The organism is Paenibacillus sp. JJ-223, from assembly GCF_927798175.1.
Taxonomy (GTDB): Bacteria; Bacillota; Bacilli; order Paenibacillales; family Paenibacillaceae; genus Paenibacillus; species Paenibacillus hubeiensis.
This window is the reverse complement of sequence record NZ_CAKMMP010000012.1, coordinates 85,117-200,459: the sequence shown is the minus strand read 5'-3', so window position 1 is coordinate 200,459 and position 115,343 is coordinate 85,117. Positions and strand designations below refer to the sequence as shown.

Below are 115,343 nucleotides of genomic sequence, written 5' to 3'. Positions count from 1 at the left end.
AATATTTGCAGAAACGGCGCGGCGCGCTGCTTATGATTACGCATGATCGCTATTTCCTGGACCGGGTAGCGAACGTGATGCTGGAATTGGACCATGGCCGTTTGTACCGCTATGAGGCGAACTACACCCGTTTTTTGGAACTGAAGGCTGAACGCGAAGAGCGTGAGATCGCTTCCGAGCAGAAGCGGCAAAACCTGCTCCGCACGGAGCTGGCATGGATTCGGCGCGGTGCCAAGGCGCGTACGACCAAACAGAAGGCGCGGATCGACCGTTTCGAACAATTGAAAGACCAGCAGGGCATCCAGCGTTCGGGGGCAATGGATGTGTCCGTCGGTTCCACGCGGTTGGGCAAAAAAATTCTGGAGATCGAGCAACTCTCCAAATCGGTCGGAGATCGCAAGCTGATCAGCGACCTGAATTACATTGCCGTTCCCGGCGATCGGGTGGGCATTATTGGCCCCAACGGCAGCGGCAAGTCTACCTTGCTGCAGATGATTTCCGGCAAGCTGGAGCCGGATGAAGGCGAAGTGGTCCTCGGACCAACCGTGAACTTGGGTTATTTCACGCAGGAGCATCAGGAGATGAATGAATCCCTGCGCGTGATTGAATACATCAAGGAGGCGGCCGAGAACGTGAAAACAGCCGATGGTTCGGTTATCACCGCCTCGCAAATGCTGGAGCGTTTCCTGTTCCCTCCTGCCTCGCAGTGGACGCCGATTTCGCGCCTGTCGGGCGGGGAGAAGCGGCGGCTCTACTTGCTGCGCGTGCTGATGGGTGCGCCGAACGTACTGCTGCTGGATGAGCCGACCAATGATTTGGATATTCAGACATTGGCCGTGCTTGAGGATTACCTGGACGATTTCCCGGGCGTCGTATTTGTCGTATCCCATGATCGGTATTTCCTGGATCGGACCATCGATAAAGTGTTGGCCTTCGAAGGCGCGGGCGTAGTGCGGGTGCATGTGGGCGATTACAGCGAATACGCGGAATGGATGGCCCGTAATGTCCCGGCCCCGGCGGGATTGGAAAATGCCGCAGGCGGTGCCAAGGCACAAGCTGAAACGGCTGACGTCAAGCCTGCTTCCGCGTCCAAGCCGAAGCTGAAGTTCAGCTTTAAGGAGCAGCGCGAATATGAACAGATCGATGATCATATCGAAAAGGCGGAAGCCAACATCGCGCGGATCAATACGGCCATGGAAGAAGCTTTTAGCGATTCCGCCCGTTTGCAGGAATTGATGGCCGAGCAGGCGGAAGCCGAACGGCATTTGGAGCAATTGATGGAACGCTGGACCTACCTGAACGAACTTGCAGAACAGATCGAGCAGAGCAAATCGTAACCACGGACACGAATTTGAAGCAAGGATGCCATCTGTTCGGGGCATAAACCGATATGAACACCTTTCTGATCAAGCGCGGCTTTGCTGTCGCACTGAGCAGGAAGGTGTTTTTGCATTGTCCGCTAGTAAGGCGCTCAGCAGAAATTTTGTACCTTTTCCCTGGGTCTATTCCAACCTGGAGGGCTTGATTTGAAACACTTGATATGAGGAGTGCGTGGGGGAGAATGCGCAGCGTGGTGTCGATTTATTTTTCCAAAAGCAAAGGATGCCGCAACGGAATAAGAAAAGTCCGTAGGCATCCTTTTTTTTGCGGTGTATATCGTCGCGATATTATGGGGCTTAAGGGGTTGTGATATATGCCGTTAGCAGCCTTGCCGTGTTCAGTACCGCATTTTTGTGCGTACGCTCCATGGAATGGGAAGAATGAACGCCTGGACCGATGAGTGCGGCGCGGATATTGTTGCCGCCGCGGAGCGCTGCGCTGGCGTCCGAACCGTAATCCGGATAAATGTCGACGGCATGATCCAGGCCGCCTTTTTTGGCCAATTCAATCAGACGGCTTGTCATGGCATAATCGTAAGGCCCGGAAGAATCTTTGGCACAGATCGAAACGTCGGTTTCTTTGCAGCTCAGATCATCCCCCATGGCGCCCATATCAACGGCGATCATTTCACTGATCTCCGCTGGGATGTGCGCGGCGCCATGACCGACTTCCTCATAGTTCGAAATGAGCAAAAGAACGTCATGCGCCGGCTTCCAACCCTCGCGTTTGGAAGATTCCAACAAGCCGAACAGTGCAGCCACGCTGGCTTTGTCATCCAGGTGTCTCGATTTGATGTAACCACTTGGCGTAATAACGGCCCGGGCATCAAAGGAAATAAAATCCCCGACGCCGATTCCGAGCGCGAGAACGTCCTCTTTGTTGTTCACGAGTTCGTCGATGCGTACTTCCATATGGCTTTCCTTGCGCTCGAACGTGCGGGCGTCAGGGTAGACATGGACCGAAGGATGCAGCGTAAGGATAGTGCCTGTATACGTTCTGCCGTCACGGGCATGGATCGTGCAATATTCGTTTTCGATGCTGTGCATGGTAAATCCGCCAACCGAAGTCAGTTTGAGCGTGCCGTAGGACGTAATGGAGCGGACCATGGCACCCAACGTATCGACGTGTGCGCTGAGGCCGATCGTTTTGCTGTTGTCTTGCCCGGGCAAACGCAGAATGGCGCCGCCTTTGTTGTTCAGTTTGGATTCGATGCCTAGAGATTGGGCTTCCTTGCAGATCATATCGATAATATGATGGGTATAACCGCTGGGACTAGGGGTGTCCAACAACGTTTTCAAAAAATTCAATACGTATGATTCATCGATGGTATGATGCATGGGTCATTTGTCCTCCTTCATTGAAACTCACAATTTATAAAACAGAAACACAGCCTGGCAGGCGGAAATGCAGTGCATCACCAAAGACCCGGCAGGCTGCTTCGAGTGCTACCATGTATTGTTCCGCTCTAAATCCCTACTCCTTTTTATGCAAGGAATTTGGCTCCTCCGTTCCGATCGGAGCAGCTGTTTGAGATGGTTCCGCGGAAGCAAACGAATCAGGCGAGAATGGGCTCGCCGCAGATTGTTCTAATTCGGTAATGCGCAGCTTCAATTGTTTGTTTTCGCGCTGAAGCCGGTATTGGCGGTAAATGCCGTAAGATCCCACGATAACGCCGCCGATCAGCGTGCAGCCGAGAATGAGCAGAATCAACGGAATCTGGAACGTGTTGAACAGCAGGTTGACCTTCACGGCGTTGACGTTAATCACCGCAAAAATGCCGGTTAATAATGCAAAAACGAGACCTGCAATGAGGGACCATTGCATTTTCATGATGTTGCCTCCTTGTTAGGACCGTCCTTTTCCTTGAAGGAAAGGCTATGCAGCATTTTAATTCTTTCCTGGGTCCTGAACGTTCGCAGTCTGATCCGATGATAAAATCCCCTGCCCGACAAGGGCAAGGGATGAACCGTTTCAAACCGTTCAAACAGGGGTCCGCCTTACTTGGTGAGCTGTTCCATCTGCTCGATCAGTTCCTTGAAAACGCTCATGGCTTCGCGAATCGGCTGCGGCGAGGACATATCCACGCCTGCCTTTTTAAGGATGTTGATGGAGAAGTCGCTGCCGCCGCTTTTCAGGAATCCGAGATAACGATCTACCGCAGGTTGGCCTTCCTCAAGAATTTGCTTGGAAAAGCTGGTAGCCGCAGAGAATCCTGTTGCGTATTTATAAACGTAAAAGCTGTTGTAGAAATGGGGAATGCGAGCCCATTCCATCTCGATATCTTTATCAACGACCATGCCGTTTCCGTGATATTTGACGTTAAGGTCATAATAAATTTCCGACAGCAATTGCGGCGTAAGAGCCTCGCCCTGCTCGGCACGTTCATGAATGATTTTCTCGAATTCCGCAAACATGGTTTGACGGAATACGGTGGTGCGGAATTGGTCCGCATAATAAGTAAGCAAATACAGCTTTTCTTTCGGATCGGTCGATTTTTTGAGCAAGTAATCCATCAGCAGCGCTTCGTTGGTCGTGGAAGCGACTTCGGCCAAGAAAATGGTGTACTGCGCATCACGGTAAGGCAGCGCGTTGTCCGAATAATACGAATGCAGCGCGTGGCCCATTTCATGCGCCAACGTGAACATGCTGTTCAAATTGTCCTTGTGGTTGAGCAATACATAAGGGTGCGTGCCATAAGCGCCCCAAGCATAAGCGCCCGACCGTTTGTTTTCGTTTTCGTACACGTCGATCCAGCGATCGTCGTATCCGGATTGCAGGACGGAGGCATAATCCTCGCCCAGCGGCTTTAGCCCTTCTTTCACGATTTTCTTCGCTTCATCATAGGTGATGTCCATTTTGTATTCGTCCACGAGCGGGGCGAACAGATCGTACATGTGCAGCTCGTCGACCTTAAGCAGTTTTTTGCGCAATTCCATGTACCGATGCAGCAGCGGCAGGCTTTCGTGGATGGTGTCCACAAGATTGGTATACACTTCTTTCGGGATGTTGTCGCCATATAGGGACATTTCCAGCACGGAAGGGTACTTTCGCACATTGGCGTAGAACATGTTTTTGGTTACGTTGGCATTTAAGGCTGCGGCGATCGTATTCTTTTGTTTGGCGTACGTTTCGTAAACGGCTTTGAAGGCACGTTCCCGGACCTCGCGGTTCGGATTCTCAAGCAATTGGATATAGCTGCCGTGAGTGAGCTCGACTTCCTTGCCGTTTTCGTCCTTCACTTTCGGGAACTTTAAGTCGGCGTTGTTCAACATGCTGAAAATGGTTGACGGAGCCTGCGAGAGGTTCCCCACCTGGGCCAGCAAAGCTTCCTCGGCCTGGGTGAGAACATGCGCCTTTTCGCGTTTCATTTCCTGTAACGTAAATCGGTAGGGTTTGAGATCGTCGTTGGCAATGAAGGCATCAAGCTGTTCGTCCGGCAGGGACAAAATTTCAGGCGTTACGAACGAAAGCGCTTCGCCGACCTTGACGCTCAGTTTCTGAGCTTTCTGGGAGAGACTCTGGTATGTAGGGTTGGCGGTGTCTTCATCCTGATGCATGCGTGCATAGACAAACAAGCGCTCCAGCTTCAGGCTGACTTCGTCTTCGAGCTCAAAGCTTGCTTTCAGGGATTCGGGTTTGTTCAGCTTTCCCTGGAATTCGGAGGCTTTTTTGATTAAAGCAAGTACTTCCTCATACTCCTGATCCCAAGCCTTTTGGTCTGCAAACAAGTCCTCCAGTTTCCATGTATGCTCAGCCGGCACCTCGGAACGTTTCAATAATTGACTCATGGGAATCCTCCTTTGTTGGGATAATGGAAGGGATGTATGTATGGGCCGGTCTGTCCTTGCCACGTTCGCTTGTGCGGGGAGAGGCGAAGGGATCAGACTGAACGCCATCAGAACGAGCAACGTGTTTCGCCATTTCAAGCGGTTTCCTCCTCGTCGGTAAAATACCCGAATAGTATGGCCGGAGGGTCGCTGAAATATTTGGGAGCGTCAAGCGCCCATGTTGAACAAGAAGTAAACGATCAGAAAAAAGGCGAAGCCGATCATGAGGGTGGCTATGAGGGCCATGCCCCGTTTCAGCTTGGCCGGGATGGACTCCCGCCCCAGGATCAGTACGATCCCGAGGGAGAAGGCCAGAATAATGAAGATGAACGCATTGCTTGAATCAAGCTGCATATCAAACCTCTTTGAAGGCGGCCATCAGACGCTGCCATTCTTCCTCGCGGTTTTCGAAATCTTCTTTCGGGAAGCGGCGTTCGGCCCACTGCATCAAGGCAGGACGGCTCAGAAACGTATGGCATTCCTCGCCCCACTGGTCGGAAATTTCGCGCAGCACCAAATATTTGCCCTGCACTTCAACGGTCATCATGTTCCACTTGTCGGTTTTGTATATTTCATGTTTTTTGATCATAGGTCGTCTCCAAACTTACGGTTTTGGTAAAATGATACCGTACCCTTAGATGCAAAGCAAATTTTTTCGCATTCTTTGGAAAAGATAAATTGCAATGTGCATGGTCATACAGTATAATGATGGTATTCACCACAGATGGTGATATTTTTAGGAGGTTGTTCATTTGAAAGGTACAGTTAAATGGTTTAACGCAGAAAAAGGCTATGGCTTTATTTCCGTTGAAGGCGGCGAGGACGTATTCGTACATTTCTCCGCAATTCAAGGCGACGGTTTCAAAACTTTGGAGGAAGGTCAAGCGGTTGAATTCGAAATCACTGAAGGAAGCCGTGGTCCTCAAGCAGCTAACGTAATTAAATTGTAAGATCTATCCGCCCGGCGGATCTCTTATAAATGATTGACCGATAGCTGAACATTAGCAATCAAGCACAGTCTCCCTTATGGGTGGCTGTGCTTTTTTTGGTTCGGTTCAACCAAGCCCCGCCCGATTACGTGCGGCGGAGCATGTGGAAGAACAGTTGGAGCGCGAATCCGATCAGGGCGGCGAATGCAAAAGCCATCGCCGTCAAATAGAACGTTTCCCTGCCGGCATGTTCCAGAAGCAATCCGCCCAATGTGCCGCTGAGCAGTCCTGATGCGCTGGACCATACAATCGTGAACAGGGCCATGCCGGTCGCCCGGTAATTGTCGGGAACGAGCCGAGTAATGTAGCGGACAGCGGTCACATAGAAAACGCCGAAGGTCAAGCTGTGCAGAAACTGAACCATGATGACGGTAGCGGGCGTATCGGCCATGGACATCAAGAACAGCCGGATCGTGTACATCAGTGCGGCAAGAGCAAGCAAAGGCAGCTCTTTATAGCGGTTGCCGTACTTGCTGAGCAGCAAAAACACGGGAATTTCGCTTACGGACCCAATGAGCAGGGACCAGCCGATGACCCCTTCGTTCGCTCCGAGTTCCTTAAGCGTGATCGTCAGAAAGGCTTCGTTCATTCGGTGGCCCAGGGCAAGCAGGAAGGTACAGCCGAAAAAAAGCAATACCTCCCGGCTCTTCAGAATCGACCATAGCCCGGAAAGCTCCATCTTGCTGCTGCTCGCCACAGGCTGATCCTGAAGCTTGAATCCGATAAGCAGCGTGGTTGTCACGATGGCAATACATATCCACATCGTCCAACCCGGTCCGAAGGAGCCGAGAAAATATCCGATGGCCAATGCAAAGAAGGCATACCCGATCGAACCAAAAACCCGAATGGACGTAAAGTTTTTGCCGTATTTGCTGGCCGTGGTGATCGCCATCGTATCAGCCAGGGGGTAGACCGGATAATAGAAAAAATAAAAAAGGGTGACCAGGACGAACACTTCGCCAAACGTTGTTGCATTGGCAAGCAGCACACCCATGATCAACTGCCCGGCCAGCAAAATGATCATCACTTTCCGCACCGTTTGGTATCGGTCGCTGGCCATGCTCCAAAACATGTTGGAAAACACGGAGATGAGCGGACCGATTCCATACAGGTAGCCAATTTCGGCCCGGCTGAAGCCCAGATGGCTGAAAAACAGCTGGAAATAGGACACAACGAGCACGGTGGACCCGAAAATGGTGAACATGAGTGCCCGCAGCCAGTTTTGATCCGGACGGGCGAGAGGACTTGAATTCATGGTTGACATACTCCAATCTCGTAGTTGAAATCCGTTGTTCCTAAAGGGCGGAGGATTTTCCGCCCCTGCCTGCCGATCTCATCGTAGGCTCCTGCTGCGTGCGCCGGATGACCAGCCACACGATGACCAGTTCGGCAAACAGACCCAGGGATTGCGCGATGGCGCCGATCATGCCGTTCCAGGACGGAAACAGGTTAATCAGGATAAGCAGAACAATCATAGTGCATATTGCATTGGCGGCCTGGGATCGGAACATCGTTTTGGTCTGCCCGCGCAGCAAAATGAGGCCGTTGCTGAAATCCAGGAACGGGGAGATCAGCGGAAACAGCACAAAGGCGCGCAGGGTCCATAAGCTCTGTTCCAGCAGATTGCCTTCCACGCTCATGATATGTTCCAAAACCCATGGGCCTAGCGGCGTATAGGCGATAGACGTCGTCATCGCAAACGGAACGAAGCCCGTGACGAGCGCGAACTTTTTGACGAGCGTGGCATTGACCTCATAGAAGTTCAGCACGATCTGGTGAATATAAGTAAAGAAGCTCAGCATGAGCTGCATCAGGCTGCTTGCTACCGCAAAGGAGGAGATCGCCAGTGCGATGCCCGTCGTTTTGCCAAGCGCGATGTTAATGACCGGGCCGATGAACAGCGCCACGAAGCTGGACAGGAGCAAAGGTTTGTAAAAGCGAAATACTTGCCCCTTCGTTTCTACCGGATGATCTTCCAATTTGGCAGGCATGTTCCGTTTGATGCTGTTTCCTTCGACAAAACTAACCAACGCCTCAATAATCATGCCGACCGCAAAAATGATAGCGCCTACACGACCGCTGTTAATGGTATCCGTATAGATGAAATAGAGGGAAAGTCCATACATGCCGGCAAGCCGGAACAACATGCCGAACGTTAGCCATTTCGTGCGGTTATTCGTAATGATGATGCCTTGATAGATGTTACGGATGACCGAAAATATGCTGACATACATCAGGATCTCGTATACATCGATGACTTTGGTCAAGAGGTCGGGACTAACGCCGAACAAGTATTTGAACACGAGCGTTCCTACGGGGGAATACACGATCGCAAAACCGATCAGAAGCACGCAGGCCAAAAATATTTTCGTGACGAAAGCGAGCGCCTGAAAAGAAAGGCGGTCACGAACCAGCGCAGAGCAGGTTTGCCGCAATAAAGTGGAAGGGCGCTCGGTTAAGGTCAGCAGGCTTCCGGCGATTGCATAACTGGCAATGACCGTTTCCGGGTGCGCCGAGCGCGCCAGCGTGCTGTTAATGATTACGTGAGAAATGGTGACGAGAGAGGCGGAAATGCCGAGCGGCACGAAAAAAGCAAATAACCGTCTCCATGAGAGCGGTTCACCTGACGTCATGTCAACGACTCCTTTTATGGATGAAATAAAGTTAGTATACCACAAAGCTTATGCAGTGGATGCGATTTTTTGCCGTGCCGGCAGGGCAGATCATTTGTACAATTAGGGGGATCATATTATAATAGTAGTGGTTTAAAATCGCTTTATTACGTATTCAATCAAGTGGAGGCACATTTAATTTGAGCCAATTCAATCAAAGCCGCCATCAATATCCGCGGGGACCGCTCGATTTGATGAGGAAGGTGTACAGGAACACCATTCCGGAAACCCGGAAGGAACTGGACGGTTGGAGAGCAGCGGCGGAGCGCATTCCGAACGAGGAGCTGCGCAATCAAGCCTTGGCCAGCCTCAGGGACAAGCAGTTTCACTGCGAAGGGGGCACGGTATATGCCTTGCCCGACATGAACCAGAGGCACATTCTGATCCCGCTTATCGTTTCTTATCAAACCATTAGTGATTATTTGGACAATCTATGTGATCGCAGCACGTCGATGGATCCCGGCGATTTTCGCCTGCTTCATCAATCGATGCTTGATGCGGTTAACCCGGAGGCTTCGCCTGTCAACTATTACGCGCTTCGCGAGGAGCAGGATGACGGAGGATACCTTCATTCCTTGGTGACGCGGTGTCAGGAGCTGACGCGCCAGTTGCCCGGCTACGAGGCCGCCAAACCTCAAATTCAGGATCTGGCAGGTCTATACACGGACCTGCAGGTATATAAGCACATCAAACCCGAGCTGAGAGAAACGGCGCTGCTTGAATGGTGGTCGAAGCATCGTCACCGCACGCCTCAGCTGCGCTGGAACGAATTTGCTGCCGCGACCGGTTCCACGCTGGGCGTTTTCATGCTATTCTTGGCTGCAAGCGACGGGCACCTGACGGAAGAGCAGGCTGCTTTGATTCATAGAGCCTACTTCCCGCATGTGTGCGCACTGCACATCTTGCTTGATTATTTGATCGACCAGGATGAGGACCGTGTGGGCGGAGATCTCAACTTTTGCAATTATTACGATCATGTTGAGACCATGCTGGACCGCATTGCTTTTATCGTGGAGATGGCACGCAGCGATGTGCGGAACATTCCGGGGAATTCGTTCCACCGAATGATTATCGAGGGACTGCTGGCCATTTACCTGTCTGATCCCAAAGTCAGCGAACAGCAGGAAGTTCGCGCCGTATCCAAGCGTTTGATGAAGAAGAGCCCGATGACCCGGGTGTTCTTCTTCGCGTTCAGCCGCTGGATTCGCAAAAAAATGTAAGTCAGGCGTTTTTGTTGCGGGAGCCTGAAGTGAAACTAGAGGAGGAAGAAACATCATGTCAGCAGTAAAAAAAATCGCAGTTCTAACGAGCGGTGGCGACTCACAAGGAATGAACGCAGCTGTTCGTGCCGTCGTTCGCAGTGGTTTGTACCATGGTCTGGAAGTCTACGGCGTGCAGCGTGGATACCAGGGTTTGCTCAACAACGACATTTTCCCTATGGATTTGCGCAGCGTTGGCGATATCATTCAGCGCGGAGGAACCGTCTTGCAATCGGCCCGCTGCAAAGAGTTCTACACCGCTGAAGGACAACAAAAAGGGGCGGACATTCTGCGTGCGCGCGGCATTGACGGCCTGGTCGTGATCGGTGGAGATGGCTCCTACAACGGGGCAAACAAATTGAGCAAATTGGGCATTAACACCATGGGACTTCCTGGAACGATCGACAACGACATTTCGTTTACGGATTACACCATTGGCTTTGATACAGCGGTTAGCGTAGTTGTCGATGCGGTTAACAAATTGCGCGACACGATGTCCTCCCATGAACGTTCTTCCATTGTTGAGGTTATGGGACGCCATTGCGGCGATATCGCACTGCATGCCGGCCTGGCTTCCGGCGCGGAAACGATCCTGGTGCCGGAAGTTCCATTCGACATGGACGAAGTGGCAGAGCGCATGAAAGCAAACTTTTCACATGGCAAACGCCACAGTATCATCGTTGTTGCCGAAGGTGTAGGAAAAGGCGAAGATGTAGCCAAAGAATTGATGGAACGCTGCCCGACCTATGAACCGCGTGTAACCGTGTTGGGACATATCCAGCGCGGCGGGACTCCAACGCCGTTTGACCGCAACCTGGCCAGCCGTCTGGGCGATTTCGCCGTACGCTCACTGATTGAGGGAGAAACAGACAAAGCTTGCGGAATCATCAAAGGCGAGCTTGTATTGACGGACATCGATAAAGTGGTCAACACCAAAAAACAATTCGATTTGGACACTTACGAGCTTGCGATTCGTCTGTCCCAATAAATCCGGCATCATGCAAGAAAGAGCACGGCACCACTTGAAGTGGGCCGTGCTCTTTCTTTATGCACCGCATGCGGAGCGTCATCGGTTTATCGTTGCTGAACGTGGTTGCTGTTCTGCTGCGCCGCCATACGCTGCACGACAAACAGGCGATACAAGAGAGCGACAGCCCCCACAGCAAGACCAGCGATCAGGCCGATCCAGTACCCAAACGGGCCGAAGGATGTGTACGTTGCCATGAGATAGCCGACGGGCAAGCCGATAATCCAATAAGCGACAAACGTAATGATCAGAGCAGGATTTACATCCTTGTACCCTCTGAGCGCGCCTTGCGTCGGGGTTGCGATGGCATCTGAAATCTGGAAAAAAATGGCGTAGATCAAAAAGTGCTGGGTTAGCCCGATGACGTCGGCTTCTTTGGAGTACAGCCGGGCTACCGTTTCGCCGAATATCAGGAGCAGAGCGGCGGTAACCAGAGAAAGCAGCACTGCGCCTCCAATGCCTAGGAGACTGTATTGTTTGGCGTCCTTCACGCGGCCTGCTCCCGATTCATAGCCGACAAGGATGGTAAGTGCCATGCATATGCTTACCGGCAGCATGTACAAGGTTGATGCAAAATTCAGCGCCGCCTGGTGCGCCGCTATGGTTACCGTATCGAATCGGCTCATGAGCAACGTGACGGCGGCAAAGATCGAAGTTTCGAAAAAGGTGGCAAACCCGATCGGGATGCCGATTCGCAGCAATTCCTTCCACTTGCTCAGCGATACGCCACACCATTTTCGGAAAACTCCGTATCGGGCAAACGGCTGAATCCGATGCACAAAAAATATGCTGATCAGAAAAATCAACCAATAGGTGCTTGCCGTTGCAACGCCTGCTCCGACCCCGCCCAATGCGGGAAAACCCCAGCGTCCGTAGATCAGCAAATAATTCAGAACAATGTTGATCGGAAGGGAGATCAACGTAATCAGCATCGTGACTCTCGTTTGCCCCAGCGCATCCATGAAACTGCGGAGCACGGTATACCCGAACAGCGGTAGAATGCCGAAAGCAAGCGCGCTCAAAAATCCATGAGCGACTTCTGCAACCCGGAAGTCCAGAGGCATGGCGTCCAGAACGGGGTTTAGCAGCAGAGCGCCAGCGCCGAGCACAATCAGTGCAACCGCGAGGCCAAGGTATAGGGCCTGCAACGTGCTGCGGCCGATCTCGTCATAGCGTTTGGAGCCAAGAAGGTGCGAAACGATGGGAGTGATCCCCATCAAAATGCCGTTAAGCCCGGTCTGAACGGGCATCCAGAGGCTTGTGCCGATAGCGACGCCGGCCAGATCGGCGGGAGAGAAGCGCCCTGACATGTTCGTATCGAAGAACGACATGGCAGACAGCGATATTTGCGTCGTGAAGATCGGTAAAAATATGATCAAAAACGGTTTGATTTTTTGCGAAAAGCTCGTTGTTAACATGTTCACGTGAAAGGCCTCTCTGTTCTGAATAATATCATCAAGCTGTCGTATTGAAAGCGCACAGCTATTCATTGTAGAGGATTTTCATTCGTTTGAATAGACGGGGAAACAAAAACCGCCTCCAACCGGGCATTCCCGGCTGAAGGCGATTTGTTCATCTTTGAATTATTGAATAAAACTTTCGTTCTGATGTTCGCAAATACTGTATTGAATAATTTCCATTGCGTCCCCTTGCTCCAGAATGCCCATTCCATCCCGGAGGACAATGAGTGAGTCCAGCTCATTCGGTTTCAAGAAAGGGAGCATCTCAGGGCACCATCTGTTGACGATTTCTAACAGTTTCACCGTTTCCATCTCCACAACAATCACCCTTTCCTACTCGAATTCCAAACATGGTAACTCATTCGGCGAGAATTGGAAAAGCATAAGGCCTGTGAAATTGAAGGGCAGTTCCCTGCTATACAATCATATTTAGGAGCTGTGCACCATTATTATACCACAAAGTTACGAATTGTTAACCGGACAGAAACCTTTATCCTCTACGGAACGAGCCCATAACGCCAACCGTTTCCACAATGTTAACAAATGCGTTTGGGTCGGTTTCCTTGATAATGCGTTTGACTTCGACGAGTTCATACCGCGTGGTTACTGTCATTAACATGTCCTTTTCAATGTCGGTGTATGCTCCTTGCGTTTTGATTTTGGTGACGCCGCGCTTGTGTACAAGCATTTTTTTGAGCATGGCCTCGGTTTCGTTGGTCACAATATACAGCGTGACTTTGACATGGCTGATATGGATGAGATCGAGCACTTTGCCTGTAATGTATATCGACAAAATGGAGGCCAGGGCGATGTTCCAGTCATCGTTCAGGTAACCGGCAAGCAAAATAATGGCCCCATTCATGCCGGCCATTACGGTTCCGATCGGAAAATCGCGATTGCGGGTAAAGATCGAGCCGACAATGTCAAGACCGCCGGTCGAGCCGCCAACCCGGAATGAAATGCCTGTTCCCAGTCCGACCAGAACTCCCCCGAAAACACAGCTCAGCAATGGGTCGTCCGCTACGGTAATGATTGGCAGAAAGCCGATAAACCACGAAGTGGCGAGGACCGAAACAATGCTAAGTATAATAAAGCGCCTTCCGAGAATGAACCAGCCTGCAATGAGCAGTGGAATATTCAGGACAAAGTACATCACGCTCAGATTTAATGCCGTAAAGTAGCCAAGAAGCATGGATATGCCGGAAACCCCGCCGCTAAGGAGCTGATGGGGAATCAAGAACCAGTTAAAGCCGCACGCAATGGCAGCCGCGCCAACGATGATCGCCAGAAAATGCCAAATCATTTTGGGCAATTTAATCACCTCATTTTAGTTTTGAATCAGATCGCTGGTAATCTTGATTTGTTTTGTGATATAATAATTTGTGGATATTCTTGAGTAGGAAACTTTTTCCAATTGGAACGGTTAAAATTTAAAGTGTTTCAACGTATGCTATGTAGTTTTAGTCTTATGTTGGGGGCCCATTCACGAATTCGGCAACAAGGTAAAATTGGTGAAATGAAATCGGCGTTGTGGGAAACCCTATAAATATTAACGCTACTTAAGAATACAGACAACAAAGTGGATTGTCCACCATGTCCACCCTATAGAAGGAGTATGAATAATTTTGACAAATTTCTCAGAATTCAATTTGGAACCACTGGTGCTGCAAGCGATCACCGAACTCGGATTTGAAGAAGCGACTCCGATTCAGGCAAAATCGATTCCAGTAGCTCTGACGGGCCGTGATTTGATCGGTCAAGCTCAAACAGGTACAGGTAAAACGGCTGCTTTCGGTATTCCGCTGATCAGCAAAATTGCCAAAAACGACGAAAAAATCCGTGCCCTCATCATGGCGCCTACCCGCGAACTTGCGATTCAGGTTGCCGAAGAGATTGAAAAACTTACCCGCTTCAAGGGCCTGCGCTCCCTGCCTATCTATGGCGGACAAGACATCGTTCGCCAAATCCGTGCCCTGAAAAGAAAACCACAAATTATCATCGGTACGCCAGGACGTCTCCTGGATCACATCAACCGCAAAACGATTAAGCTTGAAGACGTACAAACCGTTGTACTGGACGAAGCGGATGAAATGCTGGATATGGGCTTCATGGAAGATATCCAATCCATCCTGAAGCAAGTGCCGGACGATCGTCAAACCATGTTGTTCTCAGCGACAATGCCTCCTAACATCCAGAAATTGGCTCAACAATTCCTGAACAACCCAGAGCATGTTTCCGTCATTCCAAAACAAGTTAGTGCACCTCTGATCGACCAGGCTTACATTGAAGTGCCTGAGCGCCAGAAGTTTGAGGCGTTGAGCCGTTTGCTCGACATGGAATCCCCGGAGCTCGCCATCGTGTTCGGTCGTACGAAACGCCGTGTGGACGAATTGGCTGAAGCGTTGCAAAAACGCGGTTATTCCGCCGATGGTCTGCATGGTGACTTGTCTCAAAATCAACGCGATACCGTTATGCGCAAATTCCGTGACGGCAGCATCGACGTTCTCGTGGCAACGGACGTTGCGGCGCGTGGTCTGGACGTTTCCGGCGTAACTCACGTTGTGAACTTTGACCTTCCGCAAGATCCGGAGAGCTACGTTCACCGTATCGGTCGTACGGGCCGCGCTGGTAAAGAAGGTGCAGCATGGTCGTTCGTTACTCCGCGCGAGATCGATCATTTGCACTTCATCGAACGCGTGACGCGCCATCGCATTCCGCGCAAACCGCTGCCTACGCTTGCTGAAGCAGTAGAAGGCAAACAGCGCGTAACTGCAGAACGTCTGCTTGAAATCATGCAAACCGGCGAGTTGAACGAATACAAAGGCATTGCCATTCAATTGCTGGAACAATACGATTCCGTTCAATTGTTGTCTGCGGCATTGAAGTTGCTGACTGGCGACAAAAAGGATGCGCAAATCGAATTGACGCCGGAAGATCCGATCCGTGCAAAACGCCGCAGACCAGATGTGCGTTCCAGCGGACGCAAACCATCCGGTTACAACGGCAACCGTAGCGGTGGCGGCGGCGGATATAACCGCGACCGCAACAGCAATGGAGGACGTGGCGGATATAACCGCGATCGCTACAGCAGCGGAAGCAGCAACCGCGAAGGTGGCTATAACCGTGACCGCAAACCGCGCACAAACAACAATGAAGGACGTCGCCCTGCACGGGAGTCTTCTTTCGAATAATAAAGCATGACTAAGAATGGAGCAGGTTTCCTGCTCCATTCTTTTGTTTTGCCTTCGGGCAGGGACTTTCTGAGCCGAGGTTAACGATACGGATGATTTGCTTATGCAGGCAGCTCGCTTAGACAGCTCTTTTCGGGAAGTGCTGGCTTTTCCTATCCAGAATAGAGTATATTAATATTAGAGTTTACGTTAGAAGCAAGGCTGTGGAGGAGGAGAAATGTTTGGAATTTAAAGGAGCTATGGGCGGGATCTATCGGCTGACAGAGTGGATTACGAGACTGGCCGCAACCAACCTGTTGTGGGCGATTTGCTCGTCGCCGTTCTTGTTTTTCTTGGTCATGAAGCTGCTGGTGATGCAGCAGAATCTCGCCAACGAATCATTGCAAATGAATTGGGCTATCGGTATTGTGGCACCGCTTACACTTTTTCCGGCGACTTCGGCACTGTTCACGGTTGTCCGGAAGTGGAATATGGGAGATACGGATGTACCGATTTTCCGTACTTTTTTTAAAGGGTACAAGGAAAATTACAAACAGAGCTTGCTCGGGGGTATTTTCTACACGGTACTGTTTGTTGTCATGTATCTGGATTATACGGTTTACATGACGCAGTTCCGAAACATGCAGCTTGTCGGTATTATTATGTTGATTTTGCTGCTGCTGCTGTTTGTGTCCTTGTTCAACTTTTTCTCGATGGTTGTTCACTATCATATGTCCATCGGACTCATTATCAAAAATGCGGTGCTTTTGACACTGATCAGACCGTTCCGCGTATTTTCCACACTGCTCGGAAGCGGATTGCTGTTCTATATCGGCTTTAGTTATCCTGTATTGTTCATCTTCTTCATCATTAGCATTGTTGCCTGGTTTGCCTTCTTCAACTTCTATGCCACATTTAACAAGATGCAGGAACAAATGCAGAAGATGCAGCTGCAGAAGGAAGAAGAGGAAGCGGCTCTGGCTGAGGAAAAAGGGGACGAACGGGCAGACGGAAATCCGGCCAGTGAGGGACCTGCCGATAAATCCGATCGGGAGCAGGTTAAATAATCTTGATGAGCGGCATTTACTTTTGCCGCGGTTAGGGATATAATAACTGTACATCCTGCGATGTACGTTTCGGTTAATCGTTGTTTTGAACCAATGATGATGTCTTCGGGAGATCTACATAGAATGTTGCTGAAAAGCCCTGTCTATATGACAAGGGGACTTCAAACACATTTTTGCGGTCACCCACCTGCCAAGCAGGTTCATAAGACAATGTAGCCGGACGGCATAGGCGGGTTCTCTAACAGACGTACAGCACCCTGACTGCTTCCTTTGGAAGGAATTCAGGGTGCTTTTTTTGTGCGTAAACCATTCTGGTTTTGTTAAAAGTGCTTCATGCTCTTTTGTTACTACCTGAACAATGATACACTAGTATACATAAATGGAACGGTTACATTTAAAGGGGGAAGGGTCTTGTCATTAAAGAGAACGTTCGTTGGCATCATCCGAAGTATGGAAGGGACCAGTGATCGAGCCAAGGATCCCAAGATGAAAACGCGGTATTATAACATGTCCAAAGATAAAGCCTTTGAAGAAGTGTCTTCGACGCTGAAAAAGATTCCCGGATACCGTGTGCTGCATGAAGTGCCTTCGGTAGGAGAAATTATTCTGGAAAAGCGCACGTCGTTTGGCAGAACGATGGATATTACGGTGTCGATCATTTCGGTAAGTCCGGTACGCAGCGCGGTGGATATGTACTCGGCTTCCCGGGGATCTTTTGGGGATTTGGGCTCCAATTATCGAACGATCCTGAACTTATTCTCGGTGCTCGACAAGAAGCTGGCTCAGTTTAAAGTGCATGAATGAGTGACTGAGGATCAAAAAAACAAAAGCGAGAGAAGGTAAACCTTCCTCGCTTTTGTTCTGAATGCGCAGCATTGTTTTACAGCAAAGCTTTGACGGCAGCAATAGCCTGTTCAAAGTTCGGGGAATCCGCCATCTCAGGCAAATATTCCACATATGTAATTTTGTCGTTGGCATCTACAACAAAAATGGAACGCATGTCCAATTGGAATTCCTTGATCAGGACGCCGTAGCTTTGGCCGAACGAACGCGTTTTGTAGTCGGACAGGGTGACAACGCGATCCACACCAGCAGCCCCGCACCAACGCTCTTGCGCAAACGGAAGGTCAACGCTCACGGTCAACACAACCACATTTTCTCCGAGCTCTCCGGCTTCCACGTTGAAGCGGCGTGTCTGTGCATCACATACTCCGGTGTCCAGGGAAGGAACAACGCTGATGAGTTTGATTTTTCCGGCATAGTCTTTCAAAGTTGCGTCTTCGAGCAGGTTTTTGCTCAGTGTGAAATCAGGTGCCTGATCGCCCACTTTCAATTCAGGGCCGATCAGAGTAATAGGGTTGCCTTTGAATGTGGCTACGCCTGTACGTTCTTGTGACATAATAATGTTCCTCCTTTTAATTGGTGATCCGTGCCAAAATCCATTATAATCTTTTATGAGAGGCATTGTCCAATATGGAGGCCGTTTCATGATTATGATTCGGTTCACCGAATGGTGTTCCGAAAAGGGTGGAGTGAACCTATAGACCTATGATATTTATTCGGTACGAGAACTGGCGGAGTTATTTGAAATTTTTCCCGCTGACATCTTTGTTGTTGTTGGCCAACGTTATTATGTTCATCGTGCTGTCCTTTAATGGCGGTTCGACAGATTTTAGAACGTTACTGGAGTATGGCGCCGTGACGAACGATCCGTCTTTTGAGGGAGAGTGGTGGCGTTATATCACGTCCATTTTCATGCATTCGGGTTTTGACCATTTATTTTTCAACAGCTTTGCGTTGATTGTGTTTGCACCTCCTATGGAGCGGCTGTTAGGATCGTTAAGGTATGGGGTGCTGTATCTTGCAAGCGGCGTGTTAGGGAATGTGATATCGGTGGCATGGTATAATTCCGCAAATATGCTCACGATATCCGTAGGGGCATCAGGGGCGATCTATGGCATCTATGGGGCATTTTTGTACGTCGCCTTATTCCAACGGTCGATGATGGATGAAGCGTCGCGCAAAACCCTGTATACGCTGCTTGTGTTCGGGATCATTTTTTCGATTGCTATGTCGGGTGTTAACTGGATGGCTCACCTCGGCGGTTTGCTCAGCGGATTTTTCATTTATGGCCTAATGATCAGACTATGGAAACCCCGCATGTTGAAGAGGTAGCGTTTAAAGTTTCATGGAGTATACAAAGTAGGATAAGAAGGGTAATAGCAGATTGGAGAGATCAGGCGAGTGGAATTAAGACAGTTGCATTACTTTGTGAAGGTGGCACAGAAAGAGCATGTAACTCAGGCTGCAGAAGAGCTGCATGTGGCGCAATCTGCCGTGAGTCGCCAAATTCACCAGTTGGAGGAGGAGTTGGGTGTTGACCTTTTTATGCAAAAGGGTCGTAATTTGCAGCTGACTCCGGTTGGCCAGCTTTTTTGCAAACGGGTCGAAGGTATTTTGAAAGACCTTGATAAAGCCGTGGGCGAAGTGCATGAATTTCTGGACCCGGAGCATGGCGAGATTCGCATCGGTTTTCCGCACAGTCTGGGCATTCATTTGATTCCCTCGGTTGTGGCGGCATTTCGGCAGCGTTATCCAAACGTTAAATTCAGATTTAAACAGGGCATGTTTCCCACGCTCATTCGCGACGTATTATCGGCTGAAGTGGATCTGGCGTTCATTTCTCCGTTTCCCGAAAAGCATGATCAGGTAGCGGGGGACATTGTGTTGACGGAAGAGCTGCACGCCATTCTTCCTCCGAATCATCCGTTGGCCGGCGAGAATGAAATCGAGCTGCAGCAGCTTAAAGATGACAAATTTGTATTGTTCAGCAAAGGTTACTCTCTGCGCCCGATTGTTTGGCATGCCTGCTTGGAGGCAGGGTTTACGCCAAAAATTGCCTTCGAGGGGGAGGAGACGGACACGATTCGGGGACTGGTAGCTGCAGGAATGGGTGTTAGCTTGCTTCCCGAAATGTCCCTCTTTGAAACCAAACCATTGCAGCCGGCCCATGTGGCTATTTCCCAACCGAAAGTGACGAGAACGATTGGGTTAATTCATCGTGCAGATGACAAACTCCCGCTTGTCGCTCAATCTTTTCGCACATTCCTGCTTAATTATTTCGGCTTGCACAAAAACAATACCCCGTCCTGATCAGGACGGGGTATTGTTTTTGTTGTATGATCTACAAACGACCATTAGTCGCGGTTGTTGAAGATACCGATATAGCGGATCAACTCCAGCAGGGAGATCAGTGCTGCTGCCACATAAGTAAGAGCTGCGGCATTAAGTACCTTCGCTACGCCTTTCTCCTCTTCATTGCGAATGTAACCTTCGGATACCATAATTTCTCTGGCACGGTTGCTGGCATTGAATTCGACCGGCAGCGTAATAAGCTGGAAAGCCACGGTGACCGAGAAAAAGATGATCCCCAGACCGATCAGATTGAATGCGTTGAAGATAAATCCGCCAAGCAGCAGGAAAGGAGCGAGTCCGGATGCAAAGTTCACGATCGGGAAAATCCGGTGACGCAGCGCCAGCATAGGGTAACTTTCCTTGTGCTGGATGGCATGGCCTACTTCGTGGCAAGCGACCGAAATGGCCGAGATCGAATTTTCGTAATATACAGGTTCCGAAAGCCTGACGACGCGGTTAATTGGATCGTAGTGGTCAGACAACGCGCCGCGAACAGGTTCGATCGGAACGTCGTGCAGGCCGTTGGTATCCAACATGTGGCGTGCTGCATCATATCCGGTCATCCCGCGTTGGTTCGGTACGTCAGACCAGCGGTTAAATGTACCTTTAACGCGGAATTGCGCCCAAACAGAGAGGCCGAATGCCAGCATGATCAGTATTAGCATACCCGAGTTAAAACCCATATTCATTCCTCCGTTTTCTTTCTTAAATATTACATCATGGTGTTTTCGAGCAAGATTTTCAACGCTTCCATCGTGCCGGCGCTTTTCGCAAGAAGTCCGGTGATCATCTTGCGTGATTGTGAGGGTTTCATCTCCCCAAGCAGCGGCTTAAGTTCGTTGACTTCCCGCTCGAGCTGTTGAACATGAAGCTCCAGGCTGGACAGTTTGCTTGCAACCTGTTCTTCGGTGCTTACCAGGCTCCACTTTTCCAGCGTCTGTTTAATCTCTTCGAGACTATACTTCTCTTGCTTCATCTGTACAATACGTTCCAGCCTAGTTAAGGTTTCATTACTATAGAGACGATAATTTTTTTCGGTGCGCTCTTCTGGAGCGATCAGGCCCAATTTGGTGTAATAATCAATCGTCCGTTCGCTCACACCAGCGGTCTTGGCAAGTTCGCCAATCCGAAACAGTTTCATATCCCCCAATGATATTCACCTCTTTTGCAGTTCAAATGTAGGGAATTGGTCATTCCGATTGCGGTAAAGCGGCATCCGCCCCATTACGATCTATAGATATGATACATGATTTTTAACCATACAGTCAAACGTTACGCTTTAGCGAAAAGGGATCGTGTTATCTATGTCTATGTGCTTATTGGACATGATTATGTACTTAAGTACAAGAAAAAGACGTAAGACTTTATGGCTATAAAATATTTTCGGATTTGCTGAAAAAACCCTTGTCAACTTTCCTGACTCCTGCTTATAATGACATTAAGAATTTCACGACATGTGAAGAAAACTAACACTTGAGGGAGTGGGGTACATGAGAAAGAAATGGTTGGTTTCGATGTTAGCAATGCTTACCTTGTTGGCTTTCCCGGTCAGTGCTTTTGCGGCAGCCGAGGGGCCGACGAACGTCGAACTCCAAAGCGGGTTGAACTCGGCCTTTACGTTTCTGGCGGTAGTGCTGGTGTTCTTTATGCAAGGGGGATTTGCTTTACTTGAAGCAGGCTCCACAAGAATGAAAAATGCAGGACATATTGCGGGTAAAACCATCCTGACATTGGGAATTTCGGTCATTGCCTTCTGGGCATTCGGATTCGCTCTTGGCTTCGGCAACGGAAATGGATTTTTCGGAACGACAGGTTTCTTCCTGAGCGGAGATCAAATGGCAGCATCTTTTGAATCCCTGGCCTTTTCCGATGTACCGCTGACCGTCAAATTTGTATTCCACCTCGCTTTTGCGGCGGTATCCTTGGCCATTGCGTGCGGTGGCATGGCTGAACGTGCAAAAATGAGCGTATATATCGTATTTGGAGCCCTGTACACCATCATCATGTACCCTGTTGTCGCTCACTGGGTATGGGGCGGCGGCTGGCTCGCGGAACTGGGCATGCAAGACTTCGCAGGTTCCACCGTCGTTCACTTGACGGGTGCGACTGCAGCGCTGGTAGCAACGATTCTATTGAAACCTCGTATCGGTAAATACAACAAAGACGGTAAACCTAACATCATTCCAGGTCACAACCAAGTCTATTCTGTGCTTGGCGTCATCATCCTCTGGATCGGTTGGTTCGGTTTCAACCCGGGCAGCACGCTGTCTGCAATGGGAGACGGATTCTTCGGTTACGTCGCTTTGACGACCAACGTAGCTGCTGCGGCTGGTGGTGTAGCTGCACTTCTGATTTCCTGGGCAGTACTTGGCAAATCCGACATTCCTAGCATGCTGAACGGTGTGCTTGCGGCGCTCGTAGCCATTACAGGTGCTTGTGCCTTCGTTGAGCCTTGGGCAGCGCTGGTCATCGGTGCTTTGGCGGGAATTATTACATTCTTTACGGCTCAATGGTTTGATCGGAAAGGCATCGATGATCCAATCTACGCGTTCTCCGTACATGGTATAGCCGGTATGTGGGGCGCAATCTCCACAGGTTTGTTCGCAACGCCGGAACTTGCCGAAACTGTAGGAGTAGGCCAAGCGGGTCTGTTCTACGGTGGTGGATTCCATCAATTGGGAGTTCAGTTGCTCGGTCTCGTAGGCGCATTTGCCTTTGTGCTGGTATTATCCTTCATCATCCTGGGCGGAATGAAAGCGATTATGGGTATTCGTGTTACGGAGGAAGAAGAGACCATGGGTCTGGACATGAGTGAGCATGGGACTTACGGTTATCCTGAGCAAATGAAAAGTCTGGAAAATAAATCGGGAAGCGGAACGTTCAGCTCCTAAAAGGTGGGCATTGAAATGAATCACGCTGCAAGGAGGCTGGACATGATGGAACCCATTCCGTATATCAATCAATCCTGGTCCTTTGAAGGAATTGACGGTGCTTCTTCTTTTGAAGAACTGCGCCAGGCGCGCGTATTATTGCAGAATGAGCTCCAGGGATTGTTGTCCGCTTCCTTGTCGCCGATCGAGTGGTACCAGACGGTAAATGAGCTGCATGACCGGATTTATCGGAAAGCAGTGGAGCTGTGCATTCAGGGGATGGTAGAGGAGGGCTTCGGTCAGCCTCCCGTCCCCTATGCCTTTATCGTGTTTGGAAGTTCGGGCAGGGAAGAGGCAACATTGTGGAGTGATCAGGACAACGGCATGATCATCGATGATGCCCCGCATGACGGGAAAGAAGCCTATTTCGCGGAATTGGGACTTCGGCTCAGCGATACGCTGGAACAACTAGGTTATGCCAAGTGCGAAGGGAAGGTCATGTGCTCGGAGGTGTTGTGGCGCAAAACGCTGGAGGCGTGGAAGAAGCAATTGCATGATTGGCGAACGGATCTGGCTTGGGAACCTGTCCGCAATCTGATCATCGCATCGGATATGCGATTTGTGGCAGGTGAGCGGAGTCTTGCCGAACAATGGGTTGCCGCGTTCTACGAGGGGTTTAGAACCGTGCCGGAGTTGTCGGATGCCGTGCTTCGCAATACGGTAAAACATAAAGCTACGCTTAACATTCTGGGCCAGGTCGTCACTGAGCGGTTTGGCGAACACGCAGGCGGTTTCGATGTGAAATACGGCGTTTATATTCCTCTCGTGAACAGTGCTCGTTTTCTTGCACTCCAGCATGGAATCAAAGAGACGTCAACGCTCAAACGGCTTCAGCGGCTGATGGTGCTTGAAGCCGTGCCGATGACGCTGTCGGATGCGGCGCAGCGGGCATTCATGAGCGCGCTCAAGCTGAGGCGCAGCACGCCGATTGCTCTAAAGGACGGGTTGCAGCACAGCAGCGGGTTTTTGGATGAAAAACAGCTAAAGCAAAAACAAGTGCATTTTGAGCTCAGGGAAACGCTGGGACTGGTTCGGAGGGTACATCGTGCCCTTCAAAGACAGCTGCGCTTCACGGAAAGGAGACGTTCATGAGAGAGCCGGCTAGGGGCAATACTGGATTCTGGAATTCGCTGCGTCAGGGAGGAGTGCCTTCCGCCATCGCTTCCATGATGGGGGCCCCTACGGCGCAACACATGGCGTTTATTCGCTCGATGATGCGGGAGCAGCGGAAGCCGGAGGCGCTGCATACGCCGCTGCGCGAACTGAATGCGGTCGTGTTCGATCTGGAAACGACGGGTTTTTCTCCACAGCACGGGGATGAAATTCTTTCATTCGGTGCGGTACGCATTTGCGGCGGGGAGGTTGTGGAAGGAGAACATTTTTATACGTTGGTCCAATCCAAAACGGCCATTCCCCGGCACATTACCGAATTGACCGGCATCACTCAGCAAATGACATCGGATGCGCCTACATTGCTCGAAGGGCTTCATGATTTCATGTCCTTTGTGGGCGGCAACGTTCTCGTCGCCCACGCGAGTGCCCATGATCGCGCTTTTCTGAACGCTGCATTATGGAAAACATCCAAGGTAAGGCTGACTCACAGGTTGATCGATACGATGATGCTGGCACGCTGGCTGGAGCCGCAGCGCCCGGGATATGGGCTTGATGAGCTGCTGGAGTCCCGCGGCATTCCGATCCAAGGCCGGCATCATGCGCTTGAGGATGCGAGAATGACGGCGCAGCTGTGGTCATGTTATCTGGAAGACATGACTCGCAAAAACGTGGAAACGTTAGGCGATCTGTATACCCAGTTAAGTCACGCTTAGCGGTGTTGGTTGCAAGGCATACGATTCAGTCGAGGCTGACAGGCTGCCTTTTTCCGGCGCTTTCATGATTTCATAGCCGCCGAGCAGCATCCGGGCATTGGATGAGCTTGCTGGAACGGGTGACCCGATGAGATAGATACGCAGCAGTCCCGCAAACGAGGGGAGGTTGTCCAAGTCTCTCGCCGATGGAATCGGAGAGGTGCGCGGATGGGAATGAAATATGCCGATGAGCTGCTTTTCCTGGAACACGCAGCGTATCCATTCAACCTCGTCCATGACGAAGTGATGCAGCGGGTCAGGCGCTACGTTGCGAATGGGCTTAAACCGGCTGATTCGCATGCCGCCCGCTGCAGCTTCACCCAGCACAACCCCGCAGGCTTCTTGCGGCAGTGAAGAGAACATGTGCCTCGCCATTTCCTGCTCTATGGAGCGGGGGATGTAGATCATGTTTTGCTGTCCGTGAAGTGCTGCCATTTGTATTCACCCCTCTCTCTTTGGCTCCTGCTTCGGCAGGGGTCCTTTTTTGTCTGGTGTCGATTGTAAAATTTTAAACGAAAAGGGTACAATATAAAAGGACGAATGTCATCGTATTCAAGGAATGCGTTTGCAGCATGGAGGGGACAAGTCCGGATCGTGGCTTTGTTTTGCGATTACAATCAAAGGTGGCTTGCCATGAGAAGAAATCTGTACATCATTTTGGGGGTTGTGCTGTTGGTAGGCATAGCCGTCGCTCAAAATAAAGGTGAAGAGATTGCCGCTGTGTTCAGCCAGGAGAAGCCGTTGCCCACGAAGACCGGGCCGCAGGCCGGTTTGCTGGCGCCTGCTTTTTCGCTTCAGGGTATGGACGGCCGGACGTATACGGCAGGAGGAGCAAAAGAGAAGCCGATCCTCGTCAATTTCTGGGCCTCATGGTGCGAGCCGTGCAAACAAGAGGCGCCTGGACTCAACCAGTTGGCTGCCAAATATCAAAATGATCTCGACGTCTACGGTGTGAATGTAACGCCTTATGACAAACTGAAAGATGCGATGGCATTTGTGGACAACTATAAGCTTACGTTTCCGATTTTACTCGATGAGGATGGATCGGCCTACGCCAAATATAACGGTGTTGCTTTCCCGACGAACGTGTTGATTGATGGGAATGGGGTCGTGCAAGAGATTATTCTCGGCATCCTGCCTGAAAAGGAATTGGAGAAGAAGATCAAGAAATTGATTAAAGGATAATGGCAAGAAAAAACAAAAACACCTGTTTTCCGAATGGAGAAACAAGGTGTTTTTGTTGTGCAATGCATCATATTTTCCGGGAAATAGCCATTTCGCCTTAATGATTGCTAAGACCATGAGCGGCAGTGTGCACGATGCCGGGCCCGTCCTGCAATTCTTCCTGAAGCAGCGCATAACGGAAGCTGTGTACGAGAGCTTCCCAGGAAGCTTCGATGACGTTTTCCGAAACGCCGACGGTATTCCACGTATCTTCCGTGTTCTTGGATTCGATCAATACACGAACCTTGGCGGCCGTTGCATCTTTTTCATCCAGTACACGCACCTTATAGTCGGACAAGTGCATATGAGCAAGGGAAGGGAAGTACTGCACCAACGCTTTCCGAAGGGCGTTGTCCAGCGCGTTGACCGGACCGTTTCCTTCTGCAGCAGTGTATACGCTTGAACCAGCTACGTTCAGTTTCACGAATGCTTCGGAAACGACCGGCTTGCCGGCTCCTTTTTCCACGAGCATTTTGAACGACTCAAAGGCAAACAGCTCCTGAATGTCTCCATTTGCTTCACGGATCAGCAATTCAAGGGAGGCATCCGCACCTTCGAATTGATATCCTTGATGCTCCAGATCCTTGATTTTGTTAATGATCTGGCGGGAATCTTCACTGTTCGGATCGAATTCAAGACCCAGCTCCTGCGCTTTGGATACGATGTTGCTTTGTCCCGCCAGCTCCGACACCAGCACGCGCTGTTTGTTGCCGACGAGTTCCGGTTCGATATGCTCATATGTGCGGGAATCCCGTAAAATCGCGGAGACGTGGATGCCGCCTTTGTGCGCAAAAGCCGAATTGCCGACATAAGGCTGGTTGGTTGGCATGTTCACATTGGCGATCTCGCTGACATAACGGGCCACATTGGTCAGTTGCTTCATGGATTCCTGGGAAACGCACTCGTATCCCATTTTTAATTGCAGGTTCGGAATGATCGAGGCAAGGTTTGCATTTCCGCAACGCTCGCCATACCCGTTCATCGTACCCTGCACCTGTCTGGCGCCAGCTTGTACGGCACTTAACGTGTTGGCCACCGCCAATTCGCAGTCGTTATGCGTGTGGATGCCGAGATAGGCCTCGGGCAGGCGGTTTGCCATGACGGATACGATTTCATACACCTCATGCGGCATCGTTCCGCCATTCGTATCGCACATCACCAGCCAATCCGCTCCGGCTTCGTGGGCTTTGCTCAGGACGGCTTTTGCATAATCTGGATTATGTTTATACCCGTCAAAAAAATGCTCGGCATCAAAGATGACCTCCATGCCGTTTTGTTTCAGAAAGGCGATGGAATCATATATCATGGACAGATTCTCTTCCAATGTGGTTTGCAGTGCCGTATGCACGTGGAAATCCCATGATTTGCCCACCAAAGTAGCCGCATGCGCGCCTGATTCGAGAATTCGCTTCAGGTTTGCGTCTTCGCTTGCAATGCTGCCTTTGCGGCGCGTGCTGCCAAATGCAACGATTTTGGCGTTGAGATGCAACTCTTTGACCCGCTTGAAAAATTCAATGTCCTTGGTGTTGCTGCCCGGAATTCCGCCTTCAATATAATGGGCACCCAGATCATCGAGCTTTCTGGCAATTTTGAGCTTGTCGTCCGCGGACAGACTGACGCCCTCTCCTTGCGTGCCGTCACGTAAAGTCGTATCGAAGATGGAAATGGCCTTTGACATGAAGATCCTCCTTTAAAGGTAAAGCTACTTTTTTTCGTTATGTTTGGGTGAATCCTTCGATCCTGCAACGCTACACTGTATTAAATTCGCAAGATGAATTTGTCCTACCTTCGGGAATTTGTATAATTTATTATTATAGCACCATTGCCGCCAAATGCCACATGCAATTCTCATTTTGATGTTACAAATGGTTTTGCGTGACGGTGAACACACTTTGCGGCAGTTGAAAAGCATACAATAGGTGCATTCCGATGATTGTGCATGCCCAGCCCTTTCGCTGCATACATGATTTTACATAACGTTCCTTGGTATAATGGGAAGCAGGTCTATAGAAAATAGACGATAGGACCGTACGAAGGGCGGGATGTCATTGTCTTCCGAAAGAACCCGGCATGCTGATGTGGAGCGTTACTATCCTGCAGCCGGAAGGGTTATTTTGCATGTCGACATGAACGCATTTTACTGTTCCGTGCATGAAGCCGAGGAACCGGAGTTGTACCGGGGCAAGGCAACGGCCGTAGCTGGAAGCAGCGAGGTGCGCAAGGGCGTGATCGTGACCTGTTCTTATGCGGCCCGAAGCAAGGGGATTTCTACAGGTATGGTCGTCCACCAGGCACTGCGCAAATGCCCGGATTTGATCGTTATTCGCCCGGACTTTCATTTGTATCGGCAGTACTCGAGAGCATTCATGCAAATTGCATATAGCTTCACGCCGCAGTTGGAAGCCACCTCGATCGACGAGTGTTACCTTGACATTACGGGATCGAAGCAGTTTGGAACCCCGCTTGACATTGCCGAAACGATTCAGCGCCGCATTCGTGACGAACTCGGGCTTCCTTGCTCGATCGGCATCGCACCTAATAAGCTGTTGGCCAAAATGGCATCCGATATGAAGAAGCCGAATGGCATTTCGATACTGCGCATGAGGGATGTGCCTCATATCCTGTGGCCGAAGCCATGCGGGGAGCTGTTTGGCATCGGACGAAAAACGGCGGAAAAATTGAAAAAAATAGGAATCGAAACGATTGGCCAGTTGGCGCAGTCGGATGAACGGATGCTGGTCGACGTTTTTGGCATCAACGGGACCTGGTTGAAAAATTCGGCGCAAGGCATCAATCATTCGCCCGTTCAGCCGGAGCGGGAAGCAAACAAGTCCATCGGGCACACCACCACGCTGCCTGCCGATATCACCGAAATAGACGACGTGCATCGGGTCCTCCTGAATATAAGCGACCAAGTGGGAAGGAGACTGCGCCGGCACGAGATGCTGAGCCAAGGCATACAAATCACCATTCGAACACCCGAGATGAAGACGATTACCCGATCCCGCATGCTGGATGTGCCAACCGAAGACGCAACCGTCATTTACCGCGAAGCCTGTGCCCTTTTCGCCAGGCACTGGGGGAACGGAAAGCCTGTCCGGATGCTGGGGATCACCCTTCAGAATCTGATTCCACGCGAGGAGAGCGCGGTTCAGCTGGATTTGTTCGATTATGAGCAAAAGCCAAAAAAGGAAAATCTGATTCGCATCATGGACCAACTTCGGGACAAGTTCGGGGAAAATGCCGTCGTCACCGCAGGCATGCTTGGGGATGACCCTTCCGTCCTGCTTCGAAATCACAAGGTTCGCGGAACGTCGCTTCAAAAAGACAACTTGCAAAGTCCGGAGTAAATGAGGCATAATGAAGTCTTGAGTCGTTAAAATGATTTGTAATTATTCTTGCTTTGTATTAATATGTTTCTAGATAAAATCACTGTTCGTTTTTGAATTTTAGGAGGAGAGATTGTAATGAGCAAATATACTTGGGTTGAAAAAGATACATGCATCGCATGCGGCGCTTGCGGAGCAACGGCACCCGACATCTACGATTACGACGATGAAGGTTTGGCAGAAGTGATTTTCGACGGCGATGCCAACAGAGGCGTGGTAGCCATCCCGGACGACCTGTTCGACGACATGCAGGATGCATGCGACGGCTGCCCTACAGATTCCATTAAAATTGCGGACGAGCCTTTCAATAAAGAAGGTTAATCTTTATCATATGTTGTTTTGCAGAGAAAGCATGTTCTGCTGTCCCGATGACAGCGAATATGCTTTTTTTTTTGCCATTGAAGCTCTTCATTTAAATTGGGTCGGCAATTTTTGTCGAACGGGTAAGGGGTCCGGGTACTGAAGTCCTATGGATTTGTTGACTTCTTTTGCCGATATACATAAGGTATAACCTGAAAAAGGCAAAATGACGGAGGACCGGATGCAAAATACTCATTTGCGAAGTTATGTGAAGAAACATCCAGATAATAAGATGGCCTGGTATTTGCTGGGCAAAGAATATCTTAATGAAGGCCAGGAAGCCAAGGCCAATTATTGTTTTCAGCAGGCCGGAGAGGTATATGAAGCGTTTGAGCGCAGCAAGGCGCCGGCTGACATTTGGGTAGATTACCAGAACAAACTCGTTGAAGCCGCCGAGCAAAAGGAGAAAAAACGCCGCATGCGCAAAATGTGGCTGACGCTGCTTATGCTGCTCATGCTGGCTGGATTGCCACCCGCAGACGCGCCGGGTTTCGCCCGGGATGCGGGCGATGCGCTGGCCGCGGCGCTGGATTCCGCGGAAGACGAGGAATCGGCCGCGAAAGATCAGGATGCCGCGGCCGCTCTGCAAGCATCCAATACGTTTACCGCTGCCGGCTTCGGCGGCGGCAGCCTGGGGGAAGGTGCACTTGCTTCAGCGATGTCGGATGCGAACGAGGGGGTGCGGACTACAGCGGTGCTCGGGATGAAGGCCTCTGGGGACTGGATGCTGTGGAAACGCGACATGCCCGTAAAATATATCGTGCAGACGACGGGCAAGGGCAGGCTTACCGCTCAGAGCTACGACCCGAAGCAATGCGAATGCGAGCCTCCGGACGTTTCGAATAAAATCAAGCAATTGGCCCAGGCTTGGACAGAGAAACAGGAATCGGCAGCCGCCTTGTCCAGTGCCATCGCTTCCTACTATAAGAAAAACGGGGCATGGCCCAAAAGTCTGGGCAACCTGACGCGGCCGTTTCCAAATAACATCTTGGGTGAAACCATGCCGGGCATGAGCGAAATGTTTCCTGAACTGCTTGCTTTGAACCAGAACGCAAATGCATCGAATCCATCAGGCGGTAAGCAGGGTAATGGCGGCGATACGGACTCTCGAGCAGGCGTTTTTGGCGATACGCTCGGAGGGCAGCCGTTTTTGCAGGAACGATTGCGAATCGTGGTGGATAAGAAAAAGCACAGGCTTGCGGTAATCAGCGGCACAACCATCATCCGCAATTATGAAGTGGGTTTGGGAGGCGAACGAACGCCGGAGGGGAGTTTCGCCATTTCCGACAAAGTCGTCAACCCCAACGGTCGCTCCGACGGCGAATTCGGGACGCGAGGCATGCAATTATCGGATACGAATTATGCCATTCACGGCACGAACGAACCTGACAGCATCGGTCTGGATGAATCTTTGGGATGCATTCGGATGAGCAAGGGGGATGTGGAGGAGCTGTTTGCTCTTGCTCCGCAAGGGACCCCTGTTCAGATCGGGAATGACCTGCTGCCTGAGGAAACGCTCGTTCCTGGCGACAAGGGCCGTTACCGGGATACGCTGGTTCCCAAGCAAAACAACCCGAATAAAACGTATCACTGGTTGAATTGACCTGGCAGCAGATCATTCGTGAAGCGTGGTTATGTAGATGAGCAGGCCCTGGATTGGATTGGTCACAGGTTGGCGATAATAATAAGCGCGCTGATGATGATGATCAACCCTACAACGCTTGCTGCCGTCCAAATAATGGCTTTGCGATTGACTTCTTCTTTTTTCTGCTGCAGCGTGGGCGGTTTTCGTTTGGGAGCCATGGGCATATCCTCCTTTATTAACATCGAGCCTTGCAGTCGAGGCCACTGCTTTCATTGTAAATAAATCATCTCGTTATTTCCAGTATGCGGTTGTATTTGTTCCCCGGGCGCTGCCGATATGAGACATGGTTTCAGTAGGGCAAATGCCTGCGTCTATGCGCAAACTACTTTCCTTTTAGGTCAGAAACGGATAGACTTGGGAGTAGGGTGTTTTTACATATAAATGGACGGGAAAGCATGTTAACGGCGTACCGGACGAGAACGGAGTGAGTGGATTTGTTATACAAAAGTTTGGCTAAACCCTTGTTGTTCAAAATGGACCCGGAGAAGGCCCATCATCTGATTATCGGGGGACTCAGCGGAATGGGCAGCATTCGCCCGGTTCCTGCCGGGCTGCGAGTGATGTACGGCGTAAACGAAACGGAGGACCTCGCCGTGGATCTGTTTGGCTGCCATTTCCCGACGCCGGTAGGCCTGGCTGCCGGTTTGGATAAAAACGGACAGGCCGTCGCCGGCTTTTCTTCCATCGGTTTCGGATTCATGGAGGTAGGCACCGTGACTCCGCTGGGGCAGCCGGGGAATGAACAGCCGCGTTTGTTCCGTTTGCCTCCGGATGAGGCGCTGGTGAATCGTATGGGTTTCAACAATTTGGGGGCCGAGGCGATGGCAGGTGAACTGGCGAAGCTGAGGGAACGACGGATCCCCGTAGCCGTAAATATCGGAAAAAACAAGGCGACCCCCAACGAAGAAGCTCATCTCGATTACGCCAAATGCATCCGTGCGCTCTATGATTATGCCGATCTTTTTGTCGTGAACATCAGTTCACCAAATACGCCGGATTTGCGTAATCTGCAGCATGGAAACGAATTGAAGGAGCTGCTCGCAGCCGTTATGGTCGAACTGAAGGCACAGCAGCAAAGAGCCGGGGGAACGCTCAAATCGGTCTTGGTCAAAATCGCACCCGACGTCAATGAGCAAGAACTCGAATACATGGTTGGCACCATCGTGGACAGCGGCGTGTCCGGCATCATTGCAACCAATACAACGATCAGCCGCGAAGGACTGTCCCACGAACATGCAAAGGAAACGGGAGGGCTTAGCGGCAAGCCGCTGCGCGAGCGTTCCACGGAGGTCATTCGCCAAATTTATCGTCAGACAGAAGGAAAGCTGCCGATCATCGGATCGGGCGGCATTTTCACGAGCGAGGATGCTTACGAGAAAATAAAAGCAGGTGCCAGCCTGGTGGAAATCTATACGGCACTGATCTACGAGGGGCCCGAGATCAACCGCCGGCTTCACGCAGGGTTGCGGGAGCTGCTGCGCAAGGACGGATACAGCCATATTTCGGAGGCTGTCGGCGCGGATCACCGCTAGTGGTGCATGGGCCGATAAAGGCGCTGAGAAAACAGACCGCGTATTGCGGCTGTTTTTGCTGCAATCGCCCAGACTTTGGGCTGCGAACGGCATGCTTTCTGATAAGATAAAAGACAGTGAGAGCGTGTAATGACTACATCCCCAGAAAAAAGAAGCAGGAAGAGGGCAATATGCGCGGAACTCTTCCCCCCGCCCGACATCATGTATAATGGAACATAGGGGACGCTATAGAGACAGGAGGCATTAAACATGGACGGTAGAGACTGGGGTACATTTTTACTTCCTTATGAACAAACGGTAGAGGAATTGAAAGTCAAGTTCAAAACGATGCGGGCAGAACTCAAAAAGAGAGAAGAATATGCGCCCATCGAATTTGTAACAGGACGGGTCAAAAAAATATCCAGCATATTGGAGAAATCCAAACGTCTGAGCGTGCCGCTTGATCAAATCGAAACAGGAATCGAGGATATTGCGGGCATTCGCATCATGTGCCAGTTCGTGGAGGATATCCGCCGCGTTGCCGAATACATCCGGGCCCGCAAGGATCTGACCGTGCTGATCGAGAAAGATTACATTACCAATTTCAAGGAAAGCGGTTATCGCAGTTTTCATATGATTATCGAATATCCCGTGCAAACGGCGCTCGGACAGAAAAAGGTGCTGGCAGAAATCCAAATTCGCACGCTGGCCATGAATTTCTGGGCGACCATCGAGCATTCGCTCAGTTACAAATACCGGGAGAGTTTGCCGGACGATATGAGAGAGCGGTTGAAGAAAACGGCGGAAGCCGCATTTGTCCTGGACAACGAGATGTCGGCCATTCGGCTGCAGATCCTCGAAGCGCAGAAGGAGTTCGAAGACGATTCCAACATCGTGTCCAAGACTTTATCGATCATTCATCAATTGTACTTCTATCATTTGGTGAAGGAAGCGATCGATGCGCAGCAGCGATTCAACGAACTCTGGGAACGCCATGACATGGAGGGTCTCAAGCAGCTGCTGGATGACGTCAAAACGCTGCTGAATACGGCCAGGAAGGGCGACAATCCCGATGAATCCCTATGAGCCGTTATATATTGACTATCTGATCTATTTCAACCGCGACCAGGATTATTTCGAATGCCATGAAGCGTTGGAAGAGTTATGGCTTGAGAAGGATCGGGATGCTTTATATAAAGGTTTGCTGCAGGTTGCCGTCGGACTGTACCATTTCAGGAACGGCAATTTGCGCGGCGGCCGGATGATGCTGCAGAGCGCGCTGCAATTGTTGCAGCCGTACCCTGATGATGCAAGGGGAATTGATCTTGGACGTCTTGTGGAGGACGTGAGGGAGTTGGCTGAAGAGCTCTCTGGCCGGCATGCTGAACCTGTTCCGTATCGGGATCTTGTGATTCACATCCAGGATGAAGCGTTAATGCAAGCAATCCGGCAGCGTTCCTCTCAGCTGAAGGCGAACGTTCCGCAGCGGCGCAGCCCGACGCGTGGACGCATTTATGAGGAACGAATGAAGGCAATGCAGCAAGGGAACGCACAGTCGGAAAGCAATCAGCGTTAGGATGCTAGCTAGGCCCATTCTGACGTCAAAGAGCAAGGCAAAAAACACCCCGGGTGGCTCCGTCATGGAGCCGCCGGGGTGTTTGCATCATGCGCCATAATTAGAAGTGCGGTAGGCTTGTCCAAAGATTTTTGGACACGGAATCTTTTCGGACCATGTTGCCCGGAAAATGGTTTAGCTTGCTGCTGGCGTCAGGTTAGCCTTGTATTTATCAAAAAATTGCTTGTAATCATCCAACGTGTACCCGTTGTCGGAATTTTGCTCACTCAATCCGCCAACCATGCGGTCTTTCTCGACGCCTTTCTCGTAATAAACGAGCGTAGGCGTAAACTCGATGTTGTAATCGGTCCAGCCGGACTCGAATTCGCGCAGATTGAACTGCGGCAATTTGATGCCTTCTTCGTCGACGAGCGGCATCAATTGAGGCGTCGTAGCCCGGCAGTGCACGCAATCGGAGGCAAAGAAGTAAACGAAAAAGCTGTCTTTGTTATCGATTTTGGACTTGAGCTGGTCGGGCAAAATGATTTGTTGGTAATTCGGATCGTCAAGCAGTTCCCTGGTCGCCGGATTAAGCTTGGAGGCTGCGATGCCGTAGGGGTTCGGCGTAGCGTCCAACTGCTTTTTGGATTGCTGGTTCACCAAAGCAAGCGCAGCGAGCAGAACGACAAATGCGCCCAAAAAAATAAAAATGGCGGCGCTTTTCTTTTTCTTCGATTTCATCGGACATCCTCCATTGATCATATCAAGATATGGTTTCGGCAAAAATTCTGGGATAATATTCATAAACACCCTGAATTATGCTCGTTCATCAACCTACTTGTCATTATACAACATTACAGTGTGTAGTGGAATACGTGAACAAGATCAATAGGAAAGCGATCGCGGGATATGATAACATAGAGCAATATGCATTTTAACGAGACAGGATGAGTGGAAATATGGCTGTACAGTTGCCACCAAGCTTTGCCGGACGCATGGAAATGCTGCTTGGCGAAGAATTCGAACAATTTATGACATCATATCAGCATTCCCCGTATGCGGGTTTACGGGTGAATACGTTGAAAATATCGGTAGAACATCTGCGTGAGATCATTCCTTACGAATTGAGACCTATACCATGGTCTGAAACGGGCTTTTACGTTCCGCATGGCGTCAAACCTGGACTGCATCCGTATTACCATGCGGGGTTGTACTATATTCAGGAACCGAGTGCCATGGCACCCGTGGAGGTGCTGGGAGTGGAACCGGGAGACCGTGTTCTGGATCTATGCGCTGCACCTGGCGGCAAATCGACGCAGATTGCGGCCAAATTGCAGGGCGAGGGCGTTCTGGTCACCAATGACATTCATGCCGAACGGACCAAGGCGCTTGCCAAAAACGTGGAGCTCTATGGCGTCCGCAATGCCGTTGTACTGAATGAATCGCCGGAACGCATCGCGGAGGCGTTTCCTTATTACTTTGACAAAGTGCTGATCGATGCGCCTTGCTCTGGCGAAGGCATGTTCCGCAAAGACGAGGACATGGTGAAATCCTGGGAGCATCATTCGGTCGAAAAGTGTGTGCTGATGCAGCGCGATATCCTCAAAACCGCGGCCCGTTTGCTCGCCCACGGCGGAACGATCGTTTATTCAACCTGCACGTTTGCTCCGGAGGAAAATGAAGCGATGATTGCCGAGTTCCTTGCTGCAAATCCCGAATTTTCCGTGAAGCCGATTCCGGCGGAGGCAGGATTTGCCCCCGGCAGACCTGACTGGGTGCGCCGGATGCTGCCTGAAACGGCTGAGCAGACCGAAAGGGTGCTGGATCAGGTGCGGGGTACGGCACGGCTGTGGCCTCATTTGCTCGAAGGGGAAGGACACTATTTGGCGGTGCTGCAGCATAATGGCGAACCGGCCATGACAGCTGACGTCGTGGAGGAAGAAGTCGCGATCCACGCCTCGGCTGCGGGAGAGCCATGGACTGATGCCAGAGGTCGGAAGCATGAACGGTTGACCAGGTACGAGGGACGTGATCGCCAGCAGGATTCTGGAGGCAAAAGCGGCGGCAAACATGGCAAAGGCAAGGAACGCGGCGGAAACAAATCCGATCGTGGCACGAAACGTGTCGAACAGGGTGGTGCGGACGCCGGACAAGTGTATTCCCGCTTCATTGCGGAGCATACAGAGATCGAGCTGTGTGGGGAGACGGTGTTCTACGGCGATCGGGTGTATCAATCCGCAGTCGGAGCAGCAAGGCTGGAAGGGTTAAAGGTCGTTCGCCCGGGTTGGTTTATGGGTACCGTCAAAAACGGGCGTTTCGTGCCTTCCCATCCGCTGGCCTGTGCGCTCCGCGCGCAGGAAGCAAAGAGAGTGATCCATCTATCCTCGGCAGACGGCGAAGCGGTAAGATATCTCAAAGGCGAGACGTTAAACGTGGACGAGGATCGGGTCGAGGTGGAAGCTGGTATTGCCCGTAAGGGCTATGCGCTTATATGCGTGGACGGATATGCCCTCGGCTGGGGGAAATGGCTGGACGGCGTTTTGAAAAATGAATATCCTGCAGGCTGGAGGTGGACATCGGCATGAGCAGCAAAGGCAAGAAAACGCAGCGATTGGATAAAATATTGAGCCATATGGGCGTAGGTACCCGCAGCGAGCTTAAAAAAATGGTCAAACAAGGCCGAATCCACGTGGATGGCAAAGCGGTAAAGGACAGCGGCATTCAGGTTGATCCGGATGTCCATGTCATTGAGGCAGACGGGGAACGAATTGTTTACCGCGAAATGATCTATCTGATGCTGCACAAACCTCCCGGCGTGGTGTCTGCGACAGAGGATACCAGGGATCGTACGGTGCTTGACTTGTTGAAAAAAGAGGACCGCAGCTTCAATCCGTTCCCTGTGGGGCGGCTGGACAAGGATACCGAAGGTTTGCTCATCCTGACCAATGATGGGCCGCTTGCGCATGACCTTCTATCTCCACGCAAGCACGTGCCGAAAACGTACGAAGCCCGAGTGCTCGGCAACGTGGACGAAGAAGACGTCAAACGTTTCAAACAAGGCGTGCAGCTGGATGACGGATACGACGCGATGCCTGCGGAATTGACCGTACTGAACCATGAGGATACGGAAGAAGGGGTGGTATCCCATATTTCGCTTATTATTCATGAAGGGAAATTTCATCAGGTAAAGCGAATGTTCCAAGCGGTGGGCAAGCGCGTTATTTATTTGAAACGCGTGGCGATGGGCGGCTTGCAGCTGGACCCGGATCTGCCGATCGGGCGATATCGCGAGCTGACCGAGGACGAGTTGAATTTGCTGCGGAAGTAGGCAGAACCAATGTGGAGAAACGAAGCGTTCGCTCAAAAAGCTTTCTGAAAGAAAGCAGCATCGGAAGCATAGGCACTCGCAGTGGCCTGGTGTGATTGATTAGGCGGTTCACACTAGGAGAACATATTTGAGGATTGGGGATAGAAAGACAAATGACTTATAAATTGATCGCGCTGGACGTAGACGGAACACTTTTGAATGATCATCACGAACTGACCGAGTTCACGCAGGAGACGTTGATTCAGGCTTCGCGTCAGGGCGCAGAAATCGTTCTCTGCTCCGGCAGAGGGCCTGCCAACACGATTCCGTTCATGGAGCACATGGGTTTGAACGGTTATGTCATTACGCATAACGGTGCAGTGACAGCCGAAGTGCAATCCCGCGAAATCGTGCATCGTTTTGCGTTGGACGGACAAGGTTTGCAGCCCATCATTGACTATTGCCGCAGCAATGCCGTTCATTTTGACATCAACACGGCGTTTGGGCTATATGTAGATCAACCTGAAGGCTTGGCCCTGAACGTGCAGGAGATGTATGCCAATTTCATGATGGAGCCGTTAAAACTGCCGACATGGGCGGATTTGTCGGAGCCATTGGCCAAATTTACCGCATTCGGTCCGCTCGAACAGATGAACGCCGTCCAGCAAGAATGGGAAACCTGGGATCTGCCTTATTACATGACCCGCAGCGGCGACTTTTTCATCGATCTGATGCATCCGGAGGCATCCAAAGGCGCAGCGCTGAAACGTTTGGCCGAAACCAAAGGCATCGCTCCCGAGGAGATCATGGCGATCGGAAACTATTATAATGACATTACGATGCTGACCTTTGCCGGCAAAGGCATTGCGATGGACAACTCGCCGGAGGAAGTCAAGGCGGCTGCCGATGAAGTGACATACTCCAACAACGAGCAAGGCGTGGCGCATGCCATTCGAAAGCACGTGCTGTCCGAAGGTTAAATAGGGAGAGGGAGAGAAGCCATGGAACAACCAACCTATACCATTCAGCAGCATGATCTCGGCGAAGCGTTTTACATCGACCGGGCCCATCCGGACGATACCGATGCCATTATGCGCATGCTGGTTGAAATTGCGGAGTGGTTAAACAGCCAGGGGTCGAGCCAATGGGGCGCGCTTCTTCGGGGAGAAGACTCTCATGATACGGTCGGAGCGATTCGCCGGGGCGACGTGTTCGTCGTAAAGCAAGGCGATGAGGTGGCCGGGATGGTGACCTTGTTGCGTAGTCCAAGCGAGTGGGACGAGCGACTGTGGGGAGAACAAGCGGGAACAGAGGATGGAGCGCTATATTTGCACCGGTTGGCCGTAAGCCGCAAATATGCCAGCGTCGGGTTGGGTAAACGCATATTGAAATGGAGCAGTACCGGCATCCGGTTTGAGAACAAGGATCGGGTCCGGTTGGACTGCGTGGCCGGCAATGATACGCTGAACGCGTTCTATGCAAGGAACGGATATACATACCTTGGGGAGAACGACGGGTATAGCATTTATGAGAAACTGCTCGGCGATGAAGCTTGACGAAGATCTGCTGATTTGGGCACCAACCTTTGCAGCATGTTTGGGTAAAACTAAAGACGTGACTGGACGGATTGTTGTGAACGATCTGTCCGGTCACGTCTTTTTGCGCTTGTTTTTTATGCCATCAAATGCATCCCTAACCATTTCATCGGGTTAACCCCGGGGTTCAGGGTATCTCCACCATGGTTGGCTCGGGTAATCCGCCGTATATAGCCTGACCTTCTCACCAATTTTGGGTGTGGCGATGTTAACCTTCAAGGCTTGTGCTGCCTTGGTGACCCGTTCAACCGGCTCGTTCCAGGCATGAAAGGCCAGCGTAAATGCGGCCCAATGAATCGGGATGAGCAGTTCGCCACCTACATCCAAATGAGCTTGTACCGTTTCTTCCGGCATCATATGAATGTTGGACCAACGCTCGTCATATTGTCCGCACTCCATCAAGGTCAGGTCAAAAGGCCCGTATTTTCTGCCGATTTCCTTGAAATGAGGGCCGTATCCGCTGTCGCCGCTAAAGAAAACCTTCGTTTCCCGTCCAGCAATGACCCATGAGCACCACAAGGTGGAATTGCGATCAAACAAGCCTCGGCCTGAGAAATGACGCGCTGGCGTGCAAGCAACAGTGAATCCCATGAAGGAGAACTCATTCCACCAGTGGTGCTCGGTAATCTGTTCCGCAGGAACACCCATTTGGATCAATCGTCGGCGAACGCCGAGCGGGACGATAAATCGTTCTGTTTTATCCTTTAATCTGCGGATGGAGGAAGAGTCCAGATGGTCATAATGGTCATGCGAAATAATGATTGCATCGATGGCCGGGAAATCCTCCGGCTCGATCGGCAAACGGGTGCTGTAACGTTTCGTACCCGCCCAGGATACAGGGGAAGGGCGTTTGCCCAGCATCGGGTCAAAAAGCAGCCTGCGTCCTTCCATTTCAAGCAGGAAAGCCGAATGGCCGAACCATGTGACCTGTGGGTTATCTGATGCGTTCAACGATTCGGCAGGTTCACATTTCACGATCGGCATGTTGGCTGCCGGCCTCCGTTCGGCACTGTCTCGGATCGAGTCTCTTAACATGCTTATTAATGAGTTGAAGCTCATGCCTGCGGACGTCGGAATCTGATTTTCGTATTTTGTCATGATTCAACCCTTCTGTTCTCTATGATCAAAAATTGAATTTTTGAAAAAACAGTGCCGTCTTGCAGACAGGCTGATACCAGCCGAACACGGCTTACTGCATGCGGCGCAAGCCTTTCGGCAGACGGTTCTTCAGCTGTCCGCCACTGGCTTTGCCCCATCCGAGCGGCAGTCCATCCACCGTCACCAGCGTCCAGCCTTTCAACGCGGCATCCGCCGGCAGACTCTCGCCACGCAGATAAGCGGCTGTCAGATCGCTGTCCGCCTCCAGGGTCACATGCTGCATTCGGGCTGCCGCATCGGGTGCAATGGACAAGGCCAGAGCATGAGCAGGCTCAAAGCGCCCTTTTTTCCAGTCGCCGACATGCAGCCCGGCTCGCGGAAGCTTCAAGCCGCTCAAACGCTCGTCGCTGAGCAGTGCCGCGCCGCTGTCCGGCAGGGCATACAAGGCTTCGCCGAAAAGGAGCGGGCGACCCGTTCGCACAACGTGATCCGGCATATGCTCGTCGCTCCAGGCGATGAACGCGTCCCAGGCGGATTGCGTTTCTTTGCCAGGGTTATTTTGGCGTCCGGCTTTCCCCTTTTTGCCATGACGTTTGGCTGTGGACATGCTTTCTTCCGATTCGCCGATGTTTGCATGTCGTGCTTCCGCTTTGGTCAGGATCGCAACGAAGTGTCCCTCTCCGCGGTTCAAATGAGGCCAAATTCGCTCTGTACGCACAAGAGTCAAGTCCGGATAGGCAGCGACCAATCGCTCCATCATGCCCTCGTTTTCCTCGCGATTAAAAGTACATGTAGAGTAAGCCATCGTTCCGCCGGGTTTCAGCATCGTATATGCATCCTGCAAAATATCCCATTGCCTGTTGACGCACAGCGTGACCAGATCCTCGGTCCAATCCGTCACTGCATCGGCGTCCTTGCGGAACATGCCTTCGCCCGAACATGGGGCATCCAGCATGATGCGATCGAACGTTGCAGGGAAACGGGCTGCCAGCTCGCCGGGCGCAGCGCAGGTGACAACCACGGAGGCCAGTCCCATGCGTTCCACGTTTTCGGCCAGTATTTTGGCCCGGGCCGGATGGATTTCATTGGAGATCAGCAGTCCCCGGTCTTGGATGAGGGAGGCGATATGCGTCGTTTTTCCACCCGGTGCCGCCGCCAGGTCAAGGATCGTTTCGCCGGATTGGGGGTTCAGCATTTCTACGGCCGACATCGCTGAAGGCTCCTGAATATAATAAAGGCCTGCTGCATGATATGCATGCTTGCCTGGCCGTTGGTTCTCGTCATAATAATAACCCGATTCGCACCAAGGCACGGGAGTAAGGGAGAACAGCTCCGTTACCTGCTGCAATCGTTCCGGGGTTGCCTTGAGCGAATTGAAGCGCAATCCATGTGTGCGGGGCTGTTGATAGCTGTTGATAAAAGCATCTGCTTCTTTGCCAAGCATTTGCCGCATATATTGTACATACGCATTGGGAAGTTGGGGCTTGCCCATTTCGAAACATTCTCCTTTCATGAAAAACAGGGGATTAGCAAGGTGGAACGTACAAAGGCCGTACTCTCTTTGACTGAAACATACGTTCCAATATATCATGTTTCAAGTTATACTGAAAAGACCGATGCAAGGAAGGGGGAAACTTACGGTGAAATTGCTGCAGGCGCTATTCTTTCCTCCGGAACAGCCCGGAGGTGTATCCTCTATGGTTCCCTATATGCAGGAGAGGTTCACTTCTCCAAGATGGGAGATGGACCTGTTTTCGCTGCCCAAACGGATTCGTAACAAGGGCGTGGAGGAAGTCTGGTTCGAAACGTTCGATTGGACGCAATACGGGGACAGTCCAATCGTGCAAAAATACATGCAAACCTACCGGGACTATCTGTGGTGGACCAAGCTGCGCATCCAGAAGTCCTATGATCTGATCCATGCCCATCACCCGATTGCCGGGCTTGCGATGAAAAAGGTTTTTCCGCAGGTGCCCCTTATTCAAACGATTCACTCCAGTTATGAACGGGAGCTGATCCTGAACGGGCGCATTGAACCGGATGGACCGGAGCATCGTTTCCTGCTGTCGATCTATGGCGAACTGGAGCATCACGCGGACCGGCTGCTGACGGTATCGAATTCGTTCAGGTCGTATCTGACACCTCTGCTCCGGAAACCCGAAGCGATCGGAGTGATTCCGAACGGATTTGACGAGAAACGCTTCAAGCCGATACCGCATGATAATGCGATTCCGCAGCTGGTTACGGTTTGCCGGCTCGTTCCGGCGAAGGGGCTGGATATTTTGTTCAAGGCATGTGCCGAGCTGAAGGAGCGCGGCCATGAATATGTTTTACATATTATCGGGGATGGCCCGATCCGGCCCGATCTGGAAGAACTGGCGCAGCGGCTCGGCATTTACAATGAGACCATATTTTACGGGTACACGCTGCATCCGGAGGAATTCATGCCGTTTTTCGATATTTTCGTCCTCCCATCGCGGGCAGAGGCGTTCGGATCTGTGTTCGCCGAAGCGGCGCTCAGCTGTCTTGCGCTTGTGGGCACCGACGTGGGCGGGATTCCCGAGCAGATTGAGGATGGGAGCAATGGCCTGCTTGTGCCTGCCGAAGACCCGCTTGCGCTTGCCGAGGCATTGGAGAAAGTCATGCTTGATCCTGCTTATCGGTATGAGCTTGCCCGGTCAGCCTGTGCCAAGGCAAAGGCCGAGTACTCCTTGGGCCAATCCGTCAATAAGCTGAAAAAGCTATATTTGCAATTGGATCGCCGGACTTCCGGCATAGAAGATTGAATCGAAAGCGGGAGGCGATCCGCCGACGGAAAGCCGCCAATGAGCAAAGGAGCGAAATGCCGGGTCTGCTGCCCGTTTATTTCGCTCCTTTGCTTTTATTGATTCTTGCCGGTTTTGCGAAAGCTTCCCCAATGGTTCATGATCAATTTGGTTGCCCAGACCAGGGCGAGGCAGCCGAAGATCGGGTACAGAACGGAAAGCAATGAACTGAACCCCAATTGGCTGAGCAGGTAACACAGCAACATGATCGTCAGGATAAGCAGTTTGGGCGGAACCTGGACATGCTGTTTAAGCTGGAGCGTCATGCCATAGATATCGGCAACGAACGTGCTGAAGATTTCCATAAAAATCAGAGACACGTAGATGGATTGCACAACCCATCCCAATTGAAAGGCAATGCTGCCCATCGGAATCTCGAATTGAGTAATTCCAGGCATATAGGCCGACATCGCAAAATGTGCTGCCATCAGCATGAAACCGACGCCAACGCCCCCTACAATGCCGCCCCACTTCAGTACGTTACGATCACGGATCTGACTGCCTAACGGCACGAGCACCGCCTGAGCCAGGGCAAGGTTAAATGACGAATACAGCAAGGGGGATAGCCAGACCCTAACCGGATTAGCATCCGTCGTCAGCGTAATGAACCGCGTGGCGGCTGGATGATGAATGGTGCTGACAATCATGAGCAACGACAACAGAAGCATCATGGGCACCACGATGCTGTTCATCTGCAGAATCGCTTGTATGCCTCGTCCAAGCAAAAGGTATGTACCGACCAGCGTAATGAGTAGTCCGGTTTGGTAATGCATCCCCAGATGCTCCACGAATACCGAGCCTGCGCCAGCAAGCATCACGCTGTTGACGCCAATGAGGACCAGGAGGGTAACCCAGGTAATCCATTTGCCTGCCTGCTGCCCGAACAAATGCTTGTTGAGATCCTCATAGGAGCGGGATTCGGTATCGTGGGCAATCAGCATCATTTTGGTGCCCAGCCAGACAAACAGTATGGTGGATAAACCGATGGTGATGGTGGCCCATTTGCCAAACTGGGTGAAAAACTGCAATATTTCCTGTCCTGTCGCGAAGCCGGCGCCGACAACCGTTCCGATGTATGTGAATGCGATCTGCAGTACCCGGAAAGCCTGTTTCATGCGTTTCCCCTCTCAGGCACCAAATTAGTTTGGACATGCGGGTGCCATGGTACAAGGTATGCTTGACCCGAAAAAGTCATGACAAGCGCGTAGAGTCGACAACTTTTTCCTTCGTCATGAAGACTGGGGCGATTTCGCTTGAACTATGGGCAGGATGTATGATACTTTTACCTCATAGGATAGGCTGGGAGGTCAAAACATGGAAGTATTGAAACAACGGATTTTGGAAGAAGGCGTGGTTATTTCGGACCAGGTTCTGAAGCTGGACGCCCTGCTCAACCATCAGATCGATACGGAATTGACGATGGAAATGGGACGCGAATTTGCAGCACGTTTCCGCGAAAGCGGGGTAACCCGGATCATTACGGTTGAATCGTCGGGCATTCCGGTCGCTTTTGCCACAGCGCACGAACTTGGCGTGCCGCTCGTATTCGCAAGGCGCAAAAAAACGCTTTTGGCTGACCCAGACGCCTACTGTGAGCGCGTACCTTCCTTTACCAAAGGAATCGTAACCGATATAATGGTATCCCGCGAGTTCATCCGGGAAAATGATCGAATCCTGTTCATTGACGACATCATTGCCAATGGGGATGCCGCGCGCGGCATCATCAAAATTATAGAGCGTTCGGGGGCTGAGCTGGTCGGATTCGGAGTCGTGGTGGAAAAATGCTTTCAGGCCGGCGCACGCACCATTCGCGAGTTGGGCGTTCCGGTGGAAGCGTTGGTTCGGATCCGTTCTCTGGAGAACGGTACCGTGCAGTTTGACGATTCGGAATGTTGACCATTCGAAGGAAAAGACTCATTTTTTCTTAACTATACCTTTGCATGACCGTGCATTTGTTTTATAATGGGGTTATGTTAGGGAGAGGAGGCAACACCATGGGAAACCAACCGGCAACAGAACAGTTTTTTATGGATAAGCTGGCTGAATCAAAAGTTCATTTTGAACGTGCCCTGGATTGTAAACATACGGAATTTGATGACCTTTATCCCTATATGATTGAACATCCGCAGTTTTTCTGGTACAAACGCTACGTTGCCTGGTCAGAGCTGCTGACGATCGTGGGCTTGTGCGAAGAGTTGTCCTTCTCTTGGAAAGAACAATTTACGCCGCATCAAGTGGAGTACCTGGAATCACGCGTGATGTCCGCCAAGGTGCTTGATTTCTGGTTTGAGAAGAACGACAGCAAAGAGCACGCTCAGCGATAATTTTCAGTAGGGAACCACTTAGGAATGACACGGCAGCAGTCACGCGAGACCTAAATGAATTTCATTTAGGTCTCTTTTTGTAGCACGTTGCCGTTTAGCACAGATACAGACCATCATTTTATAGAAAGTCGAGGCCATGAATCATGATTAGCGATGAAGAATTGAATGCGCTCCGCTTGTCGGGAGAAAAAGTGAGGGTGGTGCGCGACGAGTTGGAATCCAACGACGTGAAAGGCATTGTCGTTGCGTGGGACGATGAGCAGGTTCTCATTCGCCGTCAAAATCGGCGAGTGGTCAAGCTGGATCGCCATTACAGCTTCCAACGTTTCAGCGAACCCCGTCGAAGCCCGCTGAAGGAGTAGCGGTCTGCCATCAGGATTATTCCTGAGGTTAACTGGATTTACCATGGACGTTTGGGCATAGTTGTCTGCTCCGGGAGACAGGATAAGGTCGGTGAGTGACTGGAACCTATCTGTGAGGGGATGATTGCAACATGACACTGATGAACGATAAAGTCCATGCGTACAAGGATCAGATTGGCGAATTGGAAGGTTTGCTTCCCGGCGTGGTCAAGTCCTATCACGAATTTACGGGCGAGTGTTTTCAGCCAGGCGCCATCGACGCCAAAACGAAACAATTAATCGCGCTGGGCATCGGATTGTTTGCGAATAATGAAGTGTGCACGCTCTACCACGTGCAGGAGGCCCGTGCCAAGGGAGCTTCCGATCAGGAAATACTGGAGGCCGTTGCCGTCGCTGGAGCCGTTGGAGGCGGACACGCCCTGTCTCAAGGGGCTCTTAGGGTTCAGAAGGCGCTGCATTAATCCGATACGCCCATATTTGCACCAAAAAAACCAGACAAGGCTCGAGCCCTGTCTGGTTTTTTTGGCATTCTTGGTTAGAGTACAATGTTGCTCAAGTTTTCTGAATGAACAAGTGCAGTGCCGTTTAGATCTTTCCGAGCATTTTGTTATACATGAATTCGCCGGTTACGCGGCGTGCAGTGACGTAGCGGTCGCTGAAATAAGGATTGGACAATTTGGTGATGCTGACGCCTTTGCTGCTTGAAGCATGGGCGAAATTGCCTCCACCGATATACACGCCTGTATGAGAGATGCCTTTTCCAGTGGTGTTGAAAAATACAAGGTCGCCTGTGCGAAGGTTGGCTTTGGAAACAGCGGTGCCAGCCTTGGCTTGTGCCTGCGAGGTACGCGGCAGTTCGATGCTGTATTTGTTGAACAGGTATCTCATAAATCCGGAACAATCGAAGCCGGCCATTGTTGTGCCGCCCCACTTGTACGGAATGCCAGTCATGCTGTTGACTACGGTATTGATGCTGCTTGCTTCGGTTGCTGTTGCACCGGAAGTAAATAAAACGGCTGCGCCGAATAAGGACAGGATAAGCTTTTTCAAAATGTTATGTTCTCCCTTCGATGCCTACGGAGTTAGCTAAGGGTTCGGTAGAAGGTTCCCTATATTTCCTATGTATCGGAATAATTCACCCGGTATGGTTCCCCCGTTTTCACTAATGAAACTCGGCACATGAATAATGAATATTTTGTAACCATTTGAAATGATATTGCATAAATACGAAATTGTCAAATCGTTCTGAAACGGTTATCTGCACCGCCATGTTAACGGAATTCTCATTTTTTATGCTCAATTTGCGAAAAAGCTGTCGTTTTTCGGTTACAAAAAAGTAACCACCGTTTCAACAGCTGATGGAATGGACAAATAAATAGTTTGTCGCCTGACTACAGCATCCATTTCCTTTCGCGTCATTTTGCTGTTCATCATGGCTGTTAATGTGTTGACAGAGTTTCGGTTTCTATGATATATTCTTCCTTGTCGCCGTGATATTTCCGGAGATATACCACATATGCGGTCGTGGCGGAATTGGCAGACGCGCACGGTTCAGGTCCGTGTGGGCTAACCCCCCGTGGAGGTTCGAGTCCTCTCGACCGCATCAATACAACCATAAGAAAGCTCTTGAATTTCCTTATTTGGAGATTCAGGAGCTTTTTTCATCTATAGGAACGCCTGTGTAACGCGGTCACGCTGTACCGGCTTGCCATTGGCCATCATTTCGTCCAGTGCGGCGGGAGAGATTTGCCGCGAGACGCTGTATTTGTGCTGAATCCAGCCATATTTTTCACGGAACGGATGTAATTGTCATCTTGGTTATGTTCATAATGGAAAAAATAACCTCGGATACCCCCTAGATTTCAAGACACAATGTACATAAAGGGGTGAACCGTTATGAAGAAAAAAGGGATTCGAATGTGGCCTGTGATCCTTATATCGATCATGCTGATCGGATGCCAGAACTCGAAACCCAAAGAACAGGATTTGATGCGAATAAATTCCGCCAGTGGAGAAAATGCGAAGAAAGTCATTTTCCTGATGGTAGACTCTTTGATGGTTCAGGCGATTGACCAAGGAATCGGCAAGCAGGAGCTTCCGACATTAAAATTTCTGATCGAACACGGACAATATTATAAAAACCTGGTCAGTTCCTTTCCCACGATGTCCGTCACGATCGACAGCTCATTGCTTACCGGTGCGTATCCGGACATTCACCGTGTGCCGGGTCTGACGTGGTACTCTGCGGAAACCAAGAGAATGATCAACTATGGAACCGGACCGATGGAAGTGCTCAGGCTCGGAGTGAATCGGGTACTTGCTGATGCGCTGATCCATTTGAACGGGAGTCATTTGAGCAAGGATTTGCCTACGATCTATGAGGACTTAGCCCGGCAAGGGTTTAAGTCTGGTTCGATCAACGGCCTGATTTACAGGGGGGCGTCCGATCATAAGTTGTCGATACCCGATTGGATTCAAGGTCCTGCTTCTTTACCGAAAGAGATTCATGTGAAAGGGCCGGACCTGTTGTCCCTGGGTTCGTTGTCTAATCCGTTTCAGGGGATAAAAAACTTGCCGGACGGTGTAACGAATCGGTTGGGCATCCATAATGACTTCGCTATTGAAGCCGTAAAATATTTGATTCACTCCAATACATTGCCGGATTTTTTGTTTGTTTATTTGCCGGACTTGGACCGGGAGTTACATAAAAAAGGTCCCACTGGACTTCGTGGAGTCAAAAAGTTGGATCAGCAGCTTCAATCTGTATTGGAAACATTCGGTTCTCCGGAGAAAGCCTTGAAAGAGGCCGTTTTTGTCATTGCAGGCGACAGCGGAATGACACAGATTTTGCCTGCCAATCAAAATCCGGTCATTGATTTGCCTTCTTTGCTCGGAGACGCCACCATTTTGCGTCCGGGTGAAGCCGTATCGGAAGATACGGATATCGTGCTCGCCGTCAATGAAACGATGGCCTATGTATATTCATTGAAAGCGGATCGATCCCTGAGAGACACGGCAAATGTATTGAAGAGCGATCCGCGCATCGATTTCGTTTCCTGGAAAGACCAGGAATGGATATACGCCATTCAGGGGGCAACAGGCAAACAGATCAAATTTAAAGCAGGCGGCAATCTAACTGATCCATACAACCAATCATGGACGGTCGAACAGGATCAAGAGGTGCTGGATTTAAGCATAAACACGGCCACACATTCATTGAATTACGATCAATATCCCGATGTTCTGAAACGTTTGTCAAGCGCGCTCCGTTCACACCAAGGCGAATTTTTGGTTGTCACGGCAAAACCGGGATATGAATTGACGGGCGGCATTTCACCTGCGCATAAGGGCGGAGGCGGTCATGGTTCCATTCGCAAAATGGAATCGCTTGTTCCCTTGATCATCAGCGGAACAGACCAAAAGCCGGAACACTTGCGAATGGTCGACTTAAAAGCTTATTTGCTTAATCTCGTAACAAAGAAGGCCCAGAAAAGCAATAGGTGAAAAGAGAAGGCGTTTCAAATGCCCTCTTTCATTATTGGTGACCGTGTTGATAAACAAACTCTTTGATGAATTCGTTCAAGGTACCCGCAGATTTGGTAGGGATCTTTGCAGCGTTCATGCATTGATCATGAGACCACCGGTATACTTTTATACCGGTGGTTGTTTTGTGTTTATTGCTGCTGTACCTAGAACATTTTTTCGAACAGGCGGCATCATCGGACGCCAGTCGCTGCTGTTTTATCTTAGCCGCCGTGTAACCCCATAGGTAGCCAATCCAACTCCTACAGCCAATAACGACATTAGGATTCCCCGATTATTCAGGAGTCGCGTCCATTGCATGCCATTTCACCACCTTTTTGAATGGTTATACTTATCCGAATAACGGTCTTTATTTTTCGTACAGTCCGATCTCTTCATTCATGGGAATGTAACCTTTGACTTCCTGTAACTTCAATTTGGAGTTTGTTGTTCAATAAAAATAGGTTGACCCCGTAATGAATACACGGTATCTTAGTCTTTGTTGCAGGTTCGAGTCCTCTCGACCGCATCCACAAATCATAAGCAAAACTCCAGAGAAACTCTGGAGTTTTTTCATAATATAAGTAGAGGCGGGGAAGCGCATATGACCAATCATAGAATTGAAGCTTTGAGCCAGGAAACTCTGGGGAGCTTTTTAGCATATTGCAGGAAGCACCGTAATGAAGTGGATGATTCGTTTTTATACGAAGAGGACTTGCGCGACTTTGCCATCCATGAAGACAATCCGACCTATATTGCCCTGGATTCGGCGGAGGAAGTGGTTGGCGCAGTTTCGCTCATTAAAGATGCTTATCACCGCAAAGGGCGGCGTGGGCGGTTCCGCATTTTTCACGCCGAAGTGAGTGATCTCACTCTGCACGGCCGATTGTTGAAGTCGATTATACAGCATGGGAAAGGGCTGGATCACCTGTTTGTTTTTGTGCCAACCGTACATCACGAATTTATGGAAACGTTGAAAAAGCTGGATTTCAAGCTGGAGCGATATGCCTTTATTCTGGTACATCATCAGCTCGAAAAGCCGGCTTTCGAGGTACCTGACGGATATCGATTGGAAGCTTTCCGTACGGGATTGGACGAAGAGGCATGGGCAGAGATCCGAAACGCGGGTTTCGCCAAGCTGAAAGGAAATGAAACACCGGTAACACCAGACATGGTAACCAAAATGGTTGCGGAGGAGGATTACCTTGAGGGCGGGATGCTGATGCTGTATCATGGGGACCGGCCCGTTGGAATCGTGCGGGGTTCGGACGATGAATTCCAAGGAGCATCGATCATGAACATCGGGCCGGTTGCGCTTGTTCCTGAATACCAAGGAAAAGGGCTGGGGAGAATTCTCCTTAGAGCGGCAATGGCGTTCGCGGTTGAACAGGGGTACTCTCAAGCGATCCTGTGCGTCAATGCCGAGAATGAGCGAGCCAAGAACCTTTACCTTCAGGAAGGCTTTCAGCAAGTGGAAGCTGCCGCAAATTTCAGATATGATCTCGCTAAATGACGGATAAGCTGCTGGGGGATATCTGGTCTTGAATCTTTGTTCATTGCTGGGGCGCTAACACAGTGATTCGTCCTTGTATCAGCATAAATATGACGTGACAGGCTTGCGTTCCAGCGATATTGGCAAGCCTGTTTGACGTGCAATTTTTTACCGGGAAGACTGGGTCAGCAGCGTACATATTCACTCCTCCAATATGAAACAATGAGTACACGGACATAAGGAGGGGGTTATGATGAAAAAGCAAGATGTAGGCCAACAAGCGCGAAAAGGCAAAAACAGGGCCGTAAAAGTGATCATGGCCGGTGCGATGGTGCTAATGCTGCTGCAGGGCTCAGCCGGGGCATTTGGAGCTGCGGCAGGTCGCTCCGACTTGATTGAACATGCCAATGCTGGACGGAACATGCAGAAGCCAGCCGGCAAGGATGGTTCACGCATTGAATCCTCCGAACCGCATAAGCGGCTTGCCATTATTATCGACGATGCAGGCAACGACATGAAGGGCACGGCGGAAATATTGGCTGTGCCTGCGAAGCTGACGGTCGCAGTCATGCCTTTTTTGTCGACAACGAAAAAGGACGCGGTCGCAGCGCATGAAAAGGGCATGGACGTCATTGTCCATATGCCCATGGAACCGAAAAAGGGAAGACCTGAATGGCTCGGCCCAGGCGCTATCACGTCAGGTTTGAGCGACGAGGAGGTTCGGGAGCGGATAGAAAGAGCAATCGATGACGTTCCTTATGCCATCGGCATGAACAATCATATGGGCTCCAAAATCACTTCAGACAAACGCATTATGTCCGTCGTACTGGATGTGTGCCGGGAGCGGGGGCTGTTTTTTGTGGACAGCCGCACCAATTTCCGCTCGATCGTCGGCGAACTGGCTGCCCAGAAAAACATGCCTCCCATCGGCAATGACATATTTCTGGATGACCGCAATACGAAGCAGCATATCCGCAAACAGATGGATGCTGCAGTAAAACATGCGCTCGATAAAACCAATTGTGTGGTGATCGGCCATGTCGGCCATACCGGATTGAACACATCCGCCGTCGTTCATGAGGCGATGATACGCTACAAAGGACAGGTTGAATTCGTCGGTATTGGCGATTTGGCCCGGGAAGTATGGAGTTGGAACGCTTTTCCTACACAGCCGATAGATAAAAAATAATGCCGTCAGCGATAGCCTCTGCGATCCGCTTCTGTCCTTCGGAATCGTTGATCATGGTCAGATCCTTCGCATTGCTCAAAAATCCTGTCTCGACGATAACGGCGGGCTGTTTTACCTGGTTAAGCAAATAAAACGGTTTGCCCCATTCTACGCCATGCCGGGTTCCGTACAAGTCATTGAGCCGGCTTTGAATGGCTTCGGCCAGTAAATAACTGCGGCCTTCCTTTTGGTGCAAGACGACGGGACCGCGGATGGCCGCTTTTTTGCTCCAGTTGGCATGGATGCTGACCACAATGTCGGTACTGACTTCCTCGCTCAAGCTTTTCCGTTGGGCCAGGTCGCGATGGTGCCTGGAACGGCTGTTCAGCCAACGATTATCATCGCTGAGCGCATAATCGCCGAGCCGGTTAATGATTACCGCGTATCCTTTGCTGCGCAGGAGCAGATAAAGTTTCTGGCTGATGGCAAGGTTGATGTCTTTTTCCAAAACGCCTTTCGCACTTGTACCGCCATCAATTCCGCCATGGCCCACATCGAGTAAAATCACCGGTGTGGCAAATGCGTGGTGGGAGGAGCGATAAGCATCCCCGTCCATGAGAGGCAAAAGGGAAGGACTTTCGCTTTGTTTTTCGGTAGATGGTGAAGAAACGGATTCACGCTGGATTCCTGCACTTGCAAAGGCAGTGGAATGGGATAGTGTGGAAAGGCCGATGAGCAGTGCCATCGTCGCGGATAACAGCTTTAACATGTTAACGCACACTCCTTATCTAAATAGGCACCTCACGCATGAACTGGATGCAGTGGAACCCTTTGACATTAGGCTGTGCATTCTGACGCTTTTCATACTTTGCGAGCCGGAAAAATGTTTACCTGCCGGATGTCCTGCGCACACTATAACTAACCGGCGGCGATCCGCCGGTAGAATAGTGAGGAGGCGAAAGAATGGCTAAGAGCGATGAATTGGTGAAGTACATTACGCAGCGTGTGGTCCATTATATGGAAACCCCGCGGGAGGAACGAAAGGGACAGCGCAAAACGAAGGAACCGTGGGCGGTTAAATGGTTCGGCATGCTTCCCTACGGCCTATCCATGTGGGTCAGAAGAAAGGACCGTAAATAAGTGGTCGGCGGGCAGCTCTGGCTTCGCTTAGATCGTACAAAGAAAGACAAAAAGACGCTTTCCTAGAGTGAGTCTGAGGAATGCGTCTTATTTGTTGTGGATGAGTCGGCAATGTTGACAATATTATGCTGCACCTGAATTTGAATGAATTTCCGGTGCATGATGCGGGTTGTGACGACCGCGGTTTGCCGGCCTTTTTTGAAAAAATAACCCGAACCTTCCTGTCCGGTATACGTCCAGCCTTGTTGGCTCATGCGATCCTGAAACAGTTGAGTGGTACGCTGTAAGTTGTTCCGGGTCAAAAACAGTCCGTGGCCTTGTTCGTTCGTTCCAAGTGCACCAATGTCCAGCTTGGTTGAATTCAATATTTGCATCATCCGGACTTGGGGGACACCCACGTTTTGAATAAACGTAACCATCCAAAAAAATCCCGCGGCAAAACAAACGATAGCGCTAATGCCCACACCGATGCCCCACCTCTTCATGAATCAAGCCCTCCACATCGATAGAAATACTGGATATAATGACCAATTGTATCATTGATGATGCACGAAGGCGAGGGGATCGAACACGTAAAAATGTCCGTCATGGATCAAGGTTTGCAAGGGTACCCTTCGTTGAAGGGTCGAACTGCCGCCTATGGCAGCATACGCAATCTTCATCCCGTCCGACAATGATGTCCAGACTTGAATGCCGCCGACCGGCAGTGGGCCGCCATAATACATGTTGCGTTCGCCAGCCGAGAATACGATGGATTGGCCTTGACCCCATAGTTTGAACAGATCGTCAGTTCCCTTCACAGGAATCGCAGGCGAGGTGATCCATGACAATTGTTCAACCGGATCGTACAAGGGGACAGCATGCAGCTGGTCAACCGTAAACGTTGATGCATCCAGGACGTGGGGGTCAGGTGAAGATACGATCTGCTGCTTTTCCTTAAACGAAAGGCTCCAAAAGGAATGGGGATCGCCGGCGGCGAGCCGTTGTTCCGCGGCCTGCACAACTTCGAACGGAAGCAGATCACCTCCTGCAGCGTCGATATATAAAGAATCTCCGTTTTTTTGCTTCACGGACCAGTAGGCCAGCATAGGCGGCATGTAGCGAAGCTCGATTGACCCGCCGCCTGCCGTGACCACCTGTGGATCGAGCTGTTGCCGAAGCAGAGCCTTTTTCAGCAAAGTGAAACTGTACAGCGGCTCTTTGCCTTCGCCATATTCGCTTAGAACCAGGTCCCCCTGTTCGCTGGCAACGATGATCATATATCCTAGAGCCGCATCGTCCACATAAGCATGAACCAACCAGCCGTGTGTCCCCGGCCCCAGGGGAAAGAAACGCAGCTCTGCACGACCCCATATATGGGATGATTCGGGTGATCCGGCTCCGAGCACCCGTGCCTGATTACGGGCAAACTGCTGCACGGATTCGGGCGCTTGTACAGAAGAAGGGAGCGTAAATTCGGGATTAGCCGCAGAGGCAGCATATGCCGAGGACTCCCGCTGTTGCTGCCGTTCCGCGCCTTCTGCATACATCGGGAAGGATGACACGAACAGACCGGTCAGGCTTATTCCCAATCCGATCAGAAACCCGTGGAGTATGCGCGGCCTGCAGAGAAGCTTGTTCAATGGACTCACACCTTCTTTTTCGGTTCGATTCGATTCCAGTTCCTATTCTAGGGGACAGGCCGTGCAAAGGGTGCTGCAACCTGTCGTCAGGCGGCTCAGGAATAAACACTACTTTTGCCGTCATTTGCTGGAAAAGTAGCATCCACGTCTATCTTAAATGAAACATGCCGCAACTGATTGCCGTAACCTTCACTTTGGGCTCATACTGCCAGATCATTTCGGTTCGACGTGTTTCATACTGCTGTTTCAGGGCTTCGCGCGCCAATGCGGCTTGCTCTACCTTGTCTTCGTCAGGGGAAGCATCCTTCGCTTCGGCACGTTTGGACGTTGTCGTTTCGCCTTCCTCTTCGTTGAAAACAGCTTCGTAATAGGCATCCAGCACGGACAGCTCCAATTCCAGACGCTGCTTCGCTTGTTCGGCCCAGCTGTAATCCAGCAGCATCAGCTGGTTGGTCAGATGGGTTTCCAGCGCGTCTCCGGCGGCGGCCAGCGACATTTTGGCCGTTTGGACGTGCATGTTTTCGGCCAGCCGCGGGCTGAGGACGCGCCGGTTAAGCTTGGAGCCGAATCTTTCGACGATTTGCCCGGACCGTAAGGAAATGCCGAGGAAATGCAGTTCTTCCCGCTTCAGGTCGCAGGCAAATTCCACCTTGAAGCAGACGCCGAGCCAGGGCTCGTACAGGGATGGGGCAGAAGCGTTCAGCTGCCGCTTGGCAGGCTGTTCGAACAAATTGACATAGGAGCCGCCTTCGCGGGCAGCGCCGAAAATTTGCTGCAACCGCCGGCTGCCGTACACGACATCCTCGCGCAGGATGCGCCCTGGTCCGAGCTGCGGAAGGGCAGGAGCAATGCCGAAATACCGGCCCAAAATGCTTTCCTTTGCTTCACCGCCTGCTGCAGGTGAATTGGGCGCCTGCGAGGCGGCGGAAGCCGCTTCTGCTGCTTCCAGGGAGCGTTGATAGGCTTCGGGATCGAAAACGAAGGTGAACGACATCGTTTCGGCCGGAGCGCCGGTGCGTTCCACAAACCCCCAGTAATAAGGGCGATTCGTCAGGGCTTTGTCTGCCTCCGGAGAAAGCTTGACCGTAACATGGGCCGGGGATTTTTCCAAAATGTCGCAATCCGTTGCTTCCAGATAGGTCAGCACGTAAGCCTGCACTTCGTTTGGCGCCATGCTCATCGTGATCTTCCTCCTTCCCGTAATTCCCGCTCGGGCACTTCACTCTGTACTTCGCGCTGAATGGAATGGAGCGATTGGCCGAGGGAATCCATTTTGCGCCGGATATCGTCTTCGTTTTGGGATTCCAGCATGATTTTGTACAGGCTTTTTTCGATGGATTCTTTCTTTTCCAGCCGTTCCAGAATAACGTCCAGGCCGCCAATAACCATTTCGAACATGTTGATTTTTTCATGAAGCAGGTTCAGGATATGCTCCTCAATGGTGCCTGTCGTCGAAAGGTTATAGATATTGACGTCGTTCTGCTGCCCGAGCCGATGTACACGCCCGATTCGCTGCTCGACCCGCATCGGATTCCATGGAAGATCGAAATTGATCATATGGTGGCAGAACTGCAGGTTGATGCCCTCGCCGCCCGCTTCCGTGGCAATCATGGCTTGCACGCGACCGCGGAAAAGGTCCATCATCCAATCTTTTTTGCCCCGGTTCATACCGCCGCGGTAGGGAACTGCCGTCAGCCCGTTATTGCGGAAATAGTTCAGCAGGTATTCCTGCGTGGCCCGGTATTCCGTGAAGATGATCACTTTTTCGTTCATGCCGCGAATGAGTTCCATCGTTTTTTCCGCTTTGGAATTGGCCTTGATGGCTTTGATGTGGGCAACGAGCTCCCAGATCTTGTCCCGCAGCGGAGAATCCAGCGGAAGCTTTTTGGCCAGGTTGACCAGGGTGACAAAGACGGCATCGCGGCTGCTGCATACTTCACGCTGCAGCGTGACCAGTGACAGCATGCTGTTTAAGTTGCCGCCGGCCTCCTGGTATTGATCCTTCACGAAGGCCGTAACCGCATCATAGAGAGCCTGCTCGTCTGGTGACAGCTGCAGGTTCACGTTGGATACATTGCGTTTCGTGAACTGAACGGGGCCTTCACCGCGCCGATTGCGGATCATGACCTTGGACAGCTCGTCCTTGAGCTGCTCCTGATTTTTCGGTATACGTTTGTCGACGACGAAGTTGGCGGCAAAATCGCCTTGCTTGCCGAGCTGCCCGGGCTTCAGCAGGTTGATGAGGTTAAACAACTCGCCCATGTCGTTTTGCACCGGGGTAGCGGTAAGCAGCAGGCAATACTTTTTTCGCATTTTGAGCATGAATTGATAGTTCGTCGTTTTTTTGTTTTTGAGCTTGTGGGCCTCGTCGACAATGATCATGTCGTAGTCCGTGCCCAGCAAAATATCCTTATGCGGATCGCGTTTGGCCGTATCCATGGAGGCAACGACGACTTCGGATTGCCAGGAGTAGGCTTTTTTCTGCGCGACTGCGGGAATGCCGAACTTGGAATTCAGCTCTCGCACCCACTGCAGGACAAGGGACGCGGGCACGAGAATAAGCACTTTGGAGACGAGTCCACGGATCATGTATTCTTTGAGGATCAGCCCGGCCTCGATCGTTTTGCCCAGACCTACCTCGTCGGCAAGAATGGCCCGGCCCGACATTTCAAAGAGTACCTTGCGGGCAGTATCCAGTTGATGGGGGAGCGGAGTAAGCCCTTGCAGATGTTTCAGGCACTGGATTTCGTCAAAATTGGGAATGAGATTCGTTTCTTCGGCTTGATTGGCCAATTGAAAGAGCCGGTAATCGCCCCAGGGACCGCCTTTGTCAAGCCGGGATTCGAGCTGGTTCAACCAGGTGCGGTCCAATTCCAGCGGAACGGGCAATTTCGGTGGTGCAGGTTGATTGTTCTGCGGTTGTTTCCGGTTCATGTTGCATCCTCCCTGCCATGGTTCATGACGTAGTATTCGTAGGTTATAGTATGGACGAACGGGAAGCAGTTCATAACCATATGCGTAATGTACGCTTTTGGTCCGGGCATGAGATTTCATAGAATTGCAGAACTTTCATCAATATGCACCTTCTTGGCGATTCCATACGCTAATGCGTACTCTCTCCCTGGTCCTAGGTATCTGGACGCAATTCGGGGCAAAACTTTCAATCTGGCAATAATTCGGTTTATAATGGGTAATGGCTGTTAGACATGGTTTGCAGCCTTTTTTTGTCGGACGAAGTCGGGTTTTCACGACATCTGTGGAAGTGCTTCTGCATTGCGGATGAAAACGCGGCCATGAAATGACAGGTAATATTGTCCAGTACGAGAAAAACATTGTATTAAACGGCGGTTTTGCAGTATGATTTTACAGCTAGTTGAATCTGGCAGAAAAGGTTACATCGTTTCATTGATTTGTAATGGTTGCTGTCATTTCTTCCCGGAAGCATCGGCGTATAATGCTAAACGGGAAGCGATGCGGATTCAATAAATATAGATGCAACGCGAACAGAATAATGGCGCGTCTTTGTTGTGTGGAAATGAAGGATGGAAGGTGCAGTACGAATGTTAATGATGTGGATGACAACCAGAAATGCAACAAGCACGGCAACGCTACGGACGCTTTCGGCGTCGGCTCCTGCTGACAAGGAGGGGCTTGCATGTCACAAGTAATGAATGGCAGACGCCACATGAACGGGCTGGATGGCATGAGGGCCATCGCGGTGATGGCGGTCATCGCCTATCACCTGAATTTAGGATTTATTCCCGGCGGTTTGCTCGGAGTAGGCATGTTTTTTGTTTTATCGGGCTATCTCATAACGGATATTCTACTGTCTCAATGGAAGGCGCACGGGCGGATCGCCCTTGGCGACTTCTGGCTGCGCAGGGCAAGGCGGCTGCTCCCAGGCATGCTCACGATGACGGCGGTTGTAATGATCTGGTTGTTGTTTACTGATCCTTCCCGGCTTGCGGCGCTTCGCGGAGACATCATTTCGGGCATTTTATACATAAGCAATTGGTGGTACATTTTTCATCACGTTTCTTACTTTGAGAGTTTTGGGCCGCCATCGCCGTTCGGCCACTTCTGGTCACTGGCCGTGGAGGAACAGTTCTATATCGTTTGGCCTCTGATTCTCATTGCGTCGATCGCATTGTTTAAACGGAAAGGATGGCTGGTCGTATTCATCGTGGTGGTTGCGGAATTGTCCGCCGGCATGATGGCGATCCTGTACGATCCGGATCTCGATCCAAGCCGCGTCTATTATGGAACGGACACGAGGGCGTTTGCCCTTCTCGCAGGCGCAGCTTTGGCTGTCGTATGGCCGAGCCGCAAACTGTCCGCATCGATTGCCGCCAAGGGCAGAATGATGATGGATGCGGTGGGACTGACCGCCTTGGGCGTGCTTGTGGTTATGCTGTTGACCAGCAGCGAGTACGATCCTTCGTTATATATGGGCGGCATGGCATTGCAGGCTCTTGCTACCACGGTGCTTGTGGCAGTGTTGGCCCACCCCGCGTCGTTGCTGGCACGCGTCATCGGCGCAAAGCCGCTGCGCTGGATTGGTGAACGTTCATACGGACTGTACCTGTGGCATTATCCGGTCATTGTGCTCACCAGCCCTGCCGTGGACACGGATGGAGCAGACCCTGTACGCATGCTGCTGCAAGTGCTGGCGACGTTTGTGCTGGCATCGTTATCTTTGAAGTATATCGAAAACCCGATTCGGCATAACGGGTTTCGCCATGCGTTTTCCGGATGGTGGGGTAAGGGGCGGCAGAATGTTCCGCAACACCAATTGTGGGGAAAACGTGCTGCTCTTATGATGGGCTTGCTGTTGTTTTGCTTTACCATTTCGCAGATGATGGTTACATCGGCCGCCAACGTGGATTCCCATTCGGAATCGGTCTCGGCCACATTCAACGGAGATCGTGAATCGAATGAAGAAGAAGGCCATACGCTGCTCCCCAACGATGCGGGCTCTACTCCTGCTGAAGAACAGCATGTAACTGCAAGCGAGAAGCCTTCGTCCGGTTCAGACCAATCGGCGAATGGAAGCAACGATCAGGGAGAGCCGCAGTCAAGCAATGATAAGCCCGCCGCTGGAGCGGGTTCCGGCGAAGGAAAACAACCGGTGCAGGAAGATGCGCCGGTCGTTTCGGGGAATGAACCGAAGGGAAACGTCCCCGACTCCAAAGGCAGCAGAGGGGGGAAAGCGCCGGAAGCTCCGTCCAATGAAGCGGGCAAGGAGGATGTCGTTCCACTGTCGGCCAAGGACGGAAAAATTGCATATACCGTGATCGGAGATTCGGTTATTCTGGATGCCAAACCTTATCTTGAAAAAGGCATAGCCGGCGTATACGTGGACGGGCATGTCGGCCGCCAGATGTGGGAGGCTGCCGACGTTCTGGCGGAACTGGCACAGAATCGGAAATTGGGCAGCCGGGTCGTGCTTGAGCTCGGAACGAACGGTTCCTTTAACTCGAAGAGTCTGAATGCCGTACTTGACTCCCTCAAGGATAAAGAGCGGGTATATCTCGTGACGGTAAGGGTGCCACGTCCTTGGGAGCGTACGGTCAATAAAGCGTTGAACGATGCGGAAAGCAGCTACGACAATGTATCGCTGATCGATTGGTATAGTGCAAGTGAAGGGCACGACGAATATTTTGAGCACGATGGCGTGCATTTGACGGTGGAAGGGTCGGAAGCTTTTGCCGATCTCGTGAAAAGCAGCATCGAATAAACCGGAATCATATCATCCTAATTTTACGATTCAAAACGAAAGGCGTCTTTGCAGGAGCTCTCGAAGGAGGGCTCCTTTTTTGTGAACGAAATTTTTTGGACGCAGGGCAATGGTCTGTGTTAAGTTAGCTATGTATGCGTTATCTTTGAGTGTTGGGTGAATCAGAGGCGATATATTTGTATATTTTTCGTTTCATTTTCTGAAAACGGTTTCTGCACGACTATGTTTAATGCTGGGAGAGAGGCACATGATGACGTTGAAGAATTCAGATCTGGATTTGTCGGGAGAATGGAAAATACAGCATTTCGAGGTGGGCGAAAAACGGGCCATGGAATTGGCGGCGGCCGGATTGGACGACCGTTTTTGGATCGGAGCGGACGTGCCGGGGGATGTGCACACAGCCCTGATTCAACGCGGTATTATTGATCCGCCGTATTATGGGCATAACGATGCCAAAAGCCGTTGGATCGAACATAAGGAATGGTGGTACAGAACCAACTTCAACTGCGTGAAGGAGATGAACGCGGAAGATCGCTTTGAACTGGTTTTCGAGGGGCTTGATACCTTTGCAACGGTATACGTCAACGGGCATGAAATCGGCAAAACAGCCAACATGCTGATGTCCCATACGTTCGACGTCACAACGATCATCCGCAATGGATGGAATGCTGTCGCCGTAAAATTCGATCCGCTATCCATCCATCATCGGGATAAGGAGCAGTTTGACTGGTCCTCCTATACGAAGGAACGACCCTGGTTACGCAAGGCGGCCATGAACTTCGGATGGGACTGGGGCCCGCGCATGGTCACTGTGGGGATCTGGGGAAAGGTATGGCTGAAGCGCAGCACCCGTGCCCAGCTAAAGAGCGTGTATGCGCAGACCCGTGCTGCGAGCAAGCAGCAGGCCCTTGTCGACGTTACGGCAGAAGCCGCCTCCGTTGAGTCTTTTCGCAGCAAGAAACGAAGGGAGCATCCGATCTCCCTTACTTGCGATGTACGACTGCTTGATGCACAAGGAAACGAAGTCGCATCGGCTCACGGCCTGGACGTGCTGGCAGGACAAGCGAAGGCTACTTTGTCAGTGTCATCACCGCGTTTATGGTGGACGCATGATCTTGGCGAGCCGTATTTGCATACGCTTGAAGTCGTTCTTTATGCAGATGGCCGGGAAGTGGATCGGTACAGCGAACCGTATGGCATTCGCACGATGGAGCTTGCCCTGCACAATGAGCAAGGAGAATCTTCGTTTGCGTTTGTGCTGAACGGAGTGAAGATATATGCCAAGGGCGCCAACTGGATTCCCGCAGATCATCTGATCGGTTCGATTCCGGAGCACCGTTATCGCGAATTGGTCGAGCTGAGCGTGGAAGCCCATATGAACATGCTGCGGGTATGGGCGGGCGGAATCTACGAGAAAGACGTGTTCTATGACGAATGTGACCGTCAAGGCGTGCTGGTATGGCAGGATTTTGCGTTTGCCAACGCATTGTTCCCGGATTTCAATCAGGATTTCATGGAGAACGTGCGCAGGGAAGTGGAAAACAATGTAGTGCGTTTGCGCAATCGGGCCTCGCTTGCCCTGTGGTGCGGCAATAACGAAATCGATTGGCTGTATGATATGAAATCGGCTAGCGGAGATATAACAAGCCCGTTCTATGGCGAATTGATCTATCACGAGCTGATTCCGGAAGCGTTGGAACGGCTTGACCCGTCCAGGCCATATTGGCCATCCTCGCCTTTTGGCGATAGCCACGGCATGGATGCCAACGATCCCGGCGTCGGTGATCGGCACAACTGGCAGGTGTGGCATGGATCGGTGTATCCGCGAAAACAAGGCGAACCCCCGTTGTTGGACTACAGCGTCGAAGGCGTAACGTTCAAAAACTATAAAAAGGATATGGCGCTGTTTAGCAGCGAATTCGGCATGCATGCCTCGGCGAACAGGTATACGCTTGAAAAAAACATGCCTCCTGGCCAGTTCTATTGGGGGAGCCCTGAGATGGCTTACCGAAATAAAGACACGAACCACCAGAAAGGCATTTTGCTGATGGAAGGCTACACAGGCATTCCGCAAAACATCGATGAATACATGAACTTTTCGATGTTGACACAGGCCGAAGGCTTGCGTTACGGCATTGAACATTTCCGGCGGATCAAACACCGCAACAGCGGTGCGCTGGTATGGCAGCTGAATGACAGTTGGCCGGGCACGAGCTGGTCGATGATTGATTATGAGCTGCTGCCTAAGGCTTCTTTTTATTATGGGAAAGTGTTCTTTCACCCTGTTTTATTGTCCTTGGAGCATGAACCGGGCGAACCGCTTGCCCTCTGGGTGGTGAATGATACGCTGGAACCGGTGCGTGGGCAGCTTCAGCTTCGGGTGTATGATTTTGAAGGCGGAAACGTATACTCCAGCAGCTATGCCGCTGAGGTGGGCCCGCAATCGGCGGTCTGCGTGGCGAAGTTGAATGAAGCGGAGGCGCTTATGGGCCGGCGTGCCCAAGACGTTATTGTCGAACTGAGCGCGGAAGGGTTCGCGGCACCTTCCAATCGATATTTCTTGCGCGATCCGAAGGAGGTGGCATTGCCGGAATCCCGGCTGAGCGTGCACGTCAACGAAGAGGAGCTATCTGTCACGGTGACGGCGCATCATGCGATTGCCCGTATGGTCAAGCTGGAACTTCCCCTGGGCCGCGTCCGGTTCAGCGACAATTATTTTGACCTGCTGCCGGGGGAGAGCCGGACTGTGCGCTTGCGCCATCCGGAACGGGGCAGCTTGCCTTTAAGCGAGCTCAAGGTGAGCGCCATGAACGGGCGAGAAGGCTAATTGCGTTTGCCCCAAAAAAACAGCCGATTTGCCCTAAACAGGCATTCCGGCTGTTTTTTTATTCTTGTTGATGCAGTCAGGCATTTTTGCACACACTAAACCATAAAGGAGGCATAACGCTCCTGGAAGGAATTCTCCATGTCGACCTGTTTGGAGAGCTGTTGTTTCACTTTCTCCCCACGAGCGAGCTGCAGCTGCTGTAATGGAGCCATATTGGTAAAGTGGTCATCAGCCATTCCGATCAGCAATTCAGCTAACACGTCGGCATCCTCGATGGCGGCGTTCAGGCCAAAAGCACCCGTAGGCGTCATGGTGTGTGCCGCATCGCCGAGCAGCACAATATTGCCATGCGTCCACGACTCGCAGTAACTGCTTTCCACGGATAATAATACAAAATCGCTCCATGACCGGATATGGGCGGCCACGGAATCCGAAAGGCACGGAAACGCGGCAACCAGTTGCCGGATGAACGGCTCAAAATGCTGCTGCCGCAGTTTCGGATAGGAGCCTTGCGGAATATTCCAGCCAATCTGCACGTAACCGCCGAACTGGGAGAAAAGCGCGAGCTGCTCGCCGTCCATGCTGGCCAGGCGCACGGCTGGTTCCCATGCCGCCGGAGCAGGGATTCGCGCCCATAACAGATCATACCCGTGCTTGCGGACGTCTGGAACCAAACCCGCATGCCTGCGGACGGCCGAATAACGCCCGTCTGCGCCCACGATGACCGAAGCCTGAATGGAGGCGGGCGATCCGTCTTGCCGTACGTGAATCCCGATCACGTTATCCTGCTCGTCTTTCAGCAGACCGGTCATGATCGTATTGAACAATACATGTTCCCGGTTGCCTGGAAGCCGGCCGGACTCGGCAACGATGACGTCGAGCAGATGATGCTGAGGCACATGAATGCCTACATGGGACTCGTGTTCGCCTGGATAGACGGTGTGCAGAATGCTCCCGTTTTCCCAGTATTCTATTTTTGCGAGCGGAAGCGTGCCGCTCTGGGCAACGAGAGAATACAGCCCGTATTTGTTCAGGACAGCCTCGCCGTCCTGGTTAAGCACTTCGCCGCGAAATGACTTATGCAGGTTCGCCTGCCGTTCGACTAATGCCGTGGATATTCCTTTTCGGTTCAAAAGATGAGAGAGCAGCGTTCCGGCAGGACCGGCTCCCACGATGCACACATCAACGTGTAACGGAGTATTATTGTTCATGTCTGTAAGTTCCCTTGCATTAAAGTAGCTTGCCATCAGTATATATAATTACTTAATGATAACAAATTTACAAAAATCATTAAGTAACTAAAAGTAACTTAAACGTATATGTTATTATAAACAAATCTTTTGAACGATTGCAACTGCCATTTCATTTTTTTGGCGAAGCCGTAAGGGTAAATTGCTCAAACCGTTTTCGTTAAATATGTTACAATAAAAGACAGGTTATGATTTTAGTCGGGAGGAAAAGGTATGCGCCCAGAACCGGAGCAAAGCTCGCAATTGGCAAATGTGGATCAATTGATTGAAGCTTTTTTCAGATATAAAAACAAAGTGTTGGAGCAAAAACAGAAAACGGACACGAATTGCAAACTGAACCCAACCAAGAGTCACATTCTTGGCATGATTTTGCGCGAAGGCCGCTGCATGGCTGTCGACGTGGCCAGGCAGCTCAGCCTCTCTTCAGGGGCAACGACGATTGTGCTGAACCAGTTGGAGAGCGAAGGCATGATTCGGCGCGTACGCAGCGAGGAAGACCGCAGAATCGTCTGGCTTTCCCTTACGGAAGAAGGAGAACAGCTTGCGCAGGCATTAAATGCAAATCGCGGACGCATGACGTGGGAGCTTTTGCAGGCGCTTACGGAAGAGGAGCAGCAGCAAATGCTGGGTATGCTGAAGAAGATTGAACTGAAGCTGTTGGAGAAAATGAAGCAATTGGAGCACGCGAACCGTTGAACGGGCATGTGCAGAAAGACGTCAGTATTCAGGGATGCCCCGTGCAACGGGGGCCATCCCGAAAACTGGCGTTTTTTCTTGTTCCCGCACAAGAAGCAGGGGCCGGGTGGAATGGATGAGCGACCGACAGCATTAAAGACGGAAACGTTCAATGTGCTCGGTTAACCCCTCTTCGAGCAGGATTTCCTTTTGCCGCCTGCCGAGCAGGTCAAAGTGTGGGTAGGGCTGTCGCCGGTGGATGTACTGCGGGTCCAATCCGTGATCCCTGCACCACTTCTCCAACCGATCCAGGTCGGCGCATCCCACCTTGGTCACGGTTGTGACGCCGGGGAAACGGGAATCGATCCAATAATGAGTCAGATAAGCCAGCTCGCCTTGAGCGACGCGTTTTTTCCATTCGGCCAGTTCCTGCCGTTTGATTCCGAAGGCCATAACATCAAGATCCTTTCCAATGCAGGTATTGTCCGGTTCTTATTGTAACATCTTATAGTCAGAATCGGTCTTTTGGGTTTGAGGTAAGCGCCAAACGATATAACATGCGAAACGTCAAACTTTTGCCTGCGGAAAGGAAGGTCATCATGGAACTGTTTATCCCTGTGCTCGTGCTTCTTGTGCTGATCGGCTTATCGAATATTTTAAACCGGTTCGTACCGTTTATCCCCGTTCCGCTGATCCAGATCGCGCTGGGCGTTGTCGTTGCTTTGCTACCCCACGGCGTGAAGCTTCCGCTTAGCCCGGAATTGTTTTTTGTGCTGTTCATAGCACCGCTGCTATATAACGATGGCAAACGCACGCCCAGGCACGAGTTGTGGAACCTGAGGGCTCCCATTCTGCTGCTGGCGTTAGGCCTGGTTTTTGTTACCGTTCTGGTTGCCGGATATGCGATTCATTGGTGGATTCCCAGCATTCCGTTACCGGCTGCTTTCGCGCTCGCCGCGATTCTGTCGCCCACGGACGCGGTTGCCGTCGGAGCGATGGCAGGCAGGGTTCATTTGCCGAAAAGCATACATAGGCTGCTGGAAGGCGAAGCCTTGATGAATGATGCTTCCGGTCTGGTCGCGTTCAAATTCGCCATCGCGGCCACGGTTACAGGCGTCTTTTCCCTTGCGGAAGCATCGGTCAGCTTTCTGATTATCTCGATTGGCGGACTGCTGCTCGGGGCGATTTTGTCGTTTTTGCTCATTCGCCTTGGCGTCTGGGTCCGCAGGCTTGGCATGGAGGACGTCACCGTCCATATGCTCCTGCAGATTCTAACGCCGTTCATCATTTATATGGTCACCGAGGAGCTGGGCGTTTCCGGTATTTTGGCTGTGGTGGCGGGAGGTATTATCCATGCGATTGAGCGGGACCGTACCGAATCCGTGCAGATCAAGATGCAGGTGGTATCGGCCAGTACGTGGTCGGTCATTCTGTACATTCTGAATGGTCTCGTCTTTGTTATTTTAGGGGTGCAGATGCCTGACGTATTGGGCAAAATTTTCTCGAGTGCCTCGTTCGACAACCTGCAGGTGCTCGAATACGTCGTTCTGATCTCGGTTCTGCTGCTGCTGCTGCGGTTCGCCTGGATTTATTTGTTCTGGCAAGGCAGCGACGCGCTGCTAGGCAAATCGTTTATTGGCAAACCAAAGGTGAAAGAGACAAGCATCATCACATTGTCCGGGGTGCGCGGGGCCGTTACGCTGGCAGGGGCGTTCTCCATTCCGTATGTTCTTCAGGACGGTTCTCCTTTTCCGGAAAGGGATCTGATCATCTTTTTGGCGGCGGGTGTTATTTTGTTCACGTTGATTGCCGGCAGTGCCTTGCTTCCTGTATTAGCCAAAAAGGATGAATCCGTCGGCGAGGAAACCCCTCAGAAGACGGAGCGCAAAGCGCGGAACATGATGCTCAAGGCCGCCATACGCGCCGTCAAGTCGGAGATGACCGACGACAACAAGGCTGCTGCCCTTGCTGTGGTTTCCGACCTTTCCAAAACCATTCGCCAAGCATCCGGCTTGGATGCACGGAAACAGAAGGAATTTTTGAAACAAGAGGCGGATATCAGCCTGATCGGCACCCGGGCAGAGCGCAAAGAAATCGAAAGCATGATGGATGAACAAGTCATCTCATCCGATGCGGCGTTCAAATGCAATAGTTGGCTGGACAAAAAGGAAATGATGCTCTCCAGCCGCACGAATGCACAGATGATGTATTCGCTCGGCGAGATCGGGCGCATGTTCGGCCATCTGTTTGCCAACCGGGCGGGCAAACCGGATAAACCGTTTGCCATCGAAAATGCGGACCTGTATCGCCAGGTCAAATTGCGGAGCTCCGAAGCGGCGATCAAGGCTATCCGTGCACAGATGAACGACAGCAATCGCTCTGCGGCGTTATCTGTCATCGCTAAATACGAACGCCTCGTTGCGAAGCTAAGGTCATGGAACGAGGATGAGACGGAAGATCCGTTCGATCAGGAAAAGCTGCAGCTGCAAATGGTAGCCGTTCAGGAACAGCGCAATACCGTGCAGCAGCTGTACGAAAACGGCGAAATCAACCGGGACGTTGCGGCGAAGCTGCGCCGCTTCATCAACGATGTGGAGGCAACCGTTTTGAAGAATAGCTGAAACCGATAAATCCGATATTTTAAATCCGATTATGCTTCTGGTATAATCTCATCACAGCCGATCCTCGTCCAGGGATGCTGCGGGTGCCTGATTCATCCGGTTTGATAGATGGGTACCTACATATCATTTTCAATAAAGGAGATGCGTGAGACATGACAGAACAACAGACACGTCTGGGTAAGAGCGAGCTGGTGGTTAATCCCATCGGGCTGGGGGCAAATGCGGTCGGAGGCCACAATATTTATCCGAATTTGCTCAATGACGAAACGGGCAAGGATGTCGTTCGCACGGCACTGGAACAAGGCATTAACTTTATTGATACGGCCTTTATTTATGGACCTGAACATTCGGAGCGCTTGATCGGCGAAGTGTTGAAAGAAACCGGAAAGCGCCAGCAGGCGGTCATCGCCACCAAAGCTGCGCATAAATTCGTGGACGGCAGCATCGTTCTCGACAATTCCCCCGCCTTTTTGAAAGCTTCAGTGGATGAGGCGCTGAAACGGCTGCAAACGGATTACATCGATCTGTTTTACATCCATTTTCCGGATGAACACACACCGAAAGATGAAGCAGTCGGAGCATTGGCCCGATTGAAAGAAGAAGGAAAAATCCGGGCGATCGGTGTTTCGAACTTCTCGATCGACCAGCTGCGCGAAGCGAACCGTGACGGTTACGTCGATGTGCTGCAATCGGAGTATAACCTGTTCAAGCGGGAGGTGGAGAAAGAAATTCTCCCGTATACGACGGAGCAGCATATTTCATTCGTTCCGTATTTCCCGCTGGCTGCCGGGCTTCTTGGCGGCAAATACACCAAAGATACGACATTCAAGGACGGCCGGGCCCAAAATCCGCTGTTTACCGGGGAAGCTTATATTCGAAATCTGGACAAGGTGGATCAGCTTCGGAGCATCGCCCAGTCCAAAAACGTGGAGGTCGCGCATCTGGTGCTCGCCTGGTACCTTACCCAACCATCCATTGATGCATTGATTCCGGGCGCCAAAAAGCCGGAACAAGTCGTATCCAATCTGAAAACCTTGGAAGTTCGGTTGTCCGCCGAGGAAATTGCGGTGATTGATCAGATTTTCCGTTAATTTAGAAGCTGCAAGAGACTGCAGGCACTTGTTTCGTCCTGGTCTCATAGTTCCGCGAATTCGGGAAATGCTAACAGGGAGTTTACGTTTGAACATAAAGTGAGGACAACGACATGAACCTGAAGGCAGCCCGAATGATCGGACTTGTCATGATTTTGCTGTTAAGCAGCAGTACAGCGCAGGCTTCGCCGGTAAAGAAAAACCGCGATTACTACGAGCAGCGCGGCGAGATCGTGTGGGAAGTGCCGACTCAGGGCAAATTGATTGCGCTGACGTTCGACGATGGTCCGGACCCGGTCCAGACTCCGCAGATTTTGGCTTTGCTGAAACGGTATGATGCCAAGGCGACGTTTTTTGTGCTCGGAAAATGGGCGGAAAAGTATCCTGAGCTGATCGTCCAGGAGCAGCGTGAGGGCCATGAGGTGGCCAATCACACATTTAACCACATGTATTCCAACAGATCGACCGGTGCGAGCAAGGTGCTGCGCGAGATGGATGAGGCGGAGAAATCCATTATCGAGGCCGGAGCCGAGCGTCCCGTCTTGTTTAGGCCCCCCGGCGGATTTTACAATGATACGCTGGTGCAAATGGCGAAACAGAAAGGGTACACCATTGTGCTCTGGTCCTGGCATCAGGATACGCGGGACTGGGCCTCTCCAGGGGTGGGGCGTATTACCAAAAAGGTGCTGACCAATGCCCGTAACGGGGATATCGTTCTTTTTCACGATAAGGTTGAAGGCAAGTCCCACACGATCGCTGCCCTGGAGCAAATTTTACCTGTCTTGCAAAAGCGGGGATACCGGTTCGTCACGGTCTCCGAGCTGCTCGCCCTGAAAGCAAGGGAAGCTGCGAAGGATGACGTTTCGGCGAAGCATCACCGTCCATAAGCATGACAAAGCCGCGGACTCCCGAAAGGGTCAGTCTGCGGTTTTGTGTTTTTCACAGCAAGCATTCCCTTGGCAAAGGCGGGCTGGAAGCTCTACAATAAATGCAGCGCGACGAATGATGTTCTTCATGCATGAACAAATAACGGAAGGAGAGAACGGCATATGAATGGACAACAACGGGCAAACATCAGACCAGGACTTGAGGTGGATATCGTCCTGAAAGAGGATCAGCGGTCCGGCAAATTGACGAGGGGCATCGTCAAGGACTTGTTGACCAACTCCCCCACACACCCTCACGGCATCAAGGTACGTTTGACGAATGGGCAAGTGGGAAGAGTGAAACAAATCATCACGGGTTCACCCGAATGAGCGATGGCGAGATGCGACCGGACTTGACGAGTGCGGCAGGCGTCATGACCCATCTTGCATCAGGCAACGAAAGACAGCGATCCGCTTATAGGGCACTGAAGCAGAGCGGGTTGATGGAGCTGTTGGCGGCGTACCATCCATATCCCGCGGGAACCGTGCCCATCGATATCGATGTGCCGGGCAGCGATATCGATCTCTTGTGCGAAGCCGAGGATCTGGAGCGGTTCAGAGCTGTGGTGCATCAAGCGTTGGGAGAGATGGAAGGCTTCCAATGTACCCTAGTAACCCGAGAAACGGGAGTGTCGCCTTACGTCGTCTGCAGCGTGTCTACAGGAGGCTGGTCTGTGGAAATATTCGCCCAATCCATGCCGGTCCGGCAGCAAAATGCCTACAGGCACATGCTGGTCGAATGGGCGTTGCTGACGCATTGGGGACGTGAAGGGCATAAGGAGATACGCAGACTGAAAAATAAAGGAATGAAGACGGAACCGGCATTTGCATATGCGTTGGGATTGAATGGGGATCCCTATGCTGAATTGCTGAATCTGGCGGACAAGAGTGATGAAGAACTGGCTGATCTTGTTCGCTCACGACCAGTTACATCAGAAAAATCGCAACCACCGTTGTGACGATCAATCCCAGCAGCACCGGCTTCAGATTGCGTCTGGCCAGCTCGAACGGGCTAACCCCGCAGATCGCCGCGGCCGGAATTAACGCCCACGGAATCAGCGTACCGCCACCGACCCAGATGGCGGCAATCTGGCCGAGCGCAGTCAGGGTTGGGGCTGCATCCGCCGTTCCGGCAAACATCGATGCCACGGAACCAACCAGCGATATGCCCGAAAACCCCGATCCATCCATGCCGGTGATCGCCCCGGTCAACGTTAGAGTCACTGCGCCCACCGTATGGTTTAATGGCACAAGGCCCGCAAGGGCTACCCCCAAATCGTTTACGATGCCGTGCGATCCGTCCGGAAGCGGACTGCTGAACAATTCGTTGATGGCGGCATCTCCGAGGTAGAAAAAAGCCGCTATGGGAATGACCGGCCCGAACACCTTGAACCCGAATTGAAACCCCTCGATCAAATACTCCGTGGTCTGCTCGGGTCCTTCGTGACGATGCGCCGCGAGGGTTACCGCGATCAAAATGAGGATCGCCGTGCCGCCGATCAGCGCCGTGGCATCTCCCCCCTGCTGCTTCAGCACAAACATGAGCACAACATCGACCGCAAACAACAAAGGAATGCTAATGGCAAATACGTGCCGAAGCCGCGAAGGTAAAGGGCGGACGCCGGCATTCGCTTCGTTCGTTTGAGCTTCCTGCGTCGGCGTGTCCGTTACGGCTTCCGGCGAAGAGGACGGGAGAAGGTTGCCCGTTCCTTGGTTTGAACGCATCTCCCGCTGAAGCATCCAGAACGCAGTGAGCGTGGAGACGGTGCCCATAACGATGACCAGGGGCAGGCTCGCAGACATGACGGAAGTTACGGATAATCCGGCTGCATCTGCGGTCAGCTTGGGCGCGCCTTGAATGATGAAATCTCCCGACAAAGCGATGCCGTGCCCGAACAGATTCATGGCGACGGCCGCGCCGATGGGCGGCAGGCCGACCCGGACCGCGACAGGAAGCAACACGGCTCCCACCAGCGCCACTGCCGGAGACGGCCAGAAGAACAGGGATACCGTCATCATGATGAGCCCGATGCCCCAATACGCAACCTGAGGCGATCGGATAAACCGGGTGAGCGGCGCAACCATCGTCTCGTTGATGCCTGTTCGGATCAGTACCCGGCTCATGGCCACGATGATCGAGATGATAAATATGGTGCTGAGCAGCTCTTTGGCCGCATAAACAAAGCTGTTGAAAATGCCGGTAACCGACCCGCTTAATGTTTCGGTCGCAAGGATTCCGATCGTCATTACTCCGGCCACGCAGATGATCGTTGTATCCCTGCGGCGAATCATGACGGCCATGATCAGGACGATAAAAGCAAGATATACATAATGCAACGAAGTGAGCTGTATATGCATGCTGCAGGCCACCCTTCTTCTTGAAAGTCAACGTATCATATGCTTGGGTGGGCGCTCAGGTGTACGTGCCGAACTACGAATTGTACAACTCTGCTCATGACTGCCGAAGACAAGTGATTGCGTGACCTTGCCTGTTTTCTGCCCTAACCGAAGGGTTGAAGGATTTTTTTTACAAATGGAGAACTATCTATGTAAACCGCAAAAAAACATACACACGTCAACGGAGAGGCAGAACCAATCTGGAGAAGCGAAGCGTTCGCTGAAAGCTTTCTGAAAGAAAGCTGCATCGGAAGCATAGGCTTATCACCGGATTTTCCCCTTAGAAAAGGGGAATCAAAAAATCTGGGGATAACAGCGATCGGAAGATGGTACTGCACTCGCAGTGCCTTGTGTGATTGTTAGTGCGGTAAAGAGAAAGTCGACTTTCGAAGCAACACGAGGCGGCAAAGCGATTCGAAAGGAAAGTCACCATAATGTTCAGAAACAGGTCACGGAATGACATAGACAATGAACAATGACCGTGATTACAATGAAACATGCCATAAAAGGAAGGAAATTGCAGATGCCGTACATTCGAGGTTGACATGCCCTGCGTACAGGCACTTTTGATAACGCTTTCGAAAAGGGCGGGAGACGATGAATTTTATCCGTTCATTACGCTTCAAATTCATAGTTGGATTGACGCTGATCATGCTTCCGCTATTTTTACTGATGTATTACAACAACGTGTATGCCATGAATGTGGTCAGGGATCAAGTGTCTCTTACCAACATGAACCATCTGGCAAAGAGCGTGGAGCAGAATGAACGCGTGCTGCAGGAAACCAACCGTTATTTATACAGTCTGGGTGAACGCGATCCCGACATCATTTCATTATTCTTCCTGAAATACGGCAGCGGCGATTACATTATCGCGAAGCAGCGGATCATGAACAAATTTATGACCGATCTCGGATTTTACAGCTTGATCGATTCTTTTTTTCTGTATGACGCCGTGAACGACGACCTGCTGCTCGCCACATCGGGCAGTTATGATGTCAAAATGTCGCTGGTCCGCGAAAACATGCCTGCGCAAATGCAGCAGTTCGAAGGTGAAATTCAGCAGCCGGAGTGGGATATCGTGCAAGGACCGACATGGAATGCGCTCGCGAAGACGGTCCGGATCAATCAGCAGTTTTACGCCGGAGCGCTTGTGGATATGAACGCGCTGAATCATCCCGAACAGTTCACGGAAGCGGGAGGGCGGGGCGGCGCCGTCATTGTGGGCGAGGACGGAAAAGCCCTCTCGGATTCCGCCCTGAAAGAGGGTCAGATCCGTCTCGCGGCCGCGCACCTGTCCGGCCTGCAGAGTCCGTATCAGGTTATCTCGGAGGATACGTCCGCGGGAGAGACCAAGCAATATCTTATGCTGGGCATCCCTTCGGCGATGTCGGACATGAACTACATTGTGCTTCTGCCCGAAGAGGACATGATGCGCAACCTTCCGTTTTTTCAACGGATCATTCGCCTGCTGCCCCTGGGGGCGGCAATCATTCTGGTCACTGCGCTCGTGTTTATGCGCCAGCTCCTGTTCCGGCCGATCCACATGCTGATTCGCGCCATGCGGCGGGTGAGCCAGGGGGAGCTTGAAGTCCGGCTTCCGACTCCCTCCTCGTCCGAATTAGCCTTCGTGACGAGCAGCTTCAATCAAATGACGAGCCAGATCCAGCATTTGAAGATCGATGTATATGAGGAGCAGCTGCGAACGAGGGAGGCGGAGTTCAAACAGCTGCAGATGCAGATCAATCCTCATTTTTATCTAAACTCGCTTAATATCATTCATAGTCTGGCCTCGCTGCAGAAGCATGAACTGGTGCAGCAGATGGCCGGCCATCTTGCGGATTATTTCCGCTTCAGCCTGCGTGCGGGCAAACGCGAAATCCGGCTTGGCGAAGAGATGGAGCATATCCGGCACTACCTGGAAATCCAGAAGCTGCGCTTTCCGAATCGCTTGAACTACGTGCTCGACATTGACCCGGCCATCTCGCAGTACGTTCTCCCTCCTTTGACGCTGCAGCCTTTTGTCGAAAATGCCATTATCCATGGCTTTCAGCGGCGATCAGAGCCATTTATCATTGAAATCGAAGCCAAATGGGCGCCTCAAGAGGACGGCGGGGCTTCCGTTGCAGCCGGAACGCCTCCTGCCCGGGGCATGCTTGAGCTGTGTGTCAGGGACAACGGCGTCGGCTTTGACCCGGAGCTGTTGGACCGGTTGCAGCAAGGACAATATGCAGAAAATCCGGATGGACAGCACATTGGCATCTGGAACGTTGCCCACCGTTTGCTTGTAAAGCACGGCGATCAGGCCGGCATTTCATTTAGCAATCAGCCCGCAGGAGGGGCGGCTGTCGTCATTCGATTGCCCGCCCAGACCGAAGAGGAAGAAGGAGGAAACTATGCGCAACCTGTTGATCGTGGATGATGAAGTGTACGCGCTGCAGGCCATGATGGAAGGCATCGACTGGAGCAGAGCCGGAATAGACCGGGTGTTCGGCGCAGGTGATGCCGAGGAAGCCAGAATGATTCTGAAAAGCCATGCCATCGATATCATGGTCTGCGATATTGAAATGCCTGGCGAAACGGGACTTGACCTGCAAAGCTGGGTATTGAAACATGATCCGGGCATGCTGACGATTTTTCTCACAGGGCATGCGCTGTTCGACTACGCCCAGACGGCCATCAAGTTGAACAGTTTCGATTATGTGCTGAAGCCTGCACCGGCCGATCAGCTGCTGAAGACCGTTTCCCGGGCGGTGGAAAAAATCCGGGCAGGCGAGCAGAGCAAACATACCAATGAAATCTATGAAACGGCGTATAAACGCTGGCAGGCTCATAAACCGCTATTGACCGAACGATTCTGGAAGGATGCCGTTTCGCAGCGCGCCGCGTTGACGACAAAGCGACTGGAAGAATTGGCTGAGGTTTACGGAGCGGAGATCGATCCCCATGCCCGCGTGCTGCCTATTGTGATTTCGGTAGAGGAGTGGGTTCGCGAGTTCAATCTGCGCGATGAAGAAGTGCTGGAATACGCTTTGCGCAATGCGGCCCGGGAGATGCTGCTCGGAGTACGTCCGGGAGAGGTATTTCAGGATCACGGCGGATTAAACGTCGTTCTCGCCTACGAGCAGGACGGCATCGTTCCTCTGGCGGAAGACATTGAGAAAGACTGCCAGCTGTATATTCAGGAATGCGGCAGCTACTTCTATTGCAGGCTTTCTTGTTATGTTGGCGCCCCTGTGGCCGTGACGGAGCTGCAGGGCATGTTAAACGAATTGATGGACATGGAGCGGCGCAATATCCGGGAGCTCGAAGGGGTTTTTACGTATGACAGGAAAGCCCGCCAAACGGAGGATCGTTTTTTGCCGATCCCTTGGCTCCCGGAACTGTCGATCCTGTTCGAAACGGGCAAAGTCGCAGATTTGCGCACGCGCGTGGATGAAATCTTTGAGCTGCTGGAAACCGAGGAGCATCTGTCGCCGGAAATGCTGAGGCTCTACTACCATGCGATGCTGCATATGGTTTATCCGCTGCTGCACCAGAAAAACGTGTCCGTGCGCAGCTTGTACGGGGATGAGCGGGAACCGGAAGAAGGCGTCGTGACGCGTTCGTTGCCCCAATTGAAGCAGTGGACGTCTGATTTGATCGATCGCGTCATTCCCGTGTTATATCCGGATGACCAGAACCCGATGACGGTGGTGGACCAGTTGTGCGTATATATTGAGAATCATATCGGCGAGGAACTCATGAGAGAGGAACTGGCTGCCTTCGCCGGATTCAATCCCGCATATCTCTCCCGCCTTTTCCGCAAGGAAAAGGGAATGTCGCTCTCCGAATTCATCCTGCAGCGCAGGGTGGATATGGCCAAAACGCTGCTTTCCCAATCCACGGTCAAAGTAACGGATATCGCGGGCAAGGTGGGGTATTACAACTACTCGCATTTCACAAAAATGTTCAAGAAGTGCACAGGCATCACCCCGCAGGAGTTCCGGAAACAGTCCCGCACCGTATAAACACTGACGCAGCATGCTGCGTCTTTTGTTTTTGCGGCAAAGTCATAATTTGACCATGAATTGGTAACCACAGCAGATATAGCAGCGACGCTTGCCCGCCGTATACTTGAACCACAGGAGAACCATCCGATGTTCGATCCTGAGGAATTCAAGAGGAGTGAGGGAGACGAAGCCATGATGACACAACCCCGGGCGGGCAAACGAGCCGGAATTTCGGAAGTCCCCGAGAGGACCACTCGGAAACGAAAGTCTGTTTGGTACAACCTCGGAAAATACAAAGTGCTGTACCTGATGTTTTTGCCAGGTGTCCTGTTTCTGCTGGTCAACAACTATATGCCGATGTTCGGCGTGCTGATCGCCTTCAAAAACGTAAATTATGCCGACGGCATATGGGGCAGCCCGTGGAGCGGCTGGGACAATTTCAAATATTTGTTCTCCACCAGCGATGCTTGGGAAATTACCCGCAATACGCTTGCTTATAACACGGTTTTTATATTGCTTAATCTGGTTGTCGGCGTAGGCTTGGCCATACTGCTGAACGAAGTAAAGAACAAGGGCATGTCGAAACTGTATCAATCGCTGATGCTGCTGCCCTACTTTTTATCGATGATCGTGGTCAGTTACCTGGTGCTAGCCTTTCTCGGAAAGGATTCCGGGTTTATGAACTCGACCATTCTGCCCCTGTTCGGCGGGGAGCCTGTAGATTGGTATTCGGAGACGAAGTATTGGCCCTACATTTTGCCGCTGGTGAACACGTGGAAAAACATCGGGTACTACGCGGTGATTTACCTGGCAGCGGTCGTCGGCATCGATGAAGAGTATTACGAAGCGGCCGTGCTGGACGGTGCGAACAAATGGCAGCAAATCCGTTCGATTACGATTCCGTTTCTCGTGCCGCTCATCATCATTATGACCCTGCTGCAGATCGGCCGCATTTTCTACGCGGATTTCAGTCTGTTCTATCAGGTTCCGCTCGAGTCGGGCGCATTGTTCCCGGTCACCAACGTATTGGATACCTATGTGTACCGCACATTCCTGATCGGAGGGGACATCGGAATGTCCTCCGCAGCCGGATTGTATCAGGCGATCGTCGGTTTCGTGCTGGTGCTTATATCGAATTCCATCGTCCGAAAAATCGATAAAGATAACGCACTATTTTGAGAGGAGGCACATCAGCCTGTGAAAACACGTGATCCGCTAGCCATATCGCGGCGTTCGGCCGCGGTCATTCACGCCATGTTCCTTTTTTACGCCATCGCCTGCATCGTGCCGATCCTGCTTGTCTTTGCGATCTCCTTTTCGGACGAAACGACGATTGTGGCGAACGGCTACAAGCTCATTCCCGAGAAGTTCAGCCTGCAGGCTTATGAATACTTGTTCAAGGATATGGATCAGATTATCCACTCTTATGGAATTTCCATTATCGTTACGGTCATAGGCACCGTCACCAGCGTGGCATTGACAGCACTGTATGCCTATCCGCTATCCCGGAGGGATTTGCCGTACCGCGGCTGGTTCGCGTTCTTCATTTTCTTCACCATGCTGTTCAACGGCGGTCTCGTTCCCTGGTATCTCGTCTATGTGAACGTGCTGGACCTGAAAAATTCGATTCTCGCACTCATTTTGCCGCTGCTGATGTCACCGTTCTTCGTGCTTGTCATGCGCACTTTTTTCGCGAATTCCATTCCGACGTCCATCCTGGAATCGGCACGGATCGATGGCGCTGGAGAGATCCGGACGTTCGCGAAAATCGTGCTTCCGCTCTCGCTGCCCGTTCTGGCAACGGTCGCCCTGTTCAGCACATTGAACTACTGGAACGACTGGTACCTCAGCATGATTTTCATTTCCGATAACCGGACGATCAGCCTTCAGTACCTCATGTACCGGACGCTGCTCGATATTCAATATTTGACGTCCAATTCCAACGTGTCTTCACAGATCTCTTCGCAAGGCGGATTGCTGAATCTGCCGAACAAAACGCTGCAGATGGCGATGGCGGTCGTCGGGATCGGCCCGATCGTGCTCGCGTATCCGTTCTTTCAGCGCTATTTCATCAAAGGACTTACCGTAGGAGCTGTGAAAGGCTAACTCCGCCCGGTTAACGGAGGGGAAAATGGACTCAGGCCTGGATGGACAATGAAAGGGCATATACAAACCGACTGTGCATACAGTCCTGCCGACTTAACGGCTATGCTTGGCGAATGAACCCTGTGCGCATCAAGCGGAATTGGGGAAATGCTGCGGGCAGGGTTCTTCACAAATTCATGGGAGGGGTTCATGTGTTGAAATCGATCAAGGTATGGCCGCGAATTGCGGCGGCAATCATGGCGCTCAGCCTGGTGCTGGCGGGCTGCTCGTCCGACAAGGGAGGAACGACTCCGGCAGCGGAAGGCGGCGGAGGGGGCGAAAGCGCAAGCACGCCTTCGTATGAGGTAACGCTTTATTACCCGGGAACGCCGCAGAAGGACGTGGCGTTGGTGGAAGCGGAAATCAACAAAAAAATGGAGCCCAAAATCGGCGCGACGCTCAAAATCAATGCGATCGATTGGGGACAATGGGACAACAAGCTTAATCTGATGATTTCTTCCGGAGAAAAGTCGGACATCATCTTCACCGCGGCGTGGCAGAACTACACCGTAAACGTGGCCAAGGGAGCATTCCTGCCTTTGAATGATCTGCTCGATCAATACGGCCAGGACATCAAGAAAAACCTGGACCCGGCCTTCCTGGAAGGTTCCCAGGTGGATGGCGTGAATTACGGCGTTCCGACCAACAAGGAGCTGGCGGCGACCCGCGGAGTGCTTGTGCGCAAAGATCTCGCCGACAAGTACAACATGGACCTTTCGGCGGTGAAAACGTGGGCAGACCTGGAACCGCTGCTCAAAACGATCAAGGACAATGAACCTGGCGTCACGCCGTTCTACATGTCCAACACCAACGGCAACGGGTTGCTGGAGAATCTGGACTGGGATTATCTCGGCGATGCTTCCGTGCCTGGAGTCATCTCCAAAACGGCCGGAACGACGACCGTGCTGAACGAAGTGGAAACGCCTGAATTCAAGGAAGCCGCGGCGCTCGCCCGCAAATGGTATCAGGCAGGGTACATCAACAGCGATGCGGCGACGTCCAACGTATTCCCGAAAGACCAGGCCAAAGCTGGCAAAGCATTCATGTGGACGGACGGCATGAAGCCCGGCAAGGACAAGGAAGAGGAAGGATACGTCGGATATCCCCTGACTCAGATCGAAATGACGCAGCCGACCATTACGACAGGCGATGCATCCGGCGCGATGCTGGCGATTTCCCGATCGTCCGAACAGCCTGAAAAAGCGATGCAGGTCATCAACCTGCTGCACTCCGACAAAGAAATCAACAACTTGCTGAACTTCGGCATCGAAGGCAAACATTACGTGAAAAAAGAAGGTGAAGACAACATCATCACCCTGCCTCCAGGCGTGGATGCCAACAGCCGTACCTATAATCCAGGTGCCCAATGGCAGCTCGGGAATCAATTCCTGAACTACCTGTGGGATAACGAAGACCCGCAGAAATGGGAGAAATTCAAGGAATTCAATGCCAAAGGCGTCAAATCGCCTGCGCTTGGATTCACGTTTAACAGCCAATCGGTCAAAAACGAAATCGCGGCGGTCAACAACGTGAACAAACAGTTCAAACCGGGCATGACATCCGGCGCAGTCGATCCGGACGAGATGATCCCGAAATATTTGGAAAAGCTGAAAGCGGCAGGCATCGACAAAATCATTGCTGCCAAACAGGAACAGCTGGATGCATTCCTTTCCAAAAAATAGACCGTGAATTACAGGCAGCAATTTCAACGTTAGCCATAAATTCGGCCAGCCAAGGCGTCCCGACATGTTGTCGGGGCGTCTTTGTGTGCAGGACCGGCTTCCCTGCATGCGTGGCTTGTTTCTTGTGCAAGGCTTTTCTCTTTTTTTGCTGAATTCAGTTGGATTATAAATCATTTACAGGAAAAATATGATATAATAGGGCGGATCATTAGGGGGTGTTCCGGTGTCGAGGGCAAGGCTGGTCTGTTCCGCAATATTGTTGATGTTTGCGATTATGTTTACGTTCAAGCATCATCTGGGTTATTCCGTGGGGGATACGATATTGTCGCATTTAGGGGTGTCCCCGTATACCAAGTCCTATATCAGCGGCGTGCACGTTACGTTTTTTGTCGGCATAGGGCTGATATGGTGCGGATATTATGTTGTGCGCAGAGAGTTGATGCAGGCCTACCCTCGTTTGGCAAAGAAACTATGGCTGGTCGTCCTTCTTGTTATTGTTAGCTACCCCTACGTCAGCGACAAAATGATGTATTTGACCAAATGGGGCGCAACCGGCATGGATGGTGTGTATTTCGTTCGGGACGAGAGTTCCTGCATCTACAACGTTCAAGAGAGCGGCGTGACCGGAGCGGCGTGCACGATTACGCTTAAAAACTATGGCAGACATGATGTAAGCGTGGCGCTCAAGCCGGATCTGGCTCGTACGTATGGAAATCAGGATGACCCGTTGTTTAATACGTTAAACTCGGTGGAGCTTAGCCCGGTGCATCTGGATCTAAAGGCACATGCCGCATTTAGCGGCAGATTAGTGTTCAAGGGGCAAGCCAAGGCGCCTTTTCAAGTGGGTGGGCGGCTGACGGATATCGTGTTCGACGTCACGGCCGACGGAAAAGATATTGTATTGGAAGAACCTTGATTAAAGTGTATTTCTAAAAACAGCAATGGATTTATTGGTTCTATACATAGAAGAAACAAACCTAGAAATGATGTTTATTACTCTGGTTATCTTGAGAAGAGCTGGCTGCGGCCGGCTCTTTTTTTCGTACGACCGGAAGTTGTATTAAGTGCAGAAATATTGGTTTTGTCGCCTTTAACCGCTTATTGACAACGCTTACCCTATATAGAGACCGCTGCCATGGAAAGGAATAAAGGGGCATGGGTCCTTCAAGTAGGCCGAAAAAAGGAATTGTAATTGGCTTTGGCATCGCTAAAATAGAATACACTGACAAATTAAGCTAAGGTGAGATGAGAAAATGTCGTACCGGACGAACTTGTTTTCCAAAATGATGATACTGATCTTGATCATGCTGATTCCGGTCGTGCTGCTATATGGGTATTCCAACCATAAAACGACTGCCGTGCTTCGCGCCGAATTGAACCGTTCCAACAGCACCCAGCTCGAATTTTTTCAAAATCAGGTCAATACGCATTTCGAGCTGCTGTCCTCGTGGCCCAACCTGCTGATTCACGATCCGGATATCTCGAGCTTTCGCCGGATTTACGTCGACAGTGAATACTTTGACCTGGACATGATCAATTTGGTCAAACGCATTCAAAAAAAGCTCAGCATCCAAGAGAGCTCGTCCAACTGGACGACCAAACTGTATCTATACTCCCCTTCACTGGGCAGGGTGGTGTCGGAACGGGATGCCCGTTCCTATGATCCGAAATCGCTTCAGGGCAACATTGCGACAGGTTGGAACGTGCGAAAAGTCGAGGAGGGCGAAGACACCAAATTTGTGTTCAGTTGGATTACGTCTTCGCCGTATTGGATCAACGACCCGGCTCAAAATGCCGAAACGCTGATCAAGCTTGAGTTCAACAGCGACAATATCCGGGATATGCTGGACAAGTTCAAAGGAGATGGACGCCACGATCCCTTTTATTATCGCGAAGACATGGGCGTCGTATATAACCGGACGTCGGATCGCGAGTTGACGGGTGAACTGATCCGGGAGCTATCTTTCGACAAGCTCAAAAACGTGGACAGCCGGACCGTCGTCATCGATGGCGAGCCCTATATGGTAAATACGGTGAAATCCCGAACGACCGGATTTTATCTGGTGGATTACATGCCGCTGTCGGATATTTTAAAACCGATCCATCAATCGAACACGCTGTTCTATGGCTCGATGATCTTTTTGTTGATCACCGGCGCCCTCGTCGCCTATTTGCTGTACGTACAGGTACAGATGCCGGTCAAACAGCTGATCCGCGGTTTCCAGCGACTGAAGCAGGAGGATTATTCCGTACGGATCAAACCCAAGGGCAAAAACGAGTTCAGCTTTCTGTCCGAACGGTTCAATTCCATGGTGGAAAAAATACAGCAGCTGTTCGAGCATGTCTATCTCGAGCAGATCCATGTGCGGGAAGCGCGCTTGAAACAGCTGCAATCGCAGATCAATCCGCACTTTTTTTATAATTGCTTCTCGTTCATCACTAGCATGGCGAAGCTGAAGCGCGTGGATGCCGTCGTGGCTATGTCCCACAACCTGTCGAGATATTATCGGTATACGACCCGGCAGGAACGCGATCTGGTCCCTCTCAGGGAAGAGATCGAATTTGTGACGTGTTATCTGGAAATTCAACAAATGCGCATGGAGCGAATCCGCTATACGGTAGAATTGCCGGATCGTTTGCTCGGGCAGGACGTGCCCCCGCTGATCGTGCAGCCGCTCGTCGAGAACGCGGTGATTCACGGCATCGAAACAGACGCTGAAGCCGGCCAAATCCGGGTTTCCGGCGAGATCCGGAACGGACTGATGGTGTTGGCTGTGGAGGATGACGGGCAGGGCATGGATGAGCTTGCTCGCGCAGAGCTGCAGCATAAACTGACGGGCGCAATGGATCAGGAGATGGGCTGCGGTCTTTGGAACGTGAACCAGCGCCTGCAGCTCAAGTACGGCGACCGGGCTGGCATGAGCATTGCGGAATCGCCGCTTGGCGGACTGAAAGTGACCTTATTCTGGCCTGCTTCCGATGGCGAGTTATTCGACGAAATGGAGAGGCAGCATGGACAAGCGGAGTTAGACGAGTAACGATGAAATCAAACATGACGATACAGACAGGGAGTGACGAAGGTGATCGACATTTTGCTGGTGGATGATGAAACGTATGTGACGGAAAGTCTGGAAATGACCATTCCGTGGGGAGAGCTTGGCGTAACGACCGTGCTGCGCGCGGCTTCGGGAAACGAAGCGCTGCGGATTCTGGAAGAAAACGCAGTGGACGTCGTGGTCACCGACATCCGCATGCCTGGCATGACGGGGCTGGAACTGATCGCCGAGATCGGCAGCCGCTGGCCGCACATTCGCTGCATTTTGCTTACAGGACATAGTGATTTCGAATATGCAAAGAGGGCCATTCAGCTGCAGGCTGCAGACTACATCCTCAAGCCGGTGAACGACGACGAGTTCATGTCTTCCGTTACGGCTGCCATTACGGCGCTGCGCGGGGAATGGGATGAATTCGACAAATACCACAGACTGCTCTACAGCCGGAAGTCGGACTACAAAATTTTGCGGGAAAATTTGATGCACGATCTGCTGTTGGGGCGCGAAATGACAACCAAGGCGCTTGGCGAACAGTTGTCCGAATACGAAATTCCGCTTCAGCCGGACAAGCCGTCGGTCATGATGCTGATCCGTCTGACGGGACGGTTCGCGGCCATGGATCAGCAATCGCTCGACCTGATGGATTTTGCCGTCGGCAATATCGCCGAGGAAGTGTTCGGGCAGCAATTCAACGTATGGTTCGCACGGGGACCGCACGACTGCCTCGTCATGCTGATACAGGACCCGGAAGGAACGGAAGGACCGTTGGAAGCGTCCGAATTAAAGACATGGGCCGCAAAGTTCCGCGAACATGTCATCCGTTATTTGCAGGGAGATCTGTTCCTTGTCGCCACCTCGCCTTTTCCATTCGGCGAATTGCCGGTCGTTTACCGCAAAAGCCTAGGTTCATTGGTACTGTCCGGCCCGGATCAGGATACCATCGTTTTGCTGGAAAAAGACATGGACAAGCGGCCGGAGAACGATGCGGCGCAAGTGTTGGAGGAATTGTACAAACCGCCGATGCTGCCCCAATTGTTGGAAACGAAGCAATGGGATGAGGCCGCCCGCAAACTGAACGCGGTTTTTGATGCCGCTGAACGGGTTCGGCTCGCAAGGGAGCACGTTTACGAGATGTATTTGTCGGTCACGAACGCTTTTATGTACATTGCGCATAAACAAGGCCATTTGGTGCATGAAATCGATCATGCGGGCTTTGATCTTCTGCTTGCGCATCAACTGATCCAATCGCCGGAGCGATTGCGCCGCTGGGCGATGGAAATGCTGGCCAAGCTGCAGGAGGAACTGTCCGACCAGGATGGCACGCAGAGCCGCAGGCATGTGATCAAACAAGTGCAGGAATTGGTGGCAAGGGATGCGGGACAAGAGCTGTCCGTCAAGATGATCGCCGACAAGGTCTACTTGCATCCCGTCTATCTGTCCAAAATCTACAAGGCGGAGACCGGTGAAGGCTTGGGCGACTACATGATCCGGATGCGAATGGAGCGCGCGCTGTATTTGCTCAAACACACGAACAAAAAAATATACGAGATCACCAGCGAGCTGGGGTATCAAAATCCCCAATATTTCAGCAAAATGTTCAAAAAACATTACGGTATGACCCCCAACGAATTCAGGGACCAGGCATAAATGTCATCTTTCATTCGTCATATAGGTTGCATAAGGTGCAGAAATCTTGTTTTCGTGACATAGGCTGAAAGCCTTGGCACACCTATAATGAAAGGGTAACCAAAATGATCGAAGGGGGAACAACAATGAGAGCGAATTCTACGAAAAAGAGATGGCTGTCGCTTCTCGCCACAACAACCTGTCTGGCCGTCGTTCTGGCCGGATGCGGAGGGGGCAATGGCAGCAGTGATAGCGCAAGCTCAAGCTCGTCTGCCACCCAAAATGAATACAAAGAAAAATATGATCCGGAAGTGACCATTTCCACGGTATGGGGGATCGATCCGGAGCTGAAATTCAAAAACGGGGAATCCATTGAAAATAGCGTAGCTACCAAATGGGCCAAGGAAAAATTCGGGATCAACATCAATTCGCTGTGGTCCGTGACCGACACCAACGGTGCGTTTGCAACCAAGCTGCGGCTCGCGATGTCCTCCGGCCAAGAGATGCCGGATGTCGTTACCGTCGGGGATAACCTGCTTGCCCAGGATTTGATCGATTCCGGCATGTATCAAGAAGTGGGTCCGTTGTTCGACAAATACGCATCCGATACATGGAAAAAAGCGATGGAACAGGATCCCAACGTATGGAACCAATACATGCGCGACGGCAAACGCATGGGGATCCCGGTCCTCGATTATGCGTACAACAACGACTACCTGCTCTGGATTCGCCAGGACTGGCTCGACAAGTTGAACATGGAAGCTCCAAAAACGATTGACGAATTAGAGACTGTTATGGAAGCGTTTAAAAACAAAAATCCGGACGGCCTTGCACCGGATAAAGTGACGCCGCTCAGCATCGGATTCAAAACATCCATGAACACCTGGATGGGGGATCCTTCCTGGATCTTCGGTGCATACGGCACGCTGCCGTTCCAGTGGAATGAAAGCGCAGACGGCAAGCTCGAATACGGGTCCATCCACCCGGGCATGAAAGAAGGTTTGGTCAAACTGAGCGAATGGCTGAAAAAAGGCTACATTCCTCAGGAAGCGGCGCTGTGGGACGAAAATAAAACCGCAGAGCCTGCGGTTGCCGGCACGGCGGGGATTATTCCAGGTCCGTACTGGATGAGCGGATGGCCATTGAAAGACACAGTTAAAAACGCTCCGGGCGCGGTATGGAAACCGATTCAGATTCCGACAGGCCCGGATGGCAAAGCGATGCGTCATGGCACGCCGTTCGTCAATGGCGTCATCCTGATCAAAAAAGACATGGAGCATCCGGAAGCGTTCTTTACCTATGAGAATTACCTGTTCGACAACTACGCCAACCCTGAACCGGGCAGCCCTTACGATAACGGCTTGTTCGAAGGGTATGATTATCAGCTGGACGCCAACGGCAAACAATTGCCGATCGAAGAAATCGACGGCGGTTATGTCAATGTCGTTCGCTATCTGCTCGTTCGCGACGGCGCACGCATTCCCGATGCACAGATGAAAGCACTGCTTAACCTTGCGGACGGCAAAGAGCCGGAAACGAAGCTGGAGAAGGACGTTGCCGTCAACTACGGCAGCGAAACGCCTGCGGCAGCCAAAGTGCTGCTTTCCCAAGAAGACATTTCGTACAAAAACATGTTTACCGGTCCTACGACCCAAACGATGAAGTCGAAACTGGATTACCTGAACAAAATCGAGAATCAGGCATTCAACGAAATCATCTATGGAAAAAGTCCGGCCGATGCCTTCGACACGTTCGTGCAAACGTGGAAATCGGGCGGCGGCGACCAGATCACCCAAGAGGTCAACGATTGGTATGCTAGCGTGAAAAAATAAGCTTTGCAGCGCGCGGAACTCGGCTTCCGCGCGCTTTTTTTTGCGCATGCTTCCGAGGGCGGAAACGACTTGGAACGCGGATAAAGGCGGGTTTTTCCCCTTTTTGTGCCGATGCCCGAAAGTGGTTGCTTTTGTGCCATTTATATTGCTTTTATGTGCTGTTTGAGCGTCCGGACAGGTTGATATAATCGCACTATAAGCCACCCGGAAACAGCTTGGGTAGGAAGAACTACAGGGGGAGCACTCATGAGAACATTGAAACGAACTTGGCCATTTCACGTAATGCTGCTGCCGGCCGTCATCTTTCTGATCATTTTCAGTTATGTGCCGATGGGCGGCATCGTGATGGCTTTCCAAAATTACAAACCTTGGTTGGGCATCGGCGGGTCAGAGTGGGTAGGACTCGACAATTTCCGCTTTTTATTCGAACGCGAGGATAGCCTTCAGGTCATCTGGAATACGCTGATTATCGCGGTGCTGAAACTGATCTTTAACCTGGCGGTGCCGTTTGTGTTCGCCATTCTGCTGAACGAGGTGCGCAAGATCGCCATACAGCGGTCCATCCAGACGTTGGTGTATTTGCCCCATTTTCTGTCATGGGTCATCCTGGGCGGCATCCTGATCGACCTCCTGTCCAACGAGGGCTTAGTGAATCGGGTGCTCGGCACATTTGGATTGGGTCCTTACTTTTTCCTCGGCGATAATAATTGGTTCCGGTTTACGGTCATCCTGACCGACGTATGGAAAGAATTCGGGTACAACACGATCGTGTTTCTGGCAGCACTCGCAGGCATCAATCCGGCCTTGTACGAAGCGGCTGAAATCGACGGGGCGGGACGCTGGAAACAAACGCTCCATATTACGGTTCCTTCGCTCGTGCCGATGCTGATGGTCGTGGGAACGCTGGCACTCGGAAACGTGCTTAACGCAGGCTTCGACCAAATCTTCAACCTGTACAACCCGCTGGTCTACCAAACAGGCGATATCATCGATACGTTCGTGTACCGCTCCGCGATGGTGAACGGCGAGATGGGCTTTGCGACCGCGATTGGATTGTTCAAATCGGTCATCAGCATGATCCTGATTCTTGTATCCTACGGCTTGGCCAAAAAATACGCCGGATACCGCATATTCTAATCGAATCGAACAGAGAAAGAAGGGACTACGATGTATCATAAATCAACGCCGTACCGCGTGTTCAGCATAGTCAATACTTGCTTCCTGATCCTGCTCGCCATCATGTGCATCATTCCGCTCATCCACGTGCTGGCCGTATCGTTCAGCACGAAGGCGGCAGCGGATGCGAACCTGGTAAGCCTCTGGCCGGTCGGATTCTCGCTGGAAGCGTACAAAAAAACGATGAACAATCCGATTTTCCTCAACTCGCTCTGGATTTCGCTGCTCCGCACGGTGGTAGGCACGGGGATCACGCTCCTCATTACCTTTTTGGCAGCTTATCCCCTGTCGAAGGAAAATAGTGAATTTAAAGGAAGAACGATCTATTCATGGCTGTTTGTTTTCAGTATGATTTTCAATGGAGGACTGGTACCGTTCTACATGGTCATCCAGAAGATCGGCCTGATGAACTCCTTCTGGGTTCTGGTACTTCCCGGCGCCGTTAACACGTTCCTCGTCATCCTGATGCTGAACTTTTTCCGGGGCATCCCGAAAGAGCTGGAAGAAGCGGCACTGATCGATGGCGCGAATCATTTTCGGACGCTGTTCAGCATCTTCCTGCCAATCTCCATGCCGTCCATTGCGACGATTGCGCTGTTCAGCATGGTATTCCACTGGAATTCCTGGTTCGACGGATTGCTCTACCTGAACAACGCCAAAGATTATCCGCTCGCGACCTTCCTGCAGACGGTGATCATCGGACGGGACATGAGCACGATGAGCATGGATCCGAAGGAGATGGATGCGATCTCGCAAACGACCGTGCGCGCAGCGCAAATTTTCATCGGAAGCGCGCCGATCCTGATCGTGTATCCGTTCCTGCAGCGTTTCTTTGTTAAAGGCATGACCCTGGGCTCAGTGAAAGGCTGAGCCCGGTATTTCCGAAAATGCGATGGAGGTTGATGAAGTGAGTAACCACAAGGAACAGCCGTTCATTCTTGGCATGGACGTGTCTTTCATGGACGAAATCGAACAGCACGGCGGCAGTTACAGCGACGTGGACGGCAAAGAACAGGATCTGCTGTCCATCCTGAAATTGAATGACGCCAATGCAATCCGTTTGCGGATCTGGAATGATCCTGTCGGCGGTTATTGCAACCTGGAACGCACGGTGGAGATCGCAAAGCGCATCAAGGCGCACGGCCTGCGTTTCCTGCTGGATTTCCACTATTCGGATCGCTGGGCGGACCCGGCCAACCAATGGAAGCCGAAGGCATGGGAAAGCTTGTCCTATGAGGAGCTGCAGCGGGCAGTATGCACGTACACGGCCGATGTGCTGAACACGCTGAAGGATAATGGCGCCCTGCCGGACATGGTGCAGGTCGGCAACGAGATCACGCCCGGCATGCTCTGGAACGAAGGCCGTGTTGGCGGAGAAGAGAACGATACCGATGAGCAATGGGAGCGGTTTGCCGGTCTTGTGAAGTACGGCATCGCGGCAGTGAAGTCGGTGGACGCGAACATTCAGGTCATGATTCATATCGACCGCGGGGGAGACAATGCCGAGAGCGTGAAGTTTTATGACCGTTTCGAGCAGCTTGGCGTGGAATTCGACGTCATCGGCCTCTCGTTCTATCCATGGTGGCACGGCACGCTGGAGGCATTGCGCGATAACCTGCACGACCTGGCCGCGCGTTACGGCAAACCGATCAACGTGGTTGAAACCGCTTATCCTTGGACGCTGGAGCAGCCGGAAGGGCACGATTGGATCTTCAATCAGGAAGACATGCTGCTGCCAGGATATCCCGCAACGGTGGAAGGACAGCGCAAATACTTGCAGGACTTCCTGCAAATCATCCGCGACGTGCCGGGCGGGCTGGGAGGCGGATTCTATTATTGGGAGCCCGCCTGGATTCCGAGCAAACCGGATTGGTCCGTGGGACACCCGAACAATTGGGGCAACCTGACGATGTTTGATTTCAAAGGACGCAAGCTGGAATCGTTCTCGGCGTTATCGACCGTACGCGAACAGCCAGCGACGTAATCGTGGGCAACATCAAGAAACGCGAAAAGGAGAGTTGTACTCATGACATATAAATATTCACCCGCAAGTTCCAAAGTGCCGCATATGCTGCATGGTGCCGATTATAATCCAGAGCAGTGGCTTCGTTATCCCGAGGTGCTTGAAGAAGACATCCGTCTGATGAAGCTGGCCAAATGCAACGTCATGTCCATCGGTATCTTCTCATGGGTTTCCCTTGAGCCGGAGGAAGGGGTTTATACGTTTGAATGGCTGGACCGTATTTTGGATGCGTTTGCAGCGGAAGGCATTTATGCCTTTTTGGCTACGCCGAGCGGAGCGAGACCGGCCTGGATGTCGGCGAAATATCCCGAAGTGCTGCGGGTAGGGGCTAACCGCGTGCGCAATTTGCACGGTTTCCGGCATAACCACTGTTATACTTCCCCGGTATATCGGGAAAAAGTGAACCAAATGAATACCAGGCTGGCTGAGCGGTATGCCGATCATCCGGCTGTCATTGGATGGCATATTTCCAACGAGTACGGCGGGGACTGCCACTGCGATCATTGTCAGGAAGCATTCCGCGGCTGGGTGCAAAAGAAATACGGCACGCTGGACGAATTGAATCACGCCTGGTGGACGACATTTTGGAGCCACACGATCACGGATTGGAGCCAGGTCGAATCCCCTGCGCCGCATGGGGAAACCCAAGTGCACGCGATGAATCTGGATTGGCGCCGCTTCGTGACGGATCAAACCGCCGATTTCATCGTGCATGAGACCAAGCCGCTCAAAGCGAAAAATCCGAACCTGCCGGTAACGACCAACCTGATGGAGTTCTATGAAGGGCTTAACTATTGGAAGTTTGCCGACATTCTTGATGTCCTGTCCTGGGACAGCTACCCGACGTGGCATGATGCCGACGATGATGCCAAGCAGGCCGCGCGCATCGGCATGATGCATGATATCGTGCGTTCCATCAAGGGAGGGCAGCCATTCCTGCTCATGGAGAGCACCCCGAGTTCCACCAACTGGCAGGATGTCAGCAAACTGAAACGCCCCGGCATGCATCTTCTATCCTCCTTGCAGGCGGTAGCGCACGGTTCGGACAGCGTGCAGTACTTCCAGTGGAGAAAAAGCCGCGGCTCAAGCGAGAAGCTGCATGGCGCGGTCGTGGATCATGCCGGGCATGAGCATACCCGCGTGTTCAAGGATGTCTCGGATGTGGGCACCGTGCTGGAAGGCATGGATGCCATCGTCGGAACGTCCGTGCCGGCAGAAGTTGCCATCATTTTCGATTGGGAGAATCGTTGGGCCGTCAAAGATTCCCAAGGTCCGCGCAACATTGGCGTGAAGTACGAGGAAACGGTGCAGAGCCACTATGAAGCGTTTTGGAAAAAAGGCGTGGCGGTCGACGTGATTGACATGAATGCCGACCTGTCCAAGTACAAGCTGTTGATCGCGCCGATGCTGTACCTGATGCGGGAAGGCGTAGGAGAGCGAATCGAACGGTTCGTGGAGAACGGAGGCACGTTCGTGGCCACGTATTGGTCCGGCATCGTCAACGAGAACGATCTTTGCTTCCTGGGTGGATTCCCGGGCCCGCTTCGCAAAACGCTCGGCATCTGGTCGGAGGAAATCGACGGCTTGCACGATCGCGACCGGAACGGGATGACCCCGCTGGAAGGGAACGAACTGGGGCTGGACGCATCGTACGATGCGGTGGAATTGTGCGACCTTATTCACCTCGAAGGTGCGGAGGCGCTCGGAACATATCGCTCGGATTTCTACGCGGGCAGACCGGCATTGACGGTCAACCGTCTGGGCTCCGGCAAGGCGTATTACATCGCGGCCCGTTTCACGGAACCGTTCCATGACGATTTCTACGGCAGGCTCATCCGTGACCTGAACATCGAGAAGGCATTGGATACCGAGCTTCCGGCCGGAGTAACGGCCCATGTGAGAACCGACGGCACAGCAGACTACGTCTTTGTACAGAATTACACGCCTGACAGCAAACAGGTCGGGTTGGGCAGCCTGTCTTATACCGACTTGTTGACCGATGAACCGGTGGAATCCAATCTGGAATTGAAACCATACGACATTTGCGTTTTGCGCAGAGCGGCGGAGCGTGTCTAAGCACGCTTCTCCCGGCAGCCCTGCATGTCCTTCACCGGATGTGCAGGGTTTTTGCATGTTCTCTGTTACATGGACCACTTTTTCGGGAAGGATAAAGGAAAAGGGCGGCTATGCATCGAAATGAAAACGGGTAGCAATATAACTCAAGACATTCGGTCTGGGAGGAATAGACATGAATCAGAGAAATCTGGACGGCAACAGCATGATTATTCGGCTGGAAATGACAACAAAGGACATCAAGTTTGGCGAAGTGGCTTCGGCCATCTCGGAAGCTGGGGGCGACATCATTGCCATTGACGTCATTTCGACCAATCAGGATGTCACCGTACGCGATCTTACGGTTGCGGTGACGGACGCTCAGGATAACCAAAAAATCCTTGAAGGGGTACGCCAGCTCAAGGGCGTCTCCATCATTAACGTATCGGATCGCACATTCCTGCTGCATCTGGGCGGCAAGATTGAAGTCACGCCAAAAACGCCGATTCATAACCGCGAGGATCTGTCGAGGGTGTATACGCCTGACGTGGCGCGTGTATGTACCGCGATTTCCGAAGAGCCCGGCAAGGCTTTTTCGCTAACCATCAAAAGAAATACCGTTGCCGTAGTTTCCGACGGCAGCGCTGTACTGGGACTGGGCAATATCGGGCCAAAGGCCGCCATGCCGGTCATGGAAGGCAAAGCGATGCTGTTCAAACAGTTTGCTGGAGTGGACGCGTTCCCGATCTGTCTGGATACCCAGGATACCGAAGAGATCATTCGTACTGTGAAAGCGATATCACCCGCGTTCGGCGGCATTAATCTCGAGGATATCTCCTCGCCGCGCTGTTTTGAAATCGAGCGCCGTTTGAACGAGGAGCTGGACATTCCGGTATTCCACGATGACCAGCATGGCACAGCAGTGGTGTTATACGCAGGTTTGATCAATGCCTTGAAGCTGGTCGGCAAATCGATCGAGGACGTAAAAATCGTCGTATGCGGCATCGGTGCGGCCGGCGTGGCATGCAGCAATATCCTGCTCTCGGCGGGAGCGACCAGGCTGATCGGCGTGGACCGCGAAGGAGCCCTGGTGCGCACGCAAACTTACGAAAGCGATGTTTGGAACGATTATGCCGCCAGGACGAATCCCGAACTGGTGACAGGGTCTCTGCAAGAGGCGATTCGCGGAGCCGACGTGTTTATCGGTTTGTCCCGAGGCAACCTGCTGACGCGGGAGGACGTGCAGACGATGGCCGCAGACCCGATCGTGTTTGCCATGGCCAATCCCGTGCCGGAAGTCATGCCTGCGCTGGTCGAGGATATTGTGGCGGTTATGGCGACGGGGCGCTCCGATTATCCCAACCAGATCAACAACGTGCTTTGCTTCCCGGGCATGTTCCGGGCGGTGTTGGATTGCCGTGCGTCGGAAATCAACGAAGAGATGAAGCTCGCCGCGGCTCAGGCGATCGCCTCATCCATTTCGGATGAAGAGCGGAACCGTTACTACATCATTCCAAGCGTATTCAACGACAAAGTGGTGAAATCCATCCGCCGCCGGGTCGTGGAAGCGGCCGTAAACACGGGTGTGGCCCGGCGCGTACCGCGTGAACAGGCCCGCGAAGACAAGGAGCGGGAATGATGGACGAGGCATCCAGGAACCTTCCGGTCCCGGGCTTGGAGTCCTCTGCGAATGGAGAGAAGGACGAAACATCGGCAAGGGAAGCCGTGCTTCAAGCCGCTCGAACCTTCGTCCAAGGCGATACAGCAGGCAATGCCGACGGCCATGATTGGCCGCATGTAGAGCGGGTAACGGCGCTTGCGGTCGAACTTGCGCACCGCGAAGGAGCGGATCCGTACATTTGCGAGCTGGCCGCCCTGCTCCATGACGTGCCTGACGAAAAGTTGAACGAGAGCCTGGAGGCAGGCATGGCGAAACTGAATACCTGGCTGGACCTGCAGCCGCTCGAACCGGGCGTAAAGGAAGCGGTGCTGAGCATCATCCGCACGATTTCCTTCGCTGGGGGCGATCGTGTTCCGGTCAGCTCACTGGAAGCACAGGTCGTCCAGGACGCCGATCGGCTTGATGCTCTTGGCGCGATCGGCATTGCCCGCACGTTTGCATTTGCGGGTGCCCGCGGCCGCGAAATGTATGATCCTTCCCTGCCGCCGCGGGAGAGCATAACGCGGGAGGAATATCGGAACGGGCGCAGCACCACGATCAATCATTTTTACGAAAAACTGTTCAAGCTGAAGGATCGAATGAATACGGCGGTCGGCAAAGAACTGGCACAGCAGCGCCATGACTTCATGGTTCAGTTCGTGGAACGGTTCAAGCAGGAATGGGAGGGCATCGTTCCCTAGTCCTCACCGGAAAACGGGGGGAGATGGCCTGACATGAGACAATCCTCGGTGCTTGCGACGAGCAGGCGGCGGGGATTGTTTGCGTTGCAAGATCAGGAATGGCATCTCTGTGCCTTCCATGATAAAATAAATCTTTCTCTTGAACTTGTCAGGCAAAAAAAGAAATATGGGGTAATAATGATAATGATCATCCAACGAACACAACCGGAACCTGGAAAAGGAGGGGCTTAGATGTCTTTTGGTGCGCGCGTGCTCAAAACGGGTATCGCGGTGACGCTGGCCTTGTACCTGAGCAGCTTATTCCTGAACCCGCAATCCCCGGTTCCCGCCGCGATCGCGGCCATCTTTGCCATGCAGCCGTCCATCTACAGATCGTGGAAATACTTCCTGGACCAGCTGCAAACGACGACGCTCGGAGCCATCGTTGCTCTGATTGGCGGCATGGTGTTATCCAATGAACCGATCGCGGTCGGTCTGATCATCGTGCTGGTCATCATGATCTGTTTGAAATTGAACATGGGAGAAACGGTGGGGCTCACGCTGGTCACCGTCGTTTCCATTATGGAGGCTTCGGGAGACTGGCACTTTGCGCTTAATCGGTTCCTGTTGACACTGGTGGGCATCATTTCGGCTTTTTTGATTAACATTATGGTTTTTCCGCCCAAGCCCAAGGTGCAGTTTGTGAAACAGATCCAAAGCGTATTCAACAACATGTCTCTTCTCCTGCGGACATCCATTTCCGATGAGATCAAGGAAGCGGTTTTTCGCGATCAGAAGAACGAATTAGGGGCAGCCATCAAGTCGCTATCCGACAAATACAATCTGTTCGAGGAAGAGCAGAAGAAGATGAAACGACCGAAATTCAGCGAAACCCGCCAAATGGTCGTTTATAAACAGATGCTGCTTAGTCTGCAAAAGGGATACGACGTCCTGGATTCGGTCGAGCGCCATTACTTTCAAGCACAGCGCACGCCGGAAATGGACCAGTTCTTCGATAACCATTTGGAACGTGTCATCAAGTTTCACGAGCATGCGCTGCTTAAGTTTGAGGACAAGCTGAAGCCCAACGATGAAGAAGCAGCCCAATTCAATGAGGACAACGACCGTTTCATGGAGCAGGCGATTTCCCGTTTCGACGTGAAACAGGAAGGCATGCTGAGACTGTCCATCGCTGCGGCTGCAATCTACGATTACGGCTACCAGCTTGAACGGCTCAACCGGCTTGCGGAGCATGTACACAGTGCAGCCGACGACAAGGAGTCTCATGACCATTTGCTGAATTGGCTGAGATGGCCGTAGTGGATTGCACCAAGGAACAAACAACCTGGCCCAGCAGCGGTGCCCAGGTTGTTTTTGCAAATCAACCGAAGAGAGGGAAGTATGATTATGCATGAACTTAACAGCGAATTGGCGGAGTGGCTGAACGGGCGGAATTTGGAAGGCAAACAGCACGAAGCAATGCAATTGCTGACCGTATCCCCGGAAGGCTGGGCACACCAGGCGATGGTCAGCGTCGGCGAAGTCGTGGCATTGGGCCCGGACCGGATCAGATTGGCCTTATGGCCAGGCACGCAGACCAGCCAAAACATGCATCATACGGGAAAGGCGGGTCTGGTGTTGGTATTGAACGGAGAATTGATACATATAAAGCTTGAGGTTGAGCCGCTTCCCCCGCTGAAGAATGCCCGCCATCCGCGAGACCGATTCGAAGCAAAGATAACGCAAGTCAAAGTGGATAAGGCTCCCTATGCGGAGATTACGTCAGGTATCACGTTTGAATTAAAGAACGTGGACGAAGGAGTTTCGCGCTGGAAAGAAACCGTTGAAGAGCTTCGGCAGTAGAATGCAGGAAACGGAGCAGGCTATATTTCAATTCGATGCGGATTATAATAGGAAGGCGTGGTCGGAGCAGAAACGGGAGGTTGAGGCTTTGTGGCGATCATCAACGAGAACGAAAGCAAAAATAACGTCTCCGCTTGCAACGGGACGTTGTGGCTGGTACAATAAAAAAACGACGCATGAATTAGAATTAATTCACAAAATACCAAAATAATTACTTTATTAATTTGACTATAACATGGCATTTTCAGATTGTCAAATTGCCATATTGGGGGATAAAGGGGCGTATGGACAAATGAGTGCAGATCGGCAGTGGCTTGAGGAGCAGCAGCGCGTAGACAGCGTGACGAAGCAGATCGAACGGAAAATTGCGGCGCTTGAACAGGAGGTAAGCACCTTCCGGGAAGAAGTCGTTGAGATGAGAAAGGATTTCTGGGACGAGGTTACGATGAACTTCAGCGAGGCGGACGATGTCGGGGAAACGTCGACGAGCATGCGGCAGCAATCGCAGGTCCTCTCCGACCGGGAGCGGAGCCACCTGAACACGGCAGCTTCCCTCAGCAAAATGAAACGGCTGCATTACTCCCCGTATTTCGGCCGCATCGATTTTACGGAGACTGGTTATTCGGATACAGAAAAGGTTTACCTCGGGATCGCCTCCATGTTGGATGAGAAAGAGGAGAACTTCATCATCTACGACTGGCGCGCGCCGATTTCCAATCTGTATTACGATGGCGCTCCAGGACCGGCCGCATACCACACGCCGGGCGGAGAGATTCGCGGCACTATTGAAATGAAGCGGCAGTTCGTCATTCGGGACGGGCGCATTCGTTTTATGTTCGACACGGGAGTCACGATCGGTGATGAACTGCTGCAGGCCGTGCTGAGTCGAACGTCCGATGCGCAGATGAAAAGCATCGTGGCCACGATTCAACGGGAGCAGAACCGGATCATCCGCAATGACCGGGCTCGCATGTTAATCGTGCAGGGAGCGGCAGGCAGCGGCAAAACGTCGGCCGCCCTGCAGCGGGTAGCCTATTTGCTGTACAAATACCGGGAGCATTTGCGGGCAGACCAGATGGTTCTTTTTTCGCCGAATCCGATGTTCAACAGTTATGTATCGACGGTATTGCCGGAGCTTGGAGAAGAAAACATGCTGCAGACCACCTTCCAGGAGTACCTGGAGCGGCGGCTCGGCAAGGAGTATCAATTGGAGGATCCGTTCATCCAGCTGGAATACGTATTGACGGCCACGGCTGACCCGGGATACGCGGCGCGCATGTCAGGAATCCGTTTTAAATCGTCGGAGTCGTTCCTGAACGTTATCACAAAATACAAGGACGGTTTGATGAATGGCGGCATGAAGTTCAAACCTGTGCGTTTTCAGGGACAGGTCGTCGTTCCCGCAGAGGCGATGCTTGAGAAATTTTACAGTTTCGAGCCGTCCGTCAAACTGGTCAGCAGACTGGAGCTGCTGCGCGATTGGATGCTCAAGGAGTTATCGGCGTTCGGCAAACGGCAGTTGGAAGCGGATTGGGTCGATCAGCAGCTCGATGTGATGGATGCAGAGGATTTGCAGAAAGCCTATCAACGCCTGAAACGTAAACAAAAAGGCAAGGTGGACAGTTTCGACGATTTCGAACAGGAACGCGGCATTTTGGCACGCATGGTCGTAAGCGACCGGCTGAAACCGCTGCGCAAATGGATCAAAGCGCTTCGTTTCGTTGACGTCCGCCAAATGTATGCACACCTGTTCCAGGACCAGGCGCTGATGACGCGTTTGATGGAAGGAGAAGCGCTGCCGTCTCACTGGCAGGACATTTGCGATGTGACGCTGGGCAGGCTGAAGGTTCAGGAGCTGGCCTATGAGGACATTACGCCGTACCTGTATCTGCGGGAATTGCTGCTTGGATTTCACATTAATTCCGCCATCCGTCACGTCATCATCGACGAAGCGCAGGATTACTCGGCCTTCCAGCTTGCATTCATGAAACGTTTGTTTCCGCGTTCGAAATTTACGGCACTCGGCGACTTCAACCAGGCCATCTATGCGCACTCTTCCGTGCTTAAGGGGACGGGGCCGCTGACAAAGCTATACGGACCTGAAGAGACTGAACTCATTGAGCTGACGCGGAGTTACCGGTCAACGCGCGAGATCGTGGAGTTCACGAAAGGAATGATTCCCGGCGGGGAAGAGATCGTGCCGTTTAACCGTGTCGGAGACAAACCGAAAGTGGTTGTAACTTCTTCGGCACAAGAACATATCGACGCCATGACAAAGGATATCGAGGGCCTGGTGAAGGAAGGTTTCGAGACCGTTGCCGTCATATGCAAAACTGCTGAGGAGAGCAAAAAAGTGCACGAGGCTTTAAGCAAAAGGCTGGAGCAGGCACCCAAGCTCATCAAAAAAACGACGCTTTCCTTTGAGCAGGGCGTACACGTTATTCCAGCGTATCTTGCCAAAGGCGTCGAGTTCGACGCCGTGCTTATTCACGACGCCTCTGCCCGCAGATACGGCCAGGAGCATGAGCGCAAGCTGTTCTATACGGCATGCACGCGGGCGATGCATTTGCTGCATGTGTACTGCAAAGGCGAGCCAAGCCCGTTCATTACTTCCCAGCCGGCAGAGCTGTATGCGATGGCAGATGTCCCCATGGCCCAAACGGAGTAAAACGTTGATATGACCCGGCAGACGAATGAATCCTTCGACTGGTATTAATGATTACCGGCTTCCGTACTCTGGGTACGGGAGCTTTTGCTTATGTGCATCGTACAGCCCTTGCACGGTTTCATTGCTGCATTTATGCTCGGATGGAAACAGAAACGAACGAAAGAGGAGGATGAACGTGGATTACGCAAACGTCACTTACACATTGGAAAGCAATGGGATCAAATATCAAAATGAGGACATGAATGCTTCATTGTTCGACGAACTCATCACGAACTTAGACTTGATGGACTATCTGGTGCTTGTGCCGTCACAACCTATAGACAAGAGCATCTATTTACAGGCTGCGACCACGGATAATCCGGAGGAATTCGTCGTAGAAGTGCGATTCGTATTCGATGACGAAAGATTCGAACATTACAGTTACATATCTGAGGATCCTCGTAAAGTTATAGCGATTTTCCTGGACTATTGGGGACAGCAAAAGCTGCCGAATCTGGGCGATTGGCAGGATATTACGGAACAATTTCTAACATAGGCATGTCGGAGAAATGCAAATCATTGTTTTGGTTCATCATATTTGCCGTGCATTTTATCATCAAAAACAAATCGAGTGAGGGTTCTTTACACCCAGGATGCGGACTCTTATAATCGTAACAATATACTTTTTTGCAGGGCGTACTGGAACGGAGGAGGATGGAAATTGAAAAAAACACGTTTTGAGCGGGGGCCATTGGCAGATTGCGTACCCGACCTGGTTGCGACGGCGCGGGGAGATTTGCCAGCGACGCTGGTCATTCGCGGGGGCACGCTGGTAAACGTCATTTCGGGCGAAATTTTACCGGGCATGTCCGTTGCGATTCAAGGCGCACGTATTGCCTATGTGGGCAAAGATGTCAGCCATGCAATCGGCGAGCATACCCGAATTATTGAAGCAGAGGGACGATATATTGCGCCTGGATTGTTGGATGGGCATTGCCATATTGAAAGCACGCAAATGAAGGTATCCGAATTTGCAAGAGCGGTGCTGCCATCCGGGACGACGGGCGGATTCTTCGATCCGCACGAAATTTCCAACGTACTTGGCTTGAAAGGGCTGCGCATGATGCTGGACGAGGCACGGACAACGCCGCTGGCTGCCTATTTGCAAGTGGCTTCCTGCGTGCCTTCCACCCATCCGGGTCTGGAAACGACAGGGGCGTACATCGGGCCGGAGGAGGTTGCCGAGGCCCTCTCATGGGGGCCTGACATGATTGGCCTGGGGGAAGTCATGAACTTTCCGGGGGTCGTCTACGGCGACGACACGATGCTTGGCGAAATTCAGGCCACGCTGCGCGCAGGCAAAGTGGCCGATGGCCATTTTACGTGGGCAGCGGATGACTGGCGTCTTCCTGCTTATGCGGCAAGCGGGGTTTCGGGGGATCACGAGTGCGTGACGAAGGAAGACGTGGTTGAACGGCTGCGTCTGGGCATGTATGCAAAAATGCGCCAAGGATCGGCCTGGCATGACGTTGCCGAAACGATCAAAGCCTGTACCGAGCTGGGGCTTGATACACGCCGCATGCTGCTTGTCACTGATGACCGGAGTTCGGAGTCCTTGCTCAAGGAGGGCCATATGGATTTCGTTGTGCGTCTGGCCATCTCCCAAGGGGTGAAGCCGGTGACCGCGTTCCAGATGGCGACGATCAACACAGCCGAGAGGTTTGGGGTGGCCCGCGATATCGGCGCCGTCATTCCCGGAAATATGGCGGACATCATTTTGCTGGACGGAAGGCTGGCCGACGTTCGGGTCGGCATGACCATTGCAGCGGGCCAGATCGTTGCCGAGCATGGAAAAATGACGGCAGCATGGGAGCCATTCATCTATCCGGACGAAGCACTGAACACGGTAAAGCTGAACCCGGATCTTCAGCCGGGTGACATGGCTTTGGCCGCACCGATTGTCGAAGGCACCATTGCTGCCAAAGTCATTCAAGTGACCGAAAATCATGTGGATACAAAAGAGAGGCTTGCCCACGTTGAAGTAAAGCAGGGGCTTGTGCAGGTCCCGACCGATGGTGACGTATGCAAGATTGCCGTGCTCGAACGGCATAAGCAAACAGGCAACCGCGCGGTTGCGCTTGTGGGAGGAATTGGTTTTAAGAAACCGGCTGCCATTGCCATGACCGTTGCGCATGATAGCCACAATCTGCTCATCATCGGCAATGACGATGCACTGATGGCAGAGGCAGGAAACAAGGTGATCGGCATGCAGGGCGGCGTCGCGGTGGTGACGGCATCGGGCAGCACTGAGTTTCCGCTGCGGATAGCCGGCCTGATGTCGACCGAGCCTTTCGAGCAAGTGGCTGCACAGTCCGAAGCCGTCAGCGAGGCGCTGCAATCGGCAGGCTGCACGCTGAACAATGCCTTTATGACGCTGTCCCTGCTGGCACTAGTCGTCATTCCCGAGCTGCGTTTGTCCGACAAAGGACTTGTTCGGATCTCGTCGGAAGGCATTGAACAGGTATCCCTGTTTGAGGAGGTCAACGAGGTAAAGGCTCAATGAAGCGGCTTGTATAACCCTGAGGTGTGATCGTATCCAACGCGAACAGGACGTTAACCATTGAACTGGAGATATGTTGCCACAAAAAAACCTTGCGCTGCATTACGCAAGGTTTTTTTGCATGTCAATTTCCATGTCCATGAGGCGAACGTTTACAAGTTTTGTAACTCCTTATTAGAAGAAATCCAGCATGGAATCCGCTCGTCTCTCATCATATGGCTAAAATTCCAAGTCCTAAAAATAGGGTCTAAAGAACTATTAATACAGAAGTGTGAACGCCCGAAATATGTTTAAGTGATTCTTTTGTCGTGCGTCTATAAGGTGGTATTGCATATATAAGAAATGCAATAAAGTCCTATATTCGCAGAGGTTCCATGAGCCGGGAGCAGCACATGATCTCCCTGATCGGCAGAGGAGTTAACAAGCAAGGGAGTGTTCAAACATGAAAAAAAACCGGGGTCGTCGTTTTATGTTGTTGTTCAGCAGTCTCTTTCTTCTCATTGGCGCGTCGTGTTCGACGCCAAGCGTCATCGCGGAGAGCTCTCCGGGGGAAATTCCCACGGTGCAGGGAACAGTTCAGAAGGAGGGACCCATAAGGGCAACCTGGTTATGGGATACGATGCAGATCGTCGATCACACCGAAAGCATCTTGCAATTTGCGGCAGCCCATCAAATCAGCGCCATTTATTTGCAAATCAACAGGGACGTGAAATTGCCTTATTATAAGGAATTCATCCGCAAAGCAGGTGAACAGGGCGTTGTCGTAGATATTATGGATGGACGTCCTGCATGGGGGCTGAGCGAAAACGTGAATCAGATTGCAGCTTTTTTGGATTGGATAGAGGCGTACCAGTCCCAAGCGGAAGCCGATGAACGGTTTGCCGGAATCCACCTGGATATCGAGCCGCATGTGCTTCCCGAATGGAAGACCGACCAGGAACGGGTCATTTCGGAATGGCAGGGCAATGTGCGTTATATCATGAACCGGGCGGCGAAAATGAACATGCCTGTGGCGGCCGATTTACCTTTCTGGCTGGATAACTACAAGATTCCGGGATCGGACATGGCCGTCAGCAGCTGGATGATCCGCCAATACGATGCCGTGACCATCATGGCATATCGGGATACGGCGAAGGCCATCTTCGATGTGGCCAAGACCGAGCTCGCCGAATCGGCCGCGCTGGGCAAAAAGCTTTCGATCGCCGTCGAGACGAAACAGAGCAAAGAAGGCCAGTTCATAACGTTTTACGAGGAAGGCAAAGCATACATGGAGAGCCAGCTGAAGCTGGTAGAAAGCATGGCAAAAGGCTACGATTCCTACTCGGGCATATCGGTGCATGAGTATAGCGCATGGAAATCGTTGATCCCTTAATACGTGCTTAAAGCTGTTTGGGCGCAAAAAAAGAGGAAGGATCCCGGCAAGTCCGGAATGCTTCCTTTTTCGTTTGTTCTGCCGCCATCTCGGCGTTTCAAATCGGAAGGGGCTCCATGGCCAGTTTTTCATAGAAGAGCTTGCGATATTGGGACGGCGTAATGTTTTTGTGTTTTTTGAAGGTCGTGATGAAATAACTCAGGTGCTCGAACCCGACGTCCATGGCGATGTCGACGATTTTGTGGTCGGTGTTCTCCAATTGGTAACAGGCCTGCTGCACACGGTAATAATTGATGTAATCGACAGGGCTCTTCTGTACCATCTGTTTGAAAAAGCGGCAGAAATGCCCTTCGCTCATGTTGGCTTCGTCAGCCAGCTCTTTCAGCTTGAGCGGTTCCGGATAACGGCGGTGGATGTATCCGAGCACGGATTTCAACCGCTCGATTTTGTCATGGCTGCCGGTCGGGACTGCGCTTTTGAGCGGAGCAGGCTTCATATGCTCGAACATGCGGGCGAAAATCAGATACAGCAATGCTTTGGTCGTCATTTCGCAAGTGTCGGATCCTTGCTCATGCTCGGCAAAAATCCGCTGCAAGTAAAGGAGAATCTCCTGGCCCCACGCCTCATCGGACTTGATATGACAGGGAGGGACGAGCGTTTTGTGCATCAGCGGGCCAATGAACTTCTCCTGAACGGCATCGAACGTGCGGCTGCCGAGCAGCTCCGGGTTAAAGACGATGGAAGAAAAGACGCATGGATCCTCGCCCTTGAGGTAGCCTGCATGAATTTCGCCGCGATTGACAAAGATGGCTTCCCCGGCTTGAACTTCAACCGTATTCATATCGATCTGAAAGACGGCGCTTCCCTGAATCATCATCGTAAATTCCATTTCGTCATGCCAGTGGCAGTCAAGAATGCTGTCCCCGTTCAACTGCTGAATATCCGGATAGACGCTGACAGGATACATGGCATTGCCGTGAATGCGGTCCTCCCGCAATCGTTCTCTTTCCATAGAGAAGGCCCCTCTCATTTCATTATTAATGTAATCGTTTCCATTGTTTGGGCATCATGTGGCGGAAATGATCATCAAATATCAAAATCGTGATATATTTGGTCAAAATATGATAAGAAAACACGCTTTAATATCAATATTATTATAGTATAACCAAAGGGGGTAATGATCAATGAAATTTACGGACGGTTATTGGCAAATCCGTGAAGGATACCATGTGCAAAATCCTGCAGATGTTCGAGATATAGTACAAAAAGGCGATACCATGACGGTATACGCGGCAACCAAACGCATTGAACGCAAAGGAGATACCCTGAACGGAACGCTGCTCAAGGCGACTTACAGCTCTCCGATGCCTAACGTTATTCGCGTGCAGCTGAACCATCACAAAGGTCAAGTAAACCAAGGGCCGGAATTCGCGCTGAACACGTTCAATACCGATGTGCAAATTACACGCGATGAGCAGGGTGCCGTGCTGAAGAGCGGCGATCTGAGCGTGACTGTGGACAAAACCAAAGGCTGGGACATCGGCTTCTATTATAATGAGAAACGTCTCACTGGCAGCGGCTGGAGAGGCGCGGGATACATTCAATCCAAAGAAGAAGGCGCATTCTTCCGCGAACAGCTGGAGCTGGGCGTAGGCGAGTATGTCTACGGCTTGGGCGAGCGCTTTACTCCGTTCGTGAAAAACGGACAAGTCGTGGATATTTGGAACGAAGACGGCGGCACAAGCAGTGAGCAAGCTTACAAAAACATTCCGTTCTACCTGTCCAACAAAGGATATGGCGTCTTCGTCAACCATCCGGAAAAAGTATCGTACGAGATCGCTTCCGAGAACGTATCGAAAGTGCAATTCAGCGTAGCTGGAGAGTCCCTGGAATACTTCATCATCGGTGGAGCGAACCCGAAAGAAGTGCTTGATAATTACACCAAATTGACAGGCAAACCTGCACTGCCGCCGGCATGGACGTTTGGCCTGTGGCTGACGACTTCGTTTACGACGGATTACGACGAAGCAACGGTAAACCATTTCGTGGACGGCATGGCCGAGCGCGATCTGCCGCTTTCCGTATTCCACTTCGACTGCTTCTGGATGAAGGAGTACCAATGGTGTGATTTCGAATGGGACAAAGACATGTTCCCTGATCCGGAAGGCATGCTGAAACGACTGAAAGAAAAAGGTCTTAAAATCTGTGCATGGATCAACCCGTACATCGCCGAGAAATCCTACCTGTTCGACGAGGGTATGGAAAACGGATATCTTGTTAAACGCGCCGACGGCAGCGTATGGCAATGGGATATGTGGCAAGCCGGCATGGGTCTCGTGGACTTCACGAATCCTGCGGCTGTGGACTGGTACAAAGGCAAGCTGAAAACGCTGATCGACCAAGGCGTGGATTGCTTCAAAACGGACTTCGGCGAAAGAATTCCGACGGACGTCGTTTATTATGACGGCTCCGACCCTGTGAAAATGCACAACTACTATACATTCCTGTACAACAAAGCCGTATTTGACGTATTGGAAGAAAACCTGGGCAAAAACGAAGCGGCGTTGTTTGCGCGTTCCGCAACGGTAGGCGGACAACAGTTCCCTGTGCACTGGGGCGGAGACTGTTCGTCCAACTATTCTTCCATGGCGGAATCGCTGCGCGGAGGCCTGTCCCTCGGTCTTTCCGGTTTCGGGTTCTGGAGTCATGACATCAGCGGTTTCGAAAGCACGGCAGAGCCTGACGTGTACAAACGCTGGGTACAATTCGGACTTCTTTCTTCCCACAGCCGTCTGCACGGTAACGAGTCGTACCGCGTACCTTGGTTGTTCGACGAAGAAGCGGTGGACGTGGTCCGCGACTTTACGAAGCTCAAGCTGAGCCTGATGCCTTACCTGTTCAATTCCGCGGTGGAATCGAGCGTGCAAGGTCTGCCGATGATGCGTGCGATGGTGCTGGAGTATCCGGAAGATCCGACATGCGCCACGCTGGACCTGCAATACATGTTCGGAGACTCGATCCTTGTGGCACCGATCTTCAACAAAGAGGGCGACGTTCGTTACTATCTGCCTGAAGGTACATGGACGAACTACCTGACTGGCGCAAAAATCGAAGGTGGACGCTGGATCAGCGAAAACCACGATTTCAAAACGCTGCCAATGATGATCAAACCGAACACGCTGCTTGCGGTCGGTGCGGTTGACAGCAAACCGGATTACGACTTTGCGCAGGATGTATCCTTGCATTTGTTCGAATTGGCAGACGGCCAGGCTGCAGAAGCTGCCGTCGTGAACCAAGCCGCGGAACAGGAACTGAAAGTACAGGTTTCCCGTCAAGGCGAAGTGCTTGAAGTACGTGCTGAAGGCGCGGGCAAACCATGGAGCATCGTTCTGCGCGGCATCGAGCGCGTATCCGGCGTAGAAGGCGGTTCTTACGCTGCCGGCGAGCATGGCGTAGTTGTAACGCCTGCAGCGGGCGCGAGCAAGCTGACGATCCAGTTGTAATCTGTTATTGTAAGGACGGTACCTCGCAAGGTGCCGTCCGTTTTTAAATTCTTTGGGGGCATAGGAGTTTGATGATCATGAACGCAACAAGAAGCACAGGGTTGCATCAACCCGTTACACCGGAAACGATTCAAATTTTGGTAAAACATCATTTTGGAACCGCTACCAATATAATCAGCCAACACATCATGCAGGGCGGACTTTTTAATACGACCTACAAGCTTGAGCTGGAGCATGAGGTACACCCGCATGTCATCCTGCGACTGGCTCCCGAACGGATCTGTTCTTCTGCCGATCCGGCAGCGGATCCGCTCTTTTCGTTTGAACGGACGATGATGTCCGCTGAACCCGTGATTTACGAGCATTATCGAAACGTAGGTATACCTGCCCCTCATGTCATTGTTTGTGATGACAGCGGAAAGCTTGTACCACGAACCTACATGTTCATGGCATTCATCCCGAGCGTGCAGCTGGACCACCCGTCGATTTGTGCAGAGCAAAAGGATCGTTTGTACCGCCAGCTTGGTGCTTATACTGCGGCGATGCACCAAATTAAGGGCCACTCTTTTGGCTGGCCGCAAAAAGACGGAACCATCCGGGGTTCGGAGAGATGGTCGGACGTGCTGCTTGCGTATGCCCGGGAAACTGCCGATAAAGCAGCGGCGGCGAATTACATGCCTGAGGCCGGGGAAGAGATCGTAACGCTGTTTGAGGCGCATCGCGATTTGTTCGATCAAGTCACCCAACCCGTGTTGGTCCATAACGACTTGTGGGAGGCCAATGTGCTGATCCAAACGCCTGTGCAGGATCGGCCCGTTATCGCGGCCGTGATCGACGGGGACCGCTCCATGTTTGCGGACAGGGAATATGAAGCCATCCTTTCCGGCAAATCCGCTTCGTTCCATGCAGGATACGGAATGGAGCTGGACATGTCCCCGGAGGGACAAACGAGGCGGCTCGCTTATCGGATCCTGTCGTCTTTCTTTAACGCATATGTGCATGAGCATCAGGTAAATCAACCCGAGGATGGGGAAGTATACCGCCAGCGGACGCTGAGTTTGCTGAAGGAGTGGAAGCAGCTTCTTGTCAACTAAACAATTGAGGGAGGAATTTCCGTGCACGAATATTACGATTACCCCATGTGGAACGCTTCGCTTTCGCTGGAGGAACGACTGGACGATCTGATCTCAAGGCTCACGCTGGCGGAAAAAATAAGTTTGATTCCGACGCGCGAAGCGGCCGTTCCGAGATTGGGCATTCCCAAATACAACGTGGGCGGCGAGGCTGCGCACGGGGTAGCCTGGAAGGGCGTCGCCACCGTATTTCCGCAGCCGCTCGGACTGTCGAGCACATGGAACCCGGAACTTCTGCGCCGGATCGGTTCCGTCATTGGCGATGAAGCGCGGGCATATCATCACAGGGAGCCCGAGGTTCACGGTTTGACCCTTTGGGCACCCACGGTTGACCTGGAACGGGACCCGCGTTGGGGAAGAACCGAGGAGGGTTACGGGGAGGACCCTGTGCTGACGGGAGAAATGTCGAAGGCACTGGTGCAAGGCATGCAGGGCGATCATCCGTTTTATCTGAAAATGGTTGCGACGCTGAAGCACTTTTTTGCCAACAACAATGAAAAAGACCGCTTGAACTGCTCATCCAGCATCGATCCGCGCAATTTGCGCGAATATTATTTGAAAGCCTTCGAAGCTCCGTTCGTGGAAGGCGGTGCCTTGTCGATGATGACGGCGTACAACTCCATCAACGGCACCCCGGCCATCGAGAGTCCATATATCAACGATGTCGTTAAAGGAGAATGGGCGATGCCCGGCTTCATCGTGTGCGACGGAGGAGACTTGTCCCAGACGGTCGATTACCACAAGTACCACGCATCCCATGCAGAGTCGGCGGCAGGAGCGATCAAGGCGGGCGTGGACTGTCTTACGGATGAAGTGGACATGGTCGTGCCTGCCCTGGAAGAGGCGCTCCAACGCGGTCTGCTGCAGGAGAAAGACCTGGATCGGGCCATTCGCAACATTTTCGGCGTACGCATGAGATTGGGGCAGCTGGATCGGACGGGAGCGAATCCGTATGCATCGATTTCGGAGGATGTGTTGTGTGCGCCGGAGCATGCCCGGTTGAGTTACCGCGCGGCTGCCGAATCCGTCGTATTGCTCAAAAATGATGGACTGCTCCCGCTGAAACCGGAAAAGCTGCATAAAGTCAGCGTCATTGGGCCGCTTGCGGACGCGGTTTATACCGACTGGTACAGCGGCACGCTTCCGTACAAAGTTTCCGCATTGGACGGATTGCGAAGCCGATTGAAGAATGTGGAAATTGCCTATGAAGACGGCAATGATCGGATTTCCCTGAAAACTGCAGACGGAAAAGTGATTGTGCATGGAACTCAAGGAACTTTAGCTGCCGTTGAGGAAGAAGGAGCGCAGCCGGCGGAGTTCGTACATCAGGATTGGGGCTGGGGGAGCCATACGCTTCGCAGCAGAAGTAACGACCGTTACGTCACGTTGACCGAGGAAGGCATCTATCAGGCTTGTGCGGAACAGATCGGCGGATGGTTCGTCAAAGAAATTGTACGATTCGAGGAAGACGCTTCCGACGGCCAACATACGCTGCGTTCATGGAACGGATTGCCTCTGGGCCTTCGCGAGCACAAGGGACAGTTGGTTCTCGCACCTTTGGCGGAGGAAGCGGAACAAGGCGCTGCAGCCCCGTTTGTGCGCGAGCTGCGGCTCGACGGGGTAGAGCGGGCGGCGCGTATCGCACAGGACAGCGACGTGTCCATCGTCGTGGTGGGTAACAACCCCTACATCAACGGCAAGGAAGAAATCGACAGACCGGGCCTCACGCTTCCGACGGAGCAGATTCGGCTTGTGAAAGAAGTATGCGCGGCCAACCCGAACACCGTGGTCGTCATCATAGGCAGTTATCCGTTTGCCCTTCACGATCTTAAGGATGTGGCCCCGGCCATCGTGTACCTGACTCATGCGGGGCAGGAATTAGGCAGTGCCCTCGCCGATGTGCTGACAGGTGCTTATGCTCCGGCAGGGCGGCTCAACATGACATGGTACGAAGATGGATCCCAGCTTCCGGATCTGCTGGAATACGATATTATCCGTAACGGATTGACTTATCAATACCATGAAGGATCCGTGCTCTACCCGTTCGGGCATGGATTGACCTATTCCGAATTCGAATACGAATCGCTGCAAGTGGAACGAACGGTAGACGCGGAAGGCAAAGACGTGCTGAGCGTTGAAGTAAGCATTCGGAATGCTGGCGCTGTTGCAAGCGATGAGGTGGTACAGGTCTACGGTTCCGCGCAAACCTCCAGGGTCAGACGCGCCCGCAAGCAATTGCTGGCTTTCCGCCGGGTCCATGTTGCGGCCGGAGAACAAGCGATCGTGCGCCTGACGGTTCCCGTACAGCGCTTGGCCATGTGGGACGTGACCCGTGACCGTTACTGCGTGGAATCCGCCGTCTGGTCCATCATGGCCGGCCGTTCCTCCGCAGACGCCCGGCAAACGCTGGCGTTAACCATTGAAGGAGAGACGATTCCCGCACGGAAGCTTCATCTGCCTACACCTGCGGAGAATTACGACGATTGCCATGCCGTTTTGCTGGATGAATGTTTGGAAGGAAGAACGACCGTCCGAGCCATCGCTCCGGGAGAACCGCTATACCGTGAGGATCAGATCGCATGGATCGTGTTCAAGGATAATGGCACAGAAGACGCACGGCAGTTTGAAGCACGTGTATCGGATTTTGCAAACGCTGGCGACGCCCGTCTTGAGATCCGTTCAGGTGCGCTGGACGGCGAACTGATTGGCGAATGCGACGTTCCGAGCACGGCAACCGGTCCGATTCGGTACATGAAAGAGCGTGTCTGGACAACGGTACGATGTGAACTCAAGGCAAGTGATTCCGTGGAACAACTGTACATTGTGTTTAGAGGCGGGGCTGCACTGCAGCAATTCTGCCTGATTCCATAAACCAGCCTCGGCACGTTTGGTGCTGCACTGAATGACCATGTTTACGTTGGGCTGAACCGCTTTGCATGCTGAAAGTTATGCAAAGCGGTTTTTCTTGCGAGCAACGAGCCTTCGGCTACGAAATGTTAGAGAAATCAAACCCGCCGTATATTAAAGTGAGCAATTATCCACAATAAAACCGTTGTTATTGGAGGAGATCCGTCAGTGGACCAGGCAGTAGCTCCATCCGGAACAGTTCGGAAGATGGAGTCGCGTTGACCGGGGTTTCCTATCTCGTAAAGGTGGTTGTGGCATGAACGAAAAAAAGCGGGACCTTGCTGCATTGGCATCTATACCGGTTATTATGACCTTGGGAAATTCAATGTTGATTCCCATCCTTCCGCAAATTGAACGTCAATTGCATGTATCCTCCTTTAAAGTGAGCATGCTGATCACGGTATATGCGGTCGTTGCCATCTTACTTATCCCGCTTGCAGGTTACCTCTCGGACCGATTCGGGCGCAAGGTTGTCATTATCCCCAGCTTAATCATCGCGGCTGCAGGAGGGGCTGTAGCCAGCGTAGCAGCCATGATGCTTGCCGGCTCTGCCGCATATTGGACGATCCTTGCGGGCCGCTTGCTGCAGGGGATCGGTGCGGCAGGCGCGTTTCCCATCGTGATTCCACTGGTCGGAGACATGTTCGATGACGAGAAACAAGTGAGCAAAAGCCTTGGCATTATTGAGACCTCAAACACGTTCGGCAAGGTCGTTAGTCCGATCCTTGGTGCGGCGCTGGCTGCCTGGCTCTGGTATTTGCCATTTATCGCCATACCGGTGCTGTGCGTGTTTTCCCTTGTGCTGGTCATCATGTTTGTCAAAGCCCCGAAGAAAAAAGAACGTCCGCCAGCCTTTTCCGAATTCGTGGCTTCGGTCAAAAAGGTAATGAAAGAGAATGGCCGCTGGTTATATGCTTTGTTTGCCATCGGCGGCATATGCATGTTTATTCTTTTTGGCGTGCTGTTTTATTTGTCCGAAATGCTGGAATCCAAATACAAGCTCGCCGGGGTGGTTAAGGGCCTCGTATTGGCGATCCCCTTGGCCGCGCTTTGTTTGGCGTCCTTTCTGGCCGGAAAGTGGATCGGCAAAAGCAAAGTACGCATGAAATGGATCGGATTTGCCGGTCTCGCCATTGTGACGGCGTCCCTTGTACTGATGGGATTCTGGAACAACATCTATCTAGTGGTCGGTTTGTTTTCCGCAGGAAGCGTCGGGATCGGGGCCACTTTGCCTTGTTTGGATGCCCTGATTACGGAGGGGATCGACAAAGAAAAGCGGGGGACCATTACCGCGCTGTTCAGCAGCATGCGTTTTATCGGCGTATCCCTCGGCCCACCCGTCATTTCATTGTTGCTGGGCAGCGCTCACATGCTCCTCTTTGGCTTGTTGGCAGCCATAAGCGCGGTGGGCGCTCTCCTGAGCTTCTTTGCGGTCAAACCGGAGAAAGAAGAACAGGAAAAAGGCGGGAAAAGTCAAGATCAGCAGCAGCGAAGCGTTTACGAAGAACCGAAAAAAGGGTTTGAACAAAAGGGCATCCGGTCCAAACGAAACAAAAGCCCGTTCTGAATTGTCAGAAACGGGCTTTTTCCAATGGTTGCCGCCAGAGGCGCATGCTCATTGCATGTAAGGCTGCAACGTTGTTTCGAGGCTTCGCCTCAATCGTTTGTTTCCTTGTCTTTACCTTCGATGTGAGTATGCGCCAGCAGTGGATGAACCTGCACGTCGAAGCTGCCGCTGCGTTTGCCTTGAATGAGATAAATGATCAGGAAGAGCACCACGGCAACGGCCGAGTAACGATACATTTCGGTATAACTTGTCAATGAAGCAATGCCGCCCAGCAGGAGGGCACCCATGGCAATACCGAAGTCGAGCGAGTTCAGGAACATGCCGTTAGCCATCCCGCGCTGCGACGGAGCAACGATCTGAATCATCCACGTTTGCAGCGAAGACTGCATGGACCCATATCCGATGCCGTAGATGAAAGCAGACAACAGCATGAGTGGCATGGAGGTCGCGAACGAAAGAAGAATCAAACCGCCGGCCATGAAGAAGGTCCCCGGAATCAACAGCGCCTTCGGTCCTTTGCGATCATATAACCGGCCTGCAAAGGGACGGACGATAAGAATGGCGATGGCATTGAACAGGAAAAAGAATGCCGGATTGGACAAGTTGGCTTCTTTTCCGTAAAGGACGATAAAACCGACGAGACCTCCATACGTAACGGCCAAGAGGGCGTTCAATATGCTGGGCAGAAACAGTTTCCGGTTGAACGGCAGCTTCTCTCCGGTGCCTGACACCGATGCGGCCTTGGGCTGAGCCTGTGGCACTGAGCCTGCAGAAGAGGCGACTTTGTTCGCTTTTTTACGCGTTAACGATAAACTTAGCGGATAGATGACTGCAATAACGCCAGCCGTGCACAACATAAGCGTTGTGAAGCCTGCGCCTTGCAGGAGGGTGACCCCGATCATCGGGCCAATGGACATGGCCAGGCTTGTTGACAAGCCGAAATATCCCATACCCTCGCCCATTCGCTTAACGGGAATAATATCCGAGGCCATCGTGGGGAAAGCCGTACTGGTCATGCCAAAGCCTGTGCCGAAGATCATGCGCAGGAGCAGCAGCAGGGCGATTCCGCCGGCAAAATAATAGCCCAGCGTGGCAAGCAGGGCGACGGTCAACCCAAGGTAAATCATGGTGTTGCGAAGCCCTCTTTCCAAAGCTTTGGCCGAATATAGGCGAGCAGCGATGGCGCATAGGGCGAACAGGCACGTAAATAGGCTTACTTCAAAGGCGTTCGCATGAAAACGCTCCTGTACATAGGACGGGAGCGGAGAGACGATCATATGCAGCTGCAAGAAAAGCAGAAAATTACAGAGCATAAGCAAAATAAAATCGATGGTCCATAGTTTGACGCGTGAAGCTTGTGGCGATTCGTTCATTGGTTGTTATTCCCCCTGAGTGTCTATTCGTTGAAGGTTGCGGTTGATGAGGGAGAGAACAGTTTTGAATGTTTCCATTTGCTCTTCCGGAATGTCGGCGGCGAGGATATCATTCATTCCTTTTTCAATCGGAATCAATTGGTCGAGCAATGCCCTGCCGTCTTCGGTAAGATAAAGAAGGTATGCCCTGCGATCCTGCTTGCTGGTGCGGCGTTCGACCATCCCTTTTTTTTCTAAAAGATCGATGATGCGGGCAGTCGTGGGCTGGTCTTTGCACACACGGGCAGCAAGCTCCTTCTGGTTGACCCCTTCCCCCCGGCCAATGTTAAACAGCACAGAGAATTGCTCTGTCGTGATGTCGTACGGCTTGAATCGATTGGCAAGAACGACAGCAGCCTTTCGATGGGTTAATCCCATGAGAAAACCGACAGATTGGTCCAGTGAATATTCCATGTGTGCGAGGCCTCGCTTCCTTCAAAAAAGTTGTTCACAGAAATAGTTGTTGCAACAATTATATGTTGACTAAGTAGTTTTGTCAAAGCAAATTTATGCAAAGTGCACCATGCGATGGCAAGCAAAGCCTGTTACAATGTAAATGTGCATCCGTGCGCTGATAAGCCTCCGAACCTACCCAGACATGCAGATGGACAAATTCGATCCGCACCGGTCTTTGAACCGGGGAGTAAAAGGAGATACGTTATGCTGAAAAACATTCCGGCCATCCTGCCACCCGAACTGCTTAAAATCATGTCCGAGATGGGACATGGGGACGAGCTTGTTTTGGCGGATGCCAATTTTCCGGCGGCGAGCCATGCCAAGCGGCTGATCCGCTGTGACGCCGTGGGAGCGGTCCAATTGCTGGATGCGATGTTAACCTTGTTTCCGCTTGACACTTACGTCGAACATCCCGCAGCAGTCATGCAAGTCGTTCAGGGAGATCCCGTCGTACCTGTCATTTGGGAGGACTTCCGAAAGAGCATTCAGCGCCATGAAGGTGTCGTGAATCCGCTTGAGGAAGTGGAGCGCTTTGCATTTTATGAAAGGGCTTCCAGGTCGTTTGCGATCATCGCTACCGGGGAAGGTGCGCAATATGCCAACCTGATTTTGAGAAAAGGGGTCATTCGTTCGAGGGTAAATAACCTTTTCCCCTAAGAGGCATGACTAAACCTGTCGAATGACGATAGATATTACAAACTTTGAGACGGATGATGTATGGGACCAGTGTCGATGCCTTGCTACAATTGGAAACAATACAAAGGCAGGAATCATCGGAAAAGGGAGGTTGCACGCGATGCAATATAACCTGAAGTTGGCTGGCCCGGATGACGTCGTCCGGCTTGGAGAGCTGTTCAACCAATATCGAATGTTCTATGGGCAGGAATCGGATGAAGAGGGTGCCGTTCGTTTTATCTCAGAACGCATGGAACGCGAGGAATCTGTCATTTTGGCAGCCATGTGCCCAAGTGGCATTAACGGCGTTGAACAAATAGCGGGTTTTGCACAACTTTATCCGAGCTTCAGCTCGGTATCCATGGGGAAAATATGGATTCTTAATGACCTGTACGTACACCCGGATCATCGCGGGCAAGGCATTGCAGGCATGCTGCTCGACGCAGCACGGGAAATGGCGTATCAGGATAAAGCAATCCGGATCGTGTTATCCACGGCGAAGGATAACGGGCAGGCTCAGCGGATCTACGAAGCCAAAGGGTATGTTCAGGACGCCCTTTTCCTGTATTATGAACTTGATCTGCTGCCATAGGATGAACGCTGGCACAGCCGGAACAACGGAACATAACAAAGAGGAGGATTACAGCCAAAATGATGCAATGGATCGCGATGATCACGATGCTGATCGATCATATGGGCGCTATCTTTTATCCCCAGGTGCATGAGCTGCGCATCATCGGCCGTATTGCCTTTCCCATTTATGCTTTTGCCGTCTACATCGGTTACAAGCATACTCGGAATGTACAAAAATACATATGGAGATT

100 protein-coding genes, 1 tRNA gene, 1 other RNA gene and 1 riboswitch (2 of these 103 only partly in view) are annotated in these 115,343 nt (G+C 51.8%); of the genes, 70 read left to right on the top strand and 32 right to left on the bottom strand.

Annotated elements, in window-relative coordinates:
* Positions 1-1,337: the 3' portion of an ABC-F family ATP-binding cassette domain-containing protein gene (locus tag L6H98_RS20935; RefSeq protein ID WP_236418193.1), read on the top strand. 595 nt of this gene lie to the left of the window's left edge; the window shows 1,337 of its 1,932 coding nt (coding positions 596-1,932); its start codon lies beyond the left edge, outside the window; its stop codon occupies positions 1,335-1,337.
* Positions 1,338-1,676: 339 nt separating this feature from the next.
* Here L6H98_RS20935 and L6H98_RS20930 read toward each other — a convergent pair whose 3' ends face one another.
* From L6H98_RS20930 to L6H98_RS20910, 5 genes are all read right to left on the bottom strand, one after another.
* Positions 1,677-2,717 carry a M42 family metallopeptidase gene (locus tag L6H98_RS20930; RefSeq protein ID WP_236418191.1) on the bottom strand — a complete coding sequence of 347 codons (1,041 nt, stop codon included), beginning with the start codon at positions 2,715-2,717 and terminating at the stop codon, positions 1,677-1,679.
* A 136-nt stretch (positions 2,718-2,853) separates the two neighbouring features.
* Positions 2,854-3,210, bottom strand: coding sequence for a lipopolysaccharide assembly protein LapA domain-containing protein (locus L6H98_RS20925; RefSeq protein ID WP_236418189.1), 357 nt, complete (start codon positions 3,208-3,210; stop codon positions 2,854-2,856).
* 167 nt (positions 3,211-3,377) lie between these two features.
* Entirely contained in the window at positions 3,378-5,168 is a 1,791-nt protein-coding gene (gene pepF / locus L6H98_RS20920) for an oligoendopeptidase F (RefSeq protein WP_236418163.1), read from the bottom strand.
* 207 nt (positions 5,169-5,375) lie between these two features.
* Entirely contained in the window at positions 5,376-5,561 is a 186-nt protein-coding gene (locus L6H98_RS20915) for a hypothetical protein (protein WP_236418152.1), read from the bottom strand.
* Between the two features lies 1 nt (position 5,562).
* A complete protein-coding gene (locus L6H98_RS20910; RefSeq protein WP_236418150.1) occupies positions 5,563-5,796 on the bottom strand; it encodes a hypothetical protein in 234 nt (77 codons plus the stop codon).
* 163 nt (positions 5,797-5,959) lie between these two features.
* Here L6H98_RS20910 and L6H98_RS20905 point away from each other — a divergent pair, with 163 nt between their 5' ends.
* Positions 5,960-6,157 (top strand): cold shock domain-containing protein, encoded by a 198-nt coding sequence (locus L6H98_RS20905; RefSeq protein WP_236418149.1) that lies wholly within the window; start codon positions 5,960-5,962, stop codon positions 6,155-6,157.
* Positions 6,158-6,281: 124 nt separating this feature from the next.
* Here the strand turns inward: L6H98_RS20905 and L6H98_RS20900 are convergent, their stop codons facing one another.
* Entirely contained in the window at positions 6,282-7,451 is a 1,170-nt protein-coding gene (locus tag L6H98_RS20900; RefSeq protein ID WP_236418147.1) for an MFS transporter, read from the bottom strand.
* Between the two features lie 40 nt (positions 7,452-7,491).
* Positions 7,492-8,829, bottom strand: a complete 1,338-nt coding sequence (locus tag L6H98_RS20895) for a multi antimicrobial extrusion protein MatE (protein WP_236418145.1) — start codon at positions 8,827-8,829, stop codon at positions 7,492-7,494.
* 179 nt (positions 8,830-9,008) lie between these two features.
* Between L6H98_RS20895 and L6H98_RS20890 the strand changes: the two genes are divergently transcribed.
* Positions 9,009-10,088 carry a tetraprenyl-beta-curcumene synthase family protein gene (locus L6H98_RS20890; protein ID WP_236418143.1) on the top strand — a complete coding sequence of 360 codons (1,080 nt, stop codon included), beginning with the start codon at positions 9,009-9,011 and terminating at the stop codon, positions 10,086-10,088.
* Between the two features lie 55 nt (positions 10,089-10,143).
* Positions 10,144-11,115 carry a 6-phosphofructokinase gene (pfkA, locus tag L6H98_RS20885; protein WP_236418134.1) on the top strand — a complete coding sequence of 324 codons (972 nt, stop codon included), beginning with the start codon at positions 10,144-10,146 and terminating at the stop codon, positions 11,113-11,115.
* 86 nt (positions 11,116-11,201) lie between these two features.
* Here pfkA and L6H98_RS20880 read toward each other — a convergent pair whose 3' ends face one another.
* The 3 genes from L6H98_RS20880 to L6H98_RS20870 all read right to left on the bottom strand — a co-directional run bounded on the left by L6H98_RS20880 (position 11,202) and on the right by L6H98_RS20870 (position 13,926).
* Positions 11,202-12,572, bottom strand: a complete 1,371-nt coding sequence (locus L6H98_RS20880; RefSeq protein WP_236418526.1) for an MATE family efflux transporter — start codon at positions 12,570-12,572, stop codon at positions 11,202-11,204.
* Positions 12,573-12,737: 165 nt separating this feature from the next.
* Positions 12,738-12,926: a hypothetical protein gene (locus tag L6H98_RS20875; RefSeq protein WP_236418123.1), complete on the bottom strand. Its 189-nt coding sequence runs from the start codon at positions 12,924-12,926 to the stop codon at positions 12,738-12,740.
* Between the two features lie 178 nt (positions 12,927-13,104).
* Positions 13,105-13,926, bottom strand: coding sequence for a YitT family protein (locus L6H98_RS20870; RefSeq protein ID WP_236418121.1), 822 nt, complete (start codon positions 13,924-13,926; stop codon positions 13,105-13,107).
* Between the two features lie 313 nt (positions 13,927-14,239).
* On the opposite strand from L6H98_RS20870, the gene L6H98_RS20865 reads away from it, so the two are divergent.
* From L6H98_RS20865 to L6H98_RS20850, 4 genes are all read left to right on the top strand, one after another.
* Positions 14,240-15,805: a DEAD/DEAH box helicase gene (locus L6H98_RS20865; protein ID WP_236418112.1), complete on the top strand. Its 1,566-nt coding sequence runs from the start codon at positions 14,240-14,242 to the stop codon at positions 15,803-15,805.
* Between the two features lie 221 nt (positions 15,806-16,026).
* Positions 16,027-16,851 (top strand): DUF624 domain-containing protein, encoded by an 825-nt coding sequence (locus L6H98_RS20860; protein WP_236418101.1) that lies wholly within the window; start codon positions 16,027-16,029, stop codon positions 16,849-16,851.
* 49 nt (positions 16,852-16,900) lie between these two features.
* Positions 16,901-17,091, top strand: a non-coding RNA gene (gene ssrS / locus L6H98_RS20855) — 6S RNA.
* A gap of 171 nt (positions 17,092-17,262) precedes the next feature.
* A complete protein-coding gene (locus tag L6H98_RS20850; RefSeq protein WP_236418091.1) occupies positions 17,263-17,655 on the top strand; it encodes a DUF1499 domain-containing protein in 393 nt (130 codons plus the stop codon).
* 76 nt (positions 17,656-17,731) lie between these two features.
* Here the strand turns inward: L6H98_RS20850 and tpx are convergent, their stop codons facing one another.
* Positions 17,732-18,250, bottom strand: a complete 519-nt coding sequence (tpx, locus tag L6H98_RS20845; protein WP_236418089.1) for a thiol peroxidase — start codon at positions 18,248-18,250, stop codon at positions 17,732-17,734.
* A 149-nt stretch (positions 18,251-18,399) separates the two neighbouring features.
* Here tpx and L6H98_RS20840 point away from each other — a divergent pair, with 149 nt between their 5' ends.
* Both L6H98_RS20840 and L6H98_RS20835 read left to right on the top strand, forming a co-directional pair.
* The gene (locus L6H98_RS20840) at positions 18,400-19,026 is read left to right on the top strand and encodes a rhomboid family intramembrane serine protease (RefSeq protein WP_236418087.1); all 627 of its coding nucleotides are present in this window, start codon (positions 18,400-18,402) and stop codon (positions 19,024-19,026) included.
* Positions 19,027-19,095: 69 nt separating this feature from the next.
* The gene (locus tag L6H98_RS20835) at positions 19,096-20,004 is read left to right on the top strand and encodes a LysR family transcriptional regulator (protein ID WP_236418077.1); all 909 of its coding nucleotides are present in this window, start codon (positions 19,096-19,098) and stop codon (positions 20,002-20,004) included.
* Between the two features lie 44 nt (positions 20,005-20,048).
* Here the strand turns inward: L6H98_RS20835 and L6H98_RS20830 are convergent, their stop codons facing one another.
* Both L6H98_RS20830 and L6H98_RS20825 read right to left on the bottom strand, forming a co-directional pair.
* Entirely contained in the window at positions 20,049-20,729 is a 681-nt protein-coding gene (locus tag L6H98_RS20830; protein ID WP_236418075.1) for a zinc metallopeptidase, read from the bottom strand.
* A gap of 29 nt (positions 20,730-20,758) precedes the next feature.
* Positions 20,759-21,187: a MerR family transcriptional regulator gene (locus L6H98_RS20825; RefSeq protein WP_236418524.1), complete on the bottom strand. Its 429-nt coding sequence runs from the start codon at positions 21,185-21,187 to the stop codon at positions 20,759-20,761.
* 349 nt (positions 21,188-21,536) lie between these two features.
* On the opposite strand from L6H98_RS20825, the gene L6H98_RS20820 reads away from it, so the two are divergent.
* The 3 genes from L6H98_RS20820 to L6H98_RS20810 are packed head-to-tail and all read left to right on the top strand — an operon-like array spanning position 21,537 to position 24,802.
* Positions 21,537-22,937 carry an ammonium transporter gene (locus L6H98_RS20820; RefSeq protein WP_236418073.1) on the top strand — a complete coding sequence of 467 codons (1,401 nt, stop codon included), beginning with the start codon at positions 21,537-21,539 and terminating at the stop codon, positions 22,935-22,937.
* A 42-nt stretch (positions 22,938-22,979) separates the two neighbouring features.
* Entirely contained in the window at positions 22,980-24,068 is a 1,089-nt protein-coding gene (locus tag L6H98_RS20815; protein WP_236418071.1) for a DUF294 nucleotidyltransferase-like domain-containing protein, read from the top strand.
* Positions 24,065-24,802, top strand: a complete 738-nt coding sequence (locus tag L6H98_RS20810) for an exonuclease domain-containing protein (protein WP_236418069.1) — start codon at positions 24,065-24,067, stop codon at positions 24,800-24,802. Before L6H98_RS20815 ends, L6H98_RS20810 begins: the two co-directional genes overlap by 4 nt.
* On the opposite strand, the gene L6H98_RS20805 is transcribed toward L6H98_RS20810, so the two are convergent.
* Complete coding sequence (locus L6H98_RS20805) at positions 24,788-25,276, bottom strand: M67 family metallopeptidase (RefSeq protein ID WP_236418060.1); 489 nt, start codon at positions 25,274-25,276, stop codon at positions 24,788-24,790. The two genes, L6H98_RS20810 and L6H98_RS20805, sit on opposite strands and share 15 nt — an antisense overlap.
* Before the next feature lie 198 nt (positions 25,277-25,474).
* Between L6H98_RS20805 and L6H98_RS20800 the strand changes: the two genes are divergently transcribed.
* A complete protein-coding gene (locus tag L6H98_RS20800) occupies positions 25,475-26,026 on the top strand; it encodes a TlpA disulfide reductase family protein (RefSeq protein WP_236418058.1) in 552 nt (183 codons plus the stop codon).
* A gap of 97 nt (positions 26,027-26,123) precedes the next feature.
* Here L6H98_RS20800 and cimA read toward each other — a convergent pair whose 3' ends face one another.
* A complete protein-coding gene (gene cimA / locus L6H98_RS20795; RefSeq protein WP_236418056.1) occupies positions 26,124-27,743 on the bottom strand; it encodes a citramalate synthase in 1,620 nt (539 codons plus the stop codon).
* A gap of 370 nt (positions 27,744-28,113) precedes the next feature.
* On the opposite strand from cimA, the gene L6H98_RS20790 reads away from it, so the two are divergent.
* From L6H98_RS20790 to L6H98_RS20780, 3 genes are all read left to right on the top strand, one after another.
* Positions 28,114-29,415, top strand: a complete 1,302-nt coding sequence (locus L6H98_RS20790; RefSeq protein ID WP_290371470.1) for a DNA polymerase IV — start codon at positions 28,114-28,116, stop codon at positions 29,413-29,415.
* A gap of 117 nt (positions 29,416-29,532) precedes the next feature.
* A complete protein-coding gene (locus tag L6H98_RS20785; protein ID WP_236418054.1) occupies positions 29,533-29,775 on the top strand; it encodes a ferredoxin in 243 nt (80 codons plus the stop codon).
* Positions 29,776-29,995: 220 nt separating this feature from the next.
* The gene (locus L6H98_RS20780) at positions 29,996-31,417 is read left to right on the top strand and encodes a L,D-transpeptidase (RefSeq protein ID WP_236418052.1); all 1,422 of its coding nucleotides are present in this window, start codon (positions 29,996-29,998) and stop codon (positions 31,415-31,417) included.
* 62 nt (positions 31,418-31,479) lie between these two features.
* Here the strand turns inward: L6H98_RS20780 and L6H98_RS20775 are convergent, their stop codons facing one another.
* Entirely contained in the window at positions 31,480-31,617 is a 138-nt protein-coding gene (locus L6H98_RS20775; protein ID WP_236418049.1) for a hypothetical protein, read from the bottom strand.
* A gap of 276 nt (positions 31,618-31,893) precedes the next feature.
* Here L6H98_RS20775 and L6H98_RS20770 point away from each other — a divergent pair, with 276 nt between their 5' ends.
* From L6H98_RS20770 to L6H98_RS20760, 3 genes are all read left to right on the top strand, one after another.
* Positions 31,894-32,991, top strand: coding sequence for a quinone-dependent dihydroorotate dehydrogenase (locus L6H98_RS20770; protein WP_236418047.1), 1,098 nt, complete (start codon positions 31,894-31,896; stop codon positions 32,989-32,991).
* Between the two features lie 249 nt (positions 32,992-33,240).
* The gene (locus L6H98_RS20765) at positions 33,241-34,056 is read left to right on the top strand and encodes a GTP pyrophosphokinase family protein (RefSeq protein WP_236418045.1); all 816 of its coding nucleotides are present in this window, start codon (positions 33,241-33,243) and stop codon (positions 34,054-34,056) included.
* Complete coding sequence (locus L6H98_RS20760; protein ID WP_236418043.1) at positions 34,043-34,546, top strand: DUF309 domain-containing protein; 504 nt, start codon at positions 34,043-34,045, stop codon at positions 34,544-34,546. Before L6H98_RS20765 ends, L6H98_RS20760 begins: the two co-directional genes overlap by 14 nt.
* A gap of 174 nt (positions 34,547-34,720) precedes the next feature.
* On the opposite strand, the gene L6H98_RS20755 is transcribed toward L6H98_RS20760, so the two are convergent.
* Entirely contained in the window at positions 34,721-35,266 is a 546-nt protein-coding gene (locus tag L6H98_RS20755; protein ID WP_236418042.1) for a thioredoxin family protein, read from the bottom strand.
* 218 nt (positions 35,267-35,484) lie between these two features.
* Here L6H98_RS20755 and L6H98_RS20750 point away from each other — a divergent pair, with 218 nt between their 5' ends.
* The 4 genes from L6H98_RS20750 to L6H98_RS20735 all read left to right on the top strand — a co-directional run bounded on the left by L6H98_RS20750 (position 35,485) and on the right by L6H98_RS20735 (position 39,388).
* A complete protein-coding gene (locus L6H98_RS20750) occupies positions 35,485-37,110 on the top strand; it encodes an RsmB/NOP family class I SAM-dependent RNA methyltransferase (protein ID WP_236418041.1) in 1,626 nt (541 codons plus the stop codon).
* Complete coding sequence (locus L6H98_RS20745; protein ID WP_236418040.1) at positions 37,107-37,853, top strand: pseudouridine synthase; 747 nt, start codon at positions 37,107-37,109, stop codon at positions 37,851-37,853. Before L6H98_RS20750 ends, L6H98_RS20745 begins: the two co-directional genes overlap by 4 nt.
* A gap of 152 nt (positions 37,854-38,005) precedes the next feature.
* Entirely contained in the window at positions 38,006-38,812 is an 807-nt protein-coding gene (locus tag L6H98_RS20740) for a Cof-type HAD-IIB family hydrolase (RefSeq protein ID WP_236418038.1), read from the top strand.
* A 21-nt stretch (positions 38,813-38,833) separates the two neighbouring features.
* Positions 38,834-39,388, top strand: a complete 555-nt coding sequence (locus L6H98_RS20735) for a GNAT family N-acetyltransferase (protein WP_236418037.1) — start codon at positions 38,834-38,836, stop codon at positions 39,386-39,388.
* A gap of 153 nt (positions 39,389-39,541) precedes the next feature.
* Here L6H98_RS20735 and L6H98_RS20730 read toward each other — a convergent pair whose 3' ends face one another.
* Both L6H98_RS20730 and L6H98_RS20725 read right to left on the bottom strand, forming a co-directional pair.
* Positions 39,542-40,525, bottom strand: coding sequence for an MBL fold metallo-hydrolase (locus tag L6H98_RS20730; protein WP_236418035.1), 984 nt, complete (start codon positions 40,523-40,525; stop codon positions 39,542-39,544).
* 91 nt (positions 40,526-40,616) lie between these two features.
* Positions 40,617-42,017, bottom strand: coding sequence for an RsmB/NOP family class I SAM-dependent RNA methyltransferase (locus tag L6H98_RS20725; RefSeq protein WP_236418033.1), 1,401 nt, complete (start codon positions 42,015-42,017; stop codon positions 40,617-40,619).
* Between the two features lie 148 nt (positions 42,018-42,165).
* Here L6H98_RS20725 and L6H98_RS20720 point away from each other — a divergent pair, with 148 nt between their 5' ends.
* On the top strand, positions 42,166-43,311 hold the full coding sequence (locus tag L6H98_RS20720) for a glycosyltransferase family 4 protein (RefSeq protein ID WP_236418032.1): 1,146 nt from the start codon (positions 42,166-42,168) through the stop codon (positions 43,309-43,311).
* A 95-nt stretch (positions 43,312-43,406) separates the two neighbouring features.
* On the opposite strand, the gene L6H98_RS20715 is transcribed toward L6H98_RS20720, so the two are convergent.
* Positions 43,407-44,465, bottom strand: coding sequence for a hypothetical protein (locus L6H98_RS20715; protein ID WP_236418031.1), 1,059 nt, complete (start codon positions 44,463-44,465; stop codon positions 43,407-43,409).
* 199 nt (positions 44,466-44,664) lie between these two features.
* Here L6H98_RS20715 and L6H98_RS20710 point away from each other — a divergent pair, with 199 nt between their 5' ends.
* The 4 genes from L6H98_RS20710 (at position 44,665) to L6H98_RS20695 (ending at position 46,497) form a co-directional block, all read left to right on the top strand.
* On the top strand, positions 44,665-45,246 hold the full coding sequence (locus L6H98_RS20710; RefSeq protein WP_236418029.1) for a xanthine phosphoribosyltransferase: 582 nt from the start codon (positions 44,665-44,667) through the stop codon (positions 45,244-45,246).
* 98 nt (positions 45,247-45,344) lie between these two features.
* Positions 45,345-45,674 carry a hypothetical protein gene (locus L6H98_RS20705; RefSeq protein WP_236418028.1) on the top strand — a complete coding sequence of 110 codons (330 nt, stop codon included), beginning with the start codon at positions 45,345-45,347 and terminating at the stop codon, positions 45,672-45,674.
* 143 nt (positions 45,675-45,817) lie between these two features.
* Complete coding sequence (locus L6H98_RS20700; protein WP_236418027.1) at positions 45,818-46,036, top strand: hypothetical protein; 219 nt, start codon at positions 45,818-45,820, stop codon at positions 46,034-46,036.
* 131 nt (positions 46,037-46,167) lie between these two features.
* A complete protein-coding gene (locus tag L6H98_RS20695; protein WP_236418025.1) occupies positions 46,168-46,497 on the top strand; it encodes a carboxymuconolactone decarboxylase family protein in 330 nt (109 codons plus the stop codon).
* A 124-nt stretch (positions 46,498-46,621) separates the two neighbouring features.
* Here L6H98_RS20695 and L6H98_RS20690 read toward each other — a convergent pair whose 3' ends face one another.
* The gene (locus L6H98_RS20690; protein ID WP_236418023.1) at positions 46,622-47,086 is read right to left on the bottom strand and encodes a C40 family peptidase; all 465 of its coding nucleotides are present in this window, start codon (positions 47,084-47,086) and stop codon (positions 46,622-46,624) included.
* 6 nt (positions 47,087-47,092) lie between these two features.
* A riboswitch (cyclic di-AMP (ydaO/yuaA leader) is annotated at positions 47,093-47,224 on the bottom strand.
* 330 nt (positions 47,225-47,554) lie between these two features.
* Between L6H98_RS20690 and L6H98_RS20685 the strand changes: the two genes are divergently transcribed.
* The 4 genes from L6H98_RS20685 to L6H98_RS20670 all read left to right on the top strand — a co-directional run bounded on the left by L6H98_RS20685 (position 47,555) and on the right by L6H98_RS20670 (position 52,239).
* Positions 47,555-47,639: transfer RNA gene (locus tag L6H98_RS20685), tRNA-Leu, on the top strand.
* A 293-nt stretch (positions 47,640-47,932) separates the two neighbouring features.
* Positions 47,933-49,540 (top strand): alkaline phosphatase family protein, encoded by a 1,608-nt coding sequence (locus tag L6H98_RS20680; protein WP_236418022.1) that lies wholly within the window; start codon positions 47,933-47,935, stop codon positions 49,538-49,540.
* 703 nt (positions 49,541-50,243) lie between these two features.
* A complete protein-coding gene (locus tag L6H98_RS20675) occupies positions 50,244-51,071 on the top strand; it encodes a GNAT family N-acetyltransferase (protein ID WP_236418020.1) in 828 nt (275 codons plus the stop codon).
* Positions 51,072-51,300: 229 nt separating this feature from the next.
* Positions 51,301-52,239, top strand: coding sequence for a divergent polysaccharide deacetylase family protein (locus tag L6H98_RS20670; RefSeq protein ID WP_236418017.1), 939 nt, complete (start codon positions 51,301-51,303; stop codon positions 52,237-52,239).
* Here L6H98_RS20670 and L6H98_RS20665 read toward each other — a convergent pair.
* On the bottom strand, positions 52,214-52,987 hold the full coding sequence (locus tag L6H98_RS20665) for an N-acetylmuramoyl-L-alanine amidase (RefSeq protein ID WP_236418015.1): 774 nt from the start codon (positions 52,985-52,987) through the stop codon (positions 52,214-52,216). The genes L6H98_RS20670 and L6H98_RS20665 overlap by 26 nt on opposite strands.
* Before the next feature lie 194 nt (positions 52,988-53,181).
* Here L6H98_RS20665 and L6H98_RS20660 point away from each other — a divergent pair, with 194 nt between their 5' ends.
* On the top strand, positions 53,182-53,358 hold the full coding sequence (locus L6H98_RS20660) for a YqzE family protein (RefSeq protein WP_236418013.1): 177 nt from the start codon (positions 53,182-53,184) through the stop codon (positions 53,356-53,358).
* A gap of 62 nt (positions 53,359-53,420) precedes the next feature.
* Here the strand turns inward: L6H98_RS20660 and L6H98_RS20655 are convergent, their stop codons facing one another.
* The 4 genes from L6H98_RS20655 to L6H98_RS20640 form a co-directional block, all read right to left on the bottom strand.
* On the bottom strand, positions 53,421-53,843 hold the full coding sequence (locus tag L6H98_RS20655; RefSeq protein ID WP_236418010.1) for a hypothetical protein: 423 nt from the start codon (positions 53,841-53,843) through the stop codon (positions 53,421-53,423).
* A gap of 51 nt (positions 53,844-53,894) precedes the next feature.
* Positions 53,895-54,980 carry a hypothetical protein gene (locus L6H98_RS20650; RefSeq protein ID WP_236418009.1) on the bottom strand — a complete coding sequence of 362 codons (1,086 nt, stop codon included), beginning with the start codon at positions 54,978-54,980 and terminating at the stop codon, positions 53,895-53,897.
* A 148-nt stretch (positions 54,981-55,128) separates the two neighbouring features.
* The gene (locus tag L6H98_RS20645; protein ID WP_236418005.1) at positions 55,129-56,160 is read right to left on the bottom strand and encodes a YqhG family protein; all 1,032 of its coding nucleotides are present in this window, start codon (positions 56,158-56,160) and stop codon (positions 55,129-55,131) included.
* Complete coding sequence (locus L6H98_RS20640; protein ID WP_236418003.1) at positions 56,157-57,914, bottom strand: SNF2-related protein; 1,758 nt, start codon at positions 57,912-57,914, stop codon at positions 56,157-56,159. Before L6H98_RS20640 ends, L6H98_RS20645 begins: the two co-directional genes overlap by 4 nt.
* Positions 57,915-58,635: 721 nt before the next feature.
* Here L6H98_RS20640 and L6H98_RS20635 point away from each other — a divergent pair.
* The gene (locus L6H98_RS20635) at positions 58,636-60,717 is read left to right on the top strand and encodes an acyltransferase family protein (protein ID WP_236418002.1); all 2,082 of its coding nucleotides are present in this window, start codon (positions 58,636-58,638) and stop codon (positions 60,715-60,717) included.
* A gap of 250 nt (positions 60,718-60,967) precedes the next feature.
* The gene (locus L6H98_RS20630) at positions 60,968-63,544 is read left to right on the top strand and encodes a glycoside hydrolase family 2 protein (protein ID WP_236418505.1); all 2,577 of its coding nucleotides are present in this window, start codon (positions 60,968-60,970) and stop codon (positions 63,542-63,544) included.
* A 95-nt stretch (positions 63,545-63,639) separates the two neighbouring features.
* Here the strand turns inward: L6H98_RS20630 and L6H98_RS20625 are convergent, their stop codons facing one another.
* Positions 63,640-64,755 carry an FAD-dependent monooxygenase gene (locus L6H98_RS20625; protein WP_236417999.1) on the bottom strand — a complete coding sequence of 372 codons (1,116 nt, stop codon included), beginning with the start codon at positions 64,753-64,755 and terminating at the stop codon, positions 63,640-63,642.
* A 252-nt stretch (positions 64,756-65,007) separates the two neighbouring features.
* On the opposite strand from L6H98_RS20625, the gene L6H98_RS20620 reads away from it, so the two are divergent.
* The gene (locus tag L6H98_RS20620; RefSeq protein ID WP_236417995.1) at positions 65,008-65,490 is read left to right on the top strand and encodes a MarR family transcriptional regulator; all 483 of its coding nucleotides are present in this window, start codon (positions 65,008-65,010) and stop codon (positions 65,488-65,490) included.
* A 132-nt stretch (positions 65,491-65,622) separates the two neighbouring features.
* Here the strand turns inward: L6H98_RS20620 and L6H98_RS20615 are convergent, their stop codons facing one another.
* Complete coding sequence (locus L6H98_RS20615; RefSeq protein ID WP_236417991.1) at positions 65,623-65,922, bottom strand: hypothetical protein; 300 nt, start codon at positions 65,920-65,922, stop codon at positions 65,623-65,625.
* A gap of 146 nt (positions 65,923-66,068) precedes the next feature.
* Between L6H98_RS20615 and L6H98_RS20610 the strand changes: the two genes are divergently transcribed.
* From L6H98_RS20610 to L6H98_RS20590, 5 genes are all read left to right on the top strand, one after another.
* On the top strand, positions 66,069-68,090 hold the full coding sequence (locus L6H98_RS20610; RefSeq protein WP_236417989.1) for a Na+/H+ antiporter: 2,022 nt from the start codon (positions 66,069-66,071) through the stop codon (positions 68,088-68,090).
* Between the two features lie 152 nt (positions 68,091-68,242).
* Positions 68,243-69,181, top strand: a complete 939-nt coding sequence (locus L6H98_RS20605; RefSeq protein WP_236417988.1) for an aldo/keto reductase — start codon at positions 68,243-68,245, stop codon at positions 69,179-69,181.
* Between the two features lie 113 nt (positions 69,182-69,294).
* On the top strand, positions 69,295-70,068 hold the full coding sequence (locus tag L6H98_RS20600) for a polysaccharide deacetylase family protein (RefSeq protein WP_236417986.1): 774 nt from the start codon (positions 69,295-69,297) through the stop codon (positions 70,066-70,068).
* 162 nt (positions 70,069-70,230) lie between these two features.
* A complete protein-coding gene (locus L6H98_RS20595) occupies positions 70,231-70,437 on the top strand; it encodes a YwbE family protein (RefSeq protein ID WP_236417979.1) in 207 nt (68 codons plus the stop codon).
* Positions 70,434-71,066: a DUF4269 domain-containing protein gene (locus L6H98_RS20590; RefSeq protein ID WP_236417978.1), complete on the top strand. Its 633-nt coding sequence runs from the start codon at positions 70,434-70,436 to the stop codon at positions 71,064-71,066. The genes L6H98_RS20595 and L6H98_RS20590 overlap by 4 nt, the downstream gene beginning before the upstream one ends.
* Here the strand turns inward: L6H98_RS20590 and L6H98_RS20585 are convergent.
* Positions 71,035-72,465 carry a hypothetical protein gene (locus tag L6H98_RS20585; protein WP_236417977.1) on the bottom strand — a complete coding sequence of 477 codons (1,431 nt, stop codon included), beginning with the start codon at positions 72,463-72,465 and terminating at the stop codon, positions 71,035-71,037. The genes L6H98_RS20590 and L6H98_RS20585 overlap by 32 nt on opposite strands.
* A 636-nt stretch (positions 72,466-73,101) precedes the next feature.
* Between L6H98_RS20585 and L6H98_RS20580 the strand changes: the two genes are divergently transcribed.
* The 21 genes from L6H98_RS20580 (at position 73,102) to L6H98_RS20480 (ending at position 102,866) form a co-directional block, all read left to right on the top strand.
* On the top strand, positions 73,102-74,925 hold the full coding sequence (locus L6H98_RS20580) for a sensor histidine kinase (RefSeq protein ID WP_236417976.1): 1,824 nt from the start codon (positions 73,102-73,104) through the stop codon (positions 74,923-74,925).
* Positions 74,900-76,513 carry a helix-turn-helix domain-containing protein gene (locus L6H98_RS20575; protein ID WP_236417974.1) on the top strand — a complete coding sequence of 538 codons (1,614 nt, stop codon included), beginning with the start codon at positions 74,900-74,902 and terminating at the stop codon, positions 76,511-76,513. Before L6H98_RS20580 ends, L6H98_RS20575 begins: the two co-directional genes overlap by 26 nt.
* 174 nt (positions 76,514-76,687) lie before the next feature.
* Entirely contained in the window at positions 76,688-77,674 is a 987-nt protein-coding gene (locus L6H98_RS20570; RefSeq protein WP_236417972.1) for an ABC transporter permease subunit, read from the top strand.
* Between the two features lie 18 nt (positions 77,675-77,692).
* Positions 77,693-78,601 (top strand): carbohydrate ABC transporter permease, encoded by a 909-nt coding sequence (locus tag L6H98_RS20565; protein WP_236417970.1) that lies wholly within the window; start codon positions 77,693-77,695, stop codon positions 78,599-78,601.
* Positions 78,602-78,792: 191 nt separating this feature from the next.
* Positions 78,793-80,322 carry an ABC transporter substrate-binding protein gene (locus tag L6H98_RS20560; RefSeq protein ID WP_236417968.1) on the top strand — a complete coding sequence of 510 codons (1,530 nt, stop codon included), beginning with the start codon at positions 78,793-78,795 and terminating at the stop codon, positions 80,320-80,322.
* A gap of 223 nt (positions 80,323-80,545) precedes the next feature.
* Positions 80,546-81,238 carry a hypothetical protein gene (locus L6H98_RS20555; protein WP_236417965.1) on the top strand — a complete coding sequence of 231 codons (693 nt, stop codon included), beginning with the start codon at positions 80,546-80,548 and terminating at the stop codon, positions 81,236-81,238.
* A 337-nt stretch (positions 81,239-81,575) separates the two neighbouring features.
* Positions 81,576-83,360 (top strand): sensor histidine kinase, encoded by a 1,785-nt coding sequence (locus L6H98_RS20550; RefSeq protein ID WP_236417963.1) that lies wholly within the window; start codon positions 81,576-81,578, stop codon positions 83,358-83,360.
* 42 nt (positions 83,361-83,402) lie between these two features.
* On the top strand, positions 83,403-85,022 hold the full coding sequence (locus tag L6H98_RS20545; RefSeq protein WP_236417961.1) for a response regulator: 1,620 nt from the start codon (positions 83,403-83,405) through the stop codon (positions 85,020-85,022).
* Positions 85,023-85,147: 125 nt separating this feature from the next.
* Entirely contained in the window at positions 85,148-86,833 is a 1,686-nt protein-coding gene (locus L6H98_RS20540) for an extracellular solute-binding protein (RefSeq protein WP_236417958.1), read from the top strand.
* 246 nt (positions 86,834-87,079) lie between these two features.
* The gene (locus L6H98_RS20535; RefSeq protein WP_236417956.1) at positions 87,080-87,970 is read left to right on the top strand and encodes an ABC transporter permease subunit; all 891 of its coding nucleotides are present in this window, start codon (positions 87,080-87,082) and stop codon (positions 87,968-87,970) included.
* Between the two features lie 30 nt (positions 87,971-88,000).
* On the top strand, positions 88,001-88,879 hold the full coding sequence (locus L6H98_RS20530; protein ID WP_236417954.1) for a carbohydrate ABC transporter permease: 879 nt from the start codon (positions 88,001-88,003) through the stop codon (positions 88,877-88,879).
* A 37-nt stretch (positions 88,880-88,916) separates the two neighbouring features.
* Positions 88,917-89,993 carry an arabinogalactan endo-1,4-beta-galactosidase gene (locus L6H98_RS20525; RefSeq protein WP_236417953.1) on the top strand — a complete coding sequence of 359 codons (1,077 nt, stop codon included), beginning with the start codon at positions 88,917-88,919 and terminating at the stop codon, positions 89,991-89,993.
* A gap of 42 nt (positions 89,994-90,035) precedes the next feature.
* On the top strand, positions 90,036-92,108 hold the full coding sequence (locus L6H98_RS20520; protein WP_290371469.1) for a beta-galactosidase: 2,073 nt from the start codon (positions 90,036-90,038) through the stop codon (positions 92,106-92,108).
* A gap of 172 nt (positions 92,109-92,280) precedes the next feature.
* A complete protein-coding gene (locus L6H98_RS20515; protein WP_236417951.1) occupies positions 92,281-93,723 on the top strand; it encodes an NAD-dependent malic enzyme in 1,443 nt (480 codons plus the stop codon).
* Positions 93,720-94,445, top strand: coding sequence for an HD domain-containing protein (locus tag L6H98_RS20510; RefSeq protein WP_236417949.1), 726 nt, complete (start codon positions 93,720-93,722; stop codon positions 94,443-94,445). Before L6H98_RS20515 ends, L6H98_RS20510 begins: the two co-directional genes overlap by 4 nt.
* 231 nt (positions 94,446-94,676) lie before the next feature.
* Entirely contained in the window at positions 94,677-95,744 is a 1,068-nt protein-coding gene (locus L6H98_RS20505; protein WP_236417947.1) for an aromatic acid exporter family protein, read from the top strand.
* Between the two features lie 81 nt (positions 95,745-95,825).
* Complete coding sequence (locus tag L6H98_RS20500) at positions 95,826-96,287, top strand: pyridoxamine 5'-phosphate oxidase family protein (RefSeq protein ID WP_236417945.1); 462 nt, start codon at positions 95,826-95,828, stop codon at positions 96,285-96,287.
* 292 nt (positions 96,288-96,579) lie between these two features.
* Positions 96,580-98,955, top strand: a complete 2,376-nt coding sequence (gene helD, locus L6H98_RS20495; protein WP_236417943.1) for an RNA polymerase recycling motor HelD — start codon at positions 96,580-96,582, stop codon at positions 98,953-98,955.
* 175 nt (positions 98,956-99,130) lie between these two features.
* Positions 99,131-99,490, top strand: coding sequence for a hypothetical protein (locus tag L6H98_RS20490; RefSeq protein ID WP_236417939.1), 360 nt, complete (start codon positions 99,131-99,133; stop codon positions 99,488-99,490).
* Positions 99,491-99,655: 165 nt separating this feature from the next.
* On the top strand, positions 99,656-101,497 hold the full coding sequence (locus tag L6H98_RS20485) for an adenine deaminase C-terminal domain-containing protein (RefSeq protein ID WP_236417938.1): 1,842 nt from the start codon (positions 99,656-99,658) through the stop codon (positions 101,495-101,497).
* A gap of 439 nt (positions 101,498-101,936) precedes the next feature.
* Complete coding sequence (locus L6H98_RS20480; RefSeq protein WP_236417936.1) at positions 101,937-102,866, top strand: hypothetical protein; 930 nt, start codon at positions 101,937-101,939, stop codon at positions 102,864-102,866.
* A 97-nt stretch (positions 102,867-102,963) separates the two neighbouring features.
* Here L6H98_RS20480 and L6H98_RS20475 read toward each other — a convergent pair whose 3' ends face one another.
* The gene (locus tag L6H98_RS20475) at positions 102,964-103,878 is read right to left on the bottom strand and encodes a helix-turn-helix domain-containing protein (protein WP_236417935.1); all 915 of its coding nucleotides are present in this window, start codon (positions 103,876-103,878) and stop codon (positions 102,964-102,966) included.
* 172 nt (positions 103,879-104,050) lie between these two features.
* Here L6H98_RS20475 and yicI point away from each other — a divergent pair, with 172 nt between their 5' ends.
* The 4 genes from yicI to L6H98_RS20455 all read left to right on the top strand — a co-directional run bounded on the left by yicI (position 104,051) and on the right by L6H98_RS20455 (position 111,976).
* Positions 104,051-106,369, top strand: coding sequence for an alpha-xylosidase (gene yicI, locus L6H98_RS20470; protein ID WP_236417933.1), 2,319 nt, complete (start codon positions 104,051-104,053; stop codon positions 106,367-106,369).
* Between the two features lie 77 nt (positions 106,370-106,446).
* Positions 106,447-107,463 carry an aminoglycoside phosphotransferase family protein gene (locus L6H98_RS20465; protein WP_236417929.1) on the top strand — a complete coding sequence of 339 codons (1,017 nt, stop codon included), beginning with the start codon at positions 106,447-106,449 and terminating at the stop codon, positions 107,461-107,463.
* A 21-nt stretch (positions 107,464-107,484) separates the two neighbouring features.
* Positions 107,485-110,373, top strand: coding sequence for a glycoside hydrolase family 3 C-terminal domain-containing protein (locus L6H98_RS20460; protein ID WP_236417928.1), 2,889 nt, complete (start codon positions 107,485-107,487; stop codon positions 110,371-110,373).
* Between the two features lie 292 nt (positions 110,374-110,665).
* On the top strand, positions 110,666-111,976 hold the full coding sequence (locus L6H98_RS20455; protein WP_236417926.1) for an MFS transporter: 1,311 nt from the start codon (positions 110,666-110,668) through the stop codon (positions 111,974-111,976).
* 89 nt (positions 111,977-112,065) lie between these two features.
* Here L6H98_RS20455 and L6H98_RS20450 read toward each other — a convergent pair whose 3' ends face one another.
* Positions 112,066-113,349: an MFS transporter gene (locus tag L6H98_RS20450; protein WP_236417924.1), complete on the bottom strand. Its 1,284-nt coding sequence runs from the start codon at positions 113,347-113,349 to the stop codon at positions 112,066-112,068.
* A 6-nt stretch (positions 113,350-113,355) separates the two neighbouring features.
* Positions 113,356-113,802, bottom strand: coding sequence for a MarR family transcriptional regulator (locus L6H98_RS20445; RefSeq protein ID WP_236417922.1), 447 nt, complete (start codon positions 113,800-113,802; stop codon positions 113,356-113,358).
* A gap of 246 nt (positions 113,803-114,048) precedes the next feature.
* Between L6H98_RS20445 and L6H98_RS20440 the strand changes: the two genes are divergently transcribed.
* The 3 genes from L6H98_RS20440 to L6H98_RS20430 all read left to right on the top strand — a co-directional run.
* Positions 114,049-114,501, top strand: coding sequence for an RbsD/FucU domain-containing protein (locus tag L6H98_RS20440; RefSeq protein ID WP_236417921.1), 453 nt, complete (start codon positions 114,049-114,051; stop codon positions 114,499-114,501).
* Between the two features lie 139 nt (positions 114,502-114,640).
* Positions 114,641-115,111 carry a GNAT family N-acetyltransferase gene (locus L6H98_RS20435; protein ID WP_236417919.1) on the top strand — a complete coding sequence of 157 codons (471 nt, stop codon included), beginning with the start codon at positions 114,641-114,643 and terminating at the stop codon, positions 115,109-115,111.
* Between the two features lie 59 nt (positions 115,112-115,170).
* On the top strand, positions 115,171-115,343 hold the start of the coding sequence (locus L6H98_RS20430; protein WP_236417917.1) for a TraX family protein. It continues 448 nt past the right edge of the window; only the first 173 of its 621 coding nucleotides appear in the window; it begins with the start codon at positions 115,171-115,173; its stop codon lies off the right edge, out of view.

What these genes read in the sequence shown, in the direction of transcription:
- L6H98_RS20630 (WP_236418505.1), top strand. Translation starts at nt 60,968, where the DNA reads ATGACGTTGAAGAATTCAGATCTGGATTTGTCGGGAGAATGGAAAATA.
- pfkA (WP_236418134.1), top strand. Translation starts at nt 10,144, where the DNA reads ATGTCAGCAGTAAAAAAAATCGCAGTTCTAACGAGCGGTGGCGACTCA.
- L6H98_RS20520 (WP_290371469.1), top strand. Translation starts at nt 90,036, where the DNA reads ATGACATATAAATATTCACCCGCAAGTTCCAAAGTGCCGCATATGCTG.
- L6H98_RS20760 (WP_236418043.1), top strand. Translation starts at nt 34,043, where the DNA reads ATGAATCCCTATGAGCCGTTATATATTGACTATCTGATCTATTTCAAC.
- L6H98_RS20515 (WP_236417951.1), top strand. Translation starts at nt 92,281, where the DNA reads ATGAATCAGAGAAATCTGGACGGCAACAGCATGATTATTCGGCTGGAA.
- L6H98_RS20600 (WP_236417986.1), top strand. Translation starts at nt 69,295, where the DNA reads ATGAACCTGAAGGCAGCCCGAATGATCGGACTTGTCATGATTTTGCTG.
- L6H98_RS20900 (WP_236418147.1), bottom strand. Translation starts at nt 7,451, where the DNA reads ATGAATTCAAGTCCTCTCGCCCGTCCGGATCAAAACTGGCTGCGGGCA.
- L6H98_RS20925 (WP_236418189.1), bottom strand. Translation starts at nt 3,210, where the DNA reads ATGAAAATGCAATGGTCCCTCATTGCAGGTCTCGTTTTTGCATTATTA.
- L6H98_RS20740 (WP_236418038.1), top strand. Translation starts at nt 38,006, where the DNA reads ATGACTTATAAATTGATCGCGCTGGACGTAGACGGAACACTTTTGAAT.
- L6H98_RS20480 (WP_236417936.1), top strand. Translation starts at nt 101,937, where the DNA reads ATGAAAAAAAACCGGGGTCGTCGTTTTATGTTGTTGTTCAGCAGTCTC.
- L6H98_RS20615 (WP_236417991.1), bottom strand. Translation starts at nt 65,922, where the DNA reads ATGGCCTTCGGAATCAAACGGCAGGAACTGGCCGAATGGAAAAAACGC.
- L6H98_RS20570 (WP_236417972.1), top strand. Translation starts at nt 76,688, where the DNA reads ATGATGACACAACCCCGGGCGGGCAAACGAGCCGGAATTTCGGAAGTC.
- L6H98_RS20540 (WP_236417958.1), top strand. Translation starts at nt 85,148, where the DNA reads ATGAGAGCGAATTCTACGAAAAAGAGATGGCTGTCGCTTCTCGCCACA.
- L6H98_RS20910 (WP_236418150.1), bottom strand. Translation starts at nt 5,796, where the DNA reads ATGATCAAAAAACATGAAATATACAAAACCGACAAGTGGAACATGATG.
- L6H98_RS20550 (WP_236417963.1), top strand. Translation starts at nt 81,576, where the DNA reads ATGTCGTACCGGACGAACTTGTTTTCCAAAATGATGATACTGATCTTG.
- L6H98_RS20735 (WP_236418037.1), top strand. Translation starts at nt 38,834, where the DNA reads ATGGAACAACCAACCTATACCATTCAGCAGCATGATCTCGGCGAAGCG.
- L6H98_RS20725 (WP_236418033.1), bottom strand. Translation starts at nt 42,017, where the DNA reads ATGGGCAAGCCCCAACTTCCCAATGCGTATGTACAATATATGCGGCAA.
- L6H98_RS20750 (WP_236418041.1), top strand. Translation starts at nt 35,485, where the DNA reads ATGGCTGTACAGTTGCCACCAAGCTTTGCCGGACGCATGGAAATGCTG.
- L6H98_RS20590 (WP_236417978.1), top strand. Translation starts at nt 70,434, where the DNA reads ATGAGCGATGGCGAGATGCGACCGGACTTGACGAGTGCGGCAGGCGTC.
- L6H98_RS20820 (WP_236418073.1), top strand. Translation starts at nt 21,537, where the DNA reads ATGAGAAAGAAATGGTTGGTTTCGATGTTAGCAATGCTTACCTTGTTG.
- L6H98_RS20655 (WP_236418010.1), bottom strand. Translation starts at nt 53,843, where the DNA reads ATGAAGAGGTGGGGCATCGGTGTGGGCATTAGCGCTATCGTTTGTTTT.
- L6H98_RS20670 (WP_236418017.1), top strand. Translation starts at nt 51,301, where the DNA reads ATGATGAAAAAGCAAGATGTAGGCCAACAAGCGCGAAAAGGCAAAAAC.
- L6H98_RS20605 (WP_236417988.1), top strand. Translation starts at nt 68,243, where the DNA reads ATGACAGAACAACAGACACGTCTGGGTAAGAGCGAGCTGGTGGTTAAT.
- L6H98_RS20435 (WP_236417919.1), top strand. Translation starts at nt 114,641, where the DNA reads ATGCAATATAACCTGAAGTTGGCTGGCCCGGATGACGTCGTCCGGCTT.
- yicI (WP_236417933.1), top strand. Translation starts at nt 104,051, where the DNA reads ATGAAATTTACGGACGGTTATTGGCAAATCCGTGAAGGATACCATGTG.
- L6H98_RS20585 (WP_236417977.1), bottom strand. Translation starts at nt 72,465, where the DNA reads ATGCATATACAGCTCACTTCGTTGCATTATGTATATCTTGCTTTTATC.
- L6H98_RS20775 (WP_236418049.1), bottom strand. Translation starts at nt 31,617, where the DNA reads ATGGCTCCCAAACGAAAACCGCCCACGCTGCAGCAGAAAAAAGAAGAA.
- L6H98_RS20805 (WP_236418060.1), bottom strand. Translation starts at nt 25,276, where the DNA reads ATGGCAGCACTTCACGGACAGCAAAACATGATCTACATCCCCCGCTCC.
- L6H98_RS20755 (WP_236418042.1), bottom strand. Translation starts at nt 35,266, where the DNA reads ATGAAATCGAAGAAAAAGAAAAGCGCCGCCATTTTTATTTTTTTGGGC.
- L6H98_RS20535 (WP_236417956.1), top strand. Translation starts at nt 87,080, where the DNA reads ATGAGAACATTGAAACGAACTTGGCCATTTCACGTAATGCTGCTGCCG.
- L6H98_RS20510 (WP_236417949.1), top strand. Translation starts at nt 93,720, where the DNA reads ATGATGGACGAGGCATCCAGGAACCTTCCGGTCCCGGGCTTGGAGTCC.
- L6H98_RS20705 (WP_236418028.1), top strand. Translation starts at nt 45,345, where the DNA reads ATGGGAAACCAACCGGCAACAGAACAGTTTTTTATGGATAAGCTGGCT.
- L6H98_RS20745 (WP_236418040.1), top strand. Translation starts at nt 37,107, where the DNA reads ATGAGCAGCAAAGGCAAGAAAACGCAGCGATTGGATAAAATATTGAGC.
- L6H98_RS20840 (WP_236418087.1), top strand. Translation starts at nt 18,400, where the DNA reads ATGATATTTATTCGGTACGAGAACTGGCGGAGTTATTTGAAATTTTTC.
- L6H98_RS20500 (WP_236417945.1), top strand. Translation starts at nt 95,826, where the DNA reads ATGATTATGCATGAACTTAACAGCGAATTGGCGGAGTGGCTGAACGGG.
- L6H98_RS20595 (WP_236417979.1), top strand. Translation starts at nt 70,231, where the DNA reads ATGAATGGACAACAACGGGCAAACATCAGACCAGGACTTGAGGTGGAT.
- L6H98_RS20915 (WP_236418152.1), bottom strand. Translation starts at nt 5,561, where the DNA reads ATGCAGCTTGATTCAAGCAATGCGTTCATCTTCATTATTCTGGCCTTC.
- L6H98_RS20785 (WP_236418054.1), top strand. Translation starts at nt 29,533, where the DNA reads ATGAGCAAATATACTTGGGTTGAAAAAGATACATGCATCGCATGCGGC.
- L6H98_RS20810 (WP_236418069.1), top strand. Translation starts at nt 24,065, where the DNA reads ATGAGAGAGCCGGCTAGGGGCAATACTGGATTCTGGAATTCGCTGCGT.
- L6H98_RS20505 (WP_236417947.1), top strand. Translation starts at nt 94,677, where the DNA reads ATGTCTTTTGGTGCGCGCGTGCTCAAAACGGGTATCGCGGTGACGCTG.
- L6H98_RS20575 (WP_236417974.1), top strand. Translation starts at nt 74,900, where the DNA reads ATGCGCAACCTGTTGATCGTGGATGATGAAGTGTACGCGCTGCAGGCC.
- L6H98_RS20780 (WP_236418052.1), top strand. Translation starts at nt 29,996, where the DNA reads ATGCAAAATACTCATTTGCGAAGTTATGTGAAGAAACATCCAGATAAT.
- L6H98_RS20830 (WP_236418075.1), bottom strand. Translation starts at nt 20,729, where the DNA reads ATGGGTTTTAACTCGGGTATGCTAATACTGATCATGCTGGCATTCGGC.
- L6H98_RS20895 (WP_236418145.1), bottom strand. Translation starts at nt 8,829, where the DNA reads ATGACGTCAGGTGAACCGCTCTCATGGAGACGGTTATTTGCTTTTTTC.
- L6H98_RS20715 (WP_236418031.1), bottom strand. Translation starts at nt 44,465, where the DNA reads ATGAAACAGGCTTTCCGGGTACTGCAGATCGCATTCACATACATCGGA.
- L6H98_RS20875 (WP_236418123.1), bottom strand. Translation starts at nt 12,926, where the DNA reads ATGGAAACGGTGAAACTGTTAGAAATCGTCAACAGATGGTGCCCTGAG.
- L6H98_RS20800 (WP_236418058.1), top strand. Translation starts at nt 25,475, where the DNA reads ATGAGAAGAAATCTGTACATCATTTTGGGGGTTGTGCTGTTGGTAGGC.
- L6H98_RS20465 (WP_236417929.1), top strand. Translation starts at nt 106,447, where the DNA reads ATGAACGCAACAAGAAGCACAGGGTTGCATCAACCCGTTACACCGGAA.
- helD (WP_236417943.1), top strand. Translation starts at nt 96,580, where the DNA reads ATGAGTGCAGATCGGCAGTGGCTTGAGGAGCAGCAGCGCGTAGACAGC.
- L6H98_RS20640 (WP_236418003.1), bottom strand. Translation starts at nt 57,914, where the DNA reads ATGAACCGGAAACAACCGCAGAACAATCAACCTGCACCACCGAAATTG.
- L6H98_RS20765 (WP_236418045.1), top strand. Translation starts at nt 33,241, where the DNA reads ATGGACGGTAGAGACTGGGGTACATTTTTACTTCCTTATGAACAAACG.
- L6H98_RS20610 (WP_236417989.1), top strand. Translation starts at nt 66,069, where the DNA reads ATGGAACTGTTTATCCCTGTGCTCGTGCTTCTTGTGCTGATCGGCTTA.
- L6H98_RS20680 (WP_236418022.1), top strand. Translation starts at nt 47,933, where the DNA reads ATGAAGAAAAAAGGGATTCGAATGTGGCCTGTGATCCTTATATCGATC.
- L6H98_RS20710 (WP_236418029.1), top strand. Translation starts at nt 44,665, where the DNA reads ATGGAAGTATTGAAACAACGGATTTTGGAAGAAGGCGTGGTTATTTCG.
- L6H98_RS20620 (WP_236417995.1), top strand. Translation starts at nt 65,008, where the DNA reads ATGCGCCCAGAACCGGAGCAAAGCTCGCAATTGGCAAATGTGGATCAA.
- L6H98_RS20450 (WP_236417924.1), bottom strand. Translation starts at nt 113,349, where the DNA reads ATGAACGAATCGCCACAAGCTTCACGCGTCAAACTATGGACCATCGAT.
- L6H98_RS20825 (WP_236418524.1), bottom strand. Translation starts at nt 21,187, where the DNA reads ATGAAACTGTTTCGGATTGGCGAACTTGCCAAGACCGCTGGTGTGAGC.
- L6H98_RS20700 (WP_236418027.1), top strand. Translation starts at nt 45,818, where the DNA reads ATGATTAGCGATGAAGAATTGAATGCGCTCCGCTTGTCGGGAGAAAAA.
- L6H98_RS20455 (WP_236417926.1), top strand. Translation starts at nt 110,666, where the DNA reads ATGAACGAAAAAAAGCGGGACCTTGCTGCATTGGCATCTATACCGGTT.
- L6H98_RS20880 (WP_236418526.1), bottom strand. Translation starts at nt 12,572, where the DNA reads ATGTTAACAACGAGCTTTTCGCAAAAAATCAAACCGTTTTTGATCATA.
- L6H98_RS20580 (WP_236417976.1), top strand. Translation starts at nt 73,102, where the DNA reads ATGAATTTTATCCGTTCATTACGCTTCAAATTCATAGTTGGATTGACG.
- L6H98_RS20440 (WP_236417921.1), top strand. Translation starts at nt 114,049, where the DNA reads ATGCTGAAAAACATTCCGGCCATCCTGCCACCCGAACTGCTTAAAATC.
- L6H98_RS20815 (WP_236418071.1), top strand. Translation starts at nt 22,980, where the DNA reads ATGATGGAACCCATTCCGTATATCAATCAATCCTGGTCCTTTGAAGGA.
- L6H98_RS20660 (WP_236418013.1), top strand. Translation starts at nt 53,182, where the DNA reads ATGGCTAAGAGCGATGAATTGGTGAAGTACATTACGCAGCGTGTGGTC.
- L6H98_RS20645 (WP_236418005.1), bottom strand. Translation starts at nt 56,160, where the DNA reads ATGAGCATGGCGCCAAACGAAGTGCAGGCTTACGTGCTGACCTATCTG.
- L6H98_RS20530 (WP_236417954.1), top strand. Translation starts at nt 88,001, where the DNA reads ATGTATCATAAATCAACGCCGTACCGCGTGTTCAGCATAGTCAATACT.
- cimA (WP_236418056.1), bottom strand. Translation starts at nt 27,743, where the DNA reads ATGTCAAAGGCCATTTCCATCTTCGATACGACTTTACGTGACGGCACG.
- tpx (WP_236418089.1), bottom strand. Translation starts at nt 18,250, where the DNA reads ATGTCACAAGAACGTACAGGCGTAGCCACATTCAAAGGCAACCCTATT.
- L6H98_RS20635 (WP_236418002.1), top strand. Translation starts at nt 58,636, where the DNA reads ATGTCACAAGTAATGAATGGCAGACGCCACATGAACGGGCTGGATGGC.
- L6H98_RS20695 (WP_236418025.1), top strand. Translation starts at nt 46,168, where the DNA reads ATGACACTGATGAACGATAAAGTCCATGCGTACAAGGATCAGATTGGC.
- L6H98_RS20625 (WP_236417999.1), bottom strand. Translation starts at nt 64,755, where the DNA reads ATGAACAATAATACTCCGTTACACGTTGATGTGTGCATCGTGGGAGCC.
- L6H98_RS20930 (WP_236418191.1), bottom strand. Translation starts at nt 2,717, where the DNA reads ATGCATCATACCATCGATGAATCATACGTATTGAATTTTTTGAAAACG.
- L6H98_RS20445 (WP_236417922.1), bottom strand. Translation starts at nt 113,802, where the DNA reads ATGGAATATTCACTGGACCAATCTGTCGGTTTTCTCATGGGATTAACC.
- L6H98_RS20730 (WP_236418035.1), bottom strand. Translation starts at nt 40,525, where the DNA reads ATGACAAAATACGAAAATCAGATTCCGACGTCCGCAGGCATGAGCTTC.
- L6H98_RS20475 (WP_236417935.1), bottom strand. Translation starts at nt 103,878, where the DNA reads ATGGAAAGAGAACGATTGCGGGAGGACCGCATTCACGGCAATGCCATG.
- pepF (WP_236418163.1), bottom strand. Translation starts at nt 5,168, where the DNA reads ATGAGTCAATTATTGAAACGTTCCGAGGTGCCGGCTGAGCATACATGG.
- L6H98_RS20665 (WP_236418015.1), bottom strand. Translation starts at nt 52,987, where the DNA reads ATGTTAAAGCTGTTATCCGCGACGATGGCACTGCTCATCGGCCTTTCC.